The organism is Pontimicrobium sp. SW4 (assembly GCF_039954625.1).
GTDB lineage: Bacteria > Bacteroidota > Bacteroidia > Flavobacteriales > Flavobacteriaceae > Pontimicrobium.
Genome location: NZ_CP157199.1, coordinates 2,997,930 through 3,113,272, shown reverse-complemented (window position 1 = coordinate 3,113,272; position 115,343 = coordinate 2,997,930). Strand labels below are relative to the sequence as shown.

Genomic DNA, 115,343 nt, shown 5'->3' with positions numbered 1-115,343 from the left:
TAAAAAGCAAAAAACTTATTGAGAAAATGTTTATAGAAGGGCATTCTGTATCTGTTTTCCCATTGCGTTTAGTCTATCTAGAAACTGTTTTTACTGATGGTATTACTATTAAAACTGGTGTTTCAGTAAGTAAGCGCCATTTTAAAAGTGCAGTTGATAGAAACAAGGTAAAGCGATTAATGAGAGAGGCTTATCGATTAAATAAACCAAAATATTTTAACAACTTTTCAACACAATGTGCGTTTATGATTTTGTACATTGGAAATGAAAAACCTACTTTAAAACAAATTGAAACTAAAATGAATTTGTTATTTGATAAATTTCACGATGGCCTCAATTAAGAATTAAAACTATTACTATGAAGAACTTTTTTAAAAAGAAATTTATACTTCCAATACTAGCTGCTATTGTGCTTTTGTCTACTGCTGCTTTTAAAAGTGATTTTTTTGAAATTGCGAAACAAATAGAAATTTTCACCACCATGTTTAAGGAGGTTAACATGAATTATGTTGACGAAACAAATCCTGGTGATTTAATGGACACCGCAATAAAAAGTATGTTAAAGGATCTTGATCCTTATACTGTTTTTTATAATGAGCAAGATGTTGAAGCTTCTCGTATTAATAATACTGGTGATTATACTGGAATTGGTGCTAGTGTAAAAATCTTAAAGGATAAATTGGTAATTATTGAGCCTTATAAAGATTATCCTGCTGACGAAGCTGGTTTAAAAGCTGGAGATGAAATTATTAAAGTTGAAGACATAACTGTAGCTTCTTTTAAAGAAAATGCTGGCGATTTACTACGTGGTGCACCAGGATCAAAGGTGAATGTTACATATTTGCGTCAAGGGAAAACAAATACAGCTACAATTACTCGACAAGAAGTTGAAGTTGGTGCAGTTCCATTATACGACATGGTTGACGAAAATACTGGCTATATTGCTTTAGCTAAATTTACACAAACCGCATCGAAAGAAACTGGAAATGCCCTTAGGGAATTAAAAGCTGAAGGCGCTAAGTCAATTATATTAGATTTACGTGGTAACCCTGGTGGTTTACTACTAGAAGCAGTAAATATTGTTAATTTATTTGTTGATAAAGGGCAGCTTGTGGTAACTACCAAATCGAAAGTAGACAAGTATAACAAAACTTATTATACACAAAATCAAGCAATAGATACCGAAATACCTTTAGTTGTTTTAATAGACCAAGGAAGTGCATCGGCTAGTGAAATTGTTTCGGGTTCATTACAAGATCTAGACAGGGCAGTCGTGGTTGGTGTAAGAAGTTTTGGTAAAGGGTTAGTGCAAAGACCGAAGCAGCTTACTTATGGAACTCAAATTAAAGTAACTATTTCAAGATATTATACACCTTCTGGTCGTTGTATTCAAGCTTTGGATTATTGGAATCGAGATAAAGATGGTAATGCGATTCGTGTAAAACAAGATAATTTTAACGAATTTAAAACAAAAAATGGCCGCTCAGTTTTTGATGGAGGCGGTATACAGCCAGATATAGTCATTGAAGACGCTAAACCTTCAACAATTACAAAAGCAATTATTGGTGGTGATTATATTTTCAACTTCGCCACAAACTATTATTACAATAATTCTGTGGATGATCTAATGTCTTTTAAATTAACAGATTCAGATTTTAAAAACTTCAAGAATTATTTGAAATCTAATAATTTTGACTTTAAAACTAAAACTGAAGATCAGCTTAACGAATTAATGGAAATTGCTAAAACAGAGGATATAGATAAAACCCTTGAAAATGACTACTCTAAGCTTATTTCAACCCTAAAATTGTACAAAACTCAGGCGGTTGACGAAAATAAAAGCCAATTAACCTCATTATTGGAAACAGAAATCATAAAACGTTATTTTTATAGAGAGGGGCTTCATAAGTATTATTTAGCTCACAATAATGAAATTAAAAAAGCCGTTGAGGTTTTAAGCAACACTAATAAATATAGAAGTTATTTAAATTAACTTTTCTAATATTTTGTTGATTTATAAGAGTTTTTAAGATAATGTTTAAAAAAATTCTATACACGTTTTTACTATTCGGAAATTTCATGTTTTCTCAAACTGAATTAAAACATGAAGTCTATTTTGATACCGATGAATATGAAGTGTCTGACATTGAAGATAATAGACTTCTTTTATTTATTAGAGATATTCAAAATCAAGATATTGCCAAAATATCTATTTATGGTTTTTGTGACGATATTGGTAGCGATTCTTATAACCTTCAATTATCTCAACAGCGTGCAAATACTATTAAATCCATTTTTTCTGAACATGAAATTGACAATACACTTATAAGTAATGTAGATGGTAAAGGTGAAGTGCTTTTAAAAACAGTAAAAACTGTTGATGCTGATGTTATTAGAGGATTAAATCGTAAAGTCGAAATTATAGCTTATGTATATATTCCTCCTCGTCCAGAAGTTATCAAGGAAGAGGAAACCATGGAAAGCGCTTTAAAAGGAGATTTGAAGGTAGGCGATAAAGTTGTATTAGATAATATTTTATTTAAAACAGGCTATAGTGACGTTCTTCCTGAATCCATGGAAACACTTGAAAAAATTGCTGTATTACTTAATGAACGAAGTAATGTTTATTTTACTATTCAAGGGCACGTATGTTGCACAAAAAACACTATGGATGCGGTAGATAGAAAAACGAAAAAACGTAATTTATCTGAAGCTAGGGCTAGATATATTTATTACTATCTTTCCAGAAAAGGTGTTAGTAAAAAACGTATGCGGTACGAAGGCATGCGACGAAAATTTCCTTTAGGAGAAGATCCTAAATACGATAGGCGTGTGGAAATTTTAGTTACAAAAATTGTTAATAATGATGATAATTAATTAAGTTCTAGTCTTAATTAATACACCCTCCTTTGTCTTTGTTGTTAAATTATAAATCACCTCTAGATTATTATTTTTTGTTTATATCTTCTACTAAAGCATTCATATATTAAAAACAATGTTTTAGAACATTTTTGTTTTTTTATTAATACTTTTCTTATAAAAAAATGTTTTTCGTCTTAGGTTTGTTACGTTTTAACGTAAATCCCTAAAATATATCAATATGAAAAAAACATTACTTTTTTTAACCTTAATTAGTCTATTTTCATTAAATATTAATTCACAAATTGATATTTTAAAGTTTTCTACTGAAAATGGTACCCATTTATTAACAACCGACAAAATGTTTTCTGAAAGTTTTACAATGCCTTCAGGTAACCCATATGATTTAAGAGAGGTTGGTATTAATCTTGATGCTTCGACCACTGGAGGCGTTATTAAATTTGCTATTTATCATAGCCCTTCTGACCCAGCTACTTTGCTTTGGCAATCTGGTGATATAACTATTACTGGTGGTACTGAAGAGTATGTATCTGTTTCAATACCTTCAGGTACTATAAGTTTAATGGGGGACGCTACTTATAGAATAGCTGTGTTAGGAGACCCACAAGGTGGTACTATAGCTGTTGATGCCTATCCTAACCCTACTAATGAAGGTGTTGCTGTAGCTATAGGTAATTCTAATTTTGCTCACCATAGTGGAAAAACTAATTACCCTACATTTCCTGCTTCAATGGATTTATCAGGATCAAATACTATTAATTGGTACAGAGCTATATCTGCTGTAGTGCAAGGAGATGAGTTGTTAAGTACTAATAAATCAGAATTAACTAAGAGTGTTAAGGTATTTCCTAATCCTACAGTCAACAGTATTAATCTTGAACTTAAAAATGGTTTAGAGCTTAAAGAATTAAAATTATATAACTATGTAGGTCAATTAATTGAATTAACTAGTAATACAGAGATAAATACCTCAAGTTTAAGTAAAGGGATTTACTTATTAGATATTAATACCAATAAAGGTAAATTAACTAAGAAAATTATAATCGAATAATTGAAAAGTGGTATTTAATTAAAAAAAATAGAGTAGTGTATTCATTACTCTATTTTTTTTCCATAAGTATATGAGGTATACCATCTTCAAGATACTCCTCTCCTATTTCTTTAAACCCTAAATTATTGTAGAATTTTTTTAAATATGTTTGTCCTGACAGCTTAATAGTCGTTTCATTAAAATTATCATTTACTGCTTTAATAGAGGCTTCCATGATATCATAGCCATATTTATGTTGGCGCTCTTCTTTGCTCACCACTACTCTACCAATGCTAGCTTCTTTAAAATAATCATCTGGTTTAAACACACGTGTATAAGCAATTATTTTATTGTTCTTTTTTCCAATAATATGGAGAGCTTTTTCGTCTTTTCCATCAATATCATAATAAATACAGTTTTGTTCAACAATAAACACCTCTTGTCTAAGTTGAAGTAAATCATACATTTCTTTGGTTGTAAGCTCTTGAAAGGTTTTAGTTGTTATTTCTAGCATGACTTATTAATCTTGTACAATCACATCTTTATCATCACATTTACCAAATTCTGGCTGAATGTTCACATGATTAATTTCAAATTTATGGAATAATAATTCTTCTATGGTATGAAGTATGTCATCAAATTCAGATAACGTGATATTATTATGAAAATCTATATGCGCTTCAAAATGTATTTCTTCTTCATTAAGTTGCCACACGTGAATGTGATGCGTATGCTTTATACCTTCTATAGCATTAATTTCTTTAACAATTTTATCTATTGGGATATCTTCAGGCGTAAATAGCATGAGTACTTTGGTTGATGATTTTAATAAATCATAACCCATCCAAATTAAGTATATAGCAATTAAAAAAGTTAGCACACTATCTACCCAAAATACATCGTAAAATTTCATTAACAAACCGCCTACTAATACAGCCACACTTGCCATCATATCGGTAAGTAAGTGCAAATATGCGCTTTTTAGGTTCATATTTATTTCAGAATCTTTTTTCAATAAAAGCACGCTAAAACCATTTCCTAAAATTGCAATAGTGGAAAGCCATATAACTAATCCCGATTCAATTTCTTGCGGATTCTGGAAGCGTTCAATTGCTTCAATAATTAATAAAACTGCTACTATAATAAGTGTAGAAGCATTAATAAAAGCCGCTAATATTTCGGCACGCTTATAACCAAATGTTTTTTGAAGAGATGCTTTTCTTTTCGCTAATTTATTAGCTATATAACTCACTACTAATGAAATAACATCACTAAAATTATGTAAGGCATCACTTAAAAGTGCTAAACTCCCAGAAATAACACCACCAATTACTTGTGCTGTAGTAATTAGAATATTTAAAAAAATAGTAATTAACAGGTTTCTACCTTGCAAATTTCCATGATTATTATGAGAATGATTATGCGAATGCGAGTGACCCATTGTATGCTAATTTTATATTGTTTATTAGCAAGATGCTGCAGGAATTTTATTTACGCGATTTTGGTGTCTTCCTCCTTCAAACTTTGTGTTTAAAAAAGTGTCAACCATTTGTAGTGCTTGAGGTATTGCAGTGTATCTTGCTGGAATACACAATACATTAGCATTATTATGTTGTCTGGTTAATTCAACAATTTCTTTGTTCCAGCACAAACCAGCTCTAACTTCTTGATATTTATTAGCTGTCATAGCTACACCATTTGCACTTCCACAAATTAGAATTCCGAAGTCTGCAGATTTATTAACCACATCTTTAGCAACAGGATGTACAAAATCAGGATAATCTACACTATCGTTACTATCTGTTCCATAATTTGTAACTTTTATTCCTTTAGATTCTAGAAGTTTTATAATAGCAAATTTATAATCGGTTCCTGCGTGATCGTTTCCTATAGATATTTTCAAAATTAGTTGTTTTAATTAGTTATATTTTCAATACAATAATAAGACGAAGCTTGCTTTAAAAAGATTTATTTTAATCATATTTCATCTTGGTTATAAAATTACAAAATATAAACATGGGCTTTTAAAAGTTGTTAGTTACTTTTTAAATAATTGTTAATATCTCATCATTACTTCTAATAACTAATATTTTATTATTTCAATTTTTTTTACAAGTAGAAATCTGTTTTTAAAATCCAAATTTAGTTGTTGTTAGAAGTTGTATTTTTGTTAACTAATAAACTGTGCTTACAAACATAAAAAGAGTAAATATTTATGAGTTTTAAGTTGTTTATATCTATAATATACAATTGTTAACTAAATATTTAAATAATTAATTATAAAGAGTTTACTATACTAATAACTTGTTAATTACATTTAGATAAAGAGAAGATAACTTAACATCAAAGTAATTATTAAAAAAGTTATTGTAGTAGTTAACAAGCTATAATAATCACCATTTTAATTTTAAATTTTAAAAAAGAAATAGTTATTATATTATTAAATGTGAATAAGTCAAATTTTAAAATAATCTATTTAAATTATAAATGTTAGCTTTGCATAAACTTAATACCCCTTCTTCACTTAAATATTGAGTTTAAAAATTAATAGATTCCTTAACTTCAAGGAACAGAATATGATAATAAAATAAATGACAAGAAAGAAAAGAAAAAAGAATTCTAAACAAATACATAACCTTACAGATAGTATCCACACAATTCTTAAAGTGGATAGAAATAAATCTTTTAATTACAAACAAATAGCTGCTAAGCTTGGTGTAAATGATGCTAGTAGTAGAAATCAAATTATTAAAACTTTACATCGCTTAAAAGCGAAAGAAGAAATAGAAGAAGTTGATCGAGGTAAGTTTAAAGCTATCGTTTCATCTGAATATTATACAGGAATTTTCGATGCCTCAGCTCGAGGATCAGGCTATGTAATATGTGAAGATTTTGAAGACGATATTTTCATCGCTTCAAACAATGTAAATAAAGCACTTCATGGCGATGAAGTAGAACTATACGTATATAAACGCAAAAAAAGAGGAAAATTAGAGGGAGAAATTACTCAAGTAATTAGCAGACATAAAACCGAGTATGTTGGTGTAATACAAAAACATAAAAACTATGCCTTTGTGGTACCAGATAGTAATAAAATGTATGTAGATGTATTTGTACCGCTTAATAAAACACTTAATGCCGAAGATGGTGATAAAGTACTTGTGAAACTTGTAGATTGGCCAGAAAAACAAGATTCGCCAACAGGAAAAGTGATTAAAGTACTTGGTAAACCAGGAGAACATAACACCGAAATTCATTCTATTTTAACTGAGTATGGATTACCTTATGAATTCCCTCATGAAGTAGAAGACTATGCAAATAAACTAGACACATCCATTCAAGAAGATGAAATAAAAAAGCGTCGTGATATGCGCGATGTGTTGACTTTTACTATAGATCCTAAAGACGCTAAAGACTTTGATGATGCCTTATCGTTTCAAGTACTTAAAAATGGTAATTACGAAGTAGGAATTCATATTGCAGATGTATCACATTATGTAAAAGAAGGAACTATTTTAGATGATGAAGCATACGAACGTGCAACCAGTGTATATTTAGTAGATAGAGTAGTACCAATGCTTCCTGAAGTATTATCGAATAACGCATGCTCATTAAGACCTAACGAAGAAAAATATACCTTTTCTGCAGTGTTTGAGATGAACAATAAAGCAGAAATAAAAAATCAGTGGTTTGGACGTACAGTAACGTATAGTGATGCTCGCTTTGCTTACGAAGAAGCGCAAAGTATTATTGAAACTAAAACCAATGAAATACCTAAAGAAATTTCATTAACAGGAAAAGCTTACAAAACCGATCAAGCTATTGCTGACGCTACTTTAAAGTTAGACGAACTTGCTAAAATCATGCGAAAAAAACGAATGGGAGATGGAGCAATATCATTTGATAAAGTAGAGGTGAAGTTTAATTTAGATGAAACTAATAACCCGGTTGGTGTATTTTTTAAGACCAGTAAGGATGCTAATAAATTGATTGAGGAATTTATGTTATTAGCTAATAAAAAAGTAGCAGAATTTATAGGTAAACAATCACCTAAAAAAACATTTATTTATCGTGTCCACGACGAACCAAATGATGAAAAACTTGCTGCTTTACAAAATATTGTTGGTCGTTTTGGTTATAAGTTAAATTTTAAAGATAGAAAGACTACAACAGCTTCTTTAAATAATTTATTAAAGGAAGTAAATGGAAAAAAAGAACAAAATTTAGTAGACACACTTGCTATTCGAAGTATGAGTAAAGCTGAATACACAACTCACAATATTGGTCATTATGGATTAGCGTTCGATTATTACAGCCATTTCACATCGCCTATTCGTCGTTATCCAGATGTAATGGCTCATAGATTATTACAACATTATTTAGATAAAGGAAAATCTGCAAGCGAAGAAGTGTATGAAGAAAAATGCCAACACTCCTCTAACATGGAATACCTCGCTACTAAAGCCGAAAGGGATTCTATAAAGTACATGCAAATTAAATTCATGCAAGACCATCAGGATCAAGAATTTGTTGGAGTAATTTCAGGTGTAACTGATTGGGGAATTTATGTAGAAATAATAGAAAACAAGTGCGAAGGCATGGTAAGAATTAGAGATATTAAAGATGATTATTACCAATTTGATCAGGATGAATATGCATTAATTGGTCAAGCCACAAAAAATATGTATCAATTAGGAGATGAGGTTGTAGTTAAAGTAAAACAAGCCGATTTAGTAAAAAAACACCTTGATTTCTCTTTAATTGGAAAAAGAGAAGATGTTTAATATAATAAATACTTAATGGTATAGTTATTGATTTAGAACCCTCAATAAAAAACAAAAGAAACAATGAAAAATATCTTAACAACACTTGTATTTTTAATAACATCCATAGTATTTTCTCAAAGCGAGATTACTAAATCTATTGGCGAATTTTCCGAACTAAAAGTTTACGATTTAATAGAAGTAGAGCTTATTAAATCAAATAAAAACGAAGTTGTTATTTCTGGTAGAAATAAAAATGACGTTGTTATTGTAAACAAAAATGGGAAACTTAAAATTAGAATGAATCTAGAAGAAAGCTACGATGGAAACAATACTAATGTAAAACTATATTACACTAATGTAGATATTATTGATGCTAATGAAGGTGCAAAAATAAAGTCTAACGATAAAATAAAGCAATACGAAATTGAGCTGAGAGCTCAAGAGGGAGGCGAAATTAATCTAGAATTAAAAGTAACTACAGCGGATATTAAATCTGTAACAGGAGGAGTTATACAAACTTCAGGAAAAGCGCAAAGCCAAGATATATCTATTAGTACAGGAGGTGTTTACAAAGGCAAGGATTTAAAGACTGAATCTACCGAAATAGCTATTAGAGCAGGAGGCGAAGCAGATGTTAACGCGACAGATTTGTTAGATATTAAAATAAGAGCAGGAGGCGATGTTTTTGTTTATGGCGATCCTAAAAAAGTAAATAAAAGTAAAGCTTTGGGTGGAAGAATTAAGCATATGGATTAAATTCCTTTAGCATCTTTTATTATATTTGTTACAACTTCAAAATGCTGAATATTTATTCGGCATTTTTATTACGTTTTAAATGATAGAAGACATTCAAACAGCAATTCCTTTAGGTTTTTTCTTAGCCTTTATGATAGGTCCTGTTTTTTTTGTTCTTCTAGAAACAAGTGCAACTAAAGGATTTCGTGCTGCAGTTGCCTTTGATTTAGGTGTAATAGTTGCAGATATTTTTTTTATTGGTTTAGCCTATTTTAGTAGCTTTCAATTATTAGAAAACCTTAGCAATCAACCAGGACTATTTGTTTTTGGTGGCATGATACTTACTGTTTATGGAGTTATTATTTTTCTAAAAAAACCAAAAAAATCAACCAACGAAGCAAGTGAATTAGTGTTTGCTAAGACAAACTATCTTGGACTATTTATAAAGGGATTCTTATTAAACTTTATAAATATTGGTGTTTTAGTTTTCTGGCTAGGTGTTATTATTATTACAGGACCAAGCTTAGAAAACGATATAAATAGGTTTTTAGTTTTCTTCGGAACGATGATTTTAGCTTATTTTGTTACTGATTTATTTAAAATATTATTAGCAAAGCAACTAAAACGGAAACTAACACCAGAACGCATTTTAAAAGTAAAAAAACTGCTAGGATTTATTTTAGTGATTTGTGGTCTGGTACTAATAGTGAAAGGCTTTTTACCCAAAGATCAATTAAATCCACAGAATTTAATAGAAGATATTGGGTAATAAAAAACCCTCAAGTAAACTTGAAGGTTTTTGAGGCGTCTAGCGGATTCGAACCGCTGTAGAAGGTTTTGCAGACCTCTGCCTAGCCACTCGGCCAAGACGCCTTATTTGGACAGCAAATGTAAAAAAAATAAAGCTTTCACACTATTAACACTTACTTTTTTCGTTTTTCGGTCATTTTAATCGTTACCATTTCAACATCGCCACCAATTGGAGGGTTAATTTTAGATATGGATACAGCTACTTTAGTAACCATAGCACTTTCTTTAAAAATAGATTTTATAACACGTTTTGCAACTGTTTCTAAGAGTTTTGATGGCTTTGCCATTTCTACCTTTATAATATTATTAAGTAACACATAGTCAACAGTGTCTTCTAAAGCATCTGTTTTCGCAGATCTCTGTAAATTAGCTTTTACCTCTAAATCAACACGATAATCACTGCCAATTTTAGTTTCTTCTGTCAAGCAACCATGATGTGCAAAAACTCTAATATTCTCTACTTTTATTATTCCCAAAACAAAATATTTTCAGCAAATATATTACACTAATATTTAATAACTTTGCCTTTTATTTTTAAAGATGTCCGAAGAAACAAAATCACTCAATTTTATTGAGCACATTATAGAGGAAGATTTAAAAAACGGAATGCCTAAAAATCATTTACGTTTTCGTTTTCCACCAGAGCCAAATGGCTATTTACATATTGGTCATACAAAAGCTATTGGCATTAGTTTTGGTTTAGGTGAAAAATATAATGCGCCAGTAAATCTTAGGTTTGATGATACTAATCCTACCAAAGAAGAACAAGAATATGTTGATGCCATTAAGCGTGATATTGAATGGTTAGGATATAAATGGGAGAATGAACTTTACTCTTCAGACTATTTTCAGCAGTTATACGATTGGGCTGTAGAAATGATAAAAGATGGAAAAGCTTATGTCGATTCACAATCAAGCGAAGCCATTGCTGAACAAAAAGGAACTCCAACGCAGGTTGGAACCAATAGTCCATACAGAAATAGAAGTGTAGAAGAGAATTTAGATTTGTTTGAGCGCATGAAAAATGGAGATTTCCAATCGGGAACCCATGTACTTCGTGCTAAAATAGACATGGAAGATCCAAACATGTTAATGCGAGACCCAATAATGTATCGTATTATGTACGCACATCACCATAGAACAGGAAACGATTGGTGTATTTACCCAATGTACGATTGGACACATGGTGAAAGTGACTACATAGAACAAATTTCGCACTCACTCTGCTCTTTAGAATTTAAACCCCACAGAAAGCTTTACGACTGGTTCAAAGAGCAGGTATATCCTTATAGTTCAGAAAAATACCCACTGCTTCCAGAACAACGTGAATTTGCGAGATTAAATCTTAGCTATACAATTATGAGTAAGCGAAAGCTGCTTAAATTGGTTGAAGATGGAATAGTTTCCGGTTGGGACGATCCGCGTATGCCGACTATTTCTGGACTTAGACGAAGGGGCTATACACCAAGTTCTATTAGAAATTTTATAGAAAAAGTTGGTGTTGCCAAACGAGAAAATGTCATAGATGTATCGCTGTTGGAGTTTTGTATTAGAGAAGATTTAAATAAAACTGCAGCTCGTGTTATGGCTGTTTTGGACCCTGTTAAAATTGTTATTACTAATTACCCAGAAGGAAAGGAAGAGTGGTTGGAAGCGGAAAATAATCCAGAAGATGACAATGCAGGAACACGACAAGTGCCTTTTTCTAGAGAAATTTATATCGAAAAAGAAGATTTTAAGGAAGAAGCTGGAAATAAATTTTTTAGGTTAAAGCTTGGAGGAGAAGTGCGTTTAAAAAATGCTTATATTATCAAGGCTGAAAATGTCGTTAAAGAGGCTAGCGGAAATATAACTGAAATTCACTGTACATATTCTGAGGACACAACAAAAAAAGTAAAAGGAACACTACATTGGGTGTCTATTAAACATGCTGTTAAAGCTGAAATAAGAGAATATGATAGACTATTTATGTATGAAGCACCAGATAGTCATCCAGACAAAGATTTCATGGAGTTTATCAATCCAAATTCTTTAAAAATTATCAATGCTTTTGTAGAGCCTAGTTTAGCTGGTGCAAAAGCTGGAGAACGATTCCAATTTCAACGCTTAGGCTATTTTAATGTTGATGATGATTCAGCTATTAATAAATTAGTATTCAACAAGACCGTTGGACTAAGAGCGGCTTCAGTTAAATTAAAGATAGATTCAGCAAGTCATAAACACACAGTTACTGAACCTAAGTTAGCCGTAAATCCACAACAACAATCCCAACGAAAGGCAATTAATATCGTTCAGCAATTAGGAAAAAAATACACAAATCTTCCTCAAGAGAAGCAGCAAAAAGCAAAAACTGACATTCAAGAATTAGCTAAAGATGTGTCTTACGAAGAATTAGAACCATTATTTGGAACTGCTGTTAAAAAAACAGGAACTCGTATTGCTACCATGATAGTGTTAAAAGAGATGCTTAATAATGGTCTAGAAAAAAACGATGTAATTATTGAGTTTATAGAAAAAGCTTTAGAAGATAAAAATGAATTGTTAGTAGCTGAAGCTAAAGCAATTTAGAAAGCATAAAAAACCTCGAAGTAATTGCTTCGAGGTTTTTTTGTTAATCTTCTATTTTTTCTTGAGTCATTTCATTATCAGGAATAACAAGGGCAGTTATAAAGTCAGGAAATACCTGAGCCATCAAAGCGCTATTTTTAACTTGTTTTGCCTCAATAAAATACCAGTATTTTAAATTAGCATTATAAATACCCAATAAATAAGCCTTAGATTTAATTCTTAAATTATTCATTGTCATTTGATTGTAACTTTCTACGTAGCAACGATATTGGTCTTGTTCATATACGATATCAGAAACATTAATTATTTCAGCCTTTTCAAAGACAAAGCCCTCTTGAGCCATAGAATTAAATGTAGATTCCAATAGGTTTATAGCTTTTTCTTGGCCGCCCATTAATGTTACAACGCCAGGATAAGTATGTTTTAAAACTGTTTCAAAATCAAACTTAAGTGTTGCTTGAGAGGTAGTTTTCGCATCTTTTAACGCTTGGGCTTTTAACTCAGATTTATTTTGAGCAAAAGAAATGCTGCCACAAACAAGTAACAGCATTAATATTAATTTAGAACATATTTTATTCATCCTTTTTCTTGCTGTTCGAGTTCTTCATAGCTTCACCAATTTGATTACTTGCTGTAAAGCTAGCCACCATATCATTAAGCATATTACTTCCTGCTTGAGGTGAATTAGGTAATAAGATTAAATTACTGTTTGTTTCACCACCAATAGCTTGTAATGTATCATAGTGTTGCGTAACCACAATTAAAGCAGAAGCCTCTTGAGAGTTAATACCAACTTTATTAAGAACCTCTACAGACTCTTCTAATCCACGTGCAATTTCACGACGTTGGTCTGCAATACCTTGACCTTGTAATCGCTTACTTTCAGCTTCAGCTTTTGCCTTTTCTACTATAAGAATACGAGCAGCATCACCTTCAAACTGTGCTGCAATTTTTTCTCGTTCCGAGGCATTAATTCTGTTCATGGCTTGTTTTACTTGCGCATCAGGATCGATATCTGTCACTAATGTTTTAATAATGTCAAAACCATAGTCAGACATTGCATCGTTGAGCTCAGCTTTTACAGCCAAGGCAATATCATCTTTTTTAACAAACACATCGTCTAATTTCATTTTAGGCACTTCTGCGCGTACAACATCAAATACATAAGACGTAATTTGGTCGTGAGGATAATCAAGCTTATAAAATGCATCGTATACTTTATCGCGTATTACTTTGTATTGTACAGAGACTTTTAAACGCACAAATACATCATCAAGCGTTTTGGTTTCTATAATCACATCCAGTTGCTGAATCTTCAAACTCAAACGCCCTGCAATTCTATCAACCAAAGGAATTTTTAATTGCAACCCAGAGTGACGAATACTTTGAAACCTACCAAATCGCTCAATAATTACAGCTGTTTGCTGTTTCACAATAAAAAAAGCAGAAATTAGAATTATTAATGCAAAAAAAGCAATAGGGATAAAAATAAATTGTTCCATAACAGAATATTAAAAATGGTTAGAAAATAAATGAATACTAAATTAAGTTATATTTGTTTCCGAACGCTAAAAAATCACATGAAAAACAAACAACTTACCTTGTTAGTAGCACTAAGTATGCTTTTTGTTACAATTACGCAAGCACAACATACAAGCTATGATATTAAAAATGGATTTGGCATAGGAGGAGGAGTTAGCCTGTTTAATATTAAAACGGATAATTTTATAACAACTCAAGGGAATGGATTTGTTGTTGCTCTTGCCGCAACAGTTGACATTCCAAACCGATGGTATAATGCAAGTTATGGTATGCAAATTTCTGAAAGCACCCTAGAAATTTCAGGCAGAATGACTGATGACGTTGCTGGTAACGAGCAAATAGAATATAAGTTAATGGCGGCACAATTAGGTTTTTTATTTCACGCAAAAGTTATAGGAAATAATTTCACAATTGATGCAGGACCACAATTGCAATATAATGGTGATTTAGATTTTAAGAATAGCCAACAAGAGGACTATTTTATTAATGGGTACAATGGTTTATCGGCATCACATATTACAGAAATGTCGAAATTTAATGTAAATGGAGCTATTGGAATGACGGCTGGCATTGGGCCAATAAAATTAAGAGCGCAATATGTTTATGGCTTTTTAAACATGTTTGAAAAGCTTAACAGCAATATTGTAGGTGTAGATGATTTTAAAGGCAACCCAGAAACAATTATGTTTACAGCGATATTTACATTTTAAGCGATAAATTGAATTGCATTCTCAATACGCTTAATTGTTTCGGCTTTGCCAATCATAAACATAATATCAAATACATCAGGGCCTTGTAAGGCGCCAACCAACGCTAGACGTAACGGCATCATTACCTTGCCAAAACCAATATCGTTTGATGTAATCCAACCCTTAATTGTATTTTGAAGATTTTCAGTTGTATAGTCATCTACTGAATTTACAAGCACAATTACTTTTTCAAAAACCTCATTTGTATCATCTTTAAAAGCTTTTTTAGACGCTTTTTCATCATAATTAGTTGGTGCAGAAAAGAAATAGTGTGTTAGTTCCCAAAAGTCACTTACAAATGTAGCTCGCTCTTTAACCAAGCTAATTACTAATGAAATATAATTGTCATCAATAGACACTAATTCATTTCGAGACGCTTTAAATAACTTAGCCAAATATTCATTAGACTGTTCTTGCATATAATGGTGATTGAACCATTTAATTTTTTCAGGATCAAAACGTGCTCCAGATTTATTCACACGCTCTAATTCAAATGCGTTAATTAATTCATCCAAGCTAAATAGTTCTTGCTCAGTTCCAGGATTCCACCCTAAAAATGATAAAAAGTTTACCATTGCCTCAGGGAAATAACCATCTTCCTTATAACCTCTTGAAATTTTTCCAGACTTTGGATCTTTCCACTCTAATGGAAACACTGGAAATCCTAACTTGTCTCCATCACGTTTACTTAGCTTACCTTTCCCTGTTGGTTTTAATATTAATGGTAAATGAGCAAACTCAGGCGCACTCCAGCCAAAAGCATCATACAATTGTTGGTGTAAGGCCAAAGACGGTAACCATTCTTCTCCACGAATAACATGAGAGATCTCCATTAAATGATCATCAACAATATTAGCTAGATGATAGGTTGGCATACCGTCACTTTTAAAAAGCACTTTATCATCTAATACATTTGTGTCAATTTTAATATCACCCCGAATAATATCATTTAAATGAAGTGTTTCGTCTTTCGGAGACCAAAAACGAATAACGTAATCATCTCCATTTGCGATACGTTTCTCAGTTTCTTCTTTAGATAAGGAAATAGAGTTTGTTAATTTTTCTCTATTGTGCCAATTATAAATAAATGTTTTTCCTTGCGACTCATGCTCTTTTCTGTGAGCGTCTAATTCATCAGCTGTATCAAAAGCGTAATAAGCCTTTCCTTTACCAATTAACTCTTCAGCATGTTGTTTGTATAAATGCTTGCGTTCGCTTTGTCTGTAAGGGCCAAATTTTTCATTTTTCTCTGGACCCTCATCAAAAGGGATTCCACACCAATTTAAAGACTCTACAATGTAATCTTCAGCACCTTCAACATATCTGTTCTGGTCAGTGTCTTCAATGCGTAACACAAAAGTTCCGTTGTGTTTTTTTGCAAATAAATAATTGAAAAGGGCAGTTCTTACACCTCCAATATGTAATGGTCCTGTTGGACTTGGTGCAAATCGCACGCGAACATTTTTATTCATGCTAAAAATTTGCTGCAAAGATAAAACGATAATTATGAAAAGAAAGATTCTAAGCTGAAATCATTTCACGTGGAACTCGCTTATTCATTATTGAAAACCAGAAAGGAGGAAACAAGGCTAAAACCATTGATGTTGGATAACCATAAGGCAACTGAGGACTATTTTCATGACATTCTAAAATTTGATATTTTTTTGAAGACCTAAAATGATGGTCACTATGCCTTGTGAGTTCATAGAGCAAAATTCTACCAATGACATGATTTGAGTTCCATGAATGGATTTCTTTAACGCGCTCGTAGCGACCAGATTCCTTTTTCTTTCTAAGCAAACCATAATGCTCAATATAATTGACAGTTTCTAAAAGTAAAACCCCAACAATTGCAGCTAAAACCCCAAACAATAATGCCATTTTTCCAAAAACAAAAAGGATGATTATTAAATATAATCCTTGAAAAATTACATACCATAACATATCATTTCGTAACGAAAAGAAGGATAATTTGTAATTCTCTAGCAATCGTTTTTGAATACGCCAAGCGCTAAAATATTGTCTAATAGTTGATGTCAACCAAAAGGAATATACAGTTTGTTTGAATCTTGCGGTTGCAGGGTCTTCTTTAGTTGCAGCGTGTAAATGATGTCCAAAATTGTGTTCAATATAAAAATGCATGTACAGTGAAGGTAATAGTAGAGCCTTACCAATAAAGCGTTCTTTTGAGGCTTGTCTGTGACCAAGTTCATGAGCTACATTAATACCGTTTCCACCCAAAACAATGCCAACCGATATTACCAATCCAACAAATTCATAGGATTCAAAACCATAACTTGAAACTTCTAACAATGCCCAAACTAGTAACCCATAAACAATAGGAAGATTTAAGTAAAGTAACCAATCAAAAACAGGATTGATGGCTCTAGATGACACTTCTTCATCAGAAAAATTACTATTTTCTTCTTTTAGAATTAGCTCTAAAATTGGTATAAGGGCAAAAATATAAAAAGGCGTTAGAAACAACCAAACCCCCTTAAAATACAGTCCAATAATGACACTAAATGGAACAGATAAGGCAGATAAGTATTTTAAATCTTTCATTGCATCACAATAAATCGATTGATAGCGCTAGTTGTCGACTTTAACAGAATGTTATATATAAATAGTATTACAAGTTAACAATAAAATTGTAATTTTATTAGTTGAAACTATTAAAAATAGGCGATTGAGCAACTTTAAGAACATACAAGACAAGCTTGAAGCGTTTATTAAAAAGTACTATACCAACGAACTTATAAAAGGAACTATTTTATTTTTAGCGATTGGTTTGCTCTATTTTTTAATAACGCTTTTAATCGAGTATGCCCTTTGGTTAAACCCAACCGCTAGAGCTATTTTGTTTTGGGTATTTATACTTGTAGAGATTGCCTTGTTCTTAAAGTTTATAGCAAAGCCTATTGCTAAGCTCTTTAAATTTCAAAAAGGCATTAATTATGTAGATGCTTCAAAAATTATTGGGAATCATTTTCCTGAGGTTAACGATAAGCTGCTTAATGTACTTCAGTTAAAAGAAACCTCGAAAGAATCGGAACTTTTGTTGGCTAGTATTGATCAAAAAGCAATAGAATTAAATCCAATCCCTTTTAAACTAGCAATTAATTTTAAGAGCAATGTTAAATATTTAAAGTATGCAGCAATTCCTATAACTATTATTTTATTTTCTTTCATTTCGGGAAAGTATAATTGGTTTAGTGACAGTTATGAGCGTGTTGTAAATTATAAAACAGCATATGAACCACCAGCGCCTTTTCAATTCTATGTTATAAACGATAGCTTAAATGTTTTAGAAAACAAAGATTTTACACTAGTAGTTCAAACCGAAGGAGAGGTTATTCCAGATAATGTCCAGATAAATTATAATAATGAAACGTATTATTTAAAACAGATTAATTCAGGTGTTTTTGAATACATTTTTGCACAGCCAAAAGAGAATCTTCAATTTAATTTAGTTGCAAATAATGTTACTTCTAAAACGTATGATTTAGAAGTAATTAATACACCAACATTACTAAGTTTCGATTTGGTTCTAGATTATCCAGCGTATACAAAAAAACAAGACGAAACTCTTAAAAGTAACGGAAATGCAGTAGTGCCACAAGGAACTAAAGTTACATGGAAACTAAAAACAAAAACCACAGAAAGCGTTATATTAAACACTCAAGACTCCTTACTTCAATTCAATGGAGAGAATAATGCATTTAGCTTGTCTCAACGCCTATTTAAGTCGCTTGATTATAGCCTAAAAACAAGTAATAAAGAGTTGAAGGATTATGAAAGCCTAGCCTTTTCGATAAATGTAATAAGAGACGAATATCCTGAATTGAATGTGAAAATGGAGCAAGACTCTCTAGATAGCCAAACACTTTATTTTTATGGTCAAGTTAGTGATGATTATGGATTAAGCAAACTACAATTGGTGTATTATCCAAGTAGTTCTGAGGGTGATAAAAAAACAGAGCGCTTAACAGTGTCAAACTCTAATTTTGATGAGTTTGTAAGTGTTTTTCCTAATCAGTTGAATTTAGAAGAAGGCGTTAGTTATGACTTGTATTTTGAAGTGTTTGATAATGACATTCTAAGCAACTACAAAAGCACTAAGAGTAATACGTTTTCATATAGAAAATTAACAAAAGATGAAGTTGAGCAAGAACAATTAAAAGAACAAAGTGAAACTATTGAAGATTTAAATAATTCGCTTGAAAAGCTTGAAGAGCAAGATGAAGAATTAAAAGAGTTTTCAAAAACCCAAAAAGAAAAATCAGAACTTAATTTTAATGATAAAAAGAAGTTAGAAAACTTTCTTAAGCGCCAAAAGCAACAGGATGAAATGATGAAAAACTTCAATAAGCAATTGAAGGAGAATTTAGAAGACTTTCAAAAAGAGAACAAAGAAGATCCATTTAAGGAAAGTTTAAAGCAACGTCTTGAAGAAAATCAAGAGCAATTAAAGAAAGATGAAGAATTACTTAAAGAGCTTGAAAAACTTTCAGAGAAAATTCAAAAAGAAGAGTTGTCACAAAAACTTGAAGAATTAGCTAAGCAGAATAAGAACAAAAAACGGAGCTTGCAGCAATTACTAGAACTTACCAAAAGATATTATGTAACCATGAAATCTGAAAAGATTCGCGTAGAATTGGAAGAATTAGCTAAAGAGCAAGAGAAACTATCTGAAGAATCTGAAGAGAATAATACTAAAGAAAAGCAAGACGAGTTAAATAAGAAGTTTGAGGATATTGAAAAAGAACTAGAAGATTTGCGTAAAGAAAACGAGAAGTTAAGAGAGCCTCTAGAAGTTCCAAACGACAAAAAGAAAGAAGAAGATATTAAAAAGGAACAACAAGAAGCTAGCGAAAATTTAGAAAAAAAGGAAGAAAGTCAAGACCAACAAAATAAAGAGCAACAGCAAAACAACGCAAAAAAGAATCAGAAGAAAGCAGCTCAAAAGATGAAGCAAATGAGCGAGCAAATGCAGCAGTCAATGATGAGTGGAACCTCTGAACAAATGTCTGAAGATATTGATATATTGAGACAGGTTCTAGACAATTTAGTTTTGTATTCATTCGATCAAGAGGATATTATGGATAAATTTAAATCCATACAAGTCAATCATAATGAGTATGCTAAATACTTAATTAAGCAACAAAATCTTAGAGAGCATTTTGAGCATGTAGATGATAGCTTATTTGCTTTATCCTTACGTCAACCAACACTTTCTGAAAGTATTAATAAAGAAATTACAGAAGTATTTTTTAATATAGACAAGTCTCTAGAGCAGTTAGCAGAAAATAGACTGTATCAAGGCGTAGCTGCTCAACAGTATGCAGTAACATCGGCGAACACATTGGCAAGTTTATTAAGCGATATCCTTGATAATATGGAAAGCCAAATGAATCCTTCTCCAGGACAAGGTCAAGGAGGTGATATGCAGCTACCAGACATTATTATGAGTCAAGAAGAACTTAACAAGCAAATGGAAGAAGGCTTAAAAAAGAGTGAGGAAGGAAAGAAGAAAGATGGTGAGAAAGGTAAAGAGGGGGAAGAAGGCGAACAAAAAGAAGGTGAAGGACAACAGCAAGAGGGTGAAGGTGGTAATAGTGAAGAATTAAATGGAGAATTATTTGAAATATACCAACAACAACAACAATTGCGTCAAGCACTTGAAGAAAAAATTGGAAAGCAAGGAAAAGAAGGGGCGGGAGGTAACTTATTGCGTGAAATGGAATCTATAGAAAACGATTTGCTTAACAAAGGCTTTACTAATAGAACACTTCAACGGATGATGAATTTACAACATCAACTTTTAAAACTAGAAAACGCAACGTTTCAACAAGGAGAAGACAATAAACGCAAATCTAAAACTAATCAAGAACAATTCAATAGCCTTACAAATACACAGCTTCAAAACGCCAAACAATATTTTAATACTACCGAAATATTAAATAGGCAAGCATTACCTTTGCAGCAAGTTTATAAAAAGAAAGTGCAAGAGTATTTTAAGAAAGCCAATGATTAGTTTTAACTACGAAACCAATTTCCGTTTACAAGATGACCTACAAATTTCCAAGTGGGTTGTTGATACAATTAACGAAGAAGGCTGTAAAGAAGGAGATATTAACTACGTGTTTTGTGACGACGAATATCTTTATAAGTTAAATGTAGAATTCCTTAATCATAATACACTTACGGATATTATCAGTTTTGATTATTCAGTGGGAAAAGAGCTACACGGAGATATATTTATATCTATAGAAAGAGTCATAGAAAATGCTAAAGAACTTAGGGTTGATTTTGAAAATGAATTGCATCGCGTAATGATTCATGGTATTCTTCACTATTGCGGCTATAAGGATAAGAAGGAAGAAGACAAAATAGCAATGCGCCAAAAAGAAGACTACTACCTTAATAAGTTCTAATATATAGCTTGTTTTGATGTATATTTGCAAACTTTAATTTTACAATTGTTTCACGTGGAACACTTATGAGTTTATTTTTAGATACATACGATGTTATAGTAGTTGGAGGCGGTCACGCTGGAAGTGAAGCGGCTGCAGCTGCAGCTAATATGGGTAGCAAGACGCTATTAATTACAATGAACCTTCAAAACATTGCGCAAATGTCTTGTAATCCTGCTATGGGTGGGATTGCTAAAGGCCAAATTGTACGAGAAATTGATGCGCTTGGTGGGTACAGCGGTATTGTTAGTGATACCTCTGCTATTCAATTTAAAATGCTTAACAAGTCTAAAGGACCAGCAATGTGGAGTCCAAGAGTACAAAGTGACAGAATGCGTTTTGCAGAAGACTGGAGGTTGATGTTGGAGCAAACACCAAACCTTGATTTCTATCAAGAAATGGTATCTGGTCTAATTGTTGAGAATGATAAAATTGTTGGTGTTAAAACATCATTAGGAATTGAAGTAAAGGCAAAATCTGTTGTATTAACAAATGGTACTTTTTTAAATGGCTTAATTCATATTGGAGATAAAAGTTTTGGAGGAGGAAGAGCTGGTGAAAGAGCTGCAACTGGAATCACTGAACAATTGGTTGATTTAGGTTTTGATTCAGGTCGAATGAAAACTGGAACACCGCCTCGAGTTGATGGACGCTCATTAGATTTTTCTAAAATGATTGAACAACCTGGTGACGAAAATCCTGAAAAATTTTCTTATTTAGATATTACAAAGCCATTGAAAGAACAACGTTCTTGCCATATGACTTATACAAGTCCAGAAGTTCACGATTTACTACGTGAAGGGTTTGATCGTTCTCCAATGTTCAATGGAAGAATTAAAAGTTTAGGACCGCGTTATTGTCCTTCAATTGAGGATAAAATTAATCGTTTTGCGGATAAAGACAGGCATCAACTATTTGTAGAACCGGAAGGATGGAATACTGTTGAATATTATGTTAATGGGTTTTCAACCTCGTTGCCTGAAGATGTTCAATTTAAAGCAATGCGTTCTGTGGTTGGCTTTGAAAGCGTAAAATTCTTTAGACCTGGTTATGCTATTGAATACGATTATTTTCCACCAACACAATTAAAACACACATTAGAAACTAAGCTAGTTGAAGGACTGTATTTTGCTGGACAAATAAATGGCACAACAGGATACGAAGAAGCCGCATCACAGGGACTAATGGCTGGAATAAATGCAAGCTTAAAGGTTCAAGAAAAGGAGCCTTTTACTTTAAAAAGGGATGAAGCTTACATAGGCGTTTTGGTTGATGACTTAATTACAAAAGGAACAGAAGAACCATATAGAATGTTTACGTCGAGAGCAGAATACAGAACTCTGTTACGGCAAGATAATGCAGATTTACGTTTAACTCCAAAAGGTTTTAAATTGGGGCTAGCTTCTGAAAAGCGCTTAAGACGCATGGAGGAAAAACATGAACAAGCAGAAAAATTTGTTCAGTTTTTTAGAGAAACTAGTGTCACTCCAGATGAGGCAAATCCAGTTTTAGAAGCCAAAGATTCAGCCCCAGTAAAACAGCAAGATAAAATGTTTAAGTTGTTTGCTAGACCTAACATTACCATTGATGATGTGAGACAGTTTGAGTCTGTAGAATCATACATTCAAGGAAACAATTTAGACGCCGAAATTATAGAGCAAACAGAAATACAAGTAAAATACTCAGGTTATATAGCAAAGGAAAAAACGAATGCCGATAAGCTAAACAGATTAGAATACGTTAAAATTCCTAATAATTTCGACTATTCTCAAATTAAATCTATGAGTATGGAAGCTCGTGAAAAACTTAAAAAAATTCAACCAACATCTATTGCACAAGCATCTAGAATTAGTGGTGTTTCACCAAATGATATTTCTGTCTTATTGGTTTACATGGGAAGATAACTATTATATGTTCCACGTGGAACATCAGTAATAAATGAAAGAAGTCACATCGTTTTTAGAAGTAAAAGACCACTCGGTTTCTGGAGAGGTATTTGAGCTTGTATTAAATAAGTCTTATGGTTATTTAGAAACGCATCCGCAACCAAGCGAAGAAAACCTTTCTGAATACTATAAAACTGAAGATTATATTTCTCATACGGATTCTAAGAGAAACCTGTTTGAAAAAGCCTACCATTTTGTTAGACATGTCTCTTTAAATAGAAAATTAAAACTCATTAATTCCTTAAACATTGAAGAGAAAAACCTATTAGATATTGGGTGCGGAACAGGAGATTTTCTAAAAGCGGCAAAAGACAATGATTGGAAAATTTCAGGCATAGAACCAAATGGTTTAGCCAGAAAAATTGCAAATAACAAAACGAATGATTCTGTTTTTAACACTGAGAAACTGCAACAATTTAAAGAGCACAATTTTGACGTAATTACGCTTTGGCACGTACTAGAACATTTACCAAAACTTGAAGAGCAAACACAAATGCTTAAAAAATTACTGAAGCAGAATGGAATTTTAATAATTGCTGTTCCAAATTACAAGAGTTTTGATGCACAATATTATAAATCGTTTTGGGCAGCTTATGATGTTCCAAGACATCTTTGGCATTTCAATCAAAAATCTATTTCAAACATTTTTGATAATGAAAATATGACTGTTGTTAAAACACTTCCAATGAAATTTGATGCTTACTATGTAAGCCTACTTTCTGAAAAGTATAAATCTGGATTTATGAATCCTATCAAAGCTTTCTGGATTGGATTCCGTTCTAATTTAAAAGCCAGAGGTTCGAAAGAATACTCTTCATTGATTTATATCATTAAGAACAAGTAATTAGTTGTTTTGAATCCTTCTATTGATGTAATTATAGCTATTTCATGCAAACACCTTTTGTTTTTCTTTTAAGCTCTTAAAACGCGTAATTTCAATTCGTTTTTAATAAACAAAAAGTATAGAATCATTCTTTTGCTATAAATTTTTCTTATACATTAGATAAATTATATTTTTAGATATACCTAAGTATTACTTTTATATTTTTGCGACTTTATAATATAAATTAAAAATGAAAAAACTAGTAAGCATTATTATTATAGTTTTGAGTGTTGCTTCATGTCAGCAATCTCAAAAAATTGGATTTGTAGATAATTCAGTTTTAATAAACGACTATCAAGAAAAAAAAGACATTGAAGCAAAATTAAAAGGTAAAATTGAAGTGTATGAAAAAAGAAGAGATAGCTTAGGTCAGGCATTTCAATTAGAAGTTAAAGCTGCGGAAGTAAAAGCAAGAACTATGTCGCAAGCTAATCTTCAAAAACTACAGCAAGAATTTCAGCAGAAAGAACAAATTATTTCTCAACAACTTCAATTTGAACAACAACAAATTGCACAAGAAAGTCAATCAAAAAACGATTCACTTATAAAAAAGGTAAGAGATTTTGTTAAAGATTATGGAAAAACAAATGGCTATAAATTCATATTAGGAAGCAATGAAGCGGGAAGTGTTATGTATGGAACAGATGATGCAGACTTAACACAAGCTGTATTGGATGCGTTAAACAAGGCGTATAAAAACAAGGAATAAAAAAAGCTATAGTATAATTGAAGCCAAACATTCTTGTTTGGCTTTTTTATTTTGCATAAAATGAAAAAACTTTTGGAATAATAGAAACCTTAATGCTTTCGGATCCGATTAACTCCCCATCTGCTTGAATAAAAGGCTTTGTAGTTTCTTTAGCACATAATATTGTAATCTTGCTGGTTTTTAAGGAGTTAACCTTATTTAGATTTACAATATTTCCATTAAAAAGCTTAAAAATATTTTTTAGAATTTCGAACTTACTAAAATTCTTGGCAACACTAACATCAAATAAGCCATCAAAAGAACTATCATATTCAGTTAATTGCATACCTCCACCTGAATATTTGCACAATCCGACCAAAACCATTAGGCTTTTTGTTTTCATTTTTTGTGAGTTTGTAATGACTTCTACTTCAAAATTTTTAAATGAAAATAAACCCAAAACAGCACCAATAAGATAGGCTAAAGCCCCAAAATGTTTATATTTTCCAACCTTACTAACCACATAGCCATCAAAGCCAATACCAGCTAAATTATTAAAAAATACAGGGAGTTTTTTAGAATCAATAAACTCAATTTTTCCTATATCTTGTTGTGCAATAGCTCCGTTTTTAATAATGTTAATAGCTTGATCTATATTTCTAGGAATGTTATAAGTTTTTACCCAATCATTACCTGTTCCAATAGGAATAACACCTACAGATATGTTTGAATAAAAAACAGTTTCCTGAGACATAATACCATTAATAGTATTATGAATAGTACCATCACCACCAATACAAATAATATTTCTAAACCCTTTGTTTACAGCAAAATGAACAAGTTTTACATTATGTGTACCACTTTTAGTGAATTGAAAGTCAAACTCAAATTCGTTGTTTTCAAGCTTCGCTTTTATTTTTAACCAATGCTTTTTGGCTTTTCCGTTTCCAGAAGTTGGATTTATTATAACGAACCATTTATTCGAGTTCGACACCTTAAGCAGATTTCTTGTGAAGCAATCGTGTTAATTTGATTGACAAATCGGTTAGTATAATTTTTGAATTTCCATTGCGCTCAATATGATAGATGGCATCTTGTAGTTCATCGCTAATATCCATGATGTTGTTGCCATGGACAAAAGGCGCAAAATTTTCAAGCTTAAAATTTTCAGATTTAGGCTCAATGAACACTAAATCGTTTGCTTGGTAATTGTATAATAATGCTTGTCTAAAAAAATCTAAACAAAAATGTAAAAATTGCTTTTGGGTTTCTCGACCTGTTTTAGCAATTTCTTCGCTCCAAGACATTAAATCGTGAATCGCTGTTTTATTTCCTTTAGCCTTAAAGGCGCTTCGAATCCAGAATATAAACCATTCTTCAAACTGCAAATCTTCGCTATCATGATATATTAAATCGCAGGCTTTATTAAAGTTTCCATTAGCTTGATGTGCTATTTTAATAGCAACTGTTTCATCAATGCTATATTTTTTAACAAGAGCCATTTTTATATCATTTTCTGCTAATGGTGGAAAATGCAATATTTGGCAACGAGATTTTATTGTAGATATAATCTGTTCTTCATCTTCGGCAATTAGAATAAAAACCGTTTTACTAGGCGGCTCTTCAATTAACTTTAGTAGCTTATTTGCACAAGCAATATTCATTTTTTCAGCCATCCAAATAAGCATGACTTTATAACCACCTTCATAAGATTTTAAAGTAAGAGACTTTACAATGTCATGTGCTTCATCTACACCAATTTGCCCTTGTTTATTATCAACACCTAATTGTTTATACCAATCAAATAAATTACAATAGGGCTGCTCCTTTAATAATTTACGCCAATCCTCAAGAAATAGTTTTGAAACAGGATGTTTTTTAACCATATCGTTAGTCGCAACAGGGAATGCAAAATGCAAATCTGGATGAGATATATTGTTAAACTTTAAATTACAAGCATCGTTCCCAGAAGTGTTTTCCCCATCTGAATTTTGACATAAAATATATTGAGCATAAGCAATAGCCATTGGTAATGTACCAGTCCCTTCTTTCCCAACAAATAATTGTGCATGCGGAATTCTCCCATTATCTACACTATGCGTGAGGTGTTTTTTAAGATGTTCTTGACCAATAATTTCACTAAAAAGCATAGTACAAATATAACTTATGTTTTTAATATTTTAGCCTAAAATGGAACGATAAACACAGTTATAATATAGCATTATACAATCTTAAAAAACCATTAAAAAATATTATTTAAGGCTTAAAAGGATTAATATTGCTTACTAAATTTGAAATCAGATTTTAAAAACAATTAATTGAGTATGAAAACTATTGATGATATTAACTTTGAAAACAAAAAAGCACTTATTAGAGTAGACTTTAATGTACCCTTAAATGATGTTTTTGAAGTTACGGATGACACTCGAATTATTTCAGCAAAACCAACAATAATAAAAATATTAGAAGATGGTGGCAGTTGTATATTAATGTCGCATTTAGGGAGACCAAAAGGACCACAAGAAGAATTTTCATTAAAGCACATTGTAAATAAAGTTGAAGAAATTATAGGAGTAGAAATAAAATTTTCAAACAATTGTATTGGTAAAGAAGCTGAAACTGCTGCTTCAAATCTAGAACCTGGTCAAATATTATTATTAGAAAACTTACGCTTCCATGAAGAGGAGAAACAAGGAGACGAAACATTTGCAAACCAATTAGCCAAATTAGGAGATATATATGTAAATGATGCTTTTGGAACAGCTCATAGAGCGCACGCATCTACAACAGTTGTGGCTAAATTTTTTACAGAAAACAAGTGTTTCGGAAAACTATTAGCAAAAGAAATTGAGAGTATTGGAAGAGTATTGGAATCTGGAGAAAAACCAGTTTTAGCAGTATTAGGAGGTGCAAAAGTATCTTCTAAAATTACTATTATTGAAAATATTTTAGATAAGGTTGATCATCTAATTATAGGTGGAGGAATGACATTTACATTTATAAAAGCACAAGGAGGAAGTATAGGTGATTCTATTTGCGAAGATGATAAAATGGAATTGGCGCTAGATATTTTAAAGCAAGCCAAAGCCAAAAATGTTCAAATACATTTACCAATAGATGTGGTTGCTGCAGATGCTTTTACTAATAATGCCAAAACTCAAATTGTTGCCGCAAATAATATTCCAAAAGGGTGGCAAGGATTAGATTGCGGTCCGAAATCGATAGTGTTGTTCGACAATATAGTTAACCAGTGTAAAACTATTTTATGGAATGGCCCTTTAGGTGTTTTTGAAATGGAAAATTTTGCAAGTGGCACTATAGCTTTAGGAGATTCTATTGCACAAGCAACCAAAAAAGGAGCATTTTCTTTAGTTGGAGGAGGAGACTCTGTGGCTGCGGTAAAGCAATTTGGATTTCAAAATAAGGTAAGTTATGTAAGTACAGGAGGTGGTGCAATGCTAGAAAGCCTAGAAGGAAAGACACTTCCTGGAATTGCGGCCATTTTAAACTAGAGACCTATAAAATTTTCTATTCTGATTAAAAAATACGATTTTAGCATTTCAACCGTTTTGGTATATCACAATCCCTAGGTATGATTTTTAGAGTATTAATAGCATTTTTATTTATCCAATTTTCTTTCAGTCAATCTAAAGATAGCACTGTAGTAAATCCCCCTGTAAATACCATTATAGTGGATACCATTATTGATGGAAAATCTCAAGTTTTAAAAGAAATAAAACCAGTTCACGACTCACTTATTAAAAAAGAATTTAAAGACTTAGAAATTGCAGCAGAGTTTGATAAAAAATGGATGGAAGAATTATTCAGCTCTGGGCTTTATGATACCATTTACAAATCTGTTTCAGAATTAGAATATAATGAGGTTTATTATCCCGAACTTCCAACAGATACTTTAAAAAAGAGACTTGCTGAACTTGACGCAAGAACACCTTTTAATATTGAGTATAACCCATCACTAGAAAGTGTTATTAAAAGTTATTTAAAAAACAGACGTAAACATTTAGAGCGCTTAATGGCATTGAGTGAGTATTATTTCCCAATGTTTGAAAAAGAACTTGATAATCACGACATTCCTCTAGAAGTAAAATACTTAGCCATTGTTGAATCTGCACTAAAGCCAAGAGCAAAATCAAGAGTAGGAGCTACTGGTTTATGGCAGTTTATGTTTGCTACTGGAAAACAATTTGGGTTAGATGTTAGTAGCTATGTTGATGAACGGAGTGATCCAATTATGTCTACAGAGGCAGCAGCAAAATACTTAGCAAGCTTATACAGAATATTTGGTGATTGGGATTTAGCATTAGCAGCCTACAACTCTGGACCAGGAAATGTTTCTAAGGCAATCAGACGTTCAGGAGGGTATCAAAATTATTGGAATATTAGACCAAACTTACCTCGTGAAACTGCGGGCTATTTGCCAGCATTTTTAGCAACAATGTATATTTTTGAGTATGCAGAAGAACATGGCTTCCAACCACAAAATCCCGAAATTACTTATATAGAAACGGACACTATTAAGGTAAAGCAAATGATCACTTTAGATCAAGTAGCTGAATTAACTAGCATACCTATGGAAATGCTTCAGTTTTTAAACCCATCGTACAAATTAGATATCATTCCGTTTATTAAAGACGAAGATTATGTGTTACGATTGCCAAGAAAATATGTAGGGCCATTTGTGGCTAATGAAGCATCTATTTATGCATTTGCAAAAGCCGAATTTGATAAAAGAGAGAAACCTTTACCACAATTTTTTGATACCAATTCGCGAATTAGATATCGTGTAAAATCAGGAGATTATCTTGGAAAAATTGCAAGAATTTATGGTGTTAGAGTTAGCCAAATAAAACAATGGAATGGATTACGAAGTAACAACTTACGTGTTGGTCAGCGCTTAACTATTTATCCAAGAAAGCCCGTTTCCCAATCAACAAGTAAGGCTTCGTCTAGTTCTAAAAAAGTCACGAAACAAGATCCTAATGCAAAAACGTATAAAGTAAAAAGCGGAGACTCTTTGTGGACTATCGCGCAAAAGTTTCCAGGAGTTTCAGTTGATAATATTAAAAATTGGAATAATATTAGTAGTTCAAAATTAAAAGTAGGAACGGTTCTTGTAGTAAGCAAGAAATAGTTTAATAAAAAACGAAACCAACAAATGAAAAAACTTTTATTGATAATGTTAAGCGTATCGCTGCTAACATCTTGTGGCGATGGTTCTAAAAGCAAAAGAATAGTATCTTCTTCATCAGGAAATATTAATAATCTTCAAGTAATTGTTGATAGTGATCTTTGGTTAAGCAGAATAGGAGATGAATTAAGAGAGGTATTTTCGGCAGAAGTATTGGGTCTTCCTCAGCAAGAACCTTTATTTTCAATTAGACAAATGCCACCAATTGTATTCACAGACTTTGCAACAAAAAACAGAACTATTTTAAAAATAGAAAGAGACAAACCTGCGGACACAAAATTTTTAAAAGATGTATATGCAACACCCCAAGCGGTTGTAGTTATTTCTGGAAACTCTGCTAAAGAAATTATTGCAGAAATTAATGAACACGCCGAAAGAATTATTTCAACATTTAAAGCAACAGAAATTAAAGAACAACAACGTAGAATGTCTAAATCCTTGCTCAAAATTAATAGTATTGAAGAAGCATTGGGTATAACACTCAGTATGTCTTCAGCCTATAGAATTGCTAAGGAAGAAGGAAATTTCTTTTGGTTGCGTCGCGATATTAAAAATGGAGATGCTAATTTAATGATATATGAAATGCCATTAGATGCTATTTCGGATGGGGAAAACGCAATTAATGACATAATTAAAATGAGAGACTCTATTGGGAAGGCACATATACCAGGACCAATTGAAGGCTCGTACATGATTACAGAAGAAGCATATACACCTTATTTAAATACAACTATAATTGATAACAAACCAGCTTTTGAAACCAAGAGTACTTGGGAAGTGAAAGATGCTTTTATGGCTGGACCATTTATTAATTATGCGATTAAGGATGAGGTAAATAATCGCTTATTAGTACTTGAAGGATTTGTATTTGCACCTTCTACTGGAAAACGCGACTATATTTTTGAATTAGAAGCTATTATAAGGTCATTAAAAATTAAATAGATTATAAAAAAACCATAAAAAAAGCCAACATGAAAATGTTGGCTTTTTTTAGTTATAATAACGTTTATTCTTTTGTAGGCTCTTTTTCTTTTTCATCCTCTTTACTGGCATCTTTAAACTCTTTAATGCCACTTCCTAATCCTCTCATAAGTTCTGGAATTTTCTTTCCACCAAATAATAGTAAAACCACTACCACAATTAAAATAATTTGTGGAGCTCCTATAGCTAAAGGTATCATAAATAAACTCATTTGTTTTTTGTTTAATAAAGCAAAGTTAATAATTAAACTTTAGAAAATACGTTTAAAAGCAAACTTTAGCATAATGTAGAATACGATGTACGTATAATTTTAATTAATTTAGCGCAAGAATGTCAAACAAGAAAAACAAACAAAAAAAGTTAGCTAAAAAACTACTGCATAAGTACCGACTAGTTATACTTAACGAAGACACTTTTGAAGAACGCTTCGCTATTAAATTAACGAGGTTAAATGTGTTTGTAATCATGTCGTTATCTGCTATTGTTTTAATTGTTTTAACGACTATTCTAATTGCGTTTACTTCAATAAGAGAATACATACCAGGATATTCATCAACCAAATTAAAAAAAGAAGCGACTAATCTTAGTTTTAAAACAGATTCATTACAACAGGTAGTTACAATGAATGAACAGTATTTGGAATCTATTAAGCGCGTTTTAAAAGGGGATGTAACTACTATTGAATTTAACAAAGACTCTATAATTAGAGCAGCAGAACTTGATACAGAAGGATACAATTTAAATCCTTCAAGAGAAGATTCTTTATTGAGAGAAAAAGTCAATAAGGAGGATAAATACAATCTTTTTGAGTCTGCCACTTCAAAAGTAAACTTTGTGCTATTTCCACCAGTAACAGGCACTATTAGTGAAGGTTATAATGTAGAAGAAAAACACTTTGCAGTAGATATTGTTGTCGCTAAAGGAACACCAGTTAAGGCAGCAGATGATGGGACTGTTGTTTTAGCAGAATGGACTACACAAACAGGTTACGTTGTGATTATAGATCATGGTAACGGACTCATTTCTGCATATAAACATAATGCATCGTTAACCAAAGAACAAGGAGATTTGGTAAAGGCAGGAGAAGTAATAGCTATTTCTGGAGATGCAGGCGAGTTAACAACTGGACCGCACTTACATTTTGAGCTTTGGACAGATGGCTACCCAATAGATCCAACCACTTTTATAGATTTTGAATAAATGAAACTAGGAAAAATCACATCCTTTAAAGCATTATTGGCTAAGCCTTTTGCTAAACAAATTCAGAAAAAAGTTAATAAGTGGGCTAATAATCCTATTAAAACACAACAAAAGGTTTTTGAAAAGTTAATTTCATCAGCTACTTCAACAGATTTTGGAAAGGATCATGATTTTATTAGTATTAATTCGTATGAAGATTTTCAAAAAAGAGTTCCAATTAGAGATTATGAAGCATTAAAGCCTTATGTAGAGCGTGTAGTTCAAGGAGAAAAAAATATACTTTGGAAGGGAAAACCAATATATTTTGCAAAAACTTCAGGAACAACTTCTGGCTCTAAGTATATTCCAATTACTAAGGAAAGTATGCCTTCGCATACCGAAGCCGCTAGAAATGCTATTTTAATGTATGTTGCAGAAACTGGTAAAACGAGTTTTGTAAATGGGAAAATGATTTTTTTACAAGGAAGTCCAATTCTACAGGAAAAAAAAGGTATAAAACTCGGGCGTCTTTCAGGAATTGTAGCTCATTACGTACCTAAATATCTTCAAAAAAACAGAATGCCTAGTTGGGAAACAAATTGTATTGAAGATTGGGAAACCAAAGTTGAAGCGATTGTGGATGAGACTTTAAATGAAGATATGACTATTATTAGTGGTATTCCTTCATGGGTTCAAATGTATTTTGAACGTCTTCATCAAAGAACTAACAAAAAAATAGGAGATGTTTTTAAGAATTTTAATTTATTCATATTTGGAGGTGTTAACTACGAACCATATAGAGCTAAATTTGAAAGTCTAATTGGTAGGAAAGTAGATAGTATTGAGCTATATCCAGCAAGTGAAGGCTTTTTTGCATTTCAAGACAAACAGAATCAAAAAGGTATGTTATTGCAATTAAATTCTGGAATTTTTTATGAATTTGTAAAAGCTGAAGAATTCTTTAATGAGAAACCTAAACGAATCACTATTAAAGACGTTGAATTAGGCGTTAACTATGTTATGATAATTTCCACCAACGCTGGCCTTTGGGCTTACAACATTGGAGATACAGTAGAATTTACCTCTCTAAAACCTTATAGAGTTATTGTTTCTGGGCGTATCAAGCATTATATTTCTGCTTTTGGAGAACATGTGATAGGTAAAGAGGTAGAGCAGGCTATGCAAGAAGCTACAAGTAATAGTGATGTTATAGTTTCAGAGTTTACAGTAGCACCTCAAATTAATCCAAAACAAGGATTGCCTTACCACGAATGGTTTGTAGAATTTGAAAATGAAGTTGAAAACTTAGAGTTGTTGGCAAGCAAGCTAGACGAATCTTTACAGAATCAAAATTCGTACTATAAAGATTTGATTCAAGGAAAAGTGCTTCAACCATTAAAAATAGCGACTGTAAAAAATCAAGGATTTACACACTATATGAAATCGGTTGGAAAACTTGGAGGACAAAATAAAATACCTAGACTATCTAACGACAGGGTGATAGCAGACATTCTTTATAAAAGTAATTTAGTTAATTAGTGTATCTTTACAGGTTAAATAAACTATATGAGTAAAAAACACCAAGGAAGAACAAGAGCACAAGAAAGTTCAAGCGCCATTGAGCGTATGTACATTACTATGCGTCATTTATTTAATCGAGGTTTTTATAAGCCTATGGGAGTTTCAGGCGAAACCCTTAGAGAAGCACTTTTGCTTTTAAGACCAGAAATTTATGGATCTATTGCAGAAGAGAAAGCTGAGTTAAATGGGCTATTATATGTTATCGACAGGCTTCCTATTGGTATTGAAGAATGTAGGTTTATTAACCTTACAAGTGATGAAGGTTATGGTAACTCACATTTTGAAGTAATTATTCCTCCTAAAAGAAGGCGTAATTGCTATAGAATAGATGAAGAGCAAATGAATATTGAAATCACGAGAGGACGTTCAGAAATCTATGATATTTTAACCCATTTAACCTTTTTGTTTGTTGAATCGCATAAAATTAGTAAGCGCGTAATAATTAATGAAAAAGGCGATACAACTCGCGATTGGATTAAGCTAGAAAGAGCTGTTTTGTCAGGTAAAAAACTTAGCCAAAAAGAGCGAGAAATTGCCATAACACATACGGCTAATATTTTAGGTAGAACTTTTGAAGAATTAACACATACATACTCTTTATTTGCTACTAAAACACAACCCGAGAGATTACTTCATATTGTTTATTGGCTAGGGAAGCTAGCAATAGAGGAGGTTGTGAAGAACACAAAAAGAACAGTTACTTTTAGTCCAGTTTTAAGAGAGCGTTTAGGACATCATATTCATGGTGAAATTTGGGCAAACAATATTAAGGAGGTTCTCAAGAAAAATAATTTATTGGAGCGTCCAATACATATTATTAGTGCTAATTTACACAGTGTAATGAATACGCTACATGCGCCAAAAGCTTTAAAAACAGGAACCTCCAAGAAAGATATTTTTCAGGTATATGAAGCTTTAAGCCAAAGTAACAGCGAAGCTTTACGAAGCAAAGTGACCAATGAGGCTTTAAAATCTGGGATGATTTATATTAAAGATACCTCAGGAACAAATATTGATGTTCAAATTTTTGATACAGCGAAAATTAATTTAGATTTTTTAGATTTAAAAATTAATAAAGACAATTCAAAATCAGAAAAACCAGTTATATTCGTGATGGATTATGCTTTTGGCGAACAGGCATTTGAAACTATTGATGAGTTTTTAAAGCCTTACGAAAATGGAGATGACAAAACACACATGAATGTTGAGTCAATTTCAATTATGGGTAAAGCAGGGATTTTAGAAGGTGGTAAAGGAGATATTATGATTCCATCGGCTCATATTTTTGAAGGTACTGCAGACAATTATCCGTTTACAAATGAGTTATGCAAAGAAGATGTTGCAGGACAAGGCGTTAATGTTTACGAAGGAGCTATGGTTACAGTATTAGGAACATCACTTCAAAACAAAGAAATTTTGAAGTTTTTCCATGATTCCACTTGGGATGTTATTGGATTGGAAATGGAGGGCGCGCACTACCAAAAAGCGATTCAATCTGCAGCAAGAATTAGAAAAAGCATTAACCCAGAAGTTAAAGTTAGATATGCCTATTATGCGAGTGATAACCCTTTAGAAACAGGAAGTACATTGGCCTCTGGAGGCTTAGGTACAAGCGGTGTAAGACCAACATATTTGATAACACGAAAAATTTTAGAACAAATATTTAATTCATAAATTATGAGTACAAATCTACCAGAACAACAACCATCGGAAGAAGTCGATTTAGGACAATTGTTTAAACTCATTGGTAATGCGTTCGAACGCTTTTTTAAATTTATTGGAAGTATCTTTAACAAGCTTTTTTTAGCTTTTGTATGGTTTGTGTTTTTTACAAAAAAGCATTTTTTAAAATTAGTAATTGCTGGAATTATTGGAGTCATTTTAGGTGTTGTAAAACAAAAAATTGAAGACCCAGTTTACAAATCAACTATAGTAATTAAGCAAAATTATGATACAGGGGAACACTTGTTTAACACCATTGAGTATTATAACTCACTTATTAAGCAAAAAGATTCAATTGAGGTATCTAAAATTTTTCAAATTAAACCAAAACAAGCAGCAGATATTATTGAGTTGGAAATGGAATCTAATCTTACAGATAATGAAAAACTACAACTGTTTGACGAGTATAGACAAAGCCTTGATTCCACTTTAGCTATTACTATTAACTATAAAGACTTTTTAGAGAACACTAAAGATTACAACTATAACATTCAAAAACTAACATTAAAATCAAAATCAAAAACCAACTTTAACCCAGTTTTAGACACTATTATTAGTAATATTGCTAATAGTGAGTTTTTTAAAAATGAAAAAGAGAAAAAGATAAGCGATTTAAACAGAAGAGATGAAGCTATTAATACTTCATTAAAAGAATCAAAAGAATTACAAGAAGTATATAAAAAGGTCTTGGATAAACCAACAGAGGAACAACCAAGAGGAACCACAACCATGATATCAGTAGGAGATTCTAAAGAGAAAAGCTTCACAAAAGAATATGAGCTTTTTAGTAAAGATTTAGAATTAAGGATGGATTTAGTAGAAAACGAAACAAACCGTAAGAATCTAGAAGACATTATTGAAATAGTATCTAGTCAAGATGGAGATGGTACTCGTGACAATAGAACTAAACTTTTTGGCATAGAAACAAGTTGGACTATTTCACTTAGTATTAAATTGATTTTGGTTTCTTTATTATTATTATTATTGATAGAATTTGTGAAATATTTAGAACGTTTTAAAGACAAAATATAATTTAATATGACTATTTTAATTACAGGAGGTGCGGGATTTATTGGGTCCCATGTTGTTAGGTTATTTGTAAATAAATACCCCAATTACCATATCTATAATTTAGATGCTTTAACATATGCGGGAAATTTAGAAAATTTGAAGGATGTTGAAAACGCACCAAATTATACATTTATTAAAGCAGATATTACAGACGCACATAGAATAGAGTTACTTTTTTCTAAGTACAAGTTTGATAGTGTGATTCATCTTGCAGCAGAATCCCATGTTGATAGATCTATAACAGATCCATTAGCTTTTGTAAACACCAATGTATTAGGAACAATAAACTTGCTTAATGCGTTTAAGTCTTTATGGAGCGATGATTTTACGGATAAGTTGTTTTATCACGTTAGCACCGATGAGGTTTATGGCTCATTAGGAAAAGCAGGGTTGTTTACGGAAACAACATCCTATGACCCTAACTCACCCTATTCAGCCTCTAAGGCAAGCTCAGATCATTTTGTAAGGGCTTATGGAGAAACTTATGGATTGCCTTATGTTATTACTAATTGCTCAAACAATTATGGTCCCAATCAATTTCCCGAAAAATTAATCCCACTTTTTATAAATAATATACTAAACAACAAACCACTACCTGTTTATGGTGATGGAAATTACACAAGAGATTGGTTGTATGTCATAGATCACGCCATAGCTATTGATTTAGTTTTCCATAATGGAAAGAATAAAGAAACATATAATATTGGAGGTTTTAATGAGTGGAAGAACATTGATTTGGTAAAGCTGCTTTGTGAACAAATGGACAAAAAACTACAAAGAATTCCAAGAACATCAGAAAAATTAATCACTTACGTTAAAGATCGTCCTGGACATGATTTGCGTTATGCAATAGATGCATCAAAGATTAACAAAGAACTTGGTTGGGAGCCTTCAGTTATCTTTGAAGAAGGTTTAAGGCTAACAATTGATTGGTATTTAAATAACAAAAGATGGTTAAATAGTGTTACCTCAGGAGATTATCAATCGTATTATCAAAAACAATATATCAACAGTTAATCTAAACTATGAAAGGAATTATTCTAGCTGGAGGTTCGGGAACAAGACTTCATCCACTAACTTTATCAGTAAGCAAACAATTAATGCCAATTTATGATAAACCAATGATATATTATCCGCTTTCAACGTTGATGTATTCAGGAATTAAGGAGGTGTTAATTATTTCTACACCTAAAGATTTGCCATTATTTGAAGATCTTTTAGGTGATGGCAAAAAATATGGCTGTAAATTTGAATACGCAGTACAAGAAGCTCCTAATGGTTTGGCCGAAGCGTTTATTATTGGGTCAGAATTTATTGGTAACGAAAAAGTTGCTTTGATACTGGGAGACAATATTTTTTATGGAACTGGTTTAGCAAAATTATTGCAAAGTAACAATAATCCTAACGGAGGTGTTATTTATGCTTACAGAGTTCATGATCCGGAACGTTATGGGGTTGTGGAGTTTAATGCCGAAGGGCGAGCGATTTCAATTGAGGAGAAACCATTAGAGCCAAAGTCAAATTATGCCGTTCCTGGCATATATTTTTATGACAACTCCGTTGTGAACATAGCGAAAAACATTGAACCAAGTCATAGAGGAGAATTAGAAATTACCGATGTTAATAAAGAGTATTTAAATCAAGGTAAATTAAATGTAAGCATATTAGATAGAGGGACTGCTTGGTTAGATACAGGAACGTTTCAGTCATTAATGCAAGCCTCACAATTTGTTGAAGTTATTGAAGAGAGACAAGGGTTAAAAATAGGGTCAATAGAAGCCGCGGCTTTTGAAATGGGCTATATAAGCGAAGAACAATTTATTGAGTTAGCAAAACCATTACTAAAGAGTGGTTATGGTAAAAATTTATTGGGCTTATTAAAGAACAAGAAATGATTGCCAAAGAAACAAAACTTAAAGGATGCTATATATTAGAGCCGAAGGTTTTTGAGGATAAAAGAGGATATTTTTTAGAAAGCTATAATAAAAATGTTTTTAATGAGGCTCTTGATTTAGAAGTAGAGTTTGTTCAAGATAATGAATCCTTTTCATCCAAGGGAGTATTAAGAGGACTTCACTATCAAGTTGGAAAGTTTGCACAAGCAAAACTAGTAAGGGTTATTAAAGGGTGTGTTTTAGATATTGCTGTTGATTTAACAGAAAATTCAAATACGTTTGGTCAACATGTGGCCATAGAATTATCCGAAGAGAATAAAAAACAATTGTTTGTCCCTAGAGGTTTTGCTCATGGATTTGTTGTATTGAGTGAAACAGCTATTTTCTCGTACAAATGCGACAATTTTTACAATAAAGAATCTGAACGTGGAATAATATTTTCTGATCATATTTTGAATATTGATTGGAAACTTCCCAAGAACCAACTCATTATATCTGAAAAGGATATAAATTTGCCAAAATTTGAAGACATTAGATTATGATTAATGTGTTGGTTACAGGCTCCAATGGTCAATTAGGCAGATGCTTGCAGGATATTGCGAATACTAACGAAGAAATCAAATGGTATTTTAAGAATTCTTCAGAGTTAGATATAACAAATAAAAAAACCACTAATGATTTATTCAAGAAAATCAAGTTTGATTATTTAGTGAATTGTGCCGCATATACAGCTGTTGATAAAGCTGAAAAAGAAAAAGCAAGAGCTTTTTTGGTTAATGCTGAGGCAATTAAATACTTGGCTGAATCTTGCAAAAATAATAATGTAACACTCATACACGTTTCTACCGACTTTGTGTTTGACGGGAACACAAAAACCCCTTATACAGAAATCGATTTACCAAACCCAATTAATGTTTATGGAGCTTCAAAATTAAAAGGAGAATCATATATTTGTGATGCATTAGAAAGTTATTTTATAATTAGAACCTCGTGGTTGTATTCTAAGTATGGCAATAATTTTCTAAAAACAATGTTAAGAGTTTCTAAAGAAAGGAAAGAATTAAATGTTGTCAATGATCAAATAGGAACTCCAACTTATGCCAGAGATTTAGCAGAGCTAATTTTTCACATTATTGACAAACAATGTAATGGTTATGGAATATATCATTACAGCAATATTGGTGAAATATCATGGTATGATTTTGCAAAAGCAATATTTGATTTTGTAAACAATGGCATAAAAGTGAATGCAATAAAAACAGAAAATTATCCAACTTTGGCAAAACGACCACAATTTAGTGTTTTAGATAGCGCTAAAACAAAAGAGTTCTTCAACCTTGAAATGCCGCATTGGTTAGTAGGTGTAAGAAAATGTATTAAAGAAATGGGTTAGAGTTTTAATAAATAACTCAATTAATATAATGGTATTATTGATATATTATTTAAAATAAAGTAATCAGTATAGAAGCAACAACAAATAATATTTTTAAACCAAAATTACTATATAATGAAAAAAATAATTTTAAGCTGCTTAGTTATATTTTCATTCTCTTGTAAGAATGAAGATAAAAAAGCAACCGAAGTTCAAACTCCAATTAAAAAAGAAGTTGTAAAAGACAACCTTTTTAAAATCATTATGGAAGCAAAAGTTAAAGAAGATGATAAATTTCAAGTATTTTTTACTGATGATTCACCTGAGGAGAGCTTTAGCGCCAACAAAAGGCTGGTTAAAAACATAGTGGGAAGTGAAGAGTTCCAGACATTAGAGTTTGTGCTTCCCAAAGAAGTTTTACCATTTAAATTTAGAATTGATTTAGGTGAAAATAGTTATGAAACGCTTGTTGAAATAGGAGTGATAAAATTAGAGTATAATAATGAAGTAATCGAAATTGACCCGCTGACTTTAGAACGTTTTTTCCAACCAAACATCTATTTACAAAAAACGGATAATGGATTTATGAGAAAAACCATTGATGGAAGATGTGATCCTTTTCTAATGTCTACTCCTTTACTAATTAAAAAAATAGAGCTAGAGCTTTAATTTATCTTTAGAAATATAGGGTTTATATGATCAATGTAACTAAAACATTCCTGCCTTCAATTGAAGAGTATACCAATCAAGTACAAAGGGCTTTTGATGCTGAGTGGATAACCAATAGAGGCGCCCTTGTGAAGGAGTTAGAAAATAATATTTCTAATTATTTGGAGGTTGATAATATAACCATAACCAATAACGGCACAACTCCATTGCAAATTGCCCTTCGCTTATTTGCAGATCAAGGAGAGGTTATTACTACCCCATTTAGTTATGTGGCAACAACAGCAGCTATCTTGTGGGATAGAAGCACCCCGGTTTTTGTAGATATTGACGAACAGCATTTGACAATTGATGAAACGAAAATTGAAGCTTCAATAACAAAGAGAACAAAAGCAATATTAGTAACGCATGTTTTTGGAAACCCGTGTAATATTGATGAGATTCAAAGAATAGCAAAAAAACATAATATTAAAGTAATATATGATGCAGCACATTGTTTTGGTGTTAAATATAAGGGACAGTCTGTTTTCAAATATGGAGATGTAAGCACATGTAGTTTTCACGCAACAAAACTATTTCATACAGGTGAGGGAGGAGCTATGTTTACTCAAGATAAAGAATTAATGCATAAATTATTTTATAGTCATAATTTTGGGCATGACGGTCCAGAAAATTTTCATGGACTAGGAATAAATGCGAAAATATCTGAGTTGCAAGCTGCAATGGGGTTAGCAGTTTTACCACATATGGATGCTATTCTAAAATCCAGAAAGAAAGTATGTGAATACTATGATGAACACCTCTCGTTTTTAAAGATACAACGACTAAAAATTAGAAAAGAAACTAATTGGAACTATAGCTACTATCCAGCTATTTTTGAAAATGAAGAGGAGTTAAAAAAAGTTCAAAATGCACTTAATGAAAAGCAAATTTTTCCTAGAAGATATTTTTATCCCTCTTTAAATAAAATAAAATATGTAAAAGGTTCTAGAATGCCAATATCGGAAAGTATTGCTTCAAGAATTTTGTGCTTACCTTTGTTTTTTGATATAAGTAAGGCTGATTTAAAGATTATATGTAACACAATTAATACTGCATTATGTTAATAATTGGGGCAAAAGGTTTTGCAAAAGAAGTCTTAGAAATACTACACCAAAACAACATTTTTGATAATATCGCTTTTTTCGATGACGTTAATCAAGACACACCTAATTTTCTATATGGAAGTTTTCCTGTTTTAAAGTCCATAGAAGAGGCTAAGCATTTTTTCTTAGAGTATAGTAATCAGTTTACTATAGGGATTGGCAACCCAAATTTGAGGTTTAAAATTTATGAATCATTTATAAAAATTGGAGGAAACTTAGTGTCTACCATAAGCCCGAATTCTGACATAGGTCATTTTGGAAACAGTATTGATGAAGGAAATAATATAACATCAGGAGTAATTATTACTAATGATGTAACTCTTGGCAAAGGCGTTTTAGTTAATTTAAACTCCACTATTGGGCATGATTGTAATATTGGCGATTTTGTTGAGATATGCCCGAATGTAAATATTTCGGGGAATTGTAATATTGGCGATTTTACTTTTATAGGAACAAGCGCAACAATTTTACCTAATCTAAATATCGGAAAAAATGTAATAATCGGAGCAGGGGCTGTAGTTACCAAAGATGTCCCTGATAATGTTTTAGTAATGGGTATTCCAGCTAAAATAATTAAGGAAATAAAATAATGATTGTACATTTGTTTGATGATGAGAAGTTTGTTGACGCAACAATTAAAAAATTTGAAGAAATAGAAAGCGGAATAAATAGGTATATAGTTTTTTCAAATTCTCAAAACCTTATTTATTCTAAGAATATTGATAAAATCGAGGTTCATACAAATAAATGGTATAAATTAGATTTCAACTTTATTTTTCAAGACTGTAGCCTTTTGGTTATACATTATTTAACCCCTTTAAAAACATTTATACTTAAAAATATGCCGAAAAGCATTCCTGTACTGTGGATGGTTTGGGGAGGAGATGCGTATTCTTATTTTAAAAATTTTGTAGAATATGAAGTTGAAACGAATAAACTCACAAAAAAACAACTTAAAACAAAAGTAAGAAATTCGTTGTTTTATGACCTTTATTATAAATTAAGGTATGGAGTGAGAACTATAAATAAAGAAAAAAACGCGCTTCAAAATATAAATTATTTATCTACTGTTTTGCCTCCTGAGTTCAATCTAATTAAAAGCGAATTTAATTTAAACGTATCATATATAAAGTTTAATTACGATAGTTTTAATAATATTTTTTATAATAAAAATGAACACTCTTTAGGGAAAAACATTTTATTAGGAAATTCGGCAACACAATCTAATAACCATTTGGATATCTTTAAAAAAATAGAAAGCGTAGAATCTTTATTAATCGTTCCTCTTAATTACGGCGATAATAAGTATTCTAAGATAATTATTAAGGAAGGATTTAAAAAATATAGGAATAACTTCAATCCACTTACAGAATTTTTACAATTAGAAGAATATCAAAAAATCATCCTATCATGTAATACAATGATAATGTACCATATTAGACAACAGGCACTAGGAAATATTTTGGTGGCATTATTCTTAGGAATCAGAGTTTTTCTTAACAAGAAAAGTATCACTTACGATTACTTAAAAAGTATTGGATTAAAAGTTTTTAGCTTAGAAGATGATATTAAATTTTTAGGAAAAGAATTAAATGATGGCGAAAAGAAAATTAATGCTAAACTTGTTGTAGATTATTGGGGCGAAGAAAAAATCTTAGAAGGAACATCCAATGTTATTGGGCTATATCACGCGTTAAAAAAATAAAATAAGAGGTATTCTTAAATTTTATGTCATTAAAAAAACAAGTTATCTTAGGTTTAAAATGGACTTCTTTTGCTACAATTTGTTTAGCAATAGTAGCCATTCTCAAGATAAGTATTCTTGCGAGGTTTCTTGAAAAATCAGATTTTGGTTTAATGGCTTTAGTAACTTTTGTGATGGGATTTATGAACCTGTTTAGTGACATGGGATTATCCACAGCTATTTTGCATAAACAAAAAATAACAAAAAAAAATTACGCAAGCTTATATTGGTTCAACATAATACTTTGTATTGTATTATACGGAGTGTTATTTCTAGTAACCCCTCTGGTTTCAAGCTTATATAATGAGCCAGAATTGAATTATTTAATTCCTCTTTTGGGCTTAAATTTAATTATATCAGGAATAGGAATTCAATTCAAAACTATTGAAACAAAAAACCTTGCATTTAAAAGCATAAGTCTTATAGATATTTTAGCTGCACTAATTTCACTTTTTGTAGCAGTTTGGTTAGCTGTTAATGATTATGGTGTATTGTCTTTAGTTTATTCAGCCCTGATACAATATTTAATTTCAAATCTTCTTTTTTTAATTATAGGTATAAAAAAGCACGGTTTATTACTTCATTTCAGATTATCTGAAACACTTCCATTTTTAAAAATAGGCATTTACCAAGTAGGTGGGCAAGTAGCAAATTATTTTAATAGAGATTTAGATATACTTTTAATTGGAAAGTTCTTTTCTACTGAAATATTAGGAGGTTATAGCTTAGCAAAACAACTTGTATTTAGACCAGCTCAAATTATTAACCCTATTTTAGTTAAAGTTGCATCACCAACATTGGCTAAATTTCAAAATCAAAATGATTTATTGAAGAAGAATTATTTAAAATTAATAAACATTGTATCTTCTTTAAATATATCTGTTTATTTGGTCATCGTTTTGTTTGCGCCATTAATTGTTCAAATAGTTTATGGTACTGATTTTTATAACATTGTAAACTTAGTAAGAATACTAAGTTTTTATATGATTTTTAGGGCAATAGGAAACCCCATAGGAAGCTTAGTAATTGCCACAGGTAGGACAGATTTAGAGTTTAAATGGAATGTTATGAGTCTATTAATTATGCCAATATTTATATATATAGGATCAATGTTTGGTGTTGTTCAAGTATCACTCTCACTAACCTTTGCTATGATTTTGTTGTTTGTGCCAAGTTGGAAATTTTTAGTTAATAAGATGACAGGTGCAACATTAAAAGAATATATTATAGCGATTATTAACATTAAGTTTGATTTTATTTATAAAACCAAAAATCACTAATTATCTTATTCTAAAATGGCCTATTTTAAAGAATTATATAAGTTAAGCTTTTACTTTATTATATTAATCGTTTTTGTATTTGGAGGGTTTTTGCAATTTGTTTTTGGAGCTTCAAATACAATTATAACGTTTGGCATTGTTGTTACCACATACATACTATATTTTTTACATGCTTTATTAAAGAACAAGGTAGTTTTAAATAGGGTTGTTTTGTCCGCTTTCACGTTCATCTTTGTAATTTACTTATCAGCATTCATTAATGGGAGTGATTTTATTTCAACAAATGTGTATTTACTTTTTCCATTATTACCTCTAGGAGTTTTTTTATTCTCTTATATAAATTATAAAGAGAATATTATTAATCACAATAAAATTTTAAGGCTATTTTATTATATAGCAATCATTCAGTTTCCAATATTATTAATACAAACTTACTTTTATGACTTTCTTATTCAATTTAATAATAGCGGACAAATTATAGAATGGTTTGATTTTATGTTTGGCAGTTTTTTTGTAAAATCGGATCACTCATTGGCCATTTTTCTACTATTTATCATAACAAGTATTTTATTAAATAGGAGGGGTTTCAAAAGCAAATTAAAACACCCATGGTTTTCCATTATATATTTAAGTGTTACGGTATTTTTTACTGAATCAAATATTTCAAAATTTTTTTTGGTACTTTTATTAGCAGTATCGATTTTATTCCCTCTTTATAAAAAACACAAACATAGTTTAAGGTTTAAAATTATCTCGCTAATAATGCTGGTAATATTGGCTTCAATAACGTATAATTTAAAAGATCAACAATTCATAAAAGATCGCTTTGGAGGGTCGTTAGACAGGCAGTTTTCTTTAAGAACAGCCGAACGACAATATGAGCTTGGAAATGCAAAAAGAAGCCAAATATTAATTCTTATGATTAACAAAATTGAAATAAAATGGATAGGAGATGGTCCATATTCGTATTTTGACATTCGCACAGGTAAGTTTAAAAAAACGAAACATTTCACCCAAATTATTTGGACTTATTTTGACCTTGGACTCATTGGTTTGGTAGTACTGTTTGCATACATTTTTAGCCTTATAAAGTATTTGGATATAGATAAAGGTTGGCCTAAGTTGTTATTTACAGGAGTTATATTGGTTTATGCATTTTACACTACGATTTTATCAGATATTGCAATAATGCTAAGTTTAATGATTATTTTTAACAAAAAAATTGATGAATCTAGTAATAATTCCATTTCACGATTGGAGGAAAAGTGAAAAAGAGGGCTTTAGAACCAGAGATGTCCATTTAATTAAAGCTCTTTCTAAAAACTCGAATGTAGACAAATTGTTAGTCGTAAATAGACCTTCAACATGGTTTGAATTTATTTACAAGAGAAAGACTAAAACCATGAAGGGGACAGTTGTTTTAAAAAAGGAAAAATTCTCTCTCACCAAGGTTGATTCTAATATATATGTAACTGATTATTTTTCTTCGGATGTTTTTGGTCAAATTTTCAAAAAGCACTTATGGTTTGTAGACAAATATGTTGATAATAAGTACTTGGATTTTATAAAATTATCGTGCAATACATTAGGTATTGAAAAGTTCAGCCTTATTAGCCAAAACATTTTTTCTTACAAATTAGCACTAAGATTAAACTGTAATAAAAAGCTTTTTGATGCTTGGGATAATTTTTTGAAGTTTCCAGCATATAAAAAAATAAATACAAAATTAGAAGCGGGGTATGGTGCTTTAGCAGAAAATATTTTAAACTGGTCTACTAATTCAAATGAAAACGTAAATTTTTTTAAATCAAAATTTAATGTAAAAAACATAATCTTAATAAAAAATGGAGTCAAAACTAATTTTATTAATAATAATGAATTACCACAAGACTTAAAAGAAATTAAGAGACCTATCATTGGGTTTGGGGGTAAATTATCATATTTATTAGATTATGAGTTAATAAATTTTATAGTAGAAGACAACCCATTTCTGTCATTTGTTTTTGTGGGTCAAGTATTGGATAAAACAGTCTTTAATAAAATAAACAAAAGAAAGAATGTTTTTTTCCTTGGTGACAAACACTACGCTATTTATCCTAATTATGTACAAAATTTTGACATCTGTATTATACCTTATAATATAAATGAAGGGCAACACGGAGGGGATTCCATAAAGGCATATGAATATTTGTTAACGGGAAAAAAGGTAGTTGGAACAAAAGGCAACGGATTGTTAGCCCTAAAAGAACACTTGTACCTTGTAAATGATAAGTTTGAATTTTCAAGCGAATTAAAAAGCACAAAAAATTTGAAACCAATCATTAATATTAATGATCATTCTTGGGAGTCAAAAGCCAATGTTTTAGTTAAAACTTTAAACGAGCAATTTACACATGATTAAATTTAAGCATAGAGAAAAACTACAACTATTCCTACTTTGCTTAGTTTCTTCTACGATACCATTTCTAGTAAATATTGGGAATGCAGCTATCATACTAGCTGTGATAGCCAATATAGTTTTTTTAAAAAAACAGAGCATTTTAAAAATCAAGTCTTTTAAAGCTAATTTTCTTATCATTTTTTTTGTTATTTCTTTAATTAGCAGCGCTTTCAGTGAGGAAAGTTTAGAGGGATTTAAGCATTTAGATTTAGTTTTACTACTTGTTTTAATCACTTTGGTAATGATTAATTCTAATATTAACAAATTTACAATTAATAAAATATTAAAATATTTTTACCTAAGCTCGGTTTTAAGTACTGCAATACTAATAGGATATGCCATAATTAAGATTATTAAAGCTTCTGAATTAAGCACAATAATCTTTCACGGCTTTACAGGTTTGTATGATCAACATCCAGTATATTTTTCTATGTACTTGTCCCTCTCTCTATTTATTTCAGCTTCATTTGATCGTGATGCTAGGAGTAAAAAAATATTTACGCCTAAGTTTATCTATCTTTTTAACTCGATTTTACTGGTAGGATTAATTTTATGTGCCTCAAAGGCAGTTTTAGCATTTAATTTTATTGCGTTTAGTGTTTTTTACCTTCTAAAAATTAGAAAAACGAAAACGAGGATTAAATATATTATAACTTTTGTTGTTACAGGTTTTTTAATTTTTAATATACCATTTATAAAAGACAGGTTTGTTGAAGGCATAAGCTTTAGTAAAGAAATAGCTTTGTTTAAACCTACTAATGATTATATCAAAAAGAAAGTATTTACTTATGATGAAAAAGAAGCTATTAGCGACTTAGAATTAAGGTATATTTGTGGGAGTATTGGTTTATACCACTTAATAAAGGACAATAAAGTTTATTTTGGATATGGACAAGGTGACACTAAAAATTATTTAAACTATTATTATTTTTCATATAACTTAGGGCCTAATTGGTTTGAAAATAGAAATGTTCATAACCAATATTTACATTTTTTGATAATGTACGGTATTTTTGTTTTAACTTTTTTCTTAGCGTATCTATTTTATAGTTTTAGAAAGGCAATTAATAATAAAAATAGACTTCATCTATTTTTCTTGTTATTAACTAGCTTTGTCTTTATATTCGAAGTTGTTTTAGTTAGGAATAAAGGAATAATTTTCTTCTATTTTTTTAACTCACTTTTTCTTTTTAATTACGATACCATTGAAGATAGCAATATTAGGAACTAGAGGAATACCCAACTACCATGGTGGTTTTGAACAATTTGCAGAATATTTTTCTTGCTTTTTGGCGAAGGAAGGGTATAGGGTTTATGTATATAATTCTCATACACATCCTTTTCAAGAAAATAGTTATAATGGAGTAAATATTATCCATTGTAATGACCCTGAAAATAGAATAGGTACAATAGGTCAGTTTATCTATGATTTAAACTGTATTAAAGATACTAGAAAACGGCAGTTTGATGTAATACTTCAATTAGGTTATACCAGTAATTCAATTTGGCATAATTTTTTACCTAAAACCTCAGTAATAATTACAAACATGGATGGACTGGAATGGAAAAGATCAAAATATAAAAAACCTGTTCAAAAATTTTTAAAATATGCAGAAGGATTAGCTGTTAAGAGCAGTGATTATTTAATTTCAGATTCAATAGGAATCCAAAACTATTTAAAGAAAACTTATAATAGAGAATCGACATATATTGCTTATGGAGCCAATGTTTTTAACGAGCCAGACGAAAACAAATTAGAAGAGTATAATGTAGAACCCTATAGCTATAATATGTTAATTGCTAGAATGGAACCAGAAAATAATATAGAAACAATACTAGACGGCGTTTCTAAAGCAACTAAAAAGACACCTTTTTTAGTTGTAGGAAAGCATGATGCAAACGAATTTGGTGCATATCTAAAGAAGAAGTTTAAAGATGTTAATCATATAAGATTTATTGGAGGCATATACAATCTTAAACACTTAAATAATCTTAGGTATTATTCTAATTTATATTTTCATGGGCATTCTGTCGGTGGAACTAATCCTTCATTATTAGAGGCAATGGCTTCACACTCCCTTATTATAGCTCACAACAATATTTTTAACAAGGCAATACTTAAAGGTGATGCCTTTTATTTTAATGACTCGAGTGAAGTAAAACATTATATAGATAAAACGCTTAAGTTAGATAATTCTGAACGTATTAAACAAGTAGTGAATAAAATCAACACGAAGTTTACTTGGGAGAAAATTAATCATGAGTATTTAAATTTACTAAAAAAAGCACTGAAAAACCCCCATTAAAATAAACCTTAAATAATCTTTTTAGTTAAAAGAGAGTTTAACATATTAGTTTTATATTTTTGCTTCATAAAAGTTTGTGAATGAAAATAGCAGTTATAGGTACAGGATATGTAGGCTTAGTCACAGGAACCTGTTTAGCTGAAACAGGCAACGAGGTACTTTGTATAGATATAGATGAAAGAAAAGTAAAGCAAATGCAAAAAGGTGTGGTACCAATTTATGAACCGCATTTAGATGTACTGTTTGAAAGAAACATAAAAGCAGGAAGATTAAGGTTTTCTACAAGCTTAGACGAAGGGCTAGGTCATGGTGATATTATTTTTTTAGCATTGCCAACACCTGAAGGAGGTGATGGTTCGGCAGATTTGTCATTTGTGTTGGGAGTCGCCAAAGAAATCGGAAAAAAAATACAATCATATAAAGTGATTGTAGACAAAAGCACAGTACCAGTAGGAACAGCTGATAAAGTAACAGAGGTTATTTCTAAAGAAACTAATGTTGATTTCGATGTGGTTTCAAATCCTGAATTTTTAAGAGAAGGTTTTGCAGTGGACGATTTTTTAAAACCAGAACGCATAGTCATTGGTTCAGAATCTGAAAGAGCTATTGACTTAATGAAAAAGCTATACAAGCCATTTGTTCGCTCTGGAAACCCAATAATCGTCATGGATGAGCGAAGTGCTGAACTCACTAAATATGCAGCAAATTCGTTTTTGGCAACTAAAATAACTTTTATGAATGAGATTGCTAATTTTTGTGAAAAGGTAGGTGCAGATGTCGATAAAGTTCGTGTTGGAATGGGTACAGACTCGCGTATAGGTAAACGTTTTTTATTCCCAGGAATTGGTTATGGAGGTTCTTGTTTCCCAAAAGACGTAAAAGCACTTCATAAATCTGGTAAAGATGCTGGTTATCAGTTTGATATTCTCAATGCCGTTATTAAAGTAAATGATGTCCAAAAAAAGATACTAATTCCTAGAATCGAAACGCATTTCAAAGGTGATATAAAAGGTAAAACCTTTGCTATTTGGGGGTTGGCATTCAAACCAGAAACGGACGACATTAGAGAGGCGCCTTCATTGTATATTATTGAAGAGCTATTACAAAAAGGTGCAAACATACAAGTATTTGATCCAGAAGCTATGCCAAATGTAAAACGTAAGTTTGGAGATAAATTAAACTACACATTAAACAAGTATGAAGCTGCTACTAATGCTGATGCTCTAATAATTTGTACTGAATGGAGTATTTTTAGAACACCAGATTTCAATAGATTAAAAGAGGAGTTAAATGCACCTATAATATTTGACGGAAGGAATTTATTTGATATTGAAGATATGCAAAATGAAGGTTTTCAATATAACTCTATAGGACGAAAATCAACACATATATAAGTTTTGAAAAAGGTTTTAATAACAGGAGCTGCCGGTTTTTTAGGGTCTCATTTATGTGATCGATTTATTGATGAAGGCTTTCTTGTTATCGGTATGGACAACTTCATTACAGGAGACCCATCAAATATTTCACATCTCTCTAGCAATCCTAATTTTGAGTTTATAGAACATGATGTCACCGAGTTTATTGCTATAGAAGGTACGCTAGATTATATTCTACATTTCGCTTCACCAGCAAGCCCAATCGATTATTTAAAAATTCCAATTCAAACCTTAAAAGTTGGTTCCTTAGGGACACATAACTTATTGGGATTGGCTAAAGCAAAACAAGCTAGAATACTCATTGCATCGACTTCAGAGGTTTATGGTGATCCATTGGTACACCCACAATCTGAAGATTATTACGGTAATGTTAGCACTATTGGACCTAGAGGTGTTTACGATGAAGCCAAACGATTTCAAGAATCCATTACCATGGCATATCATCGATTTCATGGATTGGAAACTAGAATTGTACGCATATTTAATACATATGGTCCAAGAATGAGACTTAACGATGGACGTGTTATTCCTGCCTTTATGGGACAAGCATTACGAGGTGAGGATTTAACGGTTTTTGGAGATGGATTACAAACGCGTTCGTTTTGTTTTGTTGATGATCAAGTAGAAGGGATTTTTAGGCTGCTATTTAGTGATTATATTTATCCAGTAAATATTGGAAACCCAGATGAAATTACGATTTTAGATTTTGCAAAAGAAATCATAGGACTAACACAGACAAACCAAAAAATAATTTATAAAGAATTACCTGTAGATGACCCTTTACAACGACAACCAGACATTAGTTTAGCAAAACAGCTTTTAGATTGGGAGCCAAAAATTGGAAGAACAGAAGGGATGAAGAAAACTTTTAATTATTTTAGAGGGTTATCAAAAGAAAAACTCTACAAAAGAGAGCATAAAGATTTTTCAAATCATATAAAAAAATAGTGTGGCATACAGACAAGGGAGGTATTCGAATTTAATTACACCATTATTTTGCTTAGTTGATTTAATAATAATTACTAGTACAATATCATTATTTAGTATTAACATCACTAATATTTATATTTTCACTGCTTATATTTCTCTGACTTGGATTATAATTTCTTTTAAAAACCACTATTATAATGTACGAAGACATACAAGAGCTGTTCAATTATTTATCCTTCTATTTAGGCAAATAATTTTATATGCATTAGTACTTTATGCATTCATAGGGTTCTTTAAACAACCTAACATTAGCAGGTTAGCGCTCGGACAGTACCTGATAGCTGTATTTCTCTTGCTAACCATATTTAAGGTTCTATCATTCTTTTTATTAAAAAAATATCGAGCTAAATTAGGCGGAAATAAAAGAAATGTGATTGTAATTGGTGATAATGAAAAAGTAAGACAGCTTATTGCTATATTTAAAACAAGACCAGAATTTGGCTATCAATTTAAAAAGCAATTTAACATTGAAAAAAGTATTGAAAACTTAAGCACATGCTTTAATTATATTATAGATAATGATATTGACGAGATTTATTTTTCTGCTTCAAAATTATCTAATGAACAGATTAATAAGCTTGTTGATTTTGCCGACAATAATTTAAGGGAGGTGAAATTTATACCAGATAATAAAGATATTTTCACAAAGAAATTGAAATATGAATACTATGATTACATTCCAATTTTATCTATAAGAACAATTCCTCTTCAGGAACCAATAAATAAGTTCACTAAAAGATTATTTGACATAATTTTTGCCTCGGCAATAATTCTTTTTTTACTATCATGGTTAACACCTTTATTGGCAGTCATTATAAAGTTAGAATCAAAAGGGCCTGTGTTTTTTAAACAAGTTAGAAACGGATTTAACTATAAAGAGTTCGCCTGTTATAAATTCCGATCTATGACGCCTAATAAGAATGCGCATTTGCATCAAGCAACAAAAGGAGACCAAAGAGTGACTAGGGTTGGAAGATTTATTCGCAAGACTAGTATAGATGAGTTACCTCAGTTTTATAATGTGTTGTTTGGAGACATGTCTGTTGTTGGACCTCGCCCACACATGGTAAGCCATACAAATATGTATGCTCAAAGAGTAGATAAATTTATGGTGCGTCATTTTGTAAAACCTGGAATTACTGGTTTAGCTCAGGTAAGTGGTTATAGAGGGGAGGTTGAGACAGACAAAGACATAATAGGAAGAGTAAAGTATGATATTTTTTATATCGAAAACTGGTCGACATTCCTTGATTTAAAAATCATCGTTCAGACTTTTATAAACGCTATAAAGGGAGAAGAAAAAGCCTATTAGATGGTTTCAATAATTACACCATCATACAACTCAGAACGGTATATAGCTACTACTATTCAATCTATTATTAGTCAAACCCATAACGATTGGGAATTAATAATTGTTGATGATGCTTCAATTGATAATACTTGCATCATCATTTCTGAGTTTACTAAAGAAGACAAACGCATAAAACTTATAAAGCAGCCTAAAAACTTAGGTGCTGGGGTAGCAAGAAACACAGCAATTAACATAGCTAAAGGAAATTACATAGCTTTTTTAGATGCAGATGATATATGGAAACCTAATAAGTTAGAAATTCAACTAGCTTATATGAAATCCACAAAAGCAGCGATTTGTTTTTCATCCTATGAATTAATAAGTGAACAAGGAAAACCATTGAATAAAATAGTCGAGGCTTTACCAGAGCTTACTTATCAAAAACAGATTAAATGCAATTATATAGGCAACTTGACAGGTATTTATAATGTTGACATATTGGGTAAATTATATATGCCAGACATAAAAAAAAGACAAGATTGGGTGATGTGGTTAAGTGCTATAAAAAAAGGAGGTCCAGCACGTGGAATTAAAGAATCTCTAGCTTACTATAGAGTTAGAAAAGGAGCTCTTTCATCTAATAAACTTAACTTAATCACCTATAATTTTAATGTGTATAAGGAGGTATTAGACTTTGGGTTTCTTAAATCAACCAGATACTTGATATTGTTTTTATTTGAATACTTTTTTGTAAAGTCAAAGCAAACTAAAAAGTTATAGCTTGGGGTTAAGGAGTGAAGTAAACTGTTTCAACTTTCCTTTTTTTGTTCGCTCTAGGTGACTTTTTTTAGTAAAAAAAACATCTACTCCAGACTCCAAATATTTAGCCAAAGCCTCATTAATCCTCTTTTTTTGATCATCATTTAAAGCGTTTTCTGACACATATTCTATTTCAAACCTATTTAAAGCATGTTGCAAAACCTTAATTTCTTGTATAGAGCCATCGTCTTTCATAACGGATTTTGTGACATAATAAAAAGAGAGACCAGGCGCAGTTTTCCCACTTGGCAGTTTTACATAATCTTCTTTTCTGCCTGTAAGCGTTTTTAGTACGCTTGTTTTTTTATCAACAGTATTAATGCTTCCTATATCTCCAATCTCGTATCTTATAAAAGGATGCGCTTTATTGAATAAATCAGTAATTACAATCCTTCCCTCTTCTCCGTAAGGCAAAATATTCCCTTGATTATCTAAAATTTCAACATACAGATTTAAATTATTTAAAACCCATTGTTCATCTTTTTCAAGAGCAATTAAGCCAAATTCAGCAGACCCATATTCATTTATTATTGGAATATTAAATGCTTTTTCAAGCAATTTTTTGTCTTCCTCAGAAAGCATTTCTGAAGTTGGTAAACACGCCTTTAAAGTAGGGCAGATTTCAGAGAGGATCAAGTTTCTTTGTAATAAACGCTTTGCAAAAGCCACTATAACAGATGTATATCCTGTCATAAAAACGAAATCTGTTTTTTTAAATTTCTTAACCCAATTATCTAAGGCAGTTTCCGAAAGATCAAAAACATTAAATCGATAACGATTCGTCACCCAATCTTTAAAACGCTCTTTATAATACCCTTTTTTATCTAAAGGAATTCCATAAAAACGCGCTTGTTTTGTATGAAATATAGAATACCATCCATACCATTCTTTAAAAATTGCCCATGTCATTGCGTGACAAAATTTGTCTTTAGCAAACACAAATGGATCTCCAGATGAACCAGATGTTTTGTTAACGTAAACATTTTTAACAGTATAGTTTTCCGACAATCTATCCTTTAGAGGTTGTTGCAAATCACGCTTAGTCATTACAGGAATCGTGTCCCAATCTAAAAGATTTACATTTTTGGCAAGTGATTTATAAAACGAAGTGTGTTTTATATGGTATGAAACAATGTCTTTCTTTTTCTGAGTAATGAATGTTTCAAACTCAGATTCAGATTTTTCTTGAATCTCTTTCAAAGCACGTTCAGCTTTACTAATTGGAAAGCGGTTACATCGTAAAGAAAGATTGAATAAATTCAAAAGAAAATTTAGATAATATGTTTTTGTAAAATAATTGTTTTTTAAGCTTAAAAGCAATTATTTTTGCGCAAACAACACTTCAATGAATATATTAATTCTAGGTTCTGGTGGAAGAGAACATACTTTCGCTTGGAAAACTGCTCAAAGCCCATTATGTAAATCCCTTTATGTTGCTCCAGGAAACTCTGGAACTGCTAAAATAGCAACCAATATAAATATTGGTGTTACAGATTTCGAAGCGATAAAATCTTTGGTTTTAGATAAAGAAATTGAGATGGTAGTTGTTGGGCCTGAAGATCCTTTAGTACAAGGTGTTCACGATTTCTTTTTAAATGATACTGAATTAAAAGATGTAGCTGTTATTGGTCCAGAAAAAGCAGCAGCCGAATTAGAAGGCAGTAAAGAATTTGCTAAGGAGTTTATGTATCGTCATAATATACCAACTGCAGCTTACCAAAGTTTTAATGCATCAAATGTTGAAGAAGGTTATGCGTTTCTAGAAACCTTAAACCCTCCTTATGTTTTAAAAGCCGATGGATTGGCGGCTGGGAAAGGTGTTTTGATTCTTAACGATTTACAAGAAGCAAAAACTGAGTTAAAAAACATGTTGGTTGATGCTAAATTTGGGGAAGCAAGTGCCAAAGTAGTGATTGAAGAATTTTTAGACGGCATTGAATTAAGTTGCTTTGTGTTAACCGATGGAAAGAATTACAAGATTCTACCAACAGCAAAAGATTATAAACGTATCGGCGAAGGTGATACAGGCTTAAATACTGGAGGCATGGGAGCAGTATCTCCAGTACCTTTTGCAACCCAAAGGTTTTTAGACAAAATAGAAGAACGCGTCGTAAAGCCTACTATTTCTGGACTTCAAAAAGATAATTTGCCATATAAAGGCTTTGTGTTTATTGGCTTGATAAAAGTTGGTGACGATCCAAAGGTAATTGAGTACAATGTTAGGATGGGAGACCCAGAAACCGAAGTAGTGCTACCAAGACTAAAAAACGATTTGGTTGAAGTTTTCCAAGCAATTGCAAATCAAACTTTAGATAAGATAGATATAGAAATTGACGAACGCTCTGCAACAACTGTGATGTTAGTTTCCGGTGGTTATCCTGAAGCTTACGAGAAAGGAAAGGAAATTTCAGGAGTAGAAACCATTACAAATTCTATACCTTTTCATGCAGGCGCTAAACTAGAAAATGGAAAAATTATAACGTCTGGTGGACGTGTTATGGCAATAACTTCTTTTGGGAATGATTACGAAGAGGCACTAAAAAAATCTTATCAAAGCATAGAAAAACTACATTTCGATAAGATGTATTATCGTAAAGATATTGGTTTTGATTTATAAGTATGAATGCGAAGTAATGCTTTTATCCTCTTCGCCTCTATCGTTAAACCCTTTTAATTGTAGCATCCAGTAAGTAAATGCGACTATTCCAATAACAATAAATATCCACGAAACAATATTTGCAGCCCACCAATTTTCAAGCTCTAATTCTCTTAAACCATCTAATGGCAAGAATAATACATCTACAAATAAATCTTGAATGGCATAAAAAAAGTCTTTCATTGTAATAATATTATATTTACATAGCAAATATACAAACTCTTTAAATGATTACAAGATTTTTTAGTACTTCTAAACCAATCCACCTTGTACTTGTATCTATTTTTGTATTAGGGTTGTTTTTAGCTGTTAGATTGGATTATTATTCTGAAGGTATAAGTTTACCACAAACAGGTAAAGAATTGTTATTATATGGTATAACACTGTTATCTATATTTGTACTCTCTTTTTTTGTAAACAAGAACAATCTAACTAAACAAAATAGTTTCAAAATTTTAGTGTTCAGCTTGTTTTTAGCATGTATTCCTGCAACAATACAATATGGAACTATTATTGCTTCAAACGTATTTATTTTATTTGCTATAAGACGAATAATAAGTTTAAGATCTAATTTACATATCAAGAAAAAATTATTTGATGCTGCCTTTTGGATTGCCTTAGCATCGTTGTTTTATTTTTGGTCTATCTTGTTTTTAATTTTGGTTTTTGCTGCGTTAGTGTTTTATTCTATTGGTCAATCAAATAATTGGATGATTCCTTTTACTGGCATTTTAACCGTCATTTTAATCATTATTAGTTATAATATCTTGACCCAAGATACCTTTGGAGATATTAATATGTATGTAGATAATGCCGCGTTTGATTTTTCTAACTATAAAACACCTAACTTAACAACTTCAATAACCATTATTTCGTTATTGAGTATTTGGGCTTTATTCTTCTATGTTAAAAAGTTACAGGATAAATCTAGAGCGCTTAGACCATCATTTACCTTAATTTTAATTGCCTTTATTATTGGGGTTGTAATAGTGATTTTAGCACCAAATAAAAATGGAAGCGAATTTATTTTTCTATTTGCGCCACTTGCTATTATTATGGCTAATTATATCGAGTCTATAAAAAAAGCTTGGCTTTCGGAGGTGTTTATATGGCTATTGATTATTACACCAATTTTTCAATTAGTGTTTTAGCTTATTACCAAACGCTAAATCTCCAGCATCGCCTAATCCAGGAACTATATAGCCCTTATCATTCAAATTTTTATCAATGGTAGCAATCCATAAATGGGTGTTCTCTGGAAAACGATCTTTAATATAATCAACACCAGCTTTAGCACCAATAACACTTAAAATATGAATCTGTTTTGGTATTCCATGAGATTTTAAAGCCTCATAAGTTAATGCTAATGATTTCCCAGTGGCCAGCATTGGGTCAACTAAAAGAAGTGTTTTATTTTCCAAATTTGGGCTTGCAATATACTCTACAATAATCTCAAAATCGGTATCGTTTAAATGATGTCTGTAAGCAGAAATAAATGCATTTTCGGCTCTATCAAAATAGTTTAAAACACCATTGTGTAGCGGTAAACCAGCTCTCAAAACTGAGCAGATTACAATATCATCTTTTGGTATATTTTGTTCTGTGTTACCTAAAGGCGTTTCAACACTAATAAGGTTATAGCTTAATGTTTTGCTCATTTCATAACTTAAGACCTCACCAATTCGCTCAATATTTCGCCTAAACCTCATTTTGTCGTTTTGAACAGAAACATCTCTTATTTCAAAAATAAAATTATTTAAAACAGAGTCCACGTTTGAGAGATTATGAATGTTCATTTTACGTAATTATGGTTGAGTAAAGTTAATTAAATAGAAGTATATTTGCACTTTATAAGCACAAAGATATGTTTTCAGATAAGGCTAATGCCATTTTTCAAGATGTTATTAAAACCTATAAAGTTTTAAACACTGTTGACCAACCTTTTACAAATAAGTACGATAAAAAAGAAGATTTAATAGCACATTTATTATACAGAAAATGTTGGATAGACACAGTTCAATGGGCTTATGAAGACATTATTAGAGATCCAAATATTGAGCCAGTTGCTGCTTTAAAATTAAAGCGAATGATTGACGCCTCCAATCAAGACAGAACAGATACTGTTGAATATATTGACAGCTATTTTTTAAATAAACACAAAGATGTTACTGTAAAACCAGAAGCAAAGATAAATTCTGAAAGTCCAGCTTGGGCAATTGATAGGTTGTCGATTTTAGCGTTAAAGATTTACCATATGCATTTGGAAACGGTTAGGAATGATGCATCACAACAGCATAAAGACGCTTGTCAAAAGAAATTAAATGTACTACTTGAACAACGTGTAGATTTATCAACTGCTATTGATGATTTACTTGAAGATATTTCTAATGGCAATAAATACATGAAGGTGTATAAGCAAATGAAAATGTATAATGATGATGAGCTTAATCCAGTTTTAAGAGCACAGAAATAATTTTTCATTATATTTCTGAGACTCATTATAAAGTTTTGAATGAGTAATTTACCTAAACACATTTTAGTTATTCGTTTGTCCGCAATGGGAGATGTCGCTATGACTGTTCCCATATTACGACAGCTTACCAAACAATATCCTACTGTTAAACTAACTGTATTAACTAGAAGTTTTTTTACGCCTTTTTTTAGAGATATAGAAAACGTTTCTGTTTATGCTGCTGATTTAAAGGGAAAGCACAAAGGTGTTTTTGGTCTTTATAAATTATCTAGAGAACTCAAACACTTAGAGTTTGATGCTATTGCAGATTTGCATAACGTTCTTAGAAGTAATGTACTAAAACTGTTTCTTAATAATAAAAAGTACGTTCAAATAGATAAAGGAAGACAAGAAAAAAAAGAATTAATATCTGGAAAATACTTTAGGCAACTTAAAACTACGCATCAACGATATGCAGATGTTTTTTCAGTACTTGGATTTAAACTTGATATGAATTCACCTTCATTTCCAAATCCGATTATTTTAAGCAATGAAACTAAGGAGATTGTTGGAGATAAAAATAAACCTTGGGTTGGTATTGCTCCTTTTGCAGCTTTTAAAAGTAAAACATATTCCAGAGAGCTGATAAAAGAAGTCATTAAATCTCTTAGCAAAACTAATACCATTTTACTTTTTGGAGGTGGATCAAACGAAATAAAGACCTTAGACACTATAGAGAGTTCATATACCAACACTATTAATCTCGCTGGTAAACTCTCTTTAGATGAAGAATTGGATGTTATTTCCAGCTTAGATTTGATGATATCGATGGATTCTGGAAATGCACATATAGCAGCAATGCTAGGTGTTGAGGTGGTTACGCTTTGGGGAGTTACACATCCTTATGCAGGGTTTTATCCTTTTAATCAAAAACCAGAGAATGCTTTACTAGCAGATAGAAAGCAGTTTTCTTTAATTCCTACTTCAATTTATGGCAATAAATTTCCAGAGGGATACGAAGAAGCAATTAACTCAATAACGCCTCAAGAAATAGTTTTAAAAGCTGAGAAGATTCTACAAAAAAGCCTCACATAAAGTGAGGCTAGGTTAAACGTTATAAATAGACATAGATAATCCTAAAAAAGATTAACGTTTAAATCCACTACTAATGTATTCGTTTTTAAAACACATAAAAATTTTGTGTAGGAAAATATGTATTCAATTCGATGAAATGCATAATTCAAAGATTAAAAACAAATAAATCAGACGAATAACATTATTTATATAGATTTTTGGACTTATACGTCGTCATAGTCTACTATAATTTTATTGGATGTTGGATGTGCTTGACATGTTAAAATGAGTCCTTCTGCAAGCTCGCTATCAGTTAAAATATTGTTTTGTCTCATAGTTGCTTCTCCTTCTTTAATTCGTGCAATACAACTACTACAAATACCGCCTTGACAAGAATATGGCACATCTAAATCTTCATCAAGGGATGCTTCAAGAATATTTCTTTTTTGAGACATTTCGAATGCTGTTTCTTCATCATTAACAATTACAGTAATATGTGTGTTTCCATCTTTAAGAGTGCCAACATTATCATTACTTGCTTTTGCGGCTTTAAATAATTCATAATGGATAATATCATCGTTTATATTATGATCAGTAAGCACATCTTTAACAGTATGAATCATACTTTCGGGACCACATAAATAAAAGGCATCGATAGTAGTATGCTTATATTCATTCTTAACAATTAAATTAACAGTACTTTTTTCTATACGTCCAAAAACAGCATCAGGTTCATTGGCTTGGCTGAATACAAATTTAATTGTTAGGCGATTACTATATTGATGTTGTAATTCTAGTAATTCGTTTAAGAACATAGTGTCTTTTGTCGTTTTATTACCATAAACCAAAACAACATTACTATTTGGTTCGTCTTCTAATACAGTTTTTACGATACTTAAAACTGGAGTAATACCGCTTCCAGCGGCAAAAGCAGCAATTGTTCTTGTTTTTGAAGCATCAGGTTCAAAAACAAAGCGACCCTTTGGAGGTGCTACTTCTAAAGTATCTCCAGTTTTTAATTGGGTATTAGCATACGATGAGAAAGTTCCATCTATTACTTCTTTTACAGCAACTTTTATCTCGTTACTTTTTTGAGACACACACAAAGAATAATCACGCCTAACCTCATTACCATTTAATGTTGTTTTTAAAGTTATATATTGTCCTGCTTTAAAATAAAATGTGTCTTTTAAGTTATTTGGAACCTCAAAATTTATGGTTACAGCATTGTCAGTTTCTTTTTGAATATCTTTTATTGTAAGGGTATAGAATTGTGACATTGAAATAATTTTTTTGCAAAAATAGTGAAGTAAATAGTTAATTTTTAATTTAGACTGTAACAAATTGACGATAATAGCAACAAATACATCAAACACAACCAAAACATGATTAAACATTTTATTAGCCTAGAGTGGAAGCAATTTACTCGTGCTTCTTATTTTCAGAAAGGGATAGCTATTAAAATTCTACTAATTTTAGGAGCACTATACTTTGGAGGTCTAGCCTTACTTTTGGGAGGAGGTATGTATTTTCTCTTTAAAGAAGCCATTCCAGATGTTGATCCATTAATTTCTGTCAATAACTTCTTAATTTATTGGGTAATGTTCGATTTACTTATTAGGTATTTTATGCAGCAATTACCAGTGATGAATGTAAAACCACTAATGACAATTCCTGTTAAACGGAATAGTGCTATCCATTTTTTATTAGGAAAAACAGTACTATCGTTTTTTAATTTTATAGCACTATTTATTTTCATACCATTTAGTGTCGTGTTAATTGTACAGGGCTATTCAGTATTGAATGTATCGTTCTGGTTTTTAGGCGTGATAGCACTTAGCTTTTGTGTTAACTTTCTTAATTTTCTTGTAAACAAGAATAATGTTGTCTTTTATACGGTACTTTCTTTATTAGTAGTTTTAATTGGCTTAGAAATGTATGACATTTTTAAAATTTCTAAACCAATTGGTGTGGCGTTTAATACTATGTATAATCAACCATATTTAGCCATTATCCCTTTACTACTAGCAATTGGTTTATATAGAGTAAATTTTAGTTTTATAAGAAAAGGATTTTACCTAGATGATGCTATTTCCAAAAAAGTAAAAGAAGCAAAAGCAACAGATTTATCATGGATGGATCGTTTTGGAAGCATTGCGCCATTTTTAAAAAATGATGTGAAATTAATTTCAAGAAACGTTAGACCAAGACAAGTATTAATGATGTCTTTCTTCTTTCTGTTTTATGGACTGTTCTTTTTTACTCAAAGTATGTATATTGAAAAAACCCCATATTTATTAGCTTTTGCAGCTATGTTTATTACGGGAGGGTTTTTATTAAGCTTTGGTCAATTAGTACCTTCTTGGGATAGTGAATATTATAAATTATTAATGAGTCAGAATATACCTTATAGACAGTATTTAGAATCCAAATGGTATCTTATGGTAGTTGCCGTAGCTATTTCTTTTGTTTTAAGCACACCATATATTTATTTTGGCTGGGATATTTATTTAATGATTGCCGCTGGCGCTATATTTAACATAGGGTTAAATACATTTATTACATTATTTGGAGGTGCTTTAAACCGAGTGCCAATAGAACTTAATGTTAAGGCTAAAGCATTTAGTAATACAAATGGATTTAATCCCACACAATTACTTATAGCATTACCTAAAATGTTATTGCCAATTTTAATCTTTTTTATTCCATATCAATTTATAAGCTTTAATGCAGGACTTATAGCATTAGCTTTAAGCGGTGTAATAGGAATTGTTTTTAAGAATTTTTTCTTAAACAAAATCGAAAATATCTATCAAAAAGGAAAGTATAAAACCATAGCTGCTTACGCAGAAAAAAAATAAAAAACCGATGATAACAGTAAGTAATTTATCTAAATCATATAATGAAGTTCAAGTTTTAAATTTACCTAGCTTAGATATTCCAAAGGGGCAAAGTTTTGGATTAGTGGGTAATAATGGAGCTGGAAAAACGACATTTTTTAGCTTGCTTCTAGACCTTATTAGACCTAGTTCAGGGTACATTAAAAATAATAATGTTTTAGTGCACGAAAGTGAAGAATGGAAACCGTTTACTTCATCTTTTATTGACGAAAGCTTCTTAATAGGTTACTTAACAGCCGAAGAATACTTTTACTTTATTGGCGAGTTACGTGGTCAAAATAAATCTGATGTAGATAATTTACTTGCGCAGTTTGAAGACTTTTTTCATGATGAAATTCTTGGAAAGAAAAAGTATTTAAGAGATTTAAGCAAAGGAAATCAGAAAAAAGCAGGTATTGTAGCTGCACTCATTGGAAACCCAGAGGTTATTATACTAGATGAGCCATTTGCCAACTTAGACCCGACAACTCAAATAAGATTGAAACAAATCATAAAGCATTTAGCAGAAAAACAAGGGGTTACAGTATTAGTTTCCAGTCATGATTTAATGCATGTTACAGATGTATGTGAACGCATTGTTGTACTTGAAAAAGGCGAAATAGTTAAGGATTTACAAACTAGTGAAGCGACTTTAAAAGAGTTAGAAGCTCACTTTACAAACTAGTATTTCGGCTAAAAGTCGACTATTTTTGCAGTTTAAAAGAAAAAAGATGATTATTTTTACGTTTTTGCATAATATTATGCAAGGCATTTAGTTATTCAATTACTAAACATACCAACGTTGAAGATATCTTTTAAATCCAAATCTATACTTCTACTTTCTGCTATTACTATTGCAGGATGTTCTCGCAAAAAAGACAATTTCGTTAGTAGAAATTTTCACGCTGTAGCCACAGAATATAATACACTGTACAACGGTTACAATGCTCTAGAACAAGGGCGAACAGATTTAAACAACGACTATCAAGATAACTATTGGGAAATTTTACCAATAGAGCGTATGGAAATTACGGACGAAATTGTACTCCCTGGACAATCTACCAACGATAATTTCGCCAAAGCTGAAGAAAAAGCTGTTAAAGCTATTCAAAAGCACGGAATGAATATACAAGGGAAAGAAAAAAACCCTCAAATAGATGAAGCATATTTACTTTTAGGTAAAGCAAGATATTTCGACCAACGTTTTGTACCTTCAATGGAAGCATTTAACTATATTTTGTTTAAATACCCTGCGAGTGATAAGATAAATCAAGCACGAATTTGGAGAGAAAAAACCAATTTGCGTCTAGAAAATGACGAATTAGTAATTACTAATTTAAAGCGTTTATTGTTTCAAGAAGAATTAAAAGGTCAAGACCTTGCCGATGCAACTTCAATGTTAGCACAAGCCTATATTAATACAAAATCATTAGATAGTGCTATAACGCAATTGGAAATAGCATCAAATGCTACTAAAAGTAATGACGAAAGAGGGCGCTATAAGTTTATACAAGGCCAGTTATATAATGCCTTGCAAAAACCAGACAGTGCAAATATGGCATTTGATAAGGTGATAGAACTAAATAGAAAAACGCCTAGAATCTATATGATTAGTGCACAAATCGAAAAAGCTAAAAACTTCGATTTTGAAAAGGGTAATAAGTTAGAATTTCTTGAACTGTTGACTGATATGGAAGAAAACAGAGAAAACAGACCTTTTTTAGACAAGATATATTATCAAATTGCCGAGTACCATAAAGCAAACCAATCGGACACCATAGCAGTTACGTATTATAATAAATCGCTTAGGACTAATTCTGCAGACAAATTTCTAAATGCGATGAGCTATCAAAACCTAGGTAATATGAGTTTTGATGATACCAAATATAAAAACGCAGGAGCTTATTACGATAGTACAATGCTTAATTTAAAGCAAAACAGTAAGATGTTTAGAGCTATTAAGCGTAAGCGAGACAATTTAGACGATGTTATTTTTTATGAAGATGTTGCTGTAAGAAACGATAGTATATTACAGTTAGTTAATATGTCCAGCGACGAACGTTTAGCATATTTTTTAGAGTATACCAACAAATTAAAGGAAAAGGCAGAAGCACTTAAAGCCGAAGCAGAATCGGCTAAATTAATTGCTCAACAAACTTCTAAAAACAATAATATTAGTAATAACCCTAGAGAGAACACAGGTAATAATACATCAACTTTCTATTTCTACAATCCAGTGACGGTTGCTTACGGTAAAAATGAATTTTTACAAAATTGGGGAGACCGTCAACTTCAAGATAACTGGAGATGGTCCAATAAAGGTGGTGGAAATACAACCCAAAGCAATATTGAAGAAGAGCTTGCATCTACCGAAGATAGTGAGCTATTTAAACCAGAATTTTACATATCAAAAATACCTGTTGAGCAAAAAGAAATTGATAGCTTAGCTAAGGATAGAAACTTTGCCTATTATCAATTAGGGCTTATCTATAAAGAAAAGTTTCAGGAATATCATCTTGCAAAAGATAAACTACTAGGGCTTTTAAATAATAATCCTGAAGAGCGCCTAATACTTCCATCAAAGTATAATTTATATAAAATATATGAAATACTTGAGCTTAATGGTGAAGCAGAGATAGCCAAAAATGATATAATAACAAATTATCCTGATTCTAGATACGCTTCTATATTATTGAACCCAGACGCAGATCTAGGAGAAGATGAAAGTAGTCCTGAAAACATTTATGAAACACTTTACAAAAAGTTCGAGAATCAAGAATACATCAATGTAATTGAGCAGTGCGACACATATATTGCAAAATTTGATGGGGAGAAGATAGTACCAAAGTTTGAGTTTTTAAAAGCAGTATCTAAAGCACGATTATATGGTTTTGAAAGCTATAACGAAGCAGTTAATTATATAGCATTAAACTATCCAAATAGTCCTGAAGGAAAAAAGGCAGAAGATATGATAGAAAATGTCATGCCTTTATTATCTAAAAGTGAATTTCAAAATAATGATGACTCTAAACACTTCAAAGCAATTTATCAATTTGTAGATGCTAAGGACGAAGAAATTGATGAGTTTTTAAAGAAACTAAATGAAGCTATTACTAAAATTGACTATTTCGAATTAAGTACTTCGAAAGATATGTATAATGAAAACACTACCTTTATAGTGGTTCATGGTTTAAAAAGTATTCAGGCAGCTAATGGATTTCGAGAATTTTTAAAGGATAAAAAACAAAATATTAGTAGAGAACATTTTGGTATTTCATCTCAAAACTATCAAATAGTGCAAATTCATAAAAACCTAGAGTCATATTTAAAATCTCTATAGTATAGAAACAATTAATAGCAAAAAATATGTTTTCAGATGGTAAAAGAGGAAGAGGAGATGCAGTCGAATCTTCAACACAACAAAATAGGATAGCCCAAGGAACCACAATTGTTGGTGATATTGTGAGTGAAGGAGGCTTTAGAATTGATGGAACAATTCAAGGTACTATAAAAACCCCAGGAAAAATAGTAGTTGGTAAATCAGGAATTATTAATGGTACATTAGAAGGTACTAATGCCGATTTTGAAGGACGTTTTTCAGGAAAAATGAAAATATCAGGTGTTTTGTCTTTAAAATCTTCAGCATTTATTGAAGGTGAAGTTGAAATTGGCAAACTTGCAGTAGAACCAGGAGCTACATTTAATGCTGTTTGCAGCATGAAAGGCGCGGTAAAAGAACTTAACAAAGGTGAGCAACAAAAACCAGGGTCAGAAACCGAAAGGTCAGCTTAAAAATGCACTAGTTCTTACTGGAGTTGGTTTACAAATGGGAATAATTATTTATCTATTTGTATTTTTAGGTAAATGGCTAGATTCCGAATACAATAATGGCGATAAATTATTTGTTATTTTTGGCACCTTATTAGGTGTTGCTGTATCTTTGTATGCTGTCGTGAAACAACTTAACCGAATTAATTCTAAATGAATAATACGTTTACCAGATTTTCCATCAAATTAATTATTGTTTTAATCATAGTTTTTGGGCTTCATATAGCTGTTCTAAGCTTGATGGATAAACCACTATTTGAAAACAAAATTGTACTTTCTTATATAATTAATTTAGCTTTAGCAGTAACCATATTTGGGATTCTTTACAAATATCGCGAGCGCTTTAAAAGCCAAATTGGGTTTCTTTTTTTAGCGGGAAGTTTTGTGAAATTCGCAGTCTTTTTTATGGTTTTTTATCCTTTATACAAAGCAGATAATGATATTTCGAGTTTAGAGTTTGCTGCTTTTTTTACCCCATATGCTATCTGTTTGATTTTAGAGACTTCTAGCCTTGTAAAATGGTTGAATAAAATGGATTTTTAGTGCAGTAATTTTCATGTCCTGTTTTAAGCCAAAATAAAATATAAAATAGTTTTTCTTTTTCATATAAAAACATACCTTTGCAGCGATTTTTAAGCCACTATTATTTAGAGTGATATGCAAAGAAAAATAACTATTAAAGCACTAACCTTAGTATTTCTGTTAATCTCATTTGTTTCTTATGCAAGTGAAGACACTCAAAAGGGTGATTTAAAGACTGAAATCAAAGAATATATCCAACACCACTTAGAAGACTCTTATGACTTTAGCTTAACATCGTATACAAATGATGCTGGCGAAAAAGTTTATTGGGGATTTCCACTTCCAGTAATTTTATGGGATAATGGTTTAAAGGTGTTTTCTTCATCAAAATTTCATCATGGAAAAACAGTTGCTGAGGTAGATGGTAATTTTTATAAAGTATATCATAACAAGATATACAAAACAGATGCCGAAGGGACTATTAATTACGATGCCGAACATTATCCAACAAACGTTAAGCCTTTAGATTTTTCTATGACTAAAAATGTTGTAGTCATTTTTTTAGTAGGTTTGTTGATGTTCTTCATGTTTAAAGGATTAGCAAAGTCATATGCGAAAAATAATGGTATCGCAAAAGGGACTACTCGTATATTGGAGCCAATCATACTTTATATAAGAGATGATATAGCCATTCCAAATATTGGAGAAAAGAAATACAAAAAGTATATGCCATACTTGCTAACGGTGTTTTTCTTTGTGTGGTTTATCAATATGTTAGGTTTAACACCATTAGGTGTAAATGTTACTAACAGTATTTCGGTAACAGTAGCTTTAGCATTAATCACATTTTTAATCACAAATTTTACAGGAACAAAAGACTATTGGAAGCATATTTTTGACCCATTAGGAGATACTATGCCTTGGTATGCTAAAGTTCCTTTATATATAATATTAATCCCTATTGAAGTTCTAGGAATTTTTATTAAACCCTTCTCATTATTAATTCGTTTATATGCCAATATAAAGGCTGGACACATAGTGATGATGAGTTTAATTGGTTTAATGTTTTTATTTAAGAGCTGGTTGGGTAGTCCATTATCATTTGGACTAGCTTTTGCTATCTCTTTAATTGAATTATTGGTGGCATTGTTACAGGCATACATTTTTACAATGTTATCAGCACTTTATTTTGGTTTTGCTGCAGAAGAGCACGAACACCACGAAGAAGCGCACTCTCATTAATTTGAGTTTAAATTGAATGTTTAATTTTTAAATATATTTATTATGGAAATCCCAGTAATGGTAGGTGCAGGTTTAGTTGTAATCGGAGTTGGTATTGGTATTGGTAAAATTGGTGGTTCAGCTATGGAAGCGATCGCTCGTCAACCAGAATCATACGGAAAGATCCAAACAGCTATGCTTATTGCAGCTGCGTTAATTGAAGGTATTGGTTTTGCTGCTTTATTTGCAGTAAGCTAGAGATCTTACAAAGTAACCTTGTAACGGTTGGTTGCAAGGTTACTTTATTTTTAAAAATTAAAAAGTATAACACTATAAATAGAATATGGAAAAGTTATTAGGAGAATTTTCGATTGGACTGTTTTTTTGGCAAACAGTATTATTCTTAGCATTACTATTCTTATTAAGAAAATTTGCTTGGAAACCAATTCTTAACGCTGTAAATGATAGAGAAGAAGGAATTAAAAATGCACTAGACTCTGCTGAAAAAGCAAAGTTAGAAATGCAAAACCTTCAAGCAGATAACCAAAAGTTATTAAAAGAAGCTAGAGCAGAAAGAGAAGAAATGCTTAAAGAAGCTCGTGAAATCAAAAACAAAATGATTGACGATGCTAAAAATGAAGCAAGAGAAGAAGCAGGAAAACTAATTGCACAAGCTCAAGCATCTATTCAAACAGAAAAGAAAGCAGCTATTGCCGAATTAAAATCGCAAGTAGCTAACCTATCTATTGAAATAGCTGAGAAAGTAGTTCGTGAAGAATTATCTAACAAAGACAAGCAAGTGAAATTGGTTGAATCTATGTTAAGTGAAGCAACTTTAAACTAGAGTTAAATGGCAGGGACAAGAGCAGCAATACGTTACGCAAAAGCAGTACTTAGCTTAGCAAGTGATCAAAACTCAGCAGATGCTGTAAATAATGACATGAAGTTAATAGCTACTACTATTGCCGAAAACGATGAATTAAGTCAAGTACTTGAAAGCGCAGTTGTAAAATCAGATATAAAGAAAGCTGCCTTGATTCAAATTTTCCCAAGTATAAATAGTATTAGTTCAGGATTGTTCAATGTGTTAGTGTCTAATAAGCGAATAGACATTTTAGGCAGTATTGCATCAAAATACAGTGAATTGTTTGATGAGTTAAATGGAAAAGAAATTGCACAGGTAACGACAGCCATTCCAATGACGAACGATTTAGAAATTAAAGTATTGGCAAAAGTAAAAGAGCTTACAAGTAAAGCTGTAGAGCTAGAAAATATAGTAGATGAAAGCATTTTAGGTGGTTTCATATTACGTGTTGGAGACAAGCAGTATAATGCAAGTATATCTAACAAATTAAATAAGTTAAAAAGAGAATTTACATTAAATTAAAAATACGTTAGAGTAGGATGTTTAGCATCTAACACCTAACGTCTAATATCTAAATAAAGATGGCAGAAGTAAAACCAGCTGAAGTATCAGCAATCTTAAAACAACAATTAGCAGGATTCGAAGCTACAGCATCATTAGATGAAGTAGGAACCGTATTAACTGTAGGTGATGGTATTGTACGTGCTTATGGACTTTCTAACGCTCAATATGGTGAGTTAGTAGAATTTGATGGAGGTCTTGAAGGAATTGTACTTAACCTTGAAGAAGATAATGTAGGTATTGTATTATTAGGACACTCTAAAGTAGTTGCTGAAGGTTCTACAGTAAAACGTACTGGTCGTATCGCATCTATTAATGTAGGTGAAGGTATTGTTGGTCGTGTTGTTGACACCTTAGGAACACCAATCGATGGTAAAGGACCTATATCTGGAGAAACTTACCAAATGCCTTTAGAGCGTAAAGCTCCTGGAGTTATTTATCGTGAGCCTGTTACTGAACCTTTACAAACTGGAGTTAAAGCAATTGATGCGATGATTCCTGTAGGGCGTGGACAACGTGAGCTAGTTATTGGTGATAGACAAACAGGTAAAACAGCTGTTTGTATAGACACCATCTTGAATCAAAAAGAATTTTACGATGCAGGTGAGCCTGTATATTGTATATATGTTGCTATTGGGCAAAAAGCTTCAACAGTAGCTTTAATTGCTAAAACATTAGAAGAAAAAGGTGCTTTAGCTTACACGACTATTGTTGCAGCAAACGCATCAGACCCTGCACCAATGCAAGTATATGCTCCTTTTGCAGGTGCTGCTATTGGTGAGTATTTTAGAGATACTGGTCGTCCAGCTTTAATTATTTATGATGATTTATCAAAACAAGCGGTAGCTTACCGTGAGGTATCTTTATTATTACGTCGTCCACCAGGGCGTGAGGCGTATCCTGGAGATGTATTTTACTTACACTCTCGTTTATTAGAGCGTTCTGCAAAAGTAATTAATGATGATGCTATTGCTAAAGAAATGAATGATCTTCCTGATTCTTTAAAATCTATGGTAAAAGGAGGAGGCTCATTAACAGCTTTACCAATTATTGAAACACAAGCAGGTGATGTATCAGCTTATATTCCAACAAACGTAATATCTATTACAGATGGACAAATCTTCTTAGATGGAGATTTATTTAACTCTGGTGTACGTCCAGCAATTAACGTAGGTATTTCTGTATCTCGTGTTGGTGGTAATGCTCAGATTAAGTCAATGAAGAAGGTAGCAGGTACTTTAAAATTAGATCAAGCGCAATTCCGTGAATTAGAAGCATTCGCAAAGTTTGGATCCGATTTAGATGCAGTTACTTTAAATGTAATTGAAAAAGGTAAACGTAACGTTGAAATCTTAAAACAAGCACAAAACGATCCATTTACAGTAGAAGATCAAGTAGCAATTATTTACGCAGGATCTAAAAACTTATTAAGAGACGTTCCGGTAAATAAAATAAAAGAATTTGAAAGAGATTTTATTGAATTCTTAAATGCTAAACACAGAGATGTTTTAGATAGTTTAAAAGCTGGAAAATTAACTGATGAGATTACAGATACATTAACAAATGTATGTAAAGACCTATCAGCGAAGTATAAAGCATAATTATTATTCTCACAATTGTGAGACTCATATTTAGAATATGGCAAACTTAAAAGAAATACGTAATAGAATTTCATCGGTATCTTCAACGATGCAGATTACTAGTGCCATGAAAATGGTATCTGCTGCTAAGTTAAAGAAGGCACAAGATGCAATTACTGCAATGCGTCCTTATGCTAATAAGTTAACTGAGCTTTTACAAAACCTTAGTGCAACTTTAGATGCAGACTCAGGAAGTAAGTACGCTTCACAAAGAGAAATTAATAAAGTGCTTGTAGTAGCTATTACTTCTAATAGAGGATTGTGCGGCGCATTTAATTCAAATATTATAAAAGAAGCTAATATCTTGGCAAATGAAACGTATGCGAATCAAGAGGTTTCTTTTGTAGCTATTGGGAAAAAAGCGAATGATGCATTATCAAAAACAGGCACTGTAATTGCTAATAATAGCCAGGTGTATGATGATTTAACATTTGAAAATGTTGCAGAAATTGCTGAAAGCTTGATGAAAAGATTTGTAGAAGGCGAGTTCGATAAAATTGAAATCGTTTACAACAAGTTTAAAAATGCAGCAACGCAAATTGTAATGACTGAGCAATTTTTACCAATTGTGCCGATGGAAGGAAGCTCAAATAACAATCAAGACTATATTTTTGAACCATCAAAAGTTGAAATTGTTGAAACGTTAATTCCAAAGTCATTAAAAACACAATTGTACAAAGGCATTAGAGATTCTTTTGCTAGCGAACATGGCGCACGTATGACAGCAATGCATAAAGCTACAGATAACGCTACAGAGTTAAGAGATCAATTAAAATTAACTTACAATAAAGCACGTCAAGCGGCAATTACTAACGAAATTTTAGAAATTGTTGGTGGAGCTGAAGCCTTGAATAATTAGCATGGTCATACTAAACTTGTTTCAGTATTACATTATAAAAATAGTCCAGCCTTACTTTTTAGTAAGGCTTTTTTTATGGCATAGCTCTTGATTTAGTATCTTTATAATAAATAGCTTAGCAAATGAAAACCCTAAAACAAATATTTAAACTCTTAATTCTAACAGTTATTATGTCTAGCTTTTCTCAATGTTCAAGTGCACAAAAACTTGAAAGAAATGCGCCTGTAATATTTGGCGATGTATATTGTAAACAATGGGTTTCAGGAATAGAAGGAGGACCAACTGGGTTAGACATCTATATTGAGGTAAAAGATTCAGAATTTCTATTAGATAGTGTTTATTTTAGAGATAAAGTAACCAAACTAAAGAAAAATCCTCAAAATAATAAGCAATACATTGGTAGTTTTGTAATACCATCTACAAAAAAACAAGATATTGTTATGAGTAGCGACTCTAAAGCTGAATATGGTAACAAAATACCTGAAAAGCCTATTAGAACTCCATTTGAATTGGCACATAATGAATGTGTAATTAGTTATAAAGTCAATGGAAAAACTAAGTATTATAAGATTACTAATGTGGCCGAAATACATTCTATAGACGTTCCAATGTCTCCAGCATCTAATAAGAACTAATGTTGCAAAACATTTACTAATAGTGTACTTTTAGTGCTTATAAAATTCACTTTTTGAGCGCATTTCAAAAACTTTTTAAGCAAACAGTTATTTATGGTCTAGCAACCGTTCTACCTAGGATGCTTAGCTTTTTGTTGGTGCCACTTTACACTACTGAAGGTGTCTTAACTTCTGTAGCAGAATATGGAGAAGTATCAGTCATCTTTTCATATTTCGTAATATTTAATGTTGTTTTGGCTTATGGTATGGAAACAGCTTTTTTTAGGTTTTTCAATAAAGAAGAAGATAAAAATCAAGTTGTTGGGACTTCTGCAATTTCACTAATTGTGTCTTCTTTAGGCTTTTTCGCCTTAGCATTGATTTTTCAAAATCAGATAGCCTCTTTTATTGATATTGATGTAAAATATATCAATTTGGTTATTTGGATTTTACTATTAGATGCCTTGGTCATTATTCCATTCGCATGGTTAAGAGCCAACGAAAAACCTAAACGCTATGCAATCGTTAAAATTTTAAATGTAGTTATTAACCTTGGTCTTAATATATTCTTCTTATTAGCTTTAAAAGACTTGGCTTCTAACAATTCTGTGTTTGAAAGTATATACAAGCCAGATTTTCAAATTAGTTACATTTTCATAGCCAATCTTATTGCAAGTGCTGTAACATTATTGTTAATGTTGCCATTTTACAGTAAAATTAAATATGTGTTTAATTCACAGCTATGGAAAACCATGTTTCGTTATGCGTTTCCTGTGCTTATAGCAGGTGTTGCTTTTTCAATAAATGAAACATTCGATAGAATTTTACTTAAGGAATTACTTCCAGCAGATGTTGCCGAAACAGATATTGGAATGTATTCAGCATGTTATAAAATTGCTTTATTCATGACACTGTTCGCAACGGCCTATAGACTTGGTATAGAGCCGTACTTTTTTAGTCATTCAAATAGTAAAAACCCACAAAAAAACTATGCAAAAATTTTAGAGTTATTTGTAGCATTTGGTTCTGTAATTTTATTGAGTGTAGTTGTTTTTGCAGATTTACTAAAACCACACATAGTAAGAAGCGAAGATTACTGGGAGGCCATGTGGATTGTTCCAATAATCCTGTTAGCTAACTTTTGTTTAGGTATTTATCATAACTTATCAGTTTGGTATAAAATTACTGACAGAACAAAATTTGGTGCCTACATTTCAGTTTTTGGAGCCACCATTACCTTAGCGATTAACATATTTTTCATAAAAGAATATAGTTATAAAGCCTCTGCAATTGCAACTCTAGTAGCTTATAGTGTCATGATGTTATTATCGTATTACTATGGCAGAAAGTTTTACCCAATACCTTACAATCTTAATAAAATAGGAATCTATTTAGGTTTATCTATTGTATTTTCTGTCGTATCATTTTACTATTTTAGAGAGATTTATGTAATAACAATACCAATGCTTTTAGTTTTTATTGCTATAGTATATCTGTTAGAAAAAAAGGAATTAAAGCAGTTATTGAAACGATAGTGGTAGTTAATTTATTAGAAATTGAAAATATAATTAGTAAAAAATGAACATTAAAATAATAAACAAATCCAATCACGCTTTACCGCATTATGAAACTATTGCTTCTGCAGGAATGGATTTAAGAGCGAATTTATCAGAACCGAGAATTTTAAAACCTTTAGAACGAAGCATAGTAGGGACAGGACTTTTTATTGAACTCCCTATTGGTATTGAAGCACAAGTTCGTCCACGAAGTGGTTTAGCAGCTAAAAAAGGAATAACAGTATTGAATGCTCCTGGTACTATTGATGCAGACTATAGAGGTGAAATTGGCGTGATTCTTGTTAATTTATCAAATGAAGAATTTATCATTAATAATGGTGAGCGTATCGCGCAATTAGTGATTGCAAAGCATGAACGTGCCGAATGGGAAGAAGTAAACGTGCTTTCTGAGACCGAAAGAGGTGAAGGAGGCTTTGGGAGTACAGGAACCAAATAATGTGTTAAAAACACCCTAAATAAAATCTTAAGGCGTCTAAAATACGTAATTTAGAGGCAGATATAATGAAGCTGAAAACCCAAATACTATTATTGATTCTTGGAATTATTTTTATTCCACAAACGCTTTTTGCCCAAGTCGATTTTAATAAAACTTCTGATGACGATTTAGGGAATTTCGAAGATGAATTTCAAGAACACTTCTATGAAGCCTTAAAGCAAAAAGGAATTGAAAACTATGATAGAGCAGTTAAGTCATTACTAAAATGCTTAGAATTGGACGATTCCAAAGCTGTTATCTATTTTGAATTAGGAAAAAATTATGCGCTGCTTAAAAACTTTGGAGCTGCCGAAGACGCACTAAAAAAGGCTATAGACAAAGAATCCGACAACGTATGGTTTCTTGATGAACTTTATGGCGTTTATTACCAACTAGATGACTATAATAAAGCATTAAAAACAGTAAAGCAGTTGGTGAAATTTCATCCAGATTATAAGGAAGATTTAGTATCGCTTTATATTAAAAATAAAAAATATAAAGATGCTTTAAAAACTTTGGATGAGTTAGATAAAGATTATGGTGTTTCTGAAAGACGTGATTTTATGCGCAATCAAATTTATAATGCAACAGGAGGAGATAAAGAAAGAATAGAAAACCTTGAAGAACGTGTTGCTAAAAATCCTGATAACGAAGCACTATACTTACGATTAATTTATAGATATAGTGAGTTAGGTAATCAAGAAAAAGCGTTTAACACGGCAAAAGAGCTTTTAAAAAATAAGCCTAACTCCCATACAGTACATTTAGCACTATATAAATTTTATTTAGCCGATAATAATGCTAAAGAAGCGATAAATTCAATGAAAATTGTACTTACAAGTGCTAAAATAAAACCTGATGCTAAAACAAAGGTTTTAAATGATTTTGTGTCTTTTGTAAAAAATAATCCAGAATATGAAAATGACTTATTAGAAGTAACCACTATGGTAACAGATGATAAGAACGGAAAGTCGAATATTGAACTAGCACAGTATTATTTGCAGAAAGGAAATAAAGAAATGGCTTTAAAGTATTATGAGATGGCTTTAAACAAAGATTCTGAAAATTTCGAGGTGATAAAAAATACAATTTTACTTTATATTGATAGTAAACAACATCAAAAAGTAATCGATTTAGCAACTAAAGCATTAGATGTATTCCCATCGCAACCAATAATTTATTTAGCAAACGGTGTAGCATTTAATCATTTAAATCGTCCTAAAGATGCAATAGAGACACTTGAGATAGGTGTTGATTATGTGATTGATAATGCTCAAATGGAAATAGACTTCTATAAACAGCTTAGTACAGCTTATAGAATGATTAATAATATTACTAAAGCTAATGCGTTTTCTAAGAAAGCTGAAAACGTTTTAATTAAACAATGAAAAAATTAAATCAAATAGTATTATTGGTGTTGCTTATACTAAGTTTTAGTTGTAAGTCTATTAAAAATGTAGCAACCAATGGCGAGTTAGATACTAAAATATCTTCAAAGCAATTGATAAAGGAGCATACTAAAACATTTACGAAGTTTAAAACTCTTCAAGCACGTGTTAAGGTAGAATATTTGCAAGGAGATATGGAGCAAACTCATAGTATTAATCTTAGAATGGAAAAAGATAAGACCATTTGGTTAAGTGCTACTTTAGGTATTGTTCGCGCAAAAATAACTCCAACCAAGGTGAGCTTTTACAATAAGTTGGACAACACCTATTTTGATGGAGACTTCTCATTAATTAGTGACCTTTTAGGGACCGATTTAGATTTTAATAAAGTACAAAACATGTTGTTAGGAGAAGCACTTTTTAATTTAACCTCTAATAATTACAAGGCAGATGTTCATGAAAAATCTTATTTACTTCAACCAAAAAAACAAAGCGAATTACTTGAGGTTTTATTGCTTTTAAACCCATCACATTTTAAAATGGATTCGCAGCAAATTTCTCAGACTTTAAAACAAAGAATGCTACAAATTGACTATAAAGACTACCAAGAAGTTGATAAACAAGTATTGCCAAAAAGTGTCAATATTATAGCTGTGGAAGGCAATTTTGAAACCCAAATCAATATGGAATTTAAGTCCGTTTCGTTAGATAGTGATTTAAGGTTTCCTTTCCGTATTCCAACAGGATTCAAAGAAATTATTGTAAAAAGATAAAAGTGGTAAATGTATTTTCATATAAGACATATTTCTTTTTACTTCTATTTATTTGTGGCTCATTAGTTCAAGCTCAAAGTACAAAACAGAAGCAGTTAGAAGAACGTCGTCGTGTACTGACACGTCAAATTAATCAGTTTGAACGACTCATGTCTCAAGGCAAGAAAGAGCAAACCACTATTCTATCTAGTTTGGATAATATTAATTACAAAATTTCTGTCAGACAAGATTTAATTAGAAATATAAATCAGCAAGCAAATAATTTAACCAGAGAGATTAATAACAACCAAAAAGAAATCACCAATCTTAGAAACCGTTTACAAGTTTTAAAAGATGAATATGCTGCAATGCTTGTTAAGTCTTACAAAAGCAGATCCGAAGAGAGTAAAATAATGTTTTTATTGTCTTCAAATAATTTTCAACAAGCTTACAAACGCTTGCAGTATATAAAGCAATATGCAAATTATCAAAAAAAGCAAGGCGAAGAAATCAAGTTGCAAACAGTAAAACTTCAAGAGTTAAATAAAAATCTTCAGGTTCAAAAACAGGACAAACAAAAGTTAATAGAAGCTAATAGATTAGCAAAAAAGGAACTAGATAAAGAACTCAAAGAGCATAAGGCTTTAATGGCTTCTGTTAGTAAAAATATAAGTGAGTATAGATCTCAAATTAAAACTAAGCAAAGAGAGGCTGAGAAAATTGATAAGGAGATAGAAAAAATAATTAGAGCAGCCATTGCTGCATCTAATAAAAAAGCTGGAAAATCAACTACTTCAAGAACATTTGCCTTGACTCCTGAAGAAGAATTATTAGCCTCGAGTTTTGTAGCCAACAAAGGTAAATTACCTTGGCCAGTTAACGAAGGGTTTATTAAAGTACCTTTTGGAACAAAACCTTCACCTATAGACAGAACAGTTAAGATTACTAATAATGGCGTTAGAATAGAAACCAATAAAGGCGAAAAAGTACGTGCAGTATTTAATGGGACAGTAAATTCTGTGGTGGTTCAAAACAATGGGAATAATATTGTAATGATTCAACATGGAAATTATTTCACCATTTACAAAAACCTATCCATAATCTATGTCAAAAAAGGAGATAAAGTAACCACAAAACAAGACATAGGTGAAGTTAGGACTAACAAAGCTTCAGGTGAGGCCATATTGAGTTTTGGCGTGTGGAAAGGTCTTGAAAAACAAAATCCAGCGTATTGGATTAAGCGATAGTTTATACTCTTATAAATACATATCCTTTTTTAGTTTTTCTGTAATGTTTACCATTCCAAAAGTAATAACGCTTTCCTTTTACAATTACAATTTTATGATGTTTGGGAGCTACTTTCACAACAGTAGTTGTATGCGCAGGTCTTACTGCAATTCGTGACACACAAGATGTAGTAGAAAATAAAATGACAATTCCGAAGATTAAAAAATAAGTTCTCATAGCATTTGGGTTTTGTTACTATAAGACTTATTGAATTCAAAAAGGTTTAATCAAAAAACAAGGCTTTAAGCTCTGTAGCTTCATCTGGTTTCATTTTTCCAGCAAGCACTAGGCTTAATTGTTTTCGCCTTAAAGCTCCATCAAAGCGAATTTTCTCTTCTTCTGTTTCTGGAATGATTGCAGGAATTTTAACAGGACGACCAGTTTCATCAACAGCCACAAAGGTATAAATAGCCTCATTGGCTTTAGTACATTCACCAGATTCTCTATCATCTATCCATACATCTAAATATACTTCCATAGAAGATTTGAAAGCTCTTGAAACTTTAGCTTCAACAGTTACAACACTACCTAAAGGTACAGGATGTTTAAATGCCACATGGTTAACGGATGCGGTAACCACAATTCTTCGTGAATGACGTCGTGCAGCAATACTTGCAGCACGATCCATTCGAGCTAGTAACTCGCCTCCAAATAAATTATTTAAAGGATTGGTTTCACTTGGTAAAACCAAGTCGGTCATTGTTGTTTTAGAATCGTTAGGATGTTTAGCTTCCATGTGCATTTTATTTGAAATGCAAAGGTAAGCCCCTTTTAAAAACTAAAGAAGTAAAATTTAATTAAGTTTTTGTGCTAATAACCAAGCATCAGGATTGTGCGTTCTTTTAATTTTATAAAGTTCACGTTGCGCTTCTGCTCTTGTGTCGTAACTAGAATACACTACTTGATGTAGTCCATATTTGTTGGCACCTATTTTTCTAGCACTAAAACCTTGAGCGTGTAATTGTTTTAGTTTTTTATCGCAATTTTCTTCTACACGGAAAGCACCAGCAACAATATGGAAATTTCCACTCTGTTTAGCAACATTTAAAGTTACACTTGGCAATGGGTTATTAATAATAAAAGTAGCTTCTTGAATCTTATTTTCTAATTCTTGAGTAGCCTCTTCTTGTGCCAATTGATTGTGAGCATCAATTTGATTAAGATAGTAATTTGATGCTCCAAAGCCACCTAAGGTTAATGCTATAACTGCTATAGCAGCATATTTTAGATAGTTTCTAGACTTACGTTTTTCTGGTGTAAATGCAATAGGAGTAACTTTTTCAAGCTTTTCAATTTGCTCTTTGTAAGCTTCTCTTGTAATACTTGGCGATATAAATTTTGCCAATCCAAACGCGTCAGTTAAATAGTTTAAATGGTAAGAAGGTTCAAACGTAATTTTACCTTCACCATTTAAAGTAATGTCTCCTATATTTTTAAATGACAAAGTTTCTCCTTGCGCTAAATATGATTTAATAGATTTTGTTTTTTTTGCAATCTTTTTTACAGCAACTTCATAGGGTGTTTTTTCAACATCAGCGATGTAATTTGCTAATAAACCATCATTGTTTTTAAGTTGCTCGTTAAAGGATAATACTTTTTTTGGAGGATAAAAGGTATTGCTTGTAACATCAACTTTTGCAGACACAGGCTGTGTTAAAAATGCTCCAAAATCTGGAATAATTACACACTCATATCTGTATAATAAATCGCTTATATAGGTTTCCAATTGCATAGAAACAAAGTTAAAAATTTTTCAATCCGTAAAAAAGTTCCTCCAACTATTTATTAACAATGTAATTTTTAGTTTCTTGTACGTTGTAATTCAATGATGTACATGTCCAATACCAATTTATTATATGCTTTAGCCTTACAAAATGCTCCAAATATTGGGGACATTACAGCTAAAAAACTCATTGCGCATTGTGGTTCTCCTGAGGCTGTTCTAAACGAAAAGAAACAGAACTTGCTAAAAATTGACGGTATTGGTAGATACGCTATTGCCGATTTGCATAAAGACATATTGATAGAAAATGCTGAAAAGGAGTTAGAATTTATAAAGAAAAATGATATTGTTAGTCATTATTTTATGGAGGGCAGTTATCCTGAGCGATTAAAACACTGCGTTGATGGGCCTATTTTATTATTTCAGAAAGGAAATATAAACATAAAAACCCAGCCTATTATTAGTATAGTTGGCGCACGAAAAATTACCACTCAAGGAATTGCTAATTGTGAATCGATTGTTGAACGTTTAGCTCCCTATAATCCGATTATTGTGTCTGGATTTGCTTATGGTACAGATATTACAGCGCAAAAAGCGGCTATGAAACACAATTTACAGACTATTGGATGTTTAGCACATGGGTTTAATCAAATCTATCCTAAGGTTCATAAAAAATATGTGGCTGATATTGAAAGCCATGGAGGATTCTTCACTGATTTTTGGAGTACTGATGAGTTTGACCGAAACAACTTTTTAAAACGAAACAGAATTATTGCAGGATTAAGCGAAGCAACTATTGTTATAGAATCTGCCGAAAAAGGAGGGAGTTTGGTTACAGCGGATATCGCAAATTCATATAATCGAGAGGTGTTTGCAGTTCCAGGGCGTATTACCGATACGCAAAGCATTGGATGCAATAATCTGATTAAGTTACAACGCGCTCATTTACTCTCTAAAGCTGAGGATATTCCTTATATACTTAATTGGAAGCTAGAAAGCGAAGAAAAGCCTATCCAAAAACAATTGTTTGTTGAATTAGATACTGATGAAAAGTTGATTTATAATTTCTTAAAAGAGAATGGAAAGGAATTACTAGATATAATTGCTTTAAAATGTAATGAGCCAACTTTTAGAGTGGCTTCCATTTTATTGACAATGGAACTAAAAGGCGTTGTCAGACCATTACCTGGGAAACAGTTTGAGATTATATAAATTCTTCTGAATACAGGAATCTTTTAATTGAAACTATAAACTGGAAGAAAAAACGATAAATTTTATTTATTATTTAGAGCAACCTTTAGAAGAATTATTAAAGGAAGAAAGCTTAGAATTAGTTAAAGATAAATTATGTGAAATAGAAGGATACACACCTAGAATATTTGAATTTGAAATGAATATAGAATATTTTGGGACACAAATTAATAGCGTGTCCGTAACACTTGATGAGAAAAAGCTAATACAGTTGATAACTGTTAAGTCTATTTCAATTGTAGATAAATGCTTTTTAGATGCTTTTATTAATACATATAACAACCCAGCACATATATCTAAGATAGATAAATTGATATATGAATCAGACTCTATGAACAAAGATGAATTTCATCAAAAACTAAGAAAACGAAAATATTCTACTAAAGAAGTTTCTATAAATGAGACACCTGATTTTATTTTATGGGAAAAACAAGACTATAAAATTGAAATTAGATTTCATTACGATTACAATGCTACTCAAATTATATTTCGAAATTAAAGTAAACATTTACGTCACTTTCTGCGTAAGGATTTATTAATACCCAACCTTAGCACGAACTCTTCTCAAAACACCATCAGCCACTACTTTTGCTTTTTCAGCACCAATAGCCAAGGCTTTGTCAATTTCGTTGAGGTTATCCATATAATAATTGTAACGCTCTCTTTCAGATGAGAATTTATCAATGAGTAATTCAAATAAAGCTTGTTTTGCATGGCCATAACCATAACCACCTGTAGAGTAATTGGTTTTCATGTCTGCTATTTGAGCGTCATTAGCAACGAGCTTGTAAAGCGCAAAGCAATTGCAGGTTTTCCAGTCTTTAGGATCTTCTAAAGGTGTACTATCTGTAGCAATAGCCATAATTTGTTTTCGCAATTGCTTATCTGGCAAAAACAAATTGATAATATTATTTTGGCTTTTACTCATTTTACCACCATCTGTTCCAGGAACATACATAGTGTCTTTTTGTATATCAGCCTCAGGTATTACAAAGGTTTCTCCAACTTTTGAATGAAAACGTGAGGCGACATCACGTGTCATTTCAATATGTTGTAATTGGTCTTTTCCAACAGGAATAATATGAGCATCGTACAATAAAATATCTGCAGCCATAAGCATTGGATAGGTAAACAAACCTGCGTTTACATCTTCTAATCTATCAGCTTTGTCCTTAAAACTATGTGCTAACGTCAATCTTTGATAAGGAAAGAAACAGCTTAAATACCATGAAAGTTCAGTTACTTGAGGTACATCACTTTGGCGATAAAACACGGTTTTATCAATATTTAAACCAAAGGCTAACCAAGCAGCAGCAGTAGAGTAAGTATTGTTTTTTAACGTATCAGCATCTTTTATTTGGGTTAATGAGTGCATATCTGCAATAAATAGAAATGACTCATTGTTTGGGTCATTACTCATTTGTATTGCAGGAATAATTGCTCCTAAAAGATTTCCTAAGTGCGGTGTTCCTGTACTTTGCACACCAGTTAGTATTCTAGCCATATTCATTTCCCACGAAAGTAGGAATATCTTTAATTAATAATTCTTTATAATGAACACAAAGGTAATTTTTTTGATAGAATAGCTCAATTAAATTAATTAGATTTGGCTCTAATGAAATTTTTAAAATATCCTTTCTGGATTTTATATCGTATTTGGTTTTATGTACTTGTTGCTGTACCAATAATTATTCTATTTCCTTTTCTTATTGTTTCCATAACTAAAGAACGATGGTATCCTTTCTTTTTTAAGTTAGCACGTATTTGGTCAAAATTTATTTTAATTGGCATGGGTTGTAGCTGGAAAATCACTAAGCTGCAAAAGTTAGAAAAAGGTAAAAGTTATATGTTTATTGCCAACCACACATCTATGATTGACATTATGCTGATGTTAGTGACTATTAAGGAGAACCCTTTTGTGTTTGTTGGGAAAAAGGAATTAGCTAAAATTCCGTTATTCGGATTTTTCTATAAAAGGACATGCATACTAGTTGATAGAAGTAGCGCTAAGAGCAGGCAAGCAGTTTTTTTAAGAGCACAAAGACGTTTACAATCTGGATTGAGTATTTGTATTTTTCCTGAAGGTTTAGTGCCAGAAGAAGAAGTTCTTTTAGCTGATTTTAAAGACGGTGCTTTTAGATTAGCAATCAAGCATGAAATTCCAATTGTACCAATAATTTTTTACGATAACAAAAAACGATTTTCATACACTTTTTTTAGTGGAGGCCCAGGAATGCTACGTGTAAAAATTCATGAATTCTTAGATACAAAGCATTTGGAAATTGAAGACACAAAACAATTGAATAATGCTTCTAGAGATATTATTTTGCAAGAGCTTCAAGTATAAAAAAAGTCACTCTGCTAAGAGTGACTTTTAAAAATTATTGATACTTCTAAGTCAAAGTACAATAACCAACCTAACCAACTAAAAAATCTTAAAATTTAAAGCTCAAACCAGAATATACTCCTATAAAATATGGCTTAAAGTTACCAGAAGTATTTCTAAAAGTGTTTAATTGATATTTAAACATAGGTTCAAGATTTATATTAATATTATTTGATACTTTATAGTTAAAACCTAACCCAAGGTTAGCACTATAACTCAAATTATTAATATTTGTTGCCTTGCCAATTAAAGTACTATTACCATTTAACGTAGAATAAATTTCGTTTGTATTTAAAAATAAGGCGCTAAAACCTCCAATGGCATTAACTCCTAATTTAGTATTTGTGATTTTATATTGAATCTCTAAAGGGATTTCTAAAAATCCTAATTCTTGATTAATTGAGGCATTAAAATCGTTTGACAGAGGTTCAGGTACTTGAGCAAAACTCATTCCTGCTACAGTAACATAAGCTAATTCAGCAGGAGTTTTATCAATGTCAATATTTTTAGTAGCAATAGATTTAATAGGATTTAATTCCATATCGTTAGCATCAAAAACATCATGTGTATTGTAACCAAGTTTCACATTATTAACACCAACTCTAACATTAATTTTATCATTTATAGCATAACTAGCTGACACACCATAACTCATATTAACTTCTCCCGATTTTGTGTTGTTTACAAATTCAGCATCCATGGAAGATCCAGTTCCTAGCGAATTAAAGTAAACAGGTGCAATATTTGGAGCTAAACTCCAGCGCTTAGAAATTTCTTCTTCTGTTAACTCGTCTTCTATTTCTTTTGTTTTATTGTTTTCAGCAATAGCCTCTTCAATTGAAATTTTTCCAATGTCACTATCTTTTTTATCAACTTTAGCATTTTCAGCTATGGCGTCAGTAATTGTTGATTTTTCATCCTTACTCAAATCTTCTTCATTTCTAAGTTTGTTAAGCTTTGAATTTTCAAGATTAGCTACTGTAGATTTTTCATCATAGGTTTTTGAAAGTTCTTTTTGAATAGAATTTTTTTGAGATTCAACTTCATTAGTTTTTTCAGAATTTGAATTAGAAGCAACGGTATTAGTAATAGCTTTATTTGTCAACTTGCCTTTGGAAGAAGTGGAGACTTTATCATTATTCGCTACAACAGACTCATTTTTATTTATTATGGCATTTTTGGAATTCTTTTGGATATTGTTTGATGGTTGTTTTTTAGTGGCGTTCTCATTTAAATTAGAATCTTCTTGAGCTAACTTTTCAGCATCAATAACATTATCGGAGTCAATTGTTTTTGAATCCAAAGTACTATCAGGATTTTTAGTATTTTGTTTGTTTCTAGGTTCGGTATCCACAATAGTTTCGTTTACATCTGGAGCAGAATTGTTGTCTTGAAAAAATATATTATTTCCTAAAGTGATTAACAATAGCAAGCCTGCTGCAATTGCAGAAAGTTTCATCCATAATGGAATTACTTTGCGTTGCTTATGGTTATTAAGCAATTGCTCAGAAACATTATCCCAAACAGAAAGACTAGGTGATGCCTCGAAATTTTTTAGTCCTTCTTGAAATAACCTATCTATATGTTTTTTTTCATTTTTCATAATGATTGCGAATCTAAATTCGCCATATAACTTTCTACTTTATCTTTTAATATTTTTCTTGCTCGAGCAAGATTTGATTTTGTTGTTCCTGTAGTTATTTCTAACATACCGCTAATCTCTTTGTGAGAATATCCATCTAACACATATAGGTTAAACACCAATCTATATCTATCCGGAAGCTCTTGTATTGAGTTTAGTAAAAAATCTATATCTACAGTTTCAGTTTCTATTTCAACATAAACATCTTCAATTTGATTTTCATTAACTATATCAAAAACCCCTTGGGTTCTGTAACGCTGTAAAGCAGTATTAATAGTAATTCGTTTTAACCAACCTTCCAAAGATCCTTTCCCACTATACTGTGATATTTTTTTAAAAATTGTCAAAAAAGCATCTTGCAGAGTGTCTTCAGCTTCTGCACGATTTCTACAATACTTTAAACAAAGAGCGAAAAGCTTGCTCGAGTAGAGCTTATATAAATCACTTTGCGCCTTTGTATCATTGTTTCTGCACTTTTGTAAGAGTTGTTCTAAACTCAATTATCACATGTATATTATTTAATTATAATACTAACTTCATACATTAGATGAGCATTCTTTAAAAAGGTTGCGTTAGTAATATAAAAAAATCCCGATAAGACGGGATTTAAGGGTTATTTATTTTCTGAAATTATTACTTTTATTTTTTCTTCGAGATCATCCATTAAGTCAGGATTATCCTTTAACATGCTTTTTACAGCGTCTCTACCTTGACCAAGCTTTGAATCTTGATAACTAAACCAAGACCCACTTTTCTTTACAATTTCATTTTCTACTGCAATGTCTAATATTTCACCAACTTTAGATATTCCTTCTCCATACATAATATCAAACTCTGCAAGTTTAAACGGAGGAGCAACTTTGTTTTTTACAACTTTGACACGCGTTTTGTTACCTAAAACGTTACCGTCACTACTTTTTATTTGTGTTGATCGTCTAATATCTAATCGCACAGAAGCATAGAATTTAAGAGCATTTCCACCAGTTGTAGTTTCTGGATTACCAAACATAACACCAATCTTTTCTCTTAATTGATTTATAAAAATAACAGTACAATGTGTCTTGCTTATTGAAGCTGTTAGTTTTCGTAATGCTTGTGACATTAAACGAGCATGAAGCCCCATTTTTGAGTCTCCCATCTCTCCTTCAATTTCACTTTTAGGGGTTAATGCAGCAACAGAATCAATTACAACAATATCAATGGCACCTGAACGAATTAAATTATCAGCAATTTCAAGTGCTTGCTCACCATTATCTGGCTGAGAAATAATTAAATTATCAATATCTACACCTAAATTTTGAGCATAAAAACGATCAAAAGCGTGTTCAGCATCAATAAATGCAGCAATTCCTCCAGCTTTTTGAGCTTCTGCAATAGCATGGAGTGTTAATGTTGTTTTACCAGATGATTCTGGACCATATATCTCTATAACGCGACCACGAGGATAACCGCCAACTCCTAAGGCTATATCCAATCCTAGTGAACCAGATGAAATAGCATCAATGTCCACTACAGCTTGATCACTCATTTTCATTACAGTTCCTTTTCCGTAAGCCTTATCTAATTTATCTAATGTAAGCTTCAGTGCTTTTAATTTTGCTTCTTTTTCGTTGCTCATTGCTTCTAATTTTCTTTTCTATTGTATGCTAAAATAATATATCTTTTAGCATCAAACAATTTTATAACGCAACCTTTTAAAAGTTTTTGCATCTACTAAACAGTACTGGGAAATTTTATGCTATGAAAAAGCATTTAGAAGCTCTTTTTTATAAAGAATTTTAAGTGATATTTTGTCTAAGATTTAGATAAAAAATAAATGAACCATTATTAAGTTTTGAAGACACTTTAAATAAAATTTTAAAGTGTTTTTTTATGCTCGAACATTGTCTTTTAATCAAAATCAGTACCTTTGTCAAAATATTCTTTAACCTTAAAATTAGTATAGCATGCAACTGTACAATAAATTAAGCGCAAAAGAAAGAGCAGAATTAATCGAAAAAGCAGGAAAAGATCGATTAACACTCTCTTTTTATCAGTACGCTAAAATTGAAAATCCTCAGGAATTTAGAGATCATTTATTCATCACTTGGAACGCATTAGATGTTTTAGGCAGAATTTATGTTGCTCACGAAGGCATAAATGGTCAATTATCACTACCAGCTGATCAGTTTGAAGCTTTTAAAAATCATTTAGATACAATTGATTTTTTAAGAGGCATTCGTTTAAACATTGCTATAGAACAAGATAATATGTCTTTTTTGAAGCTTAAAGTGAAAGTACGTGAAAAAATTGTTGCTGATGGTCTTAACGATGATACGTTTGATGTAAGAAATAAAGGAATTCATGTTGGCGCCGAACAATTTAATGAACTTATTGAAGCTGAAGATACTATTTTAGTTGATATGAGAAATCATTACGAAAGTGAAATAGGACATTTTAAAAATGCTGTAACGCCAGATGTGGATACTTTTAGAGAATCTTTAGACATTATTGAAGAGGACCTGAAAGCATATAAAGAAGACAAAAATCTAGTAATGTATTGTACAGGAGGTATTCGTTGCGAAAAAGCGAGTGCTTACTTTAAACATAAAGGATTTAAAAATGTATACCAACTTGAAGGAGGTATTATTGAATACACACGTCAAGTAAATGATAAGGGATTAGAAAATAAGTTTATTGGAAACAACTTTGTATTTGATGATCGTAGGGCTGAAAAAATTAGTGACGATATTATTGCACAATGTCACCAATGTGGTAGCCCATTTGATGTGCATACCAATTGCGCAAATGATGCTTGTCACTTACTATTTATTCAATGTGAAAAATGTAAACAAGAGATGAATAATTGCTGTTCAACCAACTGTAAAGATATTCATGCATTGCCTTATGAAGAACAAAAAGCATTGCGTAAAGGACAAGGGAATAGTAATGATATTTTTAAAAAAGGAAGAGCAGATTATCTACCATATAAAAAAGATTTAAGAAACATTTTTGATGTTTTAAAAAAGAAATAGGACTAAAATTAGCCATAAAGAGATGTCAAAAAAAATCTTTGTTTTAAGTCTCTATAATAATCTTATCTTTACCTTTTTAAAGGATTTATGAACTTTCATTCGCAATATATAATTATTAGCGAATTCAATATATAAAAATATATGGCTTGTAACAGTTGCTCAACTGGTAAAGACGGTCAGCCTAAAGGATGCAAGAACAATGGTACTTGCGGTACAGATAGTTGTAACAAACTCACTGTTTTTGACTGGCTTGCAAACATGTCGCTCCCAAATGGAGAAAAACCCTTTAATTGGGTTGAAGTACGTTTTAAAAACGGGAGAAAAGATTATTATAAAAACACTGAAAACTTATCGCTTAGTATTGGAGATGTAGTAGCCACACAAGCACAAGCTGGTCATGACATTGGTATGGTAACACTTGCAGGTGAATTGGTTCGTGTGCAAATGAAGCGTAAAAATATAAATGAAACACCTGAAGAAGTCTTTAAAATATATAGAAAAGCCTCCCAAAGAGATATTGATATTTGGTCTGATGCAAGAGACAAAGAAGAGGCAATGAAAGTTAAGGCGAGACAATTTGCTATTGATTTAAAGTTGCAAATGAAAATTTCTGATATCGAATATCAAGGAGACGCAAGTAAAGCCACATTTTATTATACCGCCGAAGAACGTGTTGATTTTAGAGAACTTATTAAGTTGTTTGCTAAAGAATTTCGTACCAGAATAGAAATGAAGCAAGTAGGTTTTCGTCAAGAAGCTGCAAGGCTTGGAGGTATTGGTTCTTGTGGAAGAGAATTATGCTGCTCTACTTGGCTAACTGATTTCCGTTCAGTAAGTACCTCTTCTGCACGATATCAGCAATTATCTTTAAATCCACAAAAATTAGCAGGACAATGCGGAAAGCTTAAATGCTGTTTAAACTATGAGTTAGACAGTTATTTAGATGCCTTAAAAAGTTTTCCAAAGACTGAGATTAAACTACAAACAGAAAAAGGTGTTGGCGTTTGCCAAAAAACAGATATTTTTAGAGGACATATGTGGTATGCCTATGAAGGTGAGTGGATGAATTGGCATAAACTTACTACTGAGCAAGCTAAGGAAATAATAGAAATTAATTCTAAGAAGAAAAAAGTTGCTAGCCTCGAAGAATATGCACAAGACTTGGTAGAAGACACTAAAACAGATTTTGAAAACGTTGTAGGACAAGATAGTTTAACACGTTTCGATAGTCCAAAACGCTCAAAAAAACGTAGAAATAATAGAAACAGAAACAAAAGAAGACCAAAAAATAATGCGAAATAGATTTTGTGCCTTTTTGGTAATCCTTTGTATTGGGATTACTGCTTGTGATTCTAATCGTGTTTTTGACGAATATAAATCGGTTCCAAACCAATGGCATAAAGATTCTATAGTTGAGTTTTACCTAACACCGCCAGATTCGTTAAAACCATACGATTTATTTGTAAATCTTAGAAATACGAGTGATTATAAATACAGCAATTTATTTTTAATTGTTGAGATGAATTTTCCAAACGGAAAAAGAGTAACAGATACTTTAGAGTACGAGATGACAAAACCAAATGGAGAATTTTTAGGCTCTGGATTTTCTGATGTAAAAGAAAACAAACTTTGGTACAAGGAAGGTGTAGTGTTTGAAGAATCTGGAGATTATCTAGTTAAAATTCAACATGCAATGCGTGAAAACGGACAAATTAAAGGCGTTGAAAACCTTGAAGGCATAACAGATATTGGATTTAGAATAGAAACACCCCAAAACAATAATTAATACATGGCTACAAAAAAGAAAACAGAAAGTGTAAACAACTTTTCAAAATATATTCGTTGGTTCTGGATACTATTTGGAGCTGGAATACTTTGTTTTTTCCTTGTTTTTCAATTAGCAGCTTGGGGCTTTTTTGGTGAAATGCCAGATCACACGCAATTGGAAAACCCAAATACTAATTTAGCTGGAGAAATCATTTCACATGATGGTGAAACACTTGGAAAGTTCTATTTAAGTGATAACAGAACACCAGTTGGTTATGATGAGTTACCACAACACTTAGTGGATGCTTTAATAGCCACTGAGGATGCTAGATATCATAAACATGCAGGCATAGATGCTCGTGGTACTGTTAGAGCATTTGCATATTTAGGAAGAAAGGGAGGCGCTAGTACAATTTCTCAACAATTAGCAAGACAACTCTTTGTTGGAGAACATTCGCAAAGTACATTAGGAAGAATTACACAAAAATTTAAAGAATGGGTTATCGCAATTCGTTTGGAGCGTCAATACACTAAAGAAGAAATTATCGCACAATATTTCAATATTTATGATTTTTTAAATAATGCTGATGGCATACGTTCGGCTGCCAATATTTATTTTGATAAAAAACCACAAGACCTTGATTTAAAAGAATCAGCCATGTTAGTTGGGATGTTTAAAAATGCTTCTTTTTTTAACCCTAGAAGGTTTCCTGAACGAGTAAAAACCAGACGTAATGTTGTATTAGCTCAAATGGCAAAGTATGATTTTATTACTCAAGAAGTTAAGGATTCTTTGCAACAAACAGAATTAGATTTAAAATACACACCACAATCACACACCGATGGTACAGCAACCTACTTTAGAGCGTATTTGCAAGAAGAATTAAAAAAATGGATAAACGATCCAAATAACACAAAACCAGATGGCACTAACTATAGTATCTATAAAGATGGGTTAAAGTTCTACACAACCATAGACTCTAGAATGCAAAAATATGCTGAAGAAGCTGTAGCACAACACATGCCAAGGTTACAAGCAGAATTTTTTCATCAAAATACGCCACAACGAAATAGAACGGCACCATTTTTAGACCTTACACGCGGAGCGATAGATACGTTAATGCGTACTTCTATTAAACGATCTGAGCGTTGGAGACATATGAAATATGACTTAAAAAAACCTGAGGAGGAGATTTATAAGTCATTTGATGAACCTATCGAAATGAGCATTTTTTCTTGGAAAGAAGGTAAATATGCTGAGATAGATACTGTAATGACGCCAATGGATTCTATGCGTTATTACAAACATTTTTTACGTCCAGGAATGATGTCAATGGAGCCACAAACAGGACATGTTCGAGCCTGGGTTGGAGGTATGAATTATCGTCATTTTAAATATGATATGGTAAAACAAGGTAAACGACAAATAGGGTCAACCTTTAAACCTTTTGTCTATGCTGCAGCTATAGACCAATTGCGTTTGTCTCCTTGCGATACCCTACCTAGATCTCAAATTACTATTGAAGCCAATAAATATGGTAACCCAGAACCATGGACACCAAGAAACGACAATGGTGATTATTCGGGATATTTAAACCTTAGGCAATCCTTAGCGAATTCGGTAAATACAGTTACCGCTAGATTAATGAACGATATTGGACCGCAACCAGTTGTAGATTTAGCAAAAAGTTTAGGTATAGAGCAAGAGATTTTACCAGTGCCTTCCATTGCGCTTGGAACACCAGATTTAAGTGTGTATGAAATGGTAGCCGCATATTCTGCGTTTGCAAACAAAGGGGTTTATACAAAGCCTGTAGTGTTGACAAGAATAGAGGATAAAAATGGAACGGTATTATTTCAATTTACGCCAGAAACTAGAGATGTCTTAAGTGAAGAAGTGGCGTATGTAACAGTAAATCTATTAGAAGGCGTTACTCAGGGAGGATCAGGAACAAGGCTACGACATACCTACGGATCAGACCCATCATATAAAGAAATTATTACAGGCTATCCTTATGAGTTTGATAACCCAATTGCTGGTAAAACTGGAACCACACAAAATCAAAGTGATGGATGGTTTATGGGAATGGTGCCAAATTTAGTTACAGGTGTTTGGGTTGGGGCTGAAGATCGCGCTGCACATTTTTCTAGTATTACTTATGGGCAAGGAGCAGCTATGGCATTACCCATTTGGGCTTTGTATATGAAAAGTTGTTATGCAGATGAAACATTAAATGTCTCTAAAGAACCTTTTGAAAAACCAGATGAGTTATCTATTATTCTTGATTGTGATGAATATAAAGAGAATTCAAAGCTTTCTAAGAAAGGCAAGCTCGATGATCCTGAAATAGATTTTTTATAAAACATTATATGAAGTAAATAAAAAAGCCATTCTTTTTAGAATGGCTTTTTTATTTTGTAAATTTCTGTCATAATTAGATTTGTAAAAATGATTAATAAAAAGGTAGATAATGTAGCTCAAGCACTAGAAGGTGTAAAAGACAATATGACTTTGATGCTTGGAGGTTTTGGCTTATCAGGAATCCCTGAAAATGCCATTGCTCAATTAGTGAAATTAGGAGTTAAAGGAGTTACCTGTATTTCAAATAATGCAGGTGTAGATGATTTTGGATTAGGATTATTGCTCCAAAAACATCAAATAAAAAAAATGATTTCTTCTTACGTTGGTGAAAATGATGAGTTTGAACGTCAAATGTTAAGCGGTGAACTAGACGTAGAATTAATACCACAAGGGACTTTAGCAGAACGATGTAGAGCTGCAAAAGCTGGATTCCCTGCTATTTATACTCCAGCAGGATATGGTACTGAGGTAGCGGAAGGTAAAGAAACTAGAGAATTTGATGGGAAAATGTATGTTCTTGAGCATGCTTTTAAAGCTGATTTTGCTTTCGTAAAAGCGTGGAAAGGAGATGAAGCTGGGAACTTGATTTTTAAAGGAACTGCAAGAAATTTTAACCCAAATATGTGTGGAGCTGCAAAAATAACTGTGGCTGAGGTTGAGGAACTTGTTCCAGTGGGAACTTTAGATCCTAACCAAATTCATATTCCTGGAATTTTTGTTAAACGCATTTTTCAAGGAGAGAAATATGAAAAAAGAATAGAGCAACGAACCGTAAGACAAAGAAATTAATATGTTAGATAAAAATGGCATCGCCAAGCGCATTGCAAAAGAAGTGCAAGATGGTTATTATGTAAACTTGGGTATTGGTATTCCAACATTAGTAGCTAATTATGTTAGAGATGATATTGAAGTGGAGTTTCAAAGTGAAAATGGTGTATTAGGAATGGGGCCATTCCCTTTTGAAGGAGAAGAAGATGCAGATATTATTAATGCTGGAAAACAAACTATTACAACCTTACCAGGAGCTAGTTTTTTTGACTCAGCGACAAGTTTTGCAATGATTAGAGGACAGCATGTTGACCTTACTATATTAGGTGCAATGGAAGTTTCGGAAGATGGAGACATTGCTAATTGGAAAATCCCTGGTAGAATGGTAAAAGGTATGGGAGGTGCAATGGATTTAGTGGCAAGTGCCGAAAATATTATTGTGGCTATGATGCATACCAATAAACGTGGAGAATCTAAACTACTTAAAAAATGTTCTTTACCATTAACAGGCGTTGCATGTGTGAAGAAAATTGTCACAAATTTAGCTGTGCTAGAGGTTACTTCTAATGGATTTAAACTGTTAGAGAGAGCTCCAGGAGTTTCGGTAGAAGACATTAAAAATGCAACTGAAGGAACTTTAATTGTTGAAGGAAATATTCCAGAAATGAGTATTTAATTTAATTAAGAGATGAGCTCTTAAATTTATTTACTTCAAAAAATGAATCTCTTAGAAAAAACCTCGTGTTTATAGATTGTTTAAATAATAAATGTTAAAGTATTGTGCATTTCATCGATTTATTATGTTTTTAAACCGATTATTTAAATAATTGTTTCATATTAGCAGTCCCAAACAAACCAAATTAAATAACAGATTTGCCCCAAATCTACCATGAATTTAGCTTATGAATATTGCCCCAAATCTACCAGAACCTACTTATAGATTTAAGAATATTTTTATTAGCATTCAAAACACAAAAAGACTCCTTAAGAGTCTTTTGCGTTTGTTTAAAAAATTATTCATGCTATAATCCTTTTGGAATAGCGTCTATAAGAGTTTTAGTGTACTCTTTTTTTGGATTGTCGTATATACTATCGGCTTCCCCTAACTCTTCTATTCTTCCTTGATTCATCACTAAAAGTTGATCGCTCATATATTTTACAACCGCTAAGTCATGCGATATAAAAATATAGGTAAACCCAAATTTATCTTTTAGCTCATTTAATAAATTAAGTACTTGAGCTTGTACAGAAATGTCTAAAGCCGAAACAGATTCGTCACAAACAATAAGTTTTGGTTGTAAAGCTATGGTTCTTGCAATACCAATTCGTTGTCGTTGACCACCAGAAAATTCATGTGGGTATCTATTAAAATATTCAGTTGGCAAACCAACGCGTTTAAGTAGTTCTAATACTTTTTCTTTTCGTTCTTTTTCTGATTTATACAAACCGTGAACTTTCATAGGCTCCATAATAGCATTCCCAACAGATATTCTTGGGTTTAATGATGCATAAGGGTCTTGAAATATTATTTGGATATCTTTTCTAAGTGTTCTTAATTCTTTTTTTGAAAGCTCTGTAATATCTATTCCATTGTAGAAAATACGGCCTGAACTTACTTTATGTAATTGTAAAATGGCATTTCCTAAGGTGGATTTTCCACACCCAGATTCACCAACAAGACCAAGTATTTCACCTTCATAAACCTTAAAACTAACATCATCAACAGCTTTAAAAACTGATGACTTTCCGAAAAATCCATGTTTGGTTAGATATTCTTTACTCACATTTTTCACTTCCAATAGAGGCTGTTTAGAGTAAAGTGTTTTATGTACTTCTTCCCTTTCTTCAGATGAAATAATAGTGTCTAAAATGTTTTTATTCATATAATCATTAATGGTAGGAAGTCGCTTTAGCCTTACATTTAATGATGGTTTGGAGTTAATTAATGCTTTTGTATATATATGTTGTGGGTTTTTAAAAATAGTTTCAGAAGATCCTTGCTCAACGATTTCCCCTTGATACATAACCAAGACACGATTTGCTATTTCAGACACTAACGATAGGTCATGTGAAATAAATATAATGCTCATTTTAAATCTCTTTTGAAGATCTTTGAGTAATAAAATAATCTCCCTTTGAACAGTAACATCTAATGCTGTCGTTGGCTCGTCGGCTATCAATAATTTAGGCTTACATGCAATTGCCATAGCAATCATTACCCTCTGTTTTTGCCCTCCAGAAATTTCGTGTGGATACTTACTAAAAACGATGCTTGGGTTTGACAGTTTTACATTTTCAAATAGTTCTAAAACGTAATTTTTAGCTTCATTTTTTGCTAGTTTTGTATGCTTTAATAATACCTCAAGGACTTGCTTCCCACAAGTCATAGAAGGATTTAAAGAACTCATAGGTTCTTGAAAAATCATGGCAATATCATTGCCTCGTAATAATTCAAAGCTTTTATCATCTAAGACTGTTAGATCTTTACCTTCAAAAATTATTTCTCCATTATTTATAATACAATTTTGTTTTGGAAGGAGCCCTGCAATAGCTAAAGATGATATAGATTTACCACTTCCAGACTCTCCTACAATTCCTAATATTTCGTTTGGAAATAGATTATAAGAAATACCTTTAATCACTTTAGAAGAAACTGAATTATTGGTAAACGAAATTTCAAGATTTTTAACAGAAAGCAGTTCTTTTTTAGCCATGCTTAAAAGTATAAAAAATAATTGCTTTTAGTTAGTAATTAACAATTGATAAGACTTTTCCTTATCTATTTTACGGGAAAACCATAAATAGAAAGAAAGTTGGATTTATTTATTAACAAAAGACATACAATTGTTAAAGAGTTACTAAAATTTTACTACTTTCAAAAGAATGTTAATCCCTTTTTAAACAATTTATTTAATATGAAAAAAACACTACTACTGCTCATTTTATGCATGAGTACTACATTAATTTTTGGTCAAAGCAAGTCGTTTTGGCAAAAAGAAACTCCAGCTAGTAACTCAAGAGTAATGGAGTCTAAAAAATCATTACCAATGTTGCAAACATATAGTTTGGACTTGAAGGAAATGAAGCATGCTTTAAAAAACGCACCACTTAGAGGAAGTTTTTCAGGTCAATCCAATTTAGTTATTGCTTTTCCTAACCACGAAGGAGTTTTGGAACATTATAGAGTTATTGAGGCTCCAGTGATGGATCCTAAATTAAGTTTAAAGTACCCAGGAATTAAATCTTATGCAGGTCAAGGAGTTGAAGACCCTTCGGCTAGAATTCGTTTTAGTGTTTCGCCTTCAGGATTACAAAGTATGCGACTATCTTCAAATAGTGAGGCTGCATTTATTGAACCAATAACAGAGGATTTTTCTCAATATACAGTTTATAAAAGAAGTGATAAAACAGCAGACTTTGATGATTTTGCATGTGAAGTAACATCTAAAGCTAGTAAAATTATGTCTGGAAATAGTGCTTTAAGAAATGCTGATGATGGTGTTTTAAGAACTTATAGATTAGCAGTATCTGCTACGGGAGAGTATACTCAATATCATGGAGGCACAAAGGCTCAAGCATTAGCAGCAATTAATACAACTATGACAAGAGTTAATGGCATTTTTGAGACAGATTTTAATGTAACAATGGTTTTAATTGCAAATACTGATGATGTAATTTATACGAGTACTAGTAGTGATCCATATGGAAATACAACTTCTGGATATAATAGTGCGCTTCAAAGTACTTTAACAAGTGTGATAGGAGAATCAAATTATGATATAGGCCATTTATTTGCGAACCTTCAAAATAATGGAAATGCAGGATGTATAGGTTGTGTTTGTGTAAATGGGCAAAAAGGGAGTGGATGGACTTCGGCTACTGTTCCAATTGGAGATTTCTTTGATGTAGACTATGTGGCTCATGAAATGGGGCATCAATTTGGAGCTAATCACACATGGACACATGGAGGTAATGAAGGTACGAATGTTCAAATGGAACCAGGGAGTGGTTCAACTATTATGAGTTATGCTGGTATAACTGGTGCAACAGATGTGCAAGCTAATGTTCATCCTAATTTTCATGCAGCATCGATAGAACAGGTGACAGATTATGTGAAATCTACTAGCTGCCAGACGAATACACCTACTGGTAATTCAGTTCCAACAGCAGATGCTGGAGCTAATTATACTATTCCAAAGGGGACACCTTTTGTATTAAGTGGAGCAGGTACTGACGCAGATACAGGTAATGTACTTACTTATAGTTGGGAGCAAATGGACGAGAATAATGCGTCAAGCACTTATCCAAGCGTAACAGCCACAACAGGAGTTGCCTTTAGAGCATATGAGCCAACAACTAATACTAATAGATACTTCCCAAGATTAGAAACAATAAAAACAGGAGCGACATCATGGCAATGGGAAGCAGTACCTAATGCTGCTAGAAACCTAAATTTTAGACTAACGGTAAGAGATAATGTTGCTGGAGGAGGAGCGAATAATAGTGATGATATGATTGTTACTGTAAATGGGACAGCTGGACCGTTTTTGGTAAGCGCTCCAAATACAAATGTTACTTGGAACGTAGGAACAACCCAAACTGTAACTTGGGATGTTGCAGGAACTACAGGCAATGGAGTTAATGCTGCAAGTGTAGATATTTATCTTTCAACAGATGGAGGTGATACATATACAACTTCTTTAGCATCTGGAGTTCCAAATGATGGATCTCATGATATTTTGGTGCCAAATAATGTGGGGACACAAAATCGAATTATGGTTAAGGGAACTAATAATATTTTCTTTGATATTTCTAATACTAACTTTACAATTGAAGGACAAGTAGTATGTAATGCAACAACTCCAACAGGTTTGACTGCATCTAATATTGGAATAAATACAGCTACTTTAAGTTGGGATGCAGTTGCAGGAGCTTCTTTCGATTTGGACTATAGACAAGCAGGAGCAGGTTCTTGGACTACTATTTCTGTTAATGGTATTTCAGAAGTATTATCATCTTTAAGCCCACTAACGGAATATGAAGCACGGGTTAGAAGTAAATGTCCAGACACGTCTACATCTACATATAGTGCGATTATTAATTTTACAACGACTGATGTACAGTTAAACTATTGCGATTCGGCAAGTACTAATATAAGTGATGAGTATATAGGCAGAGTCCAATTAAATACTATAGATAATGCTTCTGGAGGTCAATTTTATACTGATTTTACTAACATATCAACCACTTTAACTAAAGACAGTCAATATACAATTACTGTAACACCAACTTGGACAGGAACTGTTTACAGTGAAGGATATTCAGTTTGGATTGATTATAATAGAGATGGAGATTTTGCTGATGCAGGGGAGCAAGTATGGACACAATCAGCAACAAAGAACACACCAGTTAGTGGGAGTTTTACAGTACCATCTTCGGCAGTTGAAAATACTACAACGATGAGGGTGTCCATGAAGTATAATGGAATTCCAACATCTTGTGAAACATTCACTTATGGCGAAGTTGAAGACTATACCATTATTATAGAAGCATCTACACCAGATACTACGGTACCTGTAATTACTATAAATGGTGCTTCAATAATGAATTTAATAGTTGGTGATACATACACAGAACAAGGAGCTACGGCAATTGATAATATTGATGGAGATTTAACCTCAAGTATAGTGGTTGGAGGAGATACTGTTGATACAAATACGGTTGGTACTTATGTTGTAACATACAATGTGAGTGACGCAGCAGGAAATGCTGCGGCAGAAGTAACACGAACAGTTAATGTTGGACCAGACACAATAGCGCCAGTAATTACTTTAAATGGAGACTCTACAATTAACATTAATATAGGAGGTGTATACACAGAGCAAGGAGCTATGGCTACAGACAATGTTGATGGTGATATTTCAGCTAGTATTGTAATAGGAGGAGATATAGTTGACACGAATACAGCAGGGACTTATGTAATTACTTATAATGTAAGTGACTCAGCTGGTAACGCAGCAACAGAAGTAACTAGAACTATTGTTGTTGCTCCAGATACTACTGCACCAGTAATTACCTTAAATGGGGCTTCTACAATTAATCTTAATTTGGGAGACACATATACGGAACAAGGAGCTACTGCTACTGATGATGTAGATGGAGACTTAACGGCTAGTATAGTAGTTGGAGGAGACACTGTTGATACGAATACTGCAGGAACATATGTAATAACCTATAATGTGAGCGATGCTGCTGGTAATGCTGCTACTGAAATTACTAGATCAGTAATTATAGCACCAGACACCACAGCGCCAGTAATTACTTTAAATGGCGCATTAACAATAGATTTGACAGTTGGAGATGTATATACAGAACAAGGAGCCACTGCAATAGACAATGTTGATGGAGATTTAACCTCAAGTATAGTAATAGGTGGAGATACTGTTGATACTAATACTGTTGGTACATATCTTGTAACTTATAACGTGAGTGATACCGCAGGAAATATAGCTTCTCAAGTTGTTAGAACAATTAATGTTAATCCAGTTGTAAGTGATGTTGTTTTAAATCAAGGATTCTTTGAGACAGGTTGGGATGGATGGACTGATGGTGGAAGTGATTGTGCGAGAGTATCGGATGCAGCTCGTTCTTATGAAGGAAATTATTCAATTAGAATTAGAGATAACTCTGGGACTGCATCTGCAATGACTTTATCTAATGTAGATGTAACACCATTCTCTCAAGTTGAAGTAGATTTCTATTTCTATGTACAAAGCATGGAAAATAATGAGGATTTTTGGTTGAGGTATTATAATGGTTCTAGCTGGACAACTGTTGCCACATGGACTAGAGGAATTAATATTAATAATAATACCTTCTACAATGCAACAATTACTTTAACAGCTGCGCAATATAATTTTGCTGTTAACTCTGGATTTAGATTCCAAAATGATGCATCAGGAAATAATGATCAAATATTTATTGACCAAGTAACTATTACTGGAACAAATTCTGCAAAGGGTGTTAATAATAATTTAGTTGTTGTTGGTAACGGTCAAACCGAAAGAGGAGGTTTTGAAGAAGATTTTAAAATGTATCCTAACCCAGTAAAAGATGTACTTAATATTCAATTGCCTGAAGGAAAGATGTTTACTTATGCTATTAGAAATATGTTAGGACAAACAGTAATGAAAGGTAATTCCGATGGAAAAATAAATGTTACTAATATTAGATCTGGAATGTATTTAATTGAAGTGAATGATGGAGAAGAGAAAATGACTAGAAAGTTTATTAAAGAATAATATTTGCTTGATTTTAAATTTAAAAGCCTAGATTAAAAATCTGGGCTTTTATTTACTTTAATTGATTTAAAAGACTATTTTTAACTTATCCCTCTTAACTAATTATATAACTTGAAGTATGAAAAAACTATTACTATTAGTGCTAATTCTGAGCACTACATTTACTTTTTCACAAAGTAAAGATTTAAAAAAAGCCGAAGCCTTCATAAAAGCTAAAGGTGAAATTACATTTACATTTAAGATTAACAACTTAGACGACTTAAATGATATTACACGACAATTATCGATTGTGAATTTTGATAAAAAAACGAAAACTGTAAAAGTTTGGGCTAATGAAAGTCAATTCAACAAGTTTTTAAGTCGAAATATTCCTTTTAAAGTCGAAACTTCAGATAATACCGCAAAGGCTGAAGAATTGCAAATGACAAGTTCTGCTAATAGTAGAGCTTCAAACCTAACATTTCCATTAACAGCTTATCCAACTTATGCAGATTATGCGCTACAAATGGCAAATTTTGCAGCAGATAACCCATCCATATGTCAGTTAGTTGATATTGGAGGAACAGGAGAAGGTGTTTCAGGAGGAGACAAAAGATTGTTGTTCATAAAACTCTCAGACAATATTGGAGTTTCAGAAAATGAGCCTAAATTAATGTATACATCTTCTATGCATGGTGATGAAATTGCTGGATTCCCAATGATGTTAAATTTGATAGACTATTTCATTACAGCCTATAATAATGTATCACATGCAGATCATACAAGGGTTAAAAACCTAATAGATAATTCTGAAATCTGGATAAATCCAATGGCAAATCCAGATGGGACCTATTATAATAGTCCATCAAATACTTCTGTTGCAAATGCTAGAAGAGGAAATGTAAATGGATTTGATTTAAATAGAAATTATCCTGATAATATAGCTGGTCCACATGATGATGGAAATGCATATCAAGTAGAGACTTTAGCTTTTATGAATCTTGCAGACAACAATCATTTTGTCTTATCTGCAAATTTTCATGGTGGTATTGAATTAGTTAATTATCCTTGGGACAATACACTAGATAGGCATCCAGATGATGATTGGTTTATGCATGTAAGTAGAGAATATGCTACCAATGCTCAAAATAATAGCCCTTCAGGTTATATGGATGATCGAAATAATGGTATTACTCATGGAGCAGATTGGTATTTAGTTTATGGTGGTCGTCAAGATTATATGAATTTTTATCAACAAACAAAAGAAGTTACAATTGAGCTATCTAATACAAAATTACCAGCTGCAAGTCAATTAGTAAACTATTGGAATTATAATAAAGAAGCTTTAATAGATTATTTAGTACAAGGGACTTATGGTTTTTCAGGAGTTGTTAAAGATGCCGTTACAAGCAATCCAATTGAGGCTACAATAAAAATAGCTAATCATGATGCTTTAGGCTCTTGGACAAAAACAACATTGCCGCATGGAGGCTATTTTAGACCAATAAAAGCAGGGACTTATGATATAGTTTTTGAAGCGCCTTGCTATCAGTCTTTTACGCTTACCGGACAAACAATTTCAGATTATCAGGGGGTTAATTTACCAGATGTAACATTGACACCTATTGGAGTAACCTCGCCTACAGGAGTAGCTGCTGCTAATTTAGGAACTAATACAGCAACAATTAATTGGGATGATCTAGGGGCTACTTACGATTTAAGGTATAAAGAAGTAGCTTCAAGTACTTGGATTGATGTTTTAAACATAAGCTCTAATACACAAGGTTTATCAGGCTTATTACCAACTACTCAATATGAAGTACAAGTTAGAAGTAAGTGTGCTGGTAATACTTCACCTTATAGTACATCTGTCAATTTCACAACATCAGATGTAGCTCCAGTTAACTATTGTGATTCGAGTGGAAATACATCGTATCAAACTGGAATTACGCGAGTGATATTTGGAGCAATTGATAATATTGACGGTCCATCAAAAAATGTTGGATATGAAGACTTTACTAACCTTAGTACAACAGTCACTCATTCGTCATCTGAAAATCTCACAGTATATGTTAACACAGATGGAAATTATAGGGTTGATACATTTGTTTGGATTGATTGGAATCAAAATGGAGATTTCACAGATAGTGGGGAAGCTTATGACTTAGGAAACATAAGTAATGTGTCTAACGGAGCTATGCCAACTTTGTCAATTTCTATTCCTGCAAATGCAGAAACTGGAAGCACTAGAATGAGAGTTTCAACTAGATACAATAATAACCCTACTTCTTGTCAAACTAATTTTGACGGAGAAGTTGAAGACTATACTGTAACTGTTCAAAGTTTGGTAGACACTACAGCACCAGTAATCGCCTTAGTAGGGTCGTCACCAGTTAATTTAAATGTGGGAGATACTTATACAGAAGAAGGCGCAACGGCGAATGACAATAAAGATGGAGATATCACGGCAAACATAGTTGTTGGAGGCGATGTAGTAGATACAAATATAGCAGGAACTTATATCGTTACTTATAATGTGAGTGATGCAGCAGGCAATGCAGCAACGGAAGTAACAAGAACAGTCAATGTTGTACCAGATACTACAGCACCAGTAATTACCTTAGTAGGATTATCACCAGTTAATTTAAATGTGGGAGATACTTATACAGAAGAAGGCGCAACAGCGAATGACAATAAAGATGGAGATATTACTGCAAATATTGTTGTAGGTGGCGACACTGTTGACACCAATATAGCAGGAACCTATATCGTTACTTATAATGTGAGTGATGCAGCAGGAAATGCAGCAACGGAAGTAACCAGAACAGTCAATGTTGTACCAGATACTACAGTACCAGTAATTACTTTGATAGGATCATCAACGATAGATTTGAATGTAGGAGATGTGTACACCGAACAAGGAGCTACAGCTAGTGATAATAAAGATGGAAATATTACTGCAAATATTGTTGTAGGTGGCGACACTGTTGACACAAATACAGCAGGAGCTTATATAGTAACTTATAATGTGAGCGATGCAGCAGGTAATGCAGCAACAGAAGTAACAAGAACAGTAAATGTTGTACCAGATACTACGGCACCAGTAATTACATTGGTAGGTTCGTCGCCAGTTAATTTAAATGTGGGAGATACTTATACAGAAGAGGGAGCAACAGCGAATGATAATAAAGATGGAGATATTACAGCAAATATTGTTGTAGGTGGCGACACTGTTGACGCAAATACGGCAGGAGCTTATGTAGTAACTTATAATGTGAGCGATGCAGCAGGTAATGCAGCAACAGAAGTAATAAGAATAGTAAATGTTGTACAAGACACTACGGTACCAGTAATTACATTGAATGGTGCCTCTACAATGAACCTTAATTTAGGCGATACTTATACAGAACAAGGAGCCACGGCTACCGATAATATAGATGGAGATATCACAGCAAACATAGTTGTTGGAGGCCCAGCGGTAAATGTTAATTTAGCAGGAACTTATATAGTTACATATAATGTAAGTGATGCTGCAGGAAATGCGGCAGCAGAAGTAACAAGAGCTGTTATAGTAGCACCAGATACAACTGTACCAGTAATTATATTAAATGGTTCTTCTACAATTAACCTTAGCATTGGAGACAATTATATAGAACAAGGAGCAACGGCTACCGATAACATTGATGGAGATATTACAGCTAATATTATAGTTGCAGGAGCAACAGTAAACACAAATATTGCAGGAACCTACATAATAACCTATAACGTGAGTGATGCTGCAGGAAATGCTGCAGCTCAAGTAACTAGAACAGTTATAGTTTCGGAGCCAATAATAGGTTGTTCTGGAGGAATTTCTTCATTCCCTTATAACGAAGGCTTTGAAAATACGTTAGGAGCATGGACACAATCTTCTTCTGATGATTTAGATTGGATCGTAGATGCTAGTGGTACACCATCAAATAATACAGGACCTTCTAGTGCAGTACAAGGGAGTTATTACATTTATGTTGAAGCTTCTGGAAATAATACAGGATATCCAAATAAAAGAGCAATTTTAAATTCTCCTTGTTTTGATTTAAGTGCATTAACAGAAGCAACGTTTAGCTTTAAATACCATATGTTTGGTGATGCAGATATGGGAACTATTGATCTTGAAATAAGTAATGACGAAGGAAGTACTTGGACAAGTATTTGGAGTGAATCTGGAAACAAAGGAGACTCATGGCAAACGGCTAATGTGGATATTTCCGCCTATACTGGAGGAGGTGTTCAACTGCGACTTAACAGATTTGTAGGTAGTACTTGGAAAGCTGATATAGCTATTGACGATGTTAGTTTAGTTGAAGGAGGCATAGTAGTAACACCATGTTCAGGAGGTATTACATCATATCCTTATACCGAAGGATTTGAGAATACTTTAGGTGCATGGACACAATCCACATCAGATGATATTAACTGGACAGTAGATGCAAATGGCACGCCTTCGAATAACACTGGCCCTTCTAGTGCAGTTCAAGGTAGCTATTATATTTATGTTGAAGCTTCTGGTAATGCGACTCCAAGTAAGCAAGCCATTATCAATTCTCCTTGTTTTGATTTAAGCGGACAATCTTCAGCAACATTTAGTTTTAATTACCATATGTCTGGTTCATCAGATATGGGAAGTATTGTGTTAGAGGCTAGTGTAGATAATGGAGTCACTTGGACAAGCATTTGGAGTGAATCTGGAAACAAAGGAAATTCTTGGCTAACTGCTAATGTTAATCTTTCAGCTTATGTTGGAGGAAGTGTTCAGTTACGATTTAACAGAGTAACAGGAGGCACTTGGCAGGCAGATATTGCTATCGATAATGTAAATTTAAATGCAACATCTTCAGCTGCTAGAACCAATACTACAGTAAGAAACTCTAAAAACAGTAGTGATGGTTTAATTAAATTATATCCTAATCCGGTGAAAGGAAACAATTTAAATGTAATAACTACTCTTAAAGATGTGTCTTATGAGGTTTATAATATGCTTGGACAGATTGTATCTAAAGGAAAAGTAACTAATAATAAAGTAGATGTAAGTAATTTAGAATCTGCTGTTTATCAAGTTAAATTCACTGCTGAATCTAAAGTGTATACTAAGCGATTTATTAAAGAATAAACATCTATAATAAATCCAAAAAATAGAAGTCCTGATTAGATAATCAGGACTTTTTTATATATGAATTATTTCTTCTTCGGTTAAAAGCTTATCACCTCGTAAGCGTAAAAATATTTGGGCTACTGCAATAGTGTCTTTTTCACAGTAAACAATAATTCTATCTATCTCTTTTTCTTCGTAATACACACGATATACTTCACTTCCATCAATATCATCTTTAGGCGAGGGAATGCCTAATACATTAGTTAATAACTTTAAAGACGTGTAAGTTTTATAATCGCCAAACTTCCATAATTCTAGAGTGTCTAAATGTGGCACTTCCCAAGGCTTTTTGCCAAACAGGTTGAGTTTATAAGGTAACTCAATGTTGTGAATAATCATACGTCGAGCTATGTAAGGAAAGTCAAATTCCTTACCATTGTGAGCACATAATAAATGCTTTGTTTGACTAAAATGTGAGATTAATAGATTTTTAAAATCTTTAAGAATTTTAATTTCATCTCCATAAAAAGAAGTCACTCTAAATTTTCTGATGTTTCCTTGATTTGCAAAATAGCCAACAGAAATGCAAATAATTTTACCGAACTCTGCCCAAATTCCTGCACGTTCATAAAACTCTTCAGCTGTAAAATCATCTTTTCGTTGGTATTGTGATTTATGTTCCCAAAGGGCTTGCTTTGTGTCGTCTAAATCTGAAAAATATTGTGTTTCAGGAACTGTTTCAATATCTAGAAATAAGATATTTTCTAAATTGAGTTTGCTAATCATGTCGTAACTATTTGATTAGATTAAAGATAAGAATTAAAATAGAGATTGTTGTTTGTAAGGGCTTTCATGTTCTAAGAGCCATTGTTTTCTGTTAAGCCCACCAGCATAACCTGTTAAACTACCATCGCTACCAATAACACGATGACAAGGCACTATAATCCAAAGCGGGTTTTTACCATTAGCATTTGCTACAGCACGAATGGCTTTTACATCACCAAGGTCTTTTGATAATTGTAGATAAGAAGTAGTTTTTCCATAAGGAATTGCAAGTAATGCATTCCAAACTCTTTTTTGAAAATCGGTTCCTTGAGGATTTAATTTTAAACTGAAATCGGTTCGTTCGCCATTAAAATATTCTTCTAATTGACGAACCCCATCTTCTAAAATTTCTGGAATAATATCTGAAACTGCAATATCGTTATTTAATACAGTAAGTGAAGATAGTCCATGCTCATCTCCTTCCAATTTGGCAAATCCTAAAGGTGTATTTATGATGCATGATTCCATTATTATTCGGGCTTTTCTTCTATCAAACCTAAACGTTTTGCTCTTGTTTCCCAGCTTTTTCTTGCCAACAACTGTAAGTCTGCCACATTATCACTTTCATCCATTATTTCAAGGCCTAAAAGCGTTTCAATAACATCTTCCATAGTTACCAAACCACTTACCGAACCATATTCGTCGACCACTAATGCCATATGGTTTTTACTTTCAACTAATTCTTCAAATAATTTTGGAATTGGCATACTTCTATTAACGATGATAATGTTTCGTTTGACATCTGATAAGGTTTTATTACCATTTCCAAATGCCATTTCTTTAAACACATCATCTTTTAAAACTAATCCTGTAATATTATCAGGAGTATCAGTAAACACAGGTATTCTTGAAAATCGGATGTTGTGGTTTTCATTAAAAAACTCCTCAATAGTCATAGTTTCTATTTCTGCTTTCATAACAGTTCGAGGTGTCATAACATCCTTGGCGTGAATATCTTTAAAATTCAATAAATTTTTAATGACTTTGCTTTCAGATTCTTGAAACACACCTTCTTCATGGGCAATATCTGTCATGGCGATAAAACTTTCCCTACTCAATATACTGCCATGTCCTTTTCCTCCGATAAGCTTAGTTGTAAGCTGTAATAACCATAAAATCCCTGTCCATTTTAATGGAAAAATTAGAATATTTAATGCAGTTGTTGTAAAATGAGCTAGTTGTTTCCAATAGGTAGCGCCAATAGTCTTTGGAATAATTTCTGAAGCAACTAATATTAAAATTGTCATAATGGTAGACACTACACCAACCATAAGGTCCTCAGTAAATGGAATGCCTAATATTTTTCGTGATACGCTTCCATATTGTTCAGCATAAACAACCTTAGCTTGCACTCCAACTAGAATTGCACCAACAGTATGCGCAATAGTATTGAGCGTTAAAATAGCAATAAGTGGCTTATCAACATCTTTTTTTAGGCTTTCTAAATCTTCAGCGTAGGGCTTGTTTTCTTGCTTCTTTATATTGATAAATGTTGGTGTTACGCTCAATAAAACAGCTTCTAAAATAGAGCACAGAAAGGAAAAGAAAATTGAGATTATTGCGTAAAAAATCAGTAGATTCATAGTGTGCCTTTAAGTGTTTAAAAGTACTAATTATTTGTCAATTTTTCTTCGGAATTTGAACTGATGTAAAACACTTGTTGTAATTTAGGACGAATGTTTAAATTGTAGATGTTTCGATGCGTTCTACTTGGATATACACGATTGGATAAAAATATAAAAACTAATTCATTCTCTGGGTCTGCCCAAACAAATGTACCTGTGAAACCAGAATGTCCAAAACTTGTTGAACTTACTTGAGGTGCAGGATACGCTTCTTTGATACTTAAAGTGTCGTTACCAATAATTGGCTTATCAAACCCTAAACCTCTTCTGTTATCGTTTTCAGGATATTGAATTCTTATAAATTCTTCAACTGTTGTAGGTTTAAAATATTGTTTTCCATTATAAGTGCCTTTTTGAACTAACATTTGCATATATTTTGCCATATCTAGAGCTGTAGCAAATAATCCAGCGTTACCAGAAATACCCCCTAAAAGCGCTGCATTTTCGTCATGGACATAGCCTTTTACATAATCGTTTCTAAAAAGTGAATCTAGTTCAGTTGGAACAATATTATTTTTAAAGTTTTTGGTAAGTGGATTATAACCAAGTACGTCACATTCTAATGGTTTATAAAAGTTTTTGTTGAGGTAATCTTCGTAGTTCTCGCCTGTAATGTTTTCAATAAGTGTTGGATAAATCAATGATGCTAATCCAGAATATACATAGGTTTTGTTGTCACTTACTTTTGAGCGTTTAATTTTTCTAAACACCTTTCTATTAAATCTGTTTTTAACATAGATGTTGTTATAAACTTTGTTTGAGTAACGCTTTTGATTTTTGCTTTTAATGAATCGATTTTTAGTTTTTCCTTTTTTAAGAACATCACTTAAAAATACGATATAAGGATTCATTCCTGATTGATGTGCTAAGAGTTCACGAAGCGTTATATTCTTTTTGTCATTGCGGTTCTTCCATGAATGCCAATAGTTGCTAAATGGCACATCTAAATCAAGTTTTCCTTCTTCATAAAGCTTCATTAGAGCAGGTAAAGATCCAGTAATTTTGGTTACTGAAGCTAAATCATAAACATCATTAAGATTTACCTGTTGAATACTATCATAGGTATGAAAACCATAAGCTTTATGAAATATAATTTTACCTTGTTTAGCGACTAACAATTGTGCTCCAGGAAATGCTTTTTGAGTAATTGCATCATGCATAATGGAATCTATATTAAACTCAATATAGTTTGAATTTAATTCGACAGATTCTGGCGTGTCATAAGTCAATTGTGCAGAAAGAAGATTTCCAGCAATTAAAAAAATAAAAAGGAATGATAATTTTTGATGCATTTTCAAGAAAATAAATCTTCTTGAAAGTTAAGAAATTAATTTTACCACATCTTTAGCAAAATAAGACGCAATAATATCTGCTCCAGCTCTTTTAATGGCAGTAATTTGCTCCATCATAACAGCATCATGGTCTAACCATCCTTTTTCGGCAGCAGCTTTAAGCATTGCATATTCACCAGATACTTGATATACTGCCACTGGAACATCGACTTCATTTTTAATGTCTCGAACAATATCTAAATAAGCAATTCCTGGTTTTACCATGACAATATCTGCACCTTCATCAATGTCCATTTCGGTTTCACGAATGGCTTCAAAACGATTGGCATAATCCATTTGATAGGTTTTTTTATCCTTAGGAATATTAATCATGTCTACAGGAGCAGAATCTAGAGCATCACGAAAAGGACCATAAAATGCTGATGCATATTTTGCTGAATAACTCATAATACCTGTATCTATAAATCCTTCGTCTTCTAAAGCCTCACGAATGGTCAAAATACGACCATCCATCATATCACTAGGTGCTACAAAATTAGCTCCAGCTTGTGCATGGGAAATACTCATTTCTGCTAAAATATCTGCAGTTTCATCATTTAATATCAATCCGTTTTCTACAATACCATCATGACCATAAGATGAGTAAGGATCGAGTGCAACATCTGTCATTACAAGCATTTCTGGACAAACATTTTTAACCATTTTAATGGCACGTTGCATTAACCCATTAGGGTTTAAAGCTTCTGTGCCTTTGTTGTCTTTTAAATTATCAGGAACTTTCACAAACAACAATACCGATTTCAAACCAAGTTTCCATAATTCTTTTACTTCGTTTTCCAATAGGTCTAAGCTGTAACGAAAGTAGTTTGGCATTGAGAGAATTTCTTCTTTTATACCTTTTCCTTCAACAACAAAAAGTGGTACTAAAAAATCGTTTGGTGTAATAATTGTTTCTCTAACCAATGAGCGAATGGCTTCGTTGGTTCTTAATCGTCTATTTCTTCTTAATGGATACATATCTAAATATGTTAAATTTGTTGATGTGTTTATTTGTTAAACCCATTTTATTGGATTTTTTAATACGTTAATTAATTTTTCTTCTTCACTTCCAGATTCTGGATGATGATTATACACCCACTGTACATGAGGCGGCAAACTCATTAAAATACTTTCAATCCGTCCATTAGTTTTCAATCCGAAAAGTGTGCCTTTATCATGTACTAAATTAAACTCGACATAACGTCCACGACGAATTTCTTGCCAATTACGTTGTGCTTTAGTGTAGGGTAAACTTTTTCGTTTTTCAACTATGGGAACATATGCTTCTAGAAAGCTATTACCAACTTCGGTTACAAAGTTATACCAATCTTGCATAGTCATGTCATCTGAAGCCTTACAATAATCGAAAAACAAACCACCAATGCCACGTGCTTCATTTCTGTGTGAATTATAGAAATATTCATCACAACGCGCTTTGTATTTTGGATAAAAAGCTAGGTCATGCTTATCACAAGCTACTTTAGAAACTTTGTGAAAATGAATAGCATCTTCTTCAAATAAATAATAAGGTGTTAAATCTTGTCCACCACCAAACCATTGTGAGACGATGTTTCCAGATGAATCATACATTTCAAAATAGCGCCAATTGGCATGAACTGTTGGAACCATAGGGTTTTTAGGATGCAATACTAAACTTAATCCGCAAGCAAAGAACTGTGCTTCGTCAACTCCAAAATGTTTGCGCATAGTTTCTGGTAGTTCACCATGAACAGCAGAGATATTAACACCGCCTTTTTCAAAAACATTTCCGTTTTCAATCACGCGAGTTCTTCCACCACCACCTTCTGGACGTTTCCATAAGTCTTCTTGAAATTTAGCTTTACCGTCTACTGCTTCTAATTTAGAAGTAATTTGGTTTTGTAAATCTTGTATGTATTGATAAAATATATCTTTCATTCTTTTTAAATCATAGATTTGTTGCAGTAAGATGTAGCTTATCTAAAATTGTTTTGGGATTTTTTATATCTAAAATATCGCTTGAGAAATCTATTATAAAATATGGCATGTGTTATTGTTTATAGAGTTCGTATAACTCCATATCTATTGGATCTTCATTTGTTGGAGTAAACCCCTTTACTAAAGTTTTTACCCATTTAAAATTGTTGTTTTCGGCAACTTTTATACTTCCAATATTAGTTCTATGGGCAATGATTTGTAATGTTTCTACACCTAATGTTTCAAATGCATGATTTGATAATTCCTTTATTGCTTTTGAAGTTAAACCCTGCCCTTTAAATGGATAACCAATACAATAAGCGAATTCTCCTTGTTTTTTATTCCAGTTTAATTCTTTAAGATAAATCAAACCAACAAGTGCATTCGTTTTTTCTTCCTTTAAGGTAAAAAGAAATTCTTCTTTTAACTTGAATTGACGCACCTTTTTTTCTACAAAAAATTGAGATAAGGTTGGGGTTAAGTTTTCCGATAGCGTTTTAGGGAAGTAACGTTTTAATCGATCTTCGTTAGACACAATAAAATTACATAAACTCCAAGCATCTTTAAGTTGGATAGGCACAATATAGAAGGAGTCAAAGCTAAGCCGCATGCGAATTATTTTCAAGTTTTAAAGCTTCTATAGTTTTTGTTGAAGCTGCAGTAACAGATAATGGCAGTACTAGTATTACGCCTATAATTGGGATTAATAAAAATAGCATAAATACAATGCCATTTCCAATAGCAATCCCTCTATGTTTTCTAACAAATGAAAGACTTTTGGGGTAGTTATAATGACGCTCTAAAGTGTAATCCATATTACCAAAACCAGCGTAGTACGCTTGAACAAAAAACAGTAATAAAGACGTAAGCCAACCAATAACAGGAACTAAACTAATAATAAGAATTACTGCTGTTAGCCAAAGTTCCATGAATAAATTACGAACATTTATTCTAATACCTCGCCAAAGTTGTTCTTGAAAAGAGGTGTTTCGATGTTGATGAAGCAATTTAGAATCTGAGCCTAATAAATGTGCTTCTATTTTTTCAGACACAGGACTCATAAATGGTGCTGAAAAAGCCATAATAATGTGCTTGTATAGAATTAATCCTAGAGCAATAATTATAATGCCTCCAAATATTTCGCTAATGGTAGTAAAAGTGTCTTTTCCCCATTCCCAGACCCAAATTCTTGAAATAAATTGACCAATATTATCGGAAAACCCATAAGCAGATACACCAATAGCTATGGCTGTTATAATGCTAATAAAAATAGGGATTACAAAATATTTCCATAGTTTGAGCTTAGAGATTAACTCAAAAGCTCCAGCATAAGCTTTAATTCCTATGAAAATGTTTTTTATCATCCTATCCCTAACCCTTTCCAAAGGAAAGGGAGTTTGATTTATTATTAACTGAGATTAATTGTAATAATTTTACCATCAATAATTTCTCCCCTCTGGGGAGATTAAGTGGGGCTTTTATAGTCTTTTACAGCATCAATAAAAGCTTTGGCGTTATCTAATGGAATATTTGGTAAAATTCCATGACCTAAATTTACAATGTATTTATCTTTTCCAAAAGCATCAATCATTTGGTGTACCATCTTTTTAATTTCTGAAGGCGGTGAAAATAATCGCGTTGGATCAAAATTACCTTGGAGCGTTATGTTCCCTCCAGTTAAATAGCGTGCATTTCTTGGCGAGCAGGTCCAATCTATACCTAAGGCAGAGGCATTGGATTTTGCCATATCCTCGAGCGCAAACCAGCACCCTTTTCCAAAAGCTATAACAGGAGCATCATCCTTTAATGCTTCAATAATTTGATTGATGTATTGCCACGAAAATTCTTGATAATCGACAGGAGATAACATGCCTCCCCAAGAATCAAATACTTGAACAGCATCAACTCCAGCCTTTACTTTTTCTTTTAAATAAGCAATCGTAGTATCAGTAATTTTTTGAAGTAACTGATGTGCAGCAATAGGATTTGTAAAACAAAATTCTTTAGCCTTATCAAAGTTTTTACTTCCCTGACCTTGCACACAATAGCATAAAATAGTCCAAGGTGAGCCAGCAAAACCAATTAAAGGAATTTCATTATTTAGCTTTTCTTTTGTGGCTTTAATAGCCTGATAAACATAATATAAAGCTATAGCAACGTCTGGAACAATCACATTGTTTACATCTTTTTGCGTACGAACAGGGTGTGGTAGATATGGCCCAAAATTTGGCTTCATTTCCACTTCAATATTCATAGCTTGAGGAATTACTAAAATATCGCTAAAAAGAATCGCAGCATCCATACCATAACGACGAATAGGTTGTACAGTAATCTCACTTGCTAGTTCTGGTGTTTGGCAGCGTGTAAAGAAGTCATATTTGGCTTTAATTTCCATGAATTCAGGCAAATAACGTCCAGCTTGACGCATCATCCAAACTGGAGGACGATTAACCGTTTCACCTCTTAATGCTCTTAAAAATAAATCGTTTTTTATCATAATTATTTCCCATGAAAATGGGAATCTTTTTAATTCAACTTCTAACTAAATTTATAAGATTTCTGCCTACGCAGAAATAAAATGTTCATTTACTAATTCAATAACACTTTCAACTGTAGGAACTTTAGCAATTCTAACATCGCTAAATTTATTTTTTGCTTCGTTAGCTGTGGTTTCGCCAATACAGAAAGCAATTTTATCTGGATCGTTTTCCTTTAAATAGCTTTGAACTGTTGAAGGGCTGTAAAACATAACGCCTTCTACTGAGTCTTTAACCTTTTGGGTGTCATATTTTGTTTGATAAGCCTCTACTTCATTCACTTTTATATTGTTATCATCTAAAATAGTTGGTAAAGCATCTAAACGCAAATCACTACAGAAGTAGGTAACTTCAGTACCATCAATATAATTTACTAAGTATTCTGCAAGTGCTTTGGCGTTTTTTTCGGCATGTTTAACTGGTCCAATACGTTTTTCAACTAAGCGTTTTGTACGACGACCAACACAGTATATATTTTGAAACTGTAATTCAACTGCCGAAAAATTATTTAGCAATGCTTCTACTGTATTTTTGCTTGTAATTACTACATTTTTAATTGGCTGTCTTATTATTTGTGGCTTGATTCTGTTTAGACTTATTTTAATAAAATCTGAACTTTCAACAATAACTTTTTCGTTAAATAGTAAACGTTGATCTGTCGTTAGCGTTTTTGTAGAATAGACATTAGTTTGTTGTGATGAACGCTTAATAGTGTCCATTAAGTTTTTACCTCCACGCTCAATAATAAAATTTGCACAATATGCAGCTATTGTATCTTTATTCTCTAATTTTTCAATACGATTGACTTCTATTTTTTTGCTTCCATCGGGACTTAACAATATGCCTTTAAAATGAACTTCTTCATCCTTAACAAATGCTAAAGCACCAATTGGTG

104 protein-coding genes and 1 tRNA gene (2 of these 105 cut by a window edge) are annotated in these 115,343 nt (G+C 32.0%); 71 read left to right on the top strand and 34 right to left on the bottom strand.

Going from position 1 to position 115,343, the window contains the following annotated elements; translation table 11 throughout:
- From ABGB03_RS14280 to ABGB03_RS14265, 4 genes are all read left to right on the top strand, one after another.
- Window positions 1-341: the 3' portion of a ribonuclease P protein component gene (locus tag ABGB03_RS14280; protein WP_347923251.1), read on the top strand. 31 nt of this gene lie to the left of the window's left edge; 341 of the gene's 372 nt are visible here — the last part of the coding sequence; its start codon lies beyond the left edge, outside the window; it ends in the stop codon at window positions 339-341.
- Window positions 342-358: 17 nt separating this feature from the next.
- The gene (locus ABGB03_RS14275; RefSeq protein WP_347923250.1) at window positions 359-1,993 is read left to right on the top strand and encodes a S41 family peptidase; all 1,635 of its coding nucleotides are present in this window, start codon (window positions 359-361) and stop codon (window positions 1,991-1,993) included.
- Window positions 1,994-2,079: 86 nt separating this feature from the next.
- Window positions 2,080-2,877, top strand: a complete 798-nt coding sequence (locus ABGB03_RS14270) for an OmpA family protein (protein WP_347923249.1) — start codon at window positions 2,080-2,082, stop codon at window positions 2,875-2,877.
- A 223-nt stretch (window positions 2,878-3,100) separates the two neighbouring features.
- Window positions 3,101-3,931 (top strand): T9SS type A sorting domain-containing protein, encoded by an 831-nt coding sequence (locus ABGB03_RS14265; protein ID WP_347923248.1) that lies wholly within the window; start codon window positions 3,101-3,103, stop codon window positions 3,929-3,931.
- Window positions 3,932-3,980: 49 nt separating this feature from the next.
- Here ABGB03_RS14265 and ABGB03_RS14260 read toward each other — a convergent pair whose 3' ends face one another.
- Genes ABGB03_RS14260 through rpiB form a run of 3 tightly spaced genes read right to left on the bottom strand, consistent with a single transcriptional unit; the run spans window position 3,981 to window position 5,813 of the window.
- Window positions 3,981-4,424 (bottom strand): GNAT family N-acetyltransferase, encoded by a 444-nt coding sequence (locus tag ABGB03_RS14260; RefSeq protein WP_347923247.1) that lies wholly within the window; start codon window positions 4,422-4,424, stop codon window positions 3,981-3,983.
- Between the two features lie 6 nt (window positions 4,425-4,430).
- Window positions 4,431-5,351: a cation diffusion facilitator family transporter gene (locus ABGB03_RS14255; protein ID WP_347923246.1), complete on the bottom strand. Its 921-nt coding sequence runs from the start codon at window positions 5,349-5,351 to the stop codon at window positions 4,431-4,433.
- Window positions 5,352-5,375: 24 nt separating this feature from the next.
- Window positions 5,376-5,813, bottom strand: a complete 438-nt coding sequence (rpiB, locus tag ABGB03_RS14250) for a ribose 5-phosphate isomerase B (RefSeq protein ID WP_347923245.1) — start codon at window positions 5,811-5,813, stop codon at window positions 5,376-5,378.
- Window positions 5,814-6,501: 688 nt separating this feature from the next.
- Here rpiB and rnr point away from each other — a divergent pair.
- The 3 genes from rnr (at window position 6,502) to ABGB03_RS14235 (ending at window position 10,180) form a co-directional block, all read left to right on the top strand.
- Window positions 6,502-8,694 carry a ribonuclease R gene (gene rnr / locus ABGB03_RS14245; protein ID WP_347923244.1) on the top strand — a complete coding sequence of 731 codons (2,193 nt, stop codon included), beginning with the start codon at window positions 6,502-6,504 and terminating at the stop codon, window positions 8,692-8,694.
- 63 nt (window positions 8,695-8,757) lie between these two features.
- Window positions 8,758-9,432, top strand: a complete 675-nt coding sequence (locus ABGB03_RS14240) for a head GIN domain-containing protein (RefSeq protein WP_347923243.1) — start codon at window positions 8,758-8,760, stop codon at window positions 9,430-9,432.
- A gap of 79 nt (window positions 9,433-9,511) precedes the next feature.
- Window positions 9,512-10,180: a LysE family transporter gene (locus ABGB03_RS14235; RefSeq protein WP_347923242.1), complete on the top strand. Its 669-nt coding sequence runs from the start codon at window positions 9,512-9,514 to the stop codon at window positions 10,178-10,180.
- 33 nt (window positions 10,181-10,213) lie between these two features.
- On the opposite strand, the gene ABGB03_RS14230 is transcribed toward ABGB03_RS14235, so the two are convergent.
- Window positions 10,214-10,284, bottom strand: a tRNA-Cys gene (locus tag ABGB03_RS14230).
- Window positions 10,285-10,334: 50 nt separating this feature from the next.
- On the bottom strand, window positions 10,335-10,697 hold the full coding sequence (gene folB, locus ABGB03_RS14225) for a dihydroneopterin aldolase (protein WP_347923241.1): 363 nt from the start codon (window positions 10,695-10,697) through the stop codon (window positions 10,335-10,337).
- Window positions 10,698-10,761: 64 nt separating this feature from the next.
- Here folB and ABGB03_RS14220 point away from each other — a divergent pair, with 64 nt between their 5' ends.
- Window positions 10,762-12,789, top strand: a complete 2,028-nt coding sequence (locus tag ABGB03_RS14220; protein WP_347923240.1) for a glutamine--tRNA ligase/YqeY domain fusion protein — start codon at window positions 10,762-10,764, stop codon at window positions 12,787-12,789.
- Between the two features lie 43 nt (window positions 12,790-12,832).
- On the opposite strand, the gene ABGB03_RS14215 is transcribed toward ABGB03_RS14220, so the two are convergent.
- Together ABGB03_RS14215 and ABGB03_RS14210 are read right to left on the bottom strand one after the other, a co-directional pair.
- Complete coding sequence (locus ABGB03_RS14215; RefSeq protein WP_347923239.1) at window positions 12,833-13,339, bottom strand: hypothetical protein; 507 nt, start codon at window positions 13,337-13,339, stop codon at window positions 12,833-12,835.
- 22 nt (window positions 13,340-13,361) lie between these two features.
- Window positions 13,362-14,291 (bottom strand): SPFH domain-containing protein, encoded by a 930-nt coding sequence (locus tag ABGB03_RS14210; protein ID WP_347923238.1) that lies wholly within the window; start codon window positions 14,289-14,291, stop codon window positions 13,362-13,364.
- Window positions 14,292-14,369: 78 nt separating this feature from the next.
- Here ABGB03_RS14210 and ABGB03_RS14205 point away from each other — a divergent pair, with 78 nt between their 5' ends.
- Complete coding sequence (locus ABGB03_RS14205; protein WP_347923237.1) at window positions 14,370-15,041, top strand: hypothetical protein; 672 nt, start codon at window positions 14,370-14,372, stop codon at window positions 15,039-15,041.
- On the opposite strand, the gene gltX is transcribed toward ABGB03_RS14205, so the two are convergent.
- Together gltX and ABGB03_RS14195 are read right to left on the bottom strand one after the other, a co-directional pair.
- Window positions 15,038-16,552, bottom strand: coding sequence for a glutamate--tRNA ligase (gltX, locus tag ABGB03_RS14200; RefSeq protein WP_347923236.1), 1,515 nt, complete (start codon window positions 16,550-16,552; stop codon window positions 15,038-15,040). The two genes, ABGB03_RS14205 and gltX, sit on opposite strands and share 4 nt — an antisense overlap.
- 49 nt (window positions 16,553-16,601) lie before the next feature.
- A complete protein-coding gene (locus tag ABGB03_RS14195; protein WP_347923235.1) occupies window positions 16,602-17,645 on the bottom strand; it encodes an alkane 1-monooxygenase in 1,044 nt (347 codons plus the stop codon).
- A 124-nt stretch (window positions 17,646-17,769) separates the two neighbouring features.
- Here ABGB03_RS14195 and ABGB03_RS14190 point away from each other — a divergent pair, with 124 nt between their 5' ends.
- The 5 genes from ABGB03_RS14190 to ABGB03_RS14170 all read left to right on the top strand — a co-directional run bounded on the left by ABGB03_RS14190 (window position 17,770) and on the right by ABGB03_RS14170 (window position 25,094).
- On the top strand, window positions 17,770-21,117 hold the full coding sequence (locus tag ABGB03_RS14190) for a DUF4175 family protein (protein ID WP_347923234.1): 3,348 nt from the start codon (window positions 17,770-17,772) through the stop codon (window positions 21,115-21,117).
- Entirely contained in the window at window positions 21,110-21,517 is a 408-nt protein-coding gene (gene ybeY / locus ABGB03_RS14185) for an rRNA maturation RNase YbeY (protein WP_347923233.1), read from the top strand. Before ABGB03_RS14190 ends, ybeY begins: the two co-directional genes overlap by 8 nt.
- A 65-nt stretch (window positions 21,518-21,582) precedes the next feature.
- Window positions 21,583-23,460, top strand: a complete 1,878-nt coding sequence (mnmG, locus tag ABGB03_RS14180; protein ID WP_347923232.1) for a tRNA uridine-5-carboxymethylaminomethyl(34) synthesis enzyme MnmG — start codon at window positions 21,583-21,585, stop codon at window positions 23,458-23,460.
- Between the two features lie 34 nt (window positions 23,461-23,494).
- Window positions 23,495-24,346 carry a class I SAM-dependent methyltransferase gene (locus tag ABGB03_RS14175; RefSeq protein WP_347923231.1) on the top strand — a complete coding sequence of 284 codons (852 nt, stop codon included), beginning with the start codon at window positions 23,495-23,497 and terminating at the stop codon, window positions 24,344-24,346.
- 229 nt (window positions 24,347-24,575) lie between these two features.
- Window positions 24,576-25,094 carry an OmpH family outer membrane protein gene (locus ABGB03_RS14170; protein WP_347923230.1) on the top strand — a complete coding sequence of 173 codons (519 nt, stop codon included), beginning with the start codon at window positions 24,576-24,578 and terminating at the stop codon, window positions 25,092-25,094.
- Window positions 25,095-25,140: 46 nt separating this feature from the next.
- Here the strand turns inward: ABGB03_RS14170 and ABGB03_RS14165 are convergent, their stop codons facing one another.
- Both ABGB03_RS14165 and ABGB03_RS14160 read right to left on the bottom strand, forming a co-directional pair.
- Window positions 25,141-26,067 carry a diacylglycerol kinase family protein gene (locus ABGB03_RS14165; protein WP_347923229.1) on the bottom strand — a complete coding sequence of 309 codons (927 nt, stop codon included), beginning with the start codon at window positions 26,065-26,067 and terminating at the stop codon, window positions 25,141-25,143.
- 1 nt (window position 26,068) lies between these two features.
- The gene (locus ABGB03_RS14160) at window positions 26,069-27,223 is read right to left on the bottom strand and encodes a DNA polymerase III subunit delta' (protein ID WP_347923228.1); all 1,155 of its coding nucleotides are present in this window, start codon (window positions 27,221-27,223) and stop codon (window positions 26,069-26,071) included.
- A gap of 174 nt (window positions 27,224-27,397) precedes the next feature.
- On the opposite strand from ABGB03_RS14160, the gene ABGB03_RS14155 reads away from it, so the two are divergent.
- From ABGB03_RS14155 to ABGB03_RS14145, 3 genes are all read left to right on the top strand, one after another.
- On the top strand, window positions 27,398-28,585 hold the full coding sequence (locus ABGB03_RS14155; RefSeq protein WP_347923227.1) for a phosphoglycerate kinase: 1,188 nt from the start codon (window positions 27,398-27,400) through the stop codon (window positions 28,583-28,585).
- A gap of 80 nt (window positions 28,586-28,665) precedes the next feature.
- Window positions 28,666-30,225 (top strand): LysM peptidoglycan-binding domain-containing protein, encoded by a 1,560-nt coding sequence (locus ABGB03_RS14150; protein WP_347923226.1) that lies wholly within the window; start codon window positions 28,666-28,668, stop codon window positions 30,223-30,225.
- A gap of 24 nt (window positions 30,226-30,249) precedes the next feature.
- Window positions 30,250-31,224: a DUF4837 family protein gene (locus ABGB03_RS14145; protein ID WP_347923225.1), complete on the top strand. Its 975-nt coding sequence runs from the start codon at window positions 30,250-30,252 to the stop codon at window positions 31,222-31,224.
- A 64-nt stretch (window positions 31,225-31,288) separates the two neighbouring features.
- Here ABGB03_RS14145 and ABGB03_RS14140 read toward each other — a convergent pair whose 3' ends face one another.
- Window positions 31,289-31,474: a twin-arginine translocase TatA/TatE family subunit gene (locus tag ABGB03_RS14140; protein WP_347923224.1), complete on the bottom strand. Its 186-nt coding sequence runs from the start codon at window positions 31,472-31,474 to the stop codon at window positions 31,289-31,291.
- A gap of 119 nt (window positions 31,475-31,593) precedes the next feature.
- Here ABGB03_RS14140 and ABGB03_RS14135 point away from each other — a divergent pair, with 119 nt between their 5' ends.
- The 21 genes from ABGB03_RS14135 (at window position 31,594) to ABGB03_RS14035 (ending at window position 54,161) form a co-directional block, all read left to right on the top strand.
- The gene (locus tag ABGB03_RS14135) at window positions 31,594-32,463 is read left to right on the top strand and encodes a M23 family metallopeptidase (RefSeq protein ID WP_347923223.1); all 870 of its coding nucleotides are present in this window, start codon (window positions 31,594-31,596) and stop codon (window positions 32,461-32,463) included.
- A complete protein-coding gene (locus tag ABGB03_RS14130) occupies window positions 32,464-33,981 on the top strand; it encodes a GH3 auxin-responsive promoter family protein (protein WP_347923222.1) in 1,518 nt (505 codons plus the stop codon).
- A 27-nt stretch (window positions 33,982-34,008) separates the two neighbouring features.
- Window positions 34,009-35,697, top strand: coding sequence for a hypothetical protein (locus ABGB03_RS14125; protein ID WP_347923221.1), 1,689 nt, complete (start codon window positions 34,009-34,011; stop codon window positions 35,695-35,697).
- 3 nt (window positions 35,698-35,700) lie between these two features.
- A complete protein-coding gene (locus tag ABGB03_RS14120; RefSeq protein WP_347923220.1) occupies window positions 35,701-36,777 on the top strand; it encodes a hypothetical protein in 1,077 nt (358 codons plus the stop codon).
- 6 nt (window positions 36,778-36,783) lie between these two features.
- Window positions 36,784-37,833, top strand: a complete 1,050-nt coding sequence (gene rfbB / locus ABGB03_RS14115; RefSeq protein WP_347923219.1) for a dTDP-glucose 4,6-dehydratase — start codon at window positions 36,784-36,786, stop codon at window positions 37,831-37,833.
- Between the two features lie 8 nt (window positions 37,834-37,841).
- On the top strand, window positions 37,842-38,711 hold the full coding sequence (gene rfbA, locus ABGB03_RS14110; RefSeq protein ID WP_347923218.1) for a glucose-1-phosphate thymidylyltransferase RfbA: 870 nt from the start codon (window positions 37,842-37,844) through the stop codon (window positions 38,709-38,711).
- The gene (gene rfbC, locus ABGB03_RS14105) at window positions 38,708-39,253 is read left to right on the top strand and encodes a dTDP-4-dehydrorhamnose 3,5-epimerase (RefSeq protein WP_347923217.1); all 546 of its coding nucleotides are present in this window, start codon (window positions 38,708-38,710) and stop codon (window positions 39,251-39,253) included. The genes rfbA and rfbC overlap by 4 nt, the downstream gene beginning before the upstream one ends.
- Window positions 39,250-40,104 carry a dTDP-4-dehydrorhamnose reductase gene (rfbD, locus tag ABGB03_RS14100; protein WP_347923216.1) on the top strand — a complete coding sequence of 285 codons (855 nt, stop codon included), beginning with the start codon at window positions 39,250-39,252 and terminating at the stop codon, window positions 40,102-40,104. The genes rfbC and rfbD overlap by 4 nt, the downstream gene beginning before the upstream one ends.
- Window positions 40,105-40,218: 114 nt before the next feature.
- The gene (locus ABGB03_RS14095; RefSeq protein ID WP_347923215.1) at window positions 40,219-40,752 is read left to right on the top strand and encodes a hypothetical protein; all 534 of its coding nucleotides are present in this window, start codon (window positions 40,219-40,221) and stop codon (window positions 40,750-40,752) included.
- A gap of 26 nt (window positions 40,753-40,778) precedes the next feature.
- Complete coding sequence (locus ABGB03_RS14090) at window positions 40,779-41,855, top strand: DegT/DnrJ/EryC1/StrS family aminotransferase (RefSeq protein ID WP_347923214.1); 1,077 nt, start codon at window positions 40,779-40,781, stop codon at window positions 41,853-41,855.
- Window positions 41,849-42,484 (top strand): acetyltransferase, encoded by a 636-nt coding sequence (locus ABGB03_RS14085; RefSeq protein ID WP_347923213.1) that lies wholly within the window; start codon window positions 41,849-41,851, stop codon window positions 42,482-42,484. Before ABGB03_RS14090 ends, ABGB03_RS14085 begins: the two co-directional genes overlap by 7 nt.
- On the top strand, window positions 42,484-43,599 hold the full coding sequence (locus ABGB03_RS14080) for a TDP-N-acetylfucosamine:lipid II N-acetylfucosaminyltransferase (protein ID WP_347923212.1): 1,116 nt from the start codon (window positions 42,484-42,486) through the stop codon (window positions 43,597-43,599). Before ABGB03_RS14085 ends, ABGB03_RS14080 begins: the two co-directional genes overlap by 1 nt.
- A gap of 23 nt (window positions 43,600-43,622) precedes the next feature.
- A complete protein-coding gene (locus ABGB03_RS14075; protein WP_347923211.1) occupies window positions 43,623-44,918 on the top strand; it encodes an MOP flippase family protein in 1,296 nt (431 codons plus the stop codon).
- A gap of 762 nt (window positions 44,919-45,680) precedes the next feature.
- Complete coding sequence (locus ABGB03_RS14070; protein WP_347923210.1) at window positions 45,681-46,187, top strand: hypothetical protein; 507 nt, start codon at window positions 45,681-45,683, stop codon at window positions 46,185-46,187.
- Window positions 46,144-47,319, top strand: a complete 1,176-nt coding sequence (locus ABGB03_RS14065) for a hypothetical protein (RefSeq protein ID WP_347923209.1) — start codon at window positions 46,144-46,146, stop codon at window positions 47,317-47,319. Before ABGB03_RS14070 ends, ABGB03_RS14065 begins: the two co-directional genes overlap by 44 nt.
- 280 nt (window positions 47,320-47,599) lie before the next feature.
- On the top strand, window positions 47,600-48,589 hold the full coding sequence (locus tag ABGB03_RS14060; RefSeq protein WP_347923208.1) for an O-antigen ligase family protein: 990 nt from the start codon (window positions 47,600-47,602) through the stop codon (window positions 48,587-48,589).
- Entirely contained in the window at window positions 48,564-49,664 is a 1,101-nt protein-coding gene (locus tag ABGB03_RS14055; RefSeq protein WP_347923207.1) for a DUF1972 domain-containing protein, read from the top strand. Before ABGB03_RS14060 ends, ABGB03_RS14055 begins: the two co-directional genes overlap by 26 nt.
- Window positions 49,665-49,744: 80 nt before the next feature.
- The gene (locus tag ABGB03_RS14050; protein ID WP_347923206.1) at window positions 49,745-51,058 is read left to right on the top strand and encodes a UDP-glucose/GDP-mannose dehydrogenase family protein; all 1,314 of its coding nucleotides are present in this window, start codon (window positions 49,745-49,747) and stop codon (window positions 51,056-51,058) included.
- A gap of 3 nt (window positions 51,059-51,061) precedes the next feature.
- The gene (locus ABGB03_RS14045; protein WP_347923205.1) at window positions 51,062-52,048 is read left to right on the top strand and encodes a UDP-glucuronic acid decarboxylase family protein; all 987 of its coding nucleotides are present in this window, start codon (window positions 51,062-51,064) and stop codon (window positions 52,046-52,048) included.
- 1 nt (window position 52,049) lies between these two features.
- Entirely contained in the window at window positions 52,050-53,402 is a 1,353-nt protein-coding gene (locus ABGB03_RS14040; protein WP_347923204.1) for an undecaprenyl-phosphate glucose phosphotransferase, read from the top strand.
- Window positions 53,403-54,161, top strand: a complete 759-nt coding sequence (locus ABGB03_RS14035; RefSeq protein ID WP_347923203.1) for a glycosyltransferase family 2 protein — start codon at window positions 53,403-53,405, stop codon at window positions 54,159-54,161.
- Here the strand turns inward: ABGB03_RS14035 and ABGB03_RS14030 are convergent.
- Window positions 54,156-55,463, bottom strand: a complete 1,308-nt coding sequence (locus ABGB03_RS14030; RefSeq protein ID WP_347923202.1) for a phenylacetate--CoA ligase family protein — start codon at window positions 55,461-55,463, stop codon at window positions 54,156-54,158. The two genes, ABGB03_RS14035 and ABGB03_RS14030, sit on opposite strands and share 6 nt — an antisense overlap.
- Before the next feature lie 82 nt (window positions 55,464-55,545).
- On the opposite strand from ABGB03_RS14030, the gene purD reads away from it, so the two are divergent.
- On the top strand, window positions 55,546-56,817 hold the full coding sequence (gene purD / locus ABGB03_RS14025; protein ID WP_347923201.1) for a phosphoribosylamine--glycine ligase: 1,272 nt from the start codon (window positions 55,546-55,548) through the stop codon (window positions 56,815-56,817).
- Here the strand turns inward: purD and ABGB03_RS14020 are convergent.
- Window positions 56,812-57,039, bottom strand: coding sequence for a uracil phosphoribosyltransferase (locus tag ABGB03_RS14020; protein WP_347923200.1), 228 nt, complete (start codon window positions 57,037-57,039; stop codon window positions 56,812-56,814). The genes purD and ABGB03_RS14020 overlap by 6 nt on opposite strands.
- A 44-nt stretch (window positions 57,040-57,083) precedes the next feature.
- Here ABGB03_RS14020 and ABGB03_RS14015 point away from each other — a divergent pair, with 44 nt between their 5' ends.
- Entirely contained in the window at window positions 57,084-58,007 is a 924-nt protein-coding gene (locus ABGB03_RS14015; RefSeq protein ID WP_347923199.1) for a DUF6427 family protein, read from the top strand.
- Here ABGB03_RS14015 and upp read toward each other — a convergent pair.
- Window positions 57,996-58,652: a uracil phosphoribosyltransferase gene (gene upp / locus ABGB03_RS14010; protein ID WP_347923198.1), complete on the bottom strand. Its 657-nt coding sequence runs from the start codon at window positions 58,650-58,652 to the stop codon at window positions 57,996-57,998. The genes ABGB03_RS14015 and upp overlap by 12 nt on opposite strands.
- Window positions 58,653-58,720: 68 nt before the next feature.
- Between upp and ABGB03_RS14005 the strand changes: the two genes are divergently transcribed.
- On the top strand, window positions 58,721-59,329 hold the full coding sequence (locus ABGB03_RS14005) for a DUF4254 domain-containing protein (protein WP_347923197.1): 609 nt from the start codon (window positions 58,721-58,723) through the stop codon (window positions 59,327-59,329).
- 39 nt (window positions 59,330-59,368) lie between these two features.
- The gene (locus ABGB03_RS14000; RefSeq protein ID WP_347923196.1) at window positions 59,369-60,403 is read left to right on the top strand and encodes a glycosyltransferase family 9 protein; all 1,035 of its coding nucleotides are present in this window, start codon (window positions 59,369-59,371) and stop codon (window positions 60,401-60,403) included.
- A gap of 203 nt (window positions 60,404-60,606) precedes the next feature.
- Here ABGB03_RS14000 and ABGB03_RS13995 read toward each other — a convergent pair whose 3' ends face one another.
- Window positions 60,607-61,662, bottom strand: coding sequence for a ferredoxin--NADP reductase (locus ABGB03_RS13995; protein WP_347923195.1), 1,056 nt, complete (start codon window positions 61,660-61,662; stop codon window positions 60,607-60,609).
- Between the two features lie 105 nt (window positions 61,663-61,767).
- On the opposite strand from ABGB03_RS13995, the gene ABGB03_RS13990 reads away from it, so the two are divergent.
- The 18 genes from ABGB03_RS13990 to ABGB03_RS13905 all read left to right on the top strand — a co-directional run bounded on the left by ABGB03_RS13990 (window position 61,768) and on the right by ABGB03_RS13905 (window position 78,810).
- A complete protein-coding gene (locus tag ABGB03_RS13990) occupies window positions 61,768-63,243 on the top strand; it encodes a DUF5687 family protein (protein ID WP_347923194.1) in 1,476 nt (491 codons plus the stop codon).
- A 7-nt stretch (window positions 63,244-63,250) separates the two neighbouring features.
- Window positions 63,251-63,946 carry an ABC transporter ATP-binding protein gene (locus tag ABGB03_RS13985; RefSeq protein ID WP_347923193.1) on the top strand — a complete coding sequence of 232 codons (696 nt, stop codon included), beginning with the start codon at window positions 63,251-63,253 and terminating at the stop codon, window positions 63,944-63,946.
- Window positions 63,947-64,063: 117 nt separating this feature from the next.
- Window positions 64,064-66,601: a hypothetical protein gene (locus ABGB03_RS13980; protein WP_347923192.1), complete on the top strand. Its 2,538-nt coding sequence runs from the start codon at window positions 64,064-64,066 to the stop codon at window positions 66,599-66,601.
- Between the two features lie 26 nt (window positions 66,602-66,627).
- Window positions 66,628-67,053 carry a polymer-forming cytoskeletal protein gene (locus ABGB03_RS13975; RefSeq protein WP_347923191.1) on the top strand — a complete coding sequence of 142 codons (426 nt, stop codon included), beginning with the start codon at window positions 66,628-66,630 and terminating at the stop codon, window positions 67,051-67,053.
- On the top strand, window positions 67,010-67,246 hold the full coding sequence (locus ABGB03_RS13970; RefSeq protein WP_347923190.1) for an AtpZ/AtpI family protein: 237 nt from the start codon (window positions 67,010-67,012) through the stop codon (window positions 67,244-67,246). The genes ABGB03_RS13975 and ABGB03_RS13970 overlap by 44 nt, the downstream gene beginning before the upstream one ends.
- Window positions 67,247-67,329: 83 nt before the next feature.
- Window positions 67,330-67,632 (top strand): hypothetical protein, encoded by a 303-nt coding sequence (locus ABGB03_RS13965; RefSeq protein ID WP_347923189.1) that lies wholly within the window; start codon window positions 67,330-67,332, stop codon window positions 67,630-67,632.
- A 114-nt stretch (window positions 67,633-67,746) separates the two neighbouring features.
- Window positions 67,747-68,853, top strand: coding sequence for a F0F1 ATP synthase subunit A (gene atpB / locus ABGB03_RS13960; protein ID WP_347923188.1), 1,107 nt, complete (start codon window positions 67,747-67,749; stop codon window positions 68,851-68,853).
- Between the two features lie 42 nt (window positions 68,854-68,895).
- Window positions 68,896-69,090: an ATP synthase F0 subunit C gene (gene atpE, locus ABGB03_RS13955; RefSeq protein ID WP_008272393.1), complete on the top strand. Its 195-nt coding sequence runs from the start codon at window positions 68,896-68,898 to the stop codon at window positions 69,088-69,090.
- A gap of 85 nt (window positions 69,091-69,175) precedes the next feature.
- Window positions 69,176-69,676, top strand: coding sequence for a F0F1 ATP synthase subunit B (locus ABGB03_RS13950; RefSeq protein ID WP_347923187.1), 501 nt, complete (start codon window positions 69,176-69,178; stop codon window positions 69,674-69,676).
- 6 nt (window positions 69,677-69,682) lie between these two features.
- Window positions 69,683-70,219 (top strand): ATP synthase F1 subunit delta, encoded by a 537-nt coding sequence (gene atpH, locus ABGB03_RS13945; RefSeq protein ID WP_347923186.1) that lies wholly within the window; start codon window positions 69,683-69,685, stop codon window positions 70,217-70,219.
- 59 nt (window positions 70,220-70,278) lie between these two features.
- Window positions 70,279-71,859, top strand: a complete 1,581-nt coding sequence (gene atpA, locus ABGB03_RS13940; RefSeq protein WP_347923185.1) for a F0F1 ATP synthase subunit alpha — start codon at window positions 70,279-70,281, stop codon at window positions 71,857-71,859.
- 37 nt (window positions 71,860-71,896) lie between these two features.
- Window positions 71,897-72,757 (top strand): ATP synthase F1 subunit gamma, encoded by an 861-nt coding sequence (gene atpG / locus ABGB03_RS13935; protein WP_347923184.1) that lies wholly within the window; start codon window positions 71,897-71,899, stop codon window positions 72,755-72,757.
- Between the two features lie 122 nt (window positions 72,758-72,879).
- Complete coding sequence (locus tag ABGB03_RS13930; RefSeq protein WP_347923183.1) at window positions 72,880-73,392, top strand: hypothetical protein; 513 nt, start codon at window positions 72,880-72,882, stop codon at window positions 73,390-73,392.
- 53 nt (window positions 73,393-73,445) lie between these two features.
- Window positions 73,446-74,906, top strand: coding sequence for an oligosaccharide flippase family protein (locus ABGB03_RS13925; protein ID WP_347923182.1), 1,461 nt, complete (start codon window positions 73,446-73,448; stop codon window positions 74,904-74,906).
- A 43-nt stretch (window positions 74,907-74,949) separates the two neighbouring features.
- Window positions 74,950-75,384 (top strand): dUTP diphosphatase, encoded by a 435-nt coding sequence (gene dut, locus ABGB03_RS13920; protein WP_347923181.1) that lies wholly within the window; start codon window positions 74,950-74,952, stop codon window positions 75,382-75,384.
- A gap of 65 nt (window positions 75,385-75,449) precedes the next feature.
- Window positions 75,450-76,811: a hypothetical protein gene (locus tag ABGB03_RS13915; protein ID WP_347923180.1), complete on the top strand. Its 1,362-nt coding sequence runs from the start codon at window positions 75,450-75,452 to the stop codon at window positions 76,809-76,811.
- Window positions 76,808-77,584, top strand: coding sequence for a DUF4292 domain-containing protein (locus tag ABGB03_RS13910; RefSeq protein ID WP_347923179.1), 777 nt, complete (start codon window positions 76,808-76,810; stop codon window positions 77,582-77,584). Before ABGB03_RS13915 ends, ABGB03_RS13910 begins: the two co-directional genes overlap by 4 nt.
- Window positions 77,585-77,586: 2 nt before the next feature.
- Window positions 77,587-78,810 (top strand): peptidoglycan DD-metalloendopeptidase family protein, encoded by a 1,224-nt coding sequence (locus ABGB03_RS13905; protein ID WP_347923178.1) that lies wholly within the window; start codon window positions 77,587-77,589, stop codon window positions 78,808-78,810.
- Between the two features lies 1 nt (window position 78,811).
- On the opposite strand, the gene ABGB03_RS13900 is transcribed toward ABGB03_RS13905, so the two are convergent.
- Genes ABGB03_RS13900 through ABGB03_RS13890 form a run of 3 tightly spaced genes read right to left on the bottom strand, consistent with a single transcriptional unit; the run spans window position 78,812 to window position 80,582 of the window.
- Complete coding sequence (locus ABGB03_RS13900) at window positions 78,812-79,027, bottom strand: DUF6515 family protein (RefSeq protein WP_347923177.1); 216 nt, start codon at window positions 79,025-79,027, stop codon at window positions 78,812-78,814.
- Window positions 79,028-79,073: 46 nt separating this feature from the next.
- On the bottom strand, window positions 79,074-79,586 hold the full coding sequence (locus ABGB03_RS13895) for an acyl-CoA thioesterase (protein WP_167607732.1): 513 nt from the start codon (window positions 79,584-79,586) through the stop codon (window positions 79,074-79,076).
- A 57-nt stretch (window positions 79,587-79,643) separates the two neighbouring features.
- The gene (locus ABGB03_RS13890; protein WP_347923176.1) at window positions 79,644-80,582 is read right to left on the bottom strand and encodes an SPOR domain-containing protein; all 939 of its coding nucleotides are present in this window, start codon (window positions 80,580-80,582) and stop codon (window positions 79,644-79,646) included.
- A gap of 102 nt (window positions 80,583-80,684) precedes the next feature.
- Between ABGB03_RS13890 and dprA the strand changes: the two genes are divergently transcribed.
- Window positions 80,685-81,785, top strand: coding sequence for a DNA-processing protein DprA (gene dprA, locus ABGB03_RS13885; RefSeq protein WP_347923175.1), 1,101 nt, complete (start codon window positions 80,685-80,687; stop codon window positions 81,783-81,785).
- 178 nt (window positions 81,786-81,963) lie between these two features.
- The gene (locus ABGB03_RS13880; RefSeq protein WP_347923174.1) at window positions 81,964-82,323 is read left to right on the top strand and encodes a hypothetical protein; all 360 of its coding nucleotides are present in this window, start codon (window positions 81,964-81,966) and stop codon (window positions 82,321-82,323) included.
- A gap of 36 nt (window positions 82,324-82,359) precedes the next feature.
- Here ABGB03_RS13880 and trpS read toward each other — a convergent pair whose 3' ends face one another.
- Entirely contained in the window at window positions 82,360-83,328 is a 969-nt protein-coding gene (trpS, locus tag ABGB03_RS13875; protein WP_347923173.1) for a tryptophan--tRNA ligase, read from the bottom strand.
- A gap of 111 nt (window positions 83,329-83,439) precedes the next feature.
- Between trpS and ABGB03_RS13870 the strand changes: the two genes are divergently transcribed.
- The gene (locus ABGB03_RS13870) at window positions 83,440-84,171 is read left to right on the top strand and encodes a lysophospholipid acyltransferase family protein (protein WP_347923172.1); all 732 of its coding nucleotides are present in this window, start codon (window positions 83,440-83,442) and stop codon (window positions 84,169-84,171) included.
- 88 nt (window positions 84,172-84,259) lie between these two features.
- Here ABGB03_RS13870 and ABGB03_RS13865 read toward each other — a convergent pair whose 3' ends face one another.
- The 3 genes from ABGB03_RS13865 to recA all read right to left on the bottom strand — a co-directional run bounded on the left by ABGB03_RS13865 (window position 84,260) and on the right by recA (window position 87,470).
- Window positions 84,260-85,813 (bottom strand): hypothetical protein, encoded by a 1,554-nt coding sequence (locus ABGB03_RS13865; protein ID WP_347923171.1) that lies wholly within the window; start codon window positions 85,811-85,813, stop codon window positions 84,260-84,262.
- Window positions 85,810-86,352: an RNA polymerase sigma factor gene (locus ABGB03_RS13860; protein WP_347923170.1), complete on the bottom strand. Its 543-nt coding sequence runs from the start codon at window positions 86,350-86,352 to the stop codon at window positions 85,810-85,812. The genes ABGB03_RS13865 and ABGB03_RS13860 overlap by 4 nt, the downstream gene beginning before the upstream one ends.
- Window positions 86,353-86,465: 113 nt before the next feature.
- Complete coding sequence (recA, locus tag ABGB03_RS13855) at window positions 86,466-87,470, bottom strand: recombinase RecA (RefSeq protein ID WP_347923169.1); 1,005 nt, start codon at window positions 87,468-87,470, stop codon at window positions 86,466-86,468.
- Between the two features lie 328 nt (window positions 87,471-87,798).
- Here recA and ABGB03_RS13850 point away from each other — a divergent pair, with 328 nt between their 5' ends.
- From ABGB03_RS13850 to ABGB03_RS13825, 6 genes are all read left to right on the top strand, one after another.
- The gene (locus tag ABGB03_RS13850; RefSeq protein ID WP_347923168.1) at window positions 87,799-88,866 is read left to right on the top strand and encodes a rhodanese-related sulfurtransferase; all 1,068 of its coding nucleotides are present in this window, start codon (window positions 87,799-87,801) and stop codon (window positions 88,864-88,866) included.
- A 141-nt stretch (window positions 88,867-89,007) separates the two neighbouring features.
- Complete coding sequence (gene ricT / locus ABGB03_RS13845) at window positions 89,008-90,168, top strand: regulatory iron-sulfur-containing complex subunit RicT (RefSeq protein ID WP_347923167.1); 1,161 nt, start codon at window positions 89,008-89,010, stop codon at window positions 90,166-90,168.
- Window positions 90,158-90,652, top strand: coding sequence for a gliding motility lipoprotein GldH (locus ABGB03_RS13840; RefSeq protein WP_347923166.1), 495 nt, complete (start codon window positions 90,158-90,160; stop codon window positions 90,650-90,652). Before ricT ends, ABGB03_RS13840 begins: the two co-directional genes overlap by 11 nt.
- Window positions 90,653-90,655: 3 nt before the next feature.
- Window positions 90,656-92,995, top strand: coding sequence for a transglycosylase domain-containing protein (locus ABGB03_RS13835; RefSeq protein ID WP_347923165.1), 2,340 nt, complete (start codon window positions 90,656-90,658; stop codon window positions 92,993-92,995).
- 87 nt (window positions 92,996-93,082) lie between these two features.
- Window positions 93,083-93,784 carry a CoA transferase subunit A gene (locus tag ABGB03_RS13830; protein WP_347923164.1) on the top strand — a complete coding sequence of 234 codons (702 nt, stop codon included), beginning with the start codon at window positions 93,083-93,085 and terminating at the stop codon, window positions 93,782-93,784.
- A 1-nt stretch (window position 93,785) separates the two neighbouring features.
- Window positions 93,786-94,439 carry a CoA transferase subunit B gene (locus ABGB03_RS13825; protein ID WP_347923163.1) on the top strand — a complete coding sequence of 218 codons (654 nt, stop codon included), beginning with the start codon at window positions 93,786-93,788 and terminating at the stop codon, window positions 94,437-94,439.
- A 346-nt stretch (window positions 94,440-94,785) separates the two neighbouring features.
- Here the strand turns inward: ABGB03_RS13825 and ABGB03_RS13820 are convergent, their stop codons facing one another.
- A complete protein-coding gene (locus tag ABGB03_RS13820; RefSeq protein WP_347923162.1) occupies window positions 94,786-96,477 on the bottom strand; it encodes an ABC transporter ATP-binding protein in 1,692 nt (563 codons plus the stop codon).
- A 201-nt stretch (window positions 96,478-96,678) separates the two neighbouring features.
- Here ABGB03_RS13820 and ABGB03_RS13815 point away from each other — a divergent pair, with 201 nt between their 5' ends.
- A complete protein-coding gene (locus ABGB03_RS13815; RefSeq protein WP_347923161.1) occupies window positions 96,679-101,064 on the top strand; it encodes an immunoglobulin-like domain-containing protein in 4,386 nt (1,461 codons plus the stop codon).
- A 118-nt stretch (window positions 101,065-101,182) separates the two neighbouring features.
- Window positions 101,183-106,192 carry an immunoglobulin-like domain-containing protein gene (locus ABGB03_RS13810; protein ID WP_347923160.1) on the top strand — a complete coding sequence of 1,670 codons (5,010 nt, stop codon included), beginning with the start codon at window positions 101,183-101,185 and terminating at the stop codon, window positions 106,190-106,192.
- A gap of 54 nt (window positions 106,193-106,246) precedes the next feature.
- On the opposite strand, the gene ABGB03_RS13805 is transcribed toward ABGB03_RS13810, so the two are convergent.
- The 10 genes from ABGB03_RS13805 to hemC form a co-directional block, all read right to left on the bottom strand.
- Window positions 106,247-106,960 (bottom strand): 3'-5' exonuclease, encoded by a 714-nt coding sequence (locus ABGB03_RS13805; RefSeq protein WP_347923159.1) that lies wholly within the window; start codon window positions 106,958-106,960, stop codon window positions 106,247-106,249.
- 33 nt (window positions 106,961-106,993) lie between these two features.
- A complete protein-coding gene (locus ABGB03_RS13800; RefSeq protein WP_347923158.1) occupies window positions 106,994-107,467 on the bottom strand; it encodes a methylated-DNA--[protein]-cysteine S-methyltransferase in 474 nt (157 codons plus the stop codon).
- A gap of 2 nt (window positions 107,468-107,469) precedes the next feature.
- Window positions 107,470-108,582: a hemolysin family protein gene (locus ABGB03_RS13795; RefSeq protein WP_347923157.1), complete on the bottom strand. Its 1,113-nt coding sequence runs from the start codon at window positions 108,580-108,582 to the stop codon at window positions 107,470-107,472.
- Window positions 108,583-108,608: 26 nt separating this feature from the next.
- Window positions 108,609-109,916, bottom strand: a complete 1,308-nt coding sequence (locus tag ABGB03_RS13790) for a serine hydrolase (RefSeq protein ID WP_347923156.1) — start codon at window positions 109,914-109,916, stop codon at window positions 108,609-108,611.
- 27 nt (window positions 109,917-109,943) lie between these two features.
- Window positions 109,944-110,933, bottom strand: coding sequence for a porphobilinogen synthase (gene hemB, locus ABGB03_RS13785; RefSeq protein WP_347923155.1), 990 nt, complete (start codon window positions 110,931-110,933; stop codon window positions 109,944-109,946).
- A gap of 36 nt (window positions 110,934-110,969) precedes the next feature.
- Window positions 110,970-111,872 (bottom strand): oxygen-dependent coproporphyrinogen oxidase, encoded by a 903-nt coding sequence (hemF, locus tag ABGB03_RS13780; RefSeq protein ID WP_347923154.1) that lies wholly within the window; start codon window positions 111,870-111,872, stop codon window positions 110,970-110,972.
- Between the two features lie 112 nt (window positions 111,873-111,984).
- A complete protein-coding gene (locus tag ABGB03_RS13775; RefSeq protein WP_347923153.1) occupies window positions 111,985-112,521 on the bottom strand; it encodes a GNAT family protein in 537 nt (178 codons plus the stop codon).
- Complete coding sequence (locus ABGB03_RS13770) at window positions 112,511-113,275, bottom strand: EI24 domain-containing protein (protein WP_347923152.1); 765 nt, start codon at window positions 113,273-113,275, stop codon at window positions 112,511-112,513. Before ABGB03_RS13770 ends, ABGB03_RS13775 begins: the two co-directional genes overlap by 11 nt.
- A gap of 101 nt (window positions 113,276-113,376) precedes the next feature.
- Window positions 113,377-114,408, bottom strand: a complete 1,032-nt coding sequence (hemE, locus tag ABGB03_RS13765) for a uroporphyrinogen decarboxylase (protein ID WP_347923151.1) — start codon at window positions 114,406-114,408, stop codon at window positions 113,377-113,379.
- A 66-nt stretch (window positions 114,409-114,474) separates the two neighbouring features.
- Window positions 114,475-115,343: the 3' portion of a hydroxymethylbilane synthase gene (gene hemC, locus ABGB03_RS13760; RefSeq protein WP_347923150.1), read on the bottom strand. 715 nt of this gene lie beyond the right edge of the window; only the last 869 of its 1,584 coding nucleotides appear in the window; its start codon lies beyond the right edge, outside the window; its stop codon occupies window positions 114,475-114,477.

Bases quoted from the DNA above. Each gene is read 5' to 3' on its own strand.
- ABGB03_RS13790 (WP_347923156.1), bottom strand. From the start codon at position 109,916: ATGCATCAAAAATTATCATTCCTTTTTATTTTTTTAATTGCTGGAAAT.
- ABGB03_RS14000 (WP_347923196.1), top strand. From the start codon at position 59,369: ATGAGTAATTTACCTAAACACATTTTAGTTATTCGTTTGTCCGCAATG.
- rfbD (WP_347923216.1), top strand. From the start codon at position 39,250: ATGATTAATGTGTTGGTTACAGGCTCCAATGGTCAATTAGGCAGATGC.
- ABGB03_RS13965 (WP_347923189.1), top strand. From the start codon at position 67,330: ATGGATAAACCACTATTTGAAAACAAAATTGTACTTTCTTATATAATT.
- atpB (WP_347923188.1), top strand. From the start codon at position 67,747: ATGCAAAGAAAAATAACTATTAAAGCACTAACCTTAGTATTTCTGTTA.
- dut (WP_347923181.1), top strand. From the start codon at position 74,950: ATGAACATTAAAATAATAAACAAATCCAATCACGCTTTACCGCATTAT.
- ABGB03_RS13915 (WP_347923180.1), top strand. From the start codon at position 75,450: ATGAAGCTGAAAACCCAAATACTATTATTGATTCTTGGAATTATTTTT.
- ABGB03_RS13910 (WP_347923179.1), top strand. From the start codon at position 76,808: ATGAAAAAATTAAATCAAATAGTATTATTGGTGTTGCTTATACTAAGT.
- ABGB03_RS13880 (WP_347923174.1), top strand. From the start codon at position 81,964: ATGAATATAGAATATTTTGGGACACAAATTAATAGCGTGTCCGTAACA.
- ABGB03_RS13820 (WP_347923162.1), bottom strand. From the start codon at position 96,477: ATGGCTAAAAAAGAACTGCTTTCTGTTAAAAATCTTGAAATTTCGTTT.
- ABGB03_RS14070 (WP_347923210.1), top strand. From the start codon at position 45,681: ATGCTGGTAATATTGGCTTCAATAACGTATAATTTAAAAGATCAACAA.
- ybeY (WP_347923233.1), top strand. From the start codon at position 21,110: ATGATTAGTTTTAACTACGAAACCAATTTCCGTTTACAAGATGACCTA.
- ABGB03_RS13770 (WP_347923152.1), bottom strand. From the start codon at position 113,275: ATGATAAAAAACATTTTCATAGGAATTAAAGCTTATGCTGGAGCTTTT.
- ABGB03_RS14075 (WP_347923211.1), top strand. From the start codon at position 43,623: ATGTCATTAAAAAAACAAGTTATCTTAGGTTTAAAATGGACTTCTTTT.
- mnmG (WP_347923232.1), top strand. From the start codon at position 21,583: ATGAGTTTATTTTTAGATACATACGATGTTATAGTAGTTGGAGGCGGT.
- ABGB03_RS14275 (WP_347923250.1), top strand. From the start codon at position 359: ATGAAGAACTTTTTTAAAAAGAAATTTATACTTCCAATACTAGCTGCT.
- ABGB03_RS14265 (WP_347923248.1), top strand. From the start codon at position 3,101: ATGAAAAAAACATTACTTTTTTTAACCTTAATTAGTCTATTTTCATTA.
- ABGB03_RS14160 (WP_347923228.1), bottom strand. From the start codon at position 27,223: ATGCTTTTTAGTGAAATTATTGGTCAAGAACATCTTAAAAAACACCTC.
- ABGB03_RS13850 (WP_347923168.1), top strand. From the start codon at position 87,799: ATGCAACTGTACAATAAATTAAGCGCAAAAGAAAGAGCAGAATTAATC.
- ABGB03_RS14235 (WP_347923242.1), top strand. From the start codon at position 9,512: ATGATAGAAGACATTCAAACAGCAATTCCTTTAGGTTTTTTCTTAGCC.
- ABGB03_RS13985 (WP_347923193.1), top strand. From the start codon at position 63,251: ATGATAACAGTAAGTAATTTATCTAAATCATATAATGAAGTTCAAGTT.
- ABGB03_RS13830 (WP_347923164.1), top strand. From the start codon at position 93,083: ATGATTAATAAAAAGGTAGATAATGTAGCTCAAGCACTAGAAGGTGTA.
- ABGB03_RS14120 (WP_347923220.1), top strand. From the start codon at position 35,701: ATGAGTACAAATCTACCAGAACAACAACCATCGGAAGAAGTCGATTTA.
- ABGB03_RS14085 (WP_347923213.1), top strand. From the start codon at position 41,849: ATGTTAATAATTGGGGCAAAAGGTTTTGCAAAAGAAGTCTTAGAAATA.
- ABGB03_RS14035 (WP_347923203.1), top strand. From the start codon at position 53,403: ATGGTTTCAATAATTACACCATCATACAACTCAGAACGGTATATAGCT.
- rfbB (WP_347923219.1), top strand. From the start codon at position 36,784: ATGACTATTTTAATTACAGGAGGTGCGGGATTTATTGGGTCCCATGTT.
- ABGB03_RS14095 (WP_347923215.1), top strand. From the start codon at position 40,219: ATGAAAAAAATAATTTTAAGCTGCTTAGTTATATTTTCATTCTCTTGT.
- atpE (WP_008272393.1), top strand. From the start codon at position 68,896: ATGGAAATCCCAGTAATGGTAGGTGCAGGTTTAGTTGTAATCGGAGTT.
- ABGB03_RS13805 (WP_347923159.1), bottom strand. From the start codon at position 106,960: ATGATTAGCAAACTCAATTTAGAAAATATCTTATTTCTAGATATTGAA.
- ABGB03_RS13800 (WP_347923158.1), bottom strand. From the start codon at position 107,467: ATGGAATCATGCATCATAAATACACCTTTAGGATTTGCCAAATTGGAA.
- gltX (WP_347923236.1), bottom strand. From the start codon at position 16,552: ATGAATAAAAATGTTCGCGTGCGATTTGCACCAAGTCCAACAGGACCA.
- ABGB03_RS14135 (WP_347923223.1), top strand. From the start codon at position 31,594: ATGTCAAACAAGAAAAACAAACAAAAAAAGTTAGCTAAAAAACTACTG.
- ABGB03_RS13810 (WP_347923160.1), top strand. From the start codon at position 101,183: ATGAAAAAACTATTACTATTAGTGCTAATTCTGAGCACTACATTTACT.
- ABGB03_RS13950 (WP_347923187.1), top strand. From the start codon at position 69,176: ATGGAAAAGTTATTAGGAGAATTTTCGATTGGACTGTTTTTTTGGCAA.
- ABGB03_RS13840 (WP_347923166.1), top strand. From the start codon at position 90,158: ATGCGAAATAGATTTTGTGCCTTTTTGGTAATCCTTTGTATTGGGATT.
- ABGB03_RS14150 (WP_347923226.1), top strand. From the start codon at position 28,666: ATGATTTTTAGAGTATTAATAGCATTTTTATTTATCCAATTTTCTTTC.
- recA (WP_347923169.1), bottom strand. From the start codon at position 87,470: ATGAGCAACGAAAAAGAAGCAAAATTAAAAGCACTGAAGCTTACATTA.
- dprA (WP_347923175.1), top strand. From the start codon at position 80,685: ATGTCCAATACCAATTTATTATATGCTTTAGCCTTACAAAATGCTCCA.
- ABGB03_RS13900 (WP_347923177.1), bottom strand. From the start codon at position 79,027: ATGAGAACTTATTTTTTAATCTTCGGAATTGTCATTTTATTTTCTACT.
- ABGB03_RS14270 (WP_347923249.1), top strand. From the start codon at position 2,080: ATGTTTTCTCAAACTGAATTAAAACATGAAGTCTATTTTGATACCGAT.
- ABGB03_RS13775 (WP_347923153.1), bottom strand. From the start codon at position 112,521: ATGCGGCTTAGCTTTGACTCCTTCTATATTGTGCCTATCCAACTTAAA.
- ABGB03_RS14215 (WP_347923239.1), bottom strand. From the start codon at position 13,339: ATGCTGTTACTTGTTTGTGGCAGCATTTCTTTTGCTCAAAATAAATCT.
- rnr (WP_347923244.1), top strand. From the start codon at position 6,502: ATGACAAGAAAGAAAAGAAAAAAGAATTCTAAACAAATACATAACCTT.
- atpH (WP_347923186.1), top strand. From the start codon at position 69,683: ATGGCAGGGACAAGAGCAGCAATACGTTACGCAAAAGCAGTACTTAGC.
- hemB (WP_347923155.1), bottom strand. From the start codon at position 110,933: ATGTATCCATTAAGAAGAAATAGACGATTAAGAACCAACGAAGCCATT.
- ABGB03_RS14080 (WP_347923212.1), top strand. From the start codon at position 42,484: ATGATTGTACATTTGTTTGATGATGAGAAGTTTGTTGACGCAACAATT.
- ABGB03_RS14145 (WP_347923225.1), top strand. From the start codon at position 30,250: ATGAAAAAACTTTTATTGATAATGTTAAGCGTATCGCTGCTAACATCT.
- ricT (WP_347923167.1), top strand. From the start codon at position 89,008: ATGGCTTGTAACAGTTGCTCAACTGGTAAAGACGGTCAGCCTAAAGGA.
- ABGB03_RS13825 (WP_347923163.1), top strand. From the start codon at position 93,786: ATGTTAGATAAAAATGGCATCGCCAAGCGCATTGCAAAAGAAGTGCAA.
- ABGB03_RS14210 (WP_347923238.1), bottom strand. From the start codon at position 14,291: ATGGAACAATTTATTTTTATCCCTATTGCTTTTTTTGCATTAATAATT.
- ABGB03_RS13990 (WP_347923194.1), top strand. From the start codon at position 61,768: ATGATTAAACATTTTATTAGCCTAGAGTGGAAGCAATTTACTCGTGCT.
- ABGB03_RS14220 (WP_347923240.1), top strand. From the start codon at position 10,762: ATGTCCGAAGAAACAAAATCACTCAATTTTATTGAGCACATTATAGAG.
- ABGB03_RS14130 (WP_347923222.1), top strand. From the start codon at position 32,464: ATGAAACTAGGAAAAATCACATCCTTTAAAGCATTATTGGCTAAGCCT.
- ABGB03_RS13895 (WP_167607732.1), bottom strand. From the start codon at position 79,586: ATGGAAGCTAAACATCCTAACGATTCTAAAACAACAATGACCGACTTG.
- ABGB03_RS14005 (WP_347923197.1), top strand. From the start codon at position 58,721: ATGTTTTCAGATAAGGCTAATGCCATTTTTCAAGATGTTATTAAAACC.
- ABGB03_RS13890 (WP_347923176.1), bottom strand. From the start codon at position 80,582: ATGCAATTGGAAACCTATATAAGCGATTTATTATACAGATATGAGTGT.
- ABGB03_RS13870 (WP_347923172.1), top strand. From the start codon at position 83,440: ATGAAATTTTTAAAATATCCTTTCTGGATTTTATATCGTATTTGGTTT.
- ABGB03_RS14155 (WP_347923227.1), top strand. From the start codon at position 27,398: ATGAAAACTATTGATGATATTAACTTTGAAAACAAAAAAGCACTTATT.
- ABGB03_RS14205 (WP_347923237.1), top strand. From the start codon at position 14,370: ATGAAAAACAAACAACTTACCTTGTTAGTAGCACTAAGTATGCTTTTT.
- ABGB03_RS14020 (WP_347923200.1), bottom strand. From the start codon at position 57,039: ATGAAAGACTTTTTTTATGCCATTCAAGATTTATTTGTAGATGTATTA.
- ABGB03_RS14090 (WP_347923214.1), top strand. From the start codon at position 40,779: ATGATCAATGTAACTAAAACATTCCTGCCTTCAATTGAAGAGTATACC.
- ABGB03_RS13795 (WP_347923157.1), bottom strand. From the start codon at position 108,582: ATGAATCTACTGATTTTTTACGCAATAATCTCAATTTTCTTTTCCTTT.
- upp (WP_347923198.1), bottom strand. From the start codon at position 58,652: ATGAACATTCATAATCTCTCAAACGTGGACTCTGTTTTAAATAATTTT.
- ABGB03_RS13815 (WP_347923161.1), top strand. From the start codon at position 96,679: ATGAAAAAAACACTACTACTGCTCATTTTATGCATGAGTACTACATTA.
- ABGB03_RS14050 (WP_347923206.1), top strand. From the start codon at position 49,745: ATGAAAATAGCAGTTATAGGTACAGGATATGTAGGCTTAGTCACAGGA.
- ABGB03_RS14175 (WP_347923231.1), top strand. From the start codon at position 23,495: ATGAAAGAAGTCACATCGTTTTTAGAAGTAAAAGACCACTCGGTTTCT.
- ABGB03_RS13835 (WP_347923165.1), top strand. From the start codon at position 90,656: ATGGCTACAAAAAAGAAAACAGAAAGTGTAAACAACTTTTCAAAATAT.
- ABGB03_RS14015 (WP_347923199.1), top strand. From the start codon at position 57,084: ATGATTACAAGATTTTTTAGTACTTCTAAACCAATCCACCTTGTACTT.
- ABGB03_RS13865 (WP_347923171.1), bottom strand. From the start codon at position 85,813: ATGAAAAATGAAAAAAAACATATAGATAGGTTATTTCAAGAAGGACTA.
- atpG (WP_347923184.1), top strand. From the start codon at position 71,897: ATGGCAAACTTAAAAGAAATACGTAATAGAATTTCATCGGTATCTTCA.
- ABGB03_RS14195 (WP_347923235.1), bottom strand. From the start codon at position 17,645: ATGAAAGATTTAAAATACTTATCTGCCTTATCTGTTCCATTTAGTGTC.
- ABGB03_RS14065 (WP_347923209.1), top strand. From the start codon at position 46,144: ATGAATCTAGTAATAATTCCATTTCACGATTGGAGGAAAAGTGAAAAA.
- ABGB03_RS13930 (WP_347923183.1), top strand. From the start codon at position 72,880: ATGAAAACCCTAAAACAAATATTTAAACTCTTAATTCTAACAGTTATT.
- ABGB03_RS13975 (WP_347923191.1), top strand. From the start codon at position 66,628: ATGTTTTCAGATGGTAAAAGAGGAAGAGGAGATGCAGTCGAATCTTCA.
- trpS (WP_347923173.1), bottom strand. From the start codon at position 83,328: ATGGCTAGAATACTAACTGGTGTGCAAAGTACAGGAACACCGCACTTA.
- rfbC (WP_347923217.1), top strand. From the start codon at position 38,708: ATGATTGCCAAAGAAACAAAACTTAAAGGATGCTATATATTAGAGCCG.
- ABGB03_RS14125 (WP_347923221.1), top strand. From the start codon at position 34,009: ATGAGTAAAAAACACCAAGGAAGAACAAGAGCACAAGAAAGTTCAAGC.
- rfbA (WP_347923218.1), top strand. From the start codon at position 37,842: ATGAAAGGAATTATTCTAGCTGGAGGTTCGGGAACAAGACTTCATCCA.
- ABGB03_RS14240 (WP_347923243.1), top strand. From the start codon at position 8,758: ATGAAAAATATCTTAACAACACTTGTATTTTTAATAACATCCATAGTA.
- purD (WP_347923201.1), top strand. From the start codon at position 55,546: ATGAATATATTAATTCTAGGTTCTGGTGGAAGAGAACATACTTTCGCT.
- ABGB03_RS14170 (WP_347923230.1), top strand. From the start codon at position 24,576: ATGAAAAAACTAGTAAGCATTATTATTATAGTTTTGAGTGTTGCTTCA.
- ABGB03_RS14140 (WP_347923224.1), bottom strand. From the start codon at position 31,474: ATGAGTTTATTTATGATACCTTTAGCTATAGGAGCTCCACAAATTATT.
- hemE (WP_347923151.1), bottom strand. From the start codon at position 114,408: ATGATAAAAAACGATTTATTTTTAAGAGCATTAAGAGGTGAAACGGTT.
- ABGB03_RS14060 (WP_347923208.1), top strand. From the start codon at position 47,600: ATGATTAATTCTAATATTAACAAATTTACAATTAATAAAATATTAAAA.
- hemF (WP_347923154.1), bottom strand. From the start codon at position 111,872: ATGAAAGATATATTTTATCAATACATACAAGATTTACAAAACCAAATT.
- ABGB03_RS13995 (WP_347923195.1), bottom strand. From the start codon at position 61,662: ATGTCACAATTCTATACCCTTACAATAAAAGATATTCAAAAAGAAACT.
- ABGB03_RS14255 (WP_347923246.1), bottom strand. From the start codon at position 5,351: ATGGGTCACTCGCATTCGCATAATCATTCTCATAATAATCATGGAAAT.
- ABGB03_RS14260 (WP_347923247.1), bottom strand. From the start codon at position 4,424: ATGCTAGAAATAACAACTAAAACCTTTCAAGAGCTTACAACCAAAGAA.
- atpA (WP_347923185.1), top strand. From the start codon at position 70,279: ATGGCAGAAGTAAAACCAGCTGAAGTATCAGCAATCTTAAAACAACAA.